Source organism: Nocardiopsis sp. L17-MgMaSL7, from assembly GCF_003182025.1.
Taxonomy (GTDB): domain Bacteria; phylum Actinomycetota; class Actinomycetes; order Streptosporangiales; family Streptosporangiaceae; genus Nocardiopsis; species Nocardiopsis prasina.
The window spans coordinates 458,578-573,920 of record NZ_QGTF01000002.1 but is presented as its reverse complement, the minus strand read 5'-3'; the positions used below and the strand labels follow the sequence as shown (position 1 = coordinate 573,920).

Here is a 115,343-nt window from a genome sequence, read left to right as displayed (position 1 = left end):
GCGGTCGAGCCGGAACACACGCCAGGCCTCCCGGTCCAGGCTCCAGCCGACGAGATACCAGCGTCCGCCTCCGAACACGACATGATGCGGTTCGACCCGCTGACGCGAGGGATCGGCCGTCGGATCACTCCCCACCGACACGTAGTCGAATCGCAGGACCGCGCACTCCCTGGCCGCCGTGCTCACCGCGACGAGCACGTCCGGATCCACCGGTGAGGAGGTGTCACCGGGAAGCGTCGTGAACGTCAGACGATCGATCCGGTGCCGCAGCCGTGACGGCATCACCTGCCGGACGGTCGCCAGCGCCCGCAGAGCGGCTTCGCTCGCCGTGGCCCCCGAGACAGCGGCGACCTGTAGGGCGGTCGCGAGTGCGACCGCCTGGTCGTCGTCGAACAGCAGCGGCGGCAGCTCCGAACCCGCGTCGAGCCGGTAACCGCCGTCGGGACCCTTGACCGCGATGATCCGGTAGCCGAGTTCGCGCAGGTGGTCGACGTCCCGACGCAGAGTGCGATCACTGACGTCCAGGCGCTCCGCGAGAACCCGCCCAGGCCAGTCCCGTCTGGTCTGCAACAACGACAGCAGCTTCAACATCCGCGAGGGTGACGTGGCCATGGCGTCCATTCTGCGCGAGAAGCGGCCGGGATATGACCGCTACTACCGCGAGTCTTGCCTTGTACCCGGCAGAGCCCGTCCGGCTCTTCCCTAGAACAAAGGAGCCCCGGTCATGACCGTCAACGTCACCCCGCACCTGAACTTTCGCGGCAACGCCCGCCAAGCTCTGGAGTTCTACCAGTCCGTGTTCGGCGGTGAGCTGACCATCGCCAGCTACGCCGACATGGGGAACACCGCCCCGGAGACCGCCGACCACGTCGCCTTCGGACAGGTCGTCGCGGACAACGGATTCCGCGTCATGGCCTACGACGCCTACCCGAACCTGGAGTGGGACCAGGGCAAGGACCCGTTCTTCGTCTCCCTGCGCGGCTCCGACCCCGCCGAACTCCAGGGCTACTGGGACAAGCTCGTCGAAGGAGCCGAGGTGAGGCAGCCGATCGGCCCCTCGGCCTGGGCGCCGCTCTACGGCCAGCTCACCGACCGCTTCGGCATCACCTGGGTGCTGGACATCGCCGTCGAGTACCCCGTCGGCTGATCCACCTCGCCCCGAAGGCCGCCGCGCCCGCCCCGGTCGCGGCGGCCATTCGAGAGGCCCACTCCGGCCACGCCCCCCGCGGCAAGTGGCCACGCAACGGTTCCGGGAAGCAGCCCAGGAGCCAACACGCCGTGGCTCGTGTGCCGGAAGAGGCCGCGAGGGACCGTCCGGTCAGGAGCTCTTCTCGTAGCGGGAGGGGAACGGGAATCGGGGCTCCAGGAACCCGTGAACCATTAGAGCCACCGCTTCCTGGGCTTCTTCCGGAGTGTCGACGTCGTTGAGGCAGAAGAAGTCCACCTCAGCGGACTGCAACGCCTCCAGCCGTTCGGCCGCGTCCGGGAGCCCGATGTTCACGTACCGCATCCGGTACTCACCCGGAACCGCCCGCCCGGTCAACACCGCGTAGTGGTGGTGCAGTGTGGCGGTGAAGGCCACGTCCGACAGGGAGCGGAATCGGGATCGAGCGGTGCGTTCCAGTTCCTCGCGGTAGCGCTCCTCCATCTCCAGGGCCACCTGCCGGACCTGCGGGTGCGGAGCGTGCTTGAACTTGTTCGTGATGGCCCGGCCGAAGTCCCGCTCCAGGAGCGCACGCACGTTCTTGCCCGCCGAGTTCGGAGCGGGCTCGCCCGACACCGGGTCACCGGTACCGAACTGGAAAGGAGAGAACGGAACCTGGGCGATCCCGTTCGCATGGAAGAACTGACCAGCCCGCACCGGGCGGGCGAGGAACACGTCGTCGTTGAGGTAGAGCCAGTGCTCGGCCAAGCCGGAGATGTGGTGCAGTCGTGACTCGATCGCGTGGGAGTTGAAGGTCGGCAGTGCCTCGGCGGGCAGGATGTCGCGGTGATCGACCACGCTGATGCCAGGGGCTTCGGTGTCCAACCAGGCGGGAACCTGACCGTCAGTGACCAGGTACACGTTGCGGACGAACGGCGCGTAGGCCTCCAGCGACCTCAGCGAGTAACGCAGCTCGTCACGGCTGGTGAAGCGTGAGGAGTTGGAAGCGTGCTCATGGGCGGAAGCCGACTCCGGCTGGTGGCGCGCCCGCTTGGTGGCGTGCTCGGGGTCCTCGCCGTCCACCCACGTGTAGACCACGTCGATCGGGAAGTCGACGTCGTCGGCGAGTTTCCAGGTGAACGGCTCGAACGTGGGGTGCTCCCGCCCGTTCACCGTCAGCGTGGCGGGTTTGCGCTGGGAAGCGGGAAGCACGTCCGCGACCCTGTTGCGGGTGGGGGCGACCAGGGAGTCGGCCAGCACCTCGGCCGGTGCCTGCACACGCAACCGTCCCAGCAACTCCTCGAGGTTGTCCCGCTCCAGCAGCGTCGCCCCGTCCCGCCAGAACTGCACGTCGCAGCCGTACTCGAACCCGGCCAACACCTGCCCGGAGGGGGAGAGTAGAGGCTCAGCGAACCGAATGACCAGCCCGGACTTGACCTCCTCCGCCAGGGCTCCGTCCACGTAAGCAGAAAAGGCGCTGACGACACCACCACTGCCCGGCTTGATCGCGAACAAGGGGCTGTTGCCGTACAGCTCACGCATGGCGTCCAGAACCCTCTTACGCTCGGACCGGTGCACCCCCACCACATGGCGCAACGGTGACCGCCCCCGCACCAGGAAGTAGTCGACCCCTGCGTGTTCGAGGGCAGCGGTCACCAGTTCCAGGTTGCGAGCCGAAGCACCTGCGGCGGTGAACCGCTCCACGGTTCGGCCCAGGAACTCTCCATCGCCCAAGGAGAAGGCCCGCACCGTTGAATCGTTCATGAGAAGCGCTTCGCGGCGCTTGGAGATCTTGGCCAGACGGCGTTCCTCGGCCACACGAGCGGCGGCGTCCTGGCGTTCGGTCTCCAGGCGTTCCCGGGTTGCCTGTGGCAGGAAACGTTCACCGGTGCTCTTGATACGAGATGCCAGGGGCATGGACCTCGACCCTCCTGTGTGTGCTGCGCGCTCGTGGACGTGGAACGCGGCGGTACCGGGTTCCGTCTGGAATCAGCACGAAGACGGGTTGGTCGGATGGTCCGTTGTCTGCTTTCTGGCATCGAGACGGTTTCGTCTCCTACGTTCCGTCAGGGTGCTCTGACCAGGTGTGCGTCCTGCGTGGTCAGGTCACGTGTGTCGGTGTCAGTGCGCGTGCTCGGTGGTTGGTTTACGTGTTGACGTGGCCGGATGTGGACAACTCAAAGAACTGCATGTCAAAGGTGGTTCCCGGTTCCAGATGTGTGGGGCGGGGGCTTTGAGTGATTGTGGATCGATGTAAGTGCTGGTTAAAGTCCTGCCTTGATCCCAGGTGCGAGGGTTGTCCCCGGGTTCTCACATCCCCTTGACACGAACGGCAATCCCATGCGTCGCCCCTGGACCCGTGCGACGGCGGCCTCGACCGCTGCTGCCCTGCTCCTCACCCTGACCACCGCTCCTCCCGTGGCCGCGGAGCCGAAATCACCGGACCCCGCCAGTTCCGAAGAGCAACAGGAGTTCGACGCGCTGGCCTTGGCGGAGCAGACCGGTGAACCGGTCGAGATCCCCGGGCTGATCGACGAGAAGACCCAGCACTTCGCCAACCCGGACGGCTCGCTCACCGCGGAGATCTCCGCGATCCCCCAGAGGGTGCGCTCCGGAGAAGGCTGGGTGGACGTCGACACGACTTTGGTCAGGGCCGAGGACGGCATGGTGCGCCCTCGGGCCGCGGGCATGGACATCGCCTTTTCCGGCGGCGGAGACGACGCGATGGCTCAGATCGGCATCGGATCCAACACCGTCGCACTGGGCTGGATCAACGACCTTCCCGAGCCCGTCCTGGACGGGGAGCAGGCCACCTACACCGACGTACTACCGGACGTCGACCTCGTCCTGACCGCCGGTGCCGAGGGCTTCAGCCAGGTCCTGGTCGTCCACACCCCCGAAGCCGCCCAACTTCCCGAACTGGCCGAGATCGCTCTCCCGCTGCGTACCACCGGCGTGACCATGACAGCGGACGAGCACGGCAACCTCGACGCTGTGGGTGACGCCGGCGGCCAGAGCGTTTTCTCCGCCCAGGCCCCGGCCATGTGGGACTCCACGGGCGAGGGCCACGAGAGCGAGGACCCCACGGTGTCCGCGCCCTCGGGCGCACGCGTGCAAATGGTCCCGACCTCGGTCGAGGTCGACAGCATCCGGCTCCTCCCGGACCAGGGGATGCTGGTGGACGAGGCCACCGAGTTCCCGGTCTACATCGACCCCTCCGTGAGTGCCAGCCGCCCAAACTGGGCCTACGTCGACTCCGCGTTCCCCGGCCAGGCCTACTACAACCCCAAGGTCGACGACGTGGGCATCGGCAGGGTCGAGTGGGACCGGCCCTACACTCGGCGCGCGTTCTTCCAGTTCACCGTGATGGCCAGGACGAACCACCCCAACACCATCATCAACTCGGCCACGCTACGGACCGAGATCGAGTGGGGATGGGACTGCACCAGCAACGCCCACATCCAACTGCACCGCACCGACGCCTTTACCAACAAGACCACCTGGAACAACCAGCCCACCACCCGCACTCTCCAGGACACCCAGAACGTACGTGGTGGCTGGGCGACCTGTCCCAAGAGCAGCGGAGTGGAGTTCGACGCCACCAACGCCTACCGGTGGGGCGTGAACAACAGCGCCTCCCACATCCGGCTCAGGCTCAAGGAACGCGACGAGAGGGGCACGACCGCCTGGCGGCGCGTCAACACCAAGAGCAAGCCCCCGGTGCTCGTGGTGAACTACAACCACCCGCCGGAGAAGCCGGTGACCTCCACCATCTCCGACTCCCTGGGCGGCACCTGCCAGACCGACCGATCCGCGCCCCGGATGATCAACAACACCGAGGTCAGGTTCAACGCCCAGATCCGTGACCGTGACTCCTACTGGGTGGGCCAGCAGGTCAAGTCGCAGTTCGAGTGGAAACTCGACGGGGCGGACGGTCACATCGGTGCCGCTGACTCGGCCTACGTGACCGTGGGCAAGTGGTCCGGAGGCAGCTACCGTCCCGTGACCGCCCGTGACCTTCCTGAGCGAGAGCTCATCGCTTACCGGGTGCGTGGCCATGACCGCTCCAACTGGGGTCCATGGTCGTCTTGGTGCTTCATCGAGGTCGACACCACCAAACCCGACTCCGGACCCGAGGTGACCTCCACCGACTACCCGGCCGGTGACGAGCCCCATGGTTCCGTTGGACGCACGGGTGAGTTCACGTTCGCCAACAACGGCGTGGATGCGGCCACCTCGTATCACTACAGCGTCAACGACGCGAGCTGTTCGACCAAGGTCGACCTCGACGAACAGGGCGCGTCCGTGACCCTGCCGATCACCCCGCGCAGGGACGGCCCCAACCTGATTCACGCCCGCATCACCGACGCCTACGGCAACTCCTCCGAATGCGGACTGGCGTACACCTTCACCGTCGCCCCACCTGCGGAACCAGTGTCGTACATCCCCTTGGACGAGGGTGAAGGCGTAGTGGCCGCCGATGTCATGGACGGAGACCGCACCCTGGAGGCCACAGGTGACCTCGAATGGGTCAGAGGTCGTGTGGGTCCCAGTAATGGTGAGACGCAGCGCCTGGAAGGCGCGGCGATCGACATCAACGGAGAGAACTCCCGCCTGGTCACCGATGAGCCCGTGGTGGACACCAGTGAAGCGTTCTCGGTCTCGGCGTGGGTACGCATGGACGACAAGGACCGCAACCGTAGCGCCGTGGCCCAGGCGGGACTGGAGAACAGCGGATTCTATCTGGGCTACCAACAGACCCTGGACCATGACCGATGGGTACTGAAGATGGCCCCCTCCGACGAGACCGGGGCTGGCGGCTGGTCACGGGCTCTGTCGGACGAACCCGCCCAGACCGGCGTGTGGACCCACCTGCTCGGCACCTTCGATCCAGCCGACGGAGAACTCGTGCTCTACGTCGACGGTGTGCGACAGAAGGACACCGCGACCCTGGAGACCCCGTGGCAGGCTGAGGGCCCCTTGATGGTTGGTGGCGCCCGCTCCTCCACGAACGACTCCGAGCATTGGCGCGGTGGCATCGACGACGTTCGAGTCTGGGACCGGGTCGTTTTCGACGAGCCCTTCATCGAAACCGAGGAAACCCGTTCCGAGGTGTGGGACCTTGCGAACCGACCCACTGCTCTGGAAGGGCGCTGGCGCCTGGACGAGACCGAGGGCACGCTTGCGGCCGACTCCTCCGACCATGGCCTTGACGCCGCTTTGGAGGCCGACCCGCTCACCGCGTGGAACCAGGCGATGAATGAGGTCACCTTCGCCCCCGGCGTCAGTTTGGACGTGGCGGGCAAGGAACACCTGCACACCGGTGCCCCGGCGGTACGCACGGATCGCAGTTACAGTGTCGCGGCCTGGGTGCGCCTGGACGAGGTGGGTCACAACTCCACCGCGGTCGCCCAGAATGGCGCGGTACACAGCGCGTTCTACCTCAGCTACCAGCACACCTTCGACCACGACAGCTGGGTGATGAAGCTGCCGCCAGAGGACCGGTCCGGGGCCAGCGGCTGGCACCGGTCCCTCTCCGACCGCAGTGCCGAGTTCGGTCAGTGGACCCACTTGGCGGCCACCTACGACCACACACTCGCCCAGGCGACCCTGTATGTGGACGGAGTGGCCCAGGATCTGATCGAGATTCCTCGGGCATGGCACGCGAATGGGCCGGTGATGATCGGCGGAGCGCAGTTCGAGAAGGAGTTCTTCGACCCATGGGCGGGGGACCTCAGCGATGTCCACCTCTACCAGGGGGTCCTGACCGAAGCCGATGTCCACAACGTGATCGCGGGATACCTGCCGGTTCCCTGACGCCCTGTCTTCCCCTTCGTCCCCTGAGCCCCTTGAGCTGCCCGGCAGGCACACCTGCCGGGCGGGAGGAACCCTCTGTGTCTGACATCCCCCAGCCCCCCGCCTCTCGACGCGGCCGCAAACCGTTCGTCTCCCTCGTCTCGCTGCTACTGGTGACCGGACTGGTCTCTGCGCTGCCCGCCTCCGCCCTGGCCTACAACACCCGCCCGGACGTGGACCTGGGAGAGTCGGTGGACGGCCACGTCGCGGAACCGGCCGCGATCCCCAACGACACGACCATGAGTGACGCTGCGGTCGAGGCCCTGGCGGAGGCCGAGTGGCCCGAGCCGGGTCTGCTGGGCTTCGACGAAGGAGAAGCGGCGCCCCAGGCTCTCAGCGTCGATGACGAAACCGTCTGGGTCGGCGGAGTCGACGCCGAGGAGTTCGAAGCCTGGGTCTCGCCGCTACCAGAGGTGATCGAAGACCATGAGGAGGAGAACGAGGCCGAGGGACCGAACGAGCGCCGGACACCGGCGGAGCCGCTGCCGGAGGGTTCCGACGACGCCGACTCACAGGTTCCTGAAGAGGAGGCCGAGGAACCGGTCTTCGATGGGCCGGAGACCTCGGAGCCTGAGACCGAATTCGACGTCGACGCGGAGCCGGACCCCGAGACCGAACCCACCCCTGAACCCGAAGAGCAGGAGGCGGAGGAGCCACAGGGCCCTGTGACCTCGGCTCAGGTGGAGGTCCTGGACCGCGCCGAGGCCACTGAGTTGGGGCTGTCCGGCCTCGCCCTTCGCGTCACGCGAACCGACGGTGGCGACGACGCTGGGCCGGTCCGGGTTGAGGTCGACTACTCGGGCTTCTCCTCGGCTTACGGAGCCGACTACGGCTCCCGGCTGGATCTGGTCGCCCTCACCGAGTGCGATGACGACGAGGGATGCTGGACGACCCACGAAATGGGCGCCGTCAACGACACCGACGTCCGGACACTGCGGGCCCTGGTCCCCGCGACCGGCAGTGGAATCCTCGTGGCAGCGGTGGCAGCCGCCGACAGTGAGGAGGGGACCGGTGACTACACCGCCACCTCGCTGAGCCCCTCCTCGACATGGAACGTCGGTACCCAGTCGGGGGGATTCTCCTGGAACTACCCCGTCCAGGCGCCCAACGTCGCGGGTGGTCTCCAGCCGGAGATCAGCCTGGGTTACTCCTCCCAGTCCGTGGACGGCCGTACCTCCGGCACCAACAACCAGACCTCCTGGATCGGTGAGGGCTTCGACTACCACCCGGGCTACATCGAACGCCGTTACCAGACCTGTCAGGACGACGACACCGACATCCCGGACCAGTGCTGGTCCCACCACAACGCCACCCTGAACCTGGGCGGGCGCTCCACCGAGCTGGTCTACGACGACGGCGAGTGGACGCCCAAGAACGACGACGGTTCCAAGATCGAACGCCTGACCGGGGCCACCAATGCAGACAACGACGGTGAGCACTGGAAGGTCACCACCGTCGACGGCACCCAGTACCACTTCGGCCTCAACCGCCTGCCCGGGCACTCCTCCGGCGACGAGGAGACCAACTCGGCCTGGACCGTCCCGGTCTTCGGTAACGACGTCGGCGAACCCTGCCACAAGTCCAACCTGGGCGACGCGTGGTGCGATCAGGCGTGGCGCTGGAACCTGGACTACGTCGTGGACCTCCAGGGCAACGCGCTGGCCCACTACTACCAGGCAGAGACCAACAACTACGGACTCAACTTCAAGTCGGACCCGGTCAAGTACGACCGAGGCGGCTACCTCAAGCGCACCGCCTACGGGCTGCACAAGGACGACCTCCAGGCCACCGCCCCGGCCCAGGTGCTCTACGGTGTCGGAGAGCGCTGTGTGGACACTGACTTCGGCTGCAAGGTCGCGGATCGCAAGGAGTCCAACGCCAAGTACTGGCCGGACACCCCCCTGGACCAGGAGTGTGACAAGGACTGCGCGGGGAAGCACTCCCCGACGTTCTGGACCACCAAGAAGCTGAACAAGATCACCACCCAGCTGCACGACGGGACCGAGTACACCACCGTCGACAGCTGGGAGTTCAAGCACTCCTTCCCTGCTCCCGGTGACGGCACCGACCCCGCCCTGTGGCTGGACTCCATCAGCCACACCGGTCACACCGGCGAAGGGACGGAGACCAAACCGGCCATCACCTTCACCGGCACGCCGATGCCCAACCGCGTCGATTCCACCACCGACGGCCTGGCCCCGATGAACAAGTGGCGGATCACCGCCATCCACACCGAGACCGGAGCCCAGGTGGACGTGTCCTACGCGGACTCCGACTGTGAGGCGGGCAAGGAACCCAAGGCCCACGAGAACACCCAGCGCTGCTTTCCCGTCGTGCGCACCCACCGCCCCGGAGCCGACGACATCACGGACTGGTTCGCCAAGTACGTGGTGACCGACCTGGTCGAGGTGGACCTCGTGGGCGGGCAGCCCGACGTGATCACCAGCTACGACTACGTGGGCACACCCGCGTGGGCGTACATGGACGACGACGGTTTCGTGGACAAGGACCACCGAACGTGGTCCCAGTGGCGCGGGTTCGACCGCGTGATCGAACGCACCGGCCATCCCGACGAGACTCGGACCGAGGTCGAGCACCTCTACTACCAGGGCATGAACGGTGACCACCTGCCCAGCGGTAAGAGAACGGTGCGGGTCACCGACTCCACCGGGACCAGCGTGGACGACGACCCGGTGTTCAACGGGCAACTTCGCGAGAGCATCGTCCGTGACGGTGTCGGCGGAGAGGTGGTCTCCAAGACCATCAGCACTCCCTGGAAGAAGCGCACCGCCTCCACCTCCCACAGCTGGACGCTGGAAGCACACCTGACCAACACCAAACAGGTGGACGCCTACACGGCTCTGGAAGACGGATCCTTCCGCCAGACCCGTACGGTCAACACCTTCGACGACCACGGCATGATCAACTCGGTCCACGACCAGGGCGACGTGTCCGTGACCGACGATGACTGGTGCACCACCACCACCTACGCGCGCAACACCGGTCTGCACCTGCTCGACCCCGTCGCGCGAACCCAGACCGTGACCGCGGCCTGTGGGCAGGACCTCACCTACCCCGACCACGTGGTGAGCGACACCCGTACCCTCTACGACGGTGGTGCCTTCGGCGATGCCCCCACCAAGGCCCGCCCCACCGAAACGCAGCGGGTGGCCGACTACGTGGACGGTGAGCCGGTCTACCAGACCATCACCGAAACCACCTTCGACACGTTCGGGCGTGCCCTGGAGGTGACCGACGCCGAGGGGAACACCACGACGACCGCCTACACCTCCAAGGTCGCCGGTGGCCCTGACTCGAAGGTGGAGACGACCAACACCCTCGGTCACAAGAGCACCGTGGAGTACGACGAGCGCTCCCAACCGATTGCGGAGATCGACGCCAACGGCAACCGCACCGAACTGGCCTACGACCCGCTGGGACGTATGACCGACGTGTGGCTGGCCGACCGGCCCCGAGACCGCAACTTCACACCGTCCATGAGGTTCGAGTACGACCTGTCCAAGGACAAACCCACGGTCGTCACCACACACACGCTGAACCCCGCAGGTCGCTACACCACCAGCTACCAGATCCTCGACGGAATGCTCCGCGAGCGCCAGAGCCAGGCTCCGGCTCCTGGCGGAGGTCGGGTCCTGACCGACGTCTTCCACGACAGCCGTGGCAACACGGTCATCTCCCGCGAGCCCTACTTCAACACGGAGGAGCCGGACGGGGAACTACTCACGGTCAACAACCACGACGAGATCCCCCGCTGGACACACACCGTGTACGACGGCGCGGACAGGGCCACCGACGCCGTCCACATGTCGCGAGGGGTGGAGCAGTTCCGCACCACCACCGAACACCAGGGTGACCGCACCCTGGTGACCGAACCCGAGGGCGGCACCGGCACCACCGCCATCACCGACGTGCGTGGCAACACGGTGGAACTACGCAAGCATCACGGGCCCGCAGCGGAGGGTGAGTTCGACTCGACCCTCTACACCTACACCGCGCGCTCCGAGTTGCGGACGGTCACCGACCCGGGCGACAACACCTGGACCTACGACTACGACCTGCGCGGCCGTAAGGTGAGCGAGACCGACCCCGACACCGGTGTGAGCCACATGGCCTACGACGAACTCGACCGGTTGGTCGAGACCACCGACGCCCGTGGCCAGAGTCTGAAGACCGTCTACGACGAGCTGGGCCGCCAGATCGAACTGCGTGACGGTGACGGCGACCTTCGGGCCGAATGGACCTTCGACGCGGTGGCCGTCGGCCTCCCCGCCACCTCGACGCGCTATGAGGACGGACAGGCCTTCACCACCAGGGTGATGGGCTACGACCCGGTCAACCGGCCACGAGCCCACCAGATCAACATCCCCTCCAGCGAGGGTGAACTCGCGGGCAACTACCTGTTCCGCACCTTCTACAACCCCGATGGCAGTGTTCGATCCACGGACATGCCGGCCGCCGGAGCCTTGCGCGCCGAACCCGTGACCTACGGCTACGACAACCTGGGTAACCCCACCACCCTCTCGGGTGGCGACCGCATCGTCACCGAGACCGTCTACTCCAAGGTCGGCAATCTCGTCCAGCGAGAGCTCCACCGCGGAGTACTGGGGGCCAGCCGCACCTGGCAGAGCTTCGACTTCGACGAGAAGACCAACAGGCTGGCTCTGGCCAGTGTCGTCCCCCAACAGGGGCAGGGTTCACTGTCGACCCAGACCTATGGCTACGACGCCCGAGGAAACCTGCTCTCGATCAACGACGAGCCGACTGACCCTGATCGCGCCAGCGACGTGCAGTGCTTTGACTACGACCACCTGCGCCGCCTGAACCAGGTCTGGACCCCGGACGCCGTCGGCAAGGAAGCCTGCGACGCCGAACCCGAGGTGACGGAGCTGGGCGGTACCGCCCCGTACTGGCACGAGTTCACCTACGACGCCAGCGGCAACCGGGTCCAGGAGGTCCAGCACGGTCCCGGTGGTGGAGTCACCCGCGACTACACCTCGCCCGAGGACGGTCAGGGCCCCGCTCATGCTGTCACTCAGGTCGACGAGAGCGGCAGTGGGGGAAGCACTGCTCACTTCTACGACTACGACGAGGCCGGCAACATGGTCTCCCGTAAGAGTGGCGAGCACGACCAGACCCTCGAATGGGGACCCGAGGGAGAGCTGACCAAGGTCACGGGCGACCTTTCCGAGACCGAGTACGTGTACGACGCCGATGGTGAACGTCTCCTGCGTCGGGCCAACGGGGTCACCACCCTGTACCTGCCGGGCATGGAGGTCACCTGGGACCCGGCCGAGGGGACCGAGGAAGCGACCCGCTACTTCACGCATGCTGGCGAGACTGTCGCGGTCCGGGAGAACAGTGGTCGCCTGCACTGGATCGTGTCGGACCACCACGACACCGGCCAGATCAGCATTGATGCCCACTCCAACGAGGTCGCCCAACGCCGGATGACGGTGTTCGGACAGGACCGCGGAACGACTGGTAGCTGGCCTGGCGAGCGAGGCTTCGTCGATGGGATGATCGATGCCTCCACGGGACTGACCCAGCTCGGAGCCCGCGCCTACGAGGCGGACCTGGGCCGGTTCATCTCCGTCGATCCCCTGATGGACCTGGTAGACGCCCAGACGATGAACGGGTACGCCTACGCCAACAACAGCCCCGCCACGTACTGGGATGGGTCCGGGCTCTCATATTGCACTCCGGCCGACGGCATCTGCATGGAGGCCGGGGGTAACACCACTGTCTCCTACACGAACAAGGGTCGAACGGAAAGTGGCGTTCAAACCTGGAACTACAAGAAGGGTTCCGGGTGGCGGCAGATTTCTTATACCCAGTATCGGACAACTTGGGGTGGAAGAACTCAGAGCAGGCGATCCAACATGGGGTCCACCTGGAGTCAATGGCGGACTGTAGTAAAGAAATCGGTTCCCAATCGACCTCCGTTGGTTAATGCTACCGTTTCGTCCGAGGAGCGTAGTCTTTGGGAATCTGCGTGGGACGGAGTTCAAAATTCAGCTTCAACAGCTTGGGGTTGGACCAAGGACAATTGGGGCACGATTTCTAAGGTTGCTGGCTGGGTCGGATTTGGTGCCTGTGTGGTAGTATCCGCCGGCGCGTGTCTGGCAATCGGAGGGGGTATTCTGGCTGTAAATATTGGTATGGATCACGCAGTAAACGGTTCGATTAATTGGAAAGAGCATGGTTGGAGTGCCTTGATGCTCGGTTTCGGAGGAGGTGCTGCTGCGGGAGTTGGGCGCTTGGCCTCCGGGACTTGGAGGGGTGCTGCAGCGTCCATGCGGTCAAGGCCAACGGTTCGCGCTGGCAGTCAGAAATGGGATAGAAATCCAAGGTCGGGAAACCCGCAGCGCCGTGAGGGAATCTTCCAAGGATGGGATATGAAATCAGGGCCTGTGGACTGGGGTGCGTCGTCTGCCGGATATGCCATCAATATCGCCAGCGGTTCTACATTCGGTGGTCCCGTTCCGTACAGTAATCCATTTGCAAGGAACTAGGTTTGTCAGAACGTAGAGTCACCTTTCGCAGCAGGGGGACGATTTGTCTAGGTTTGTTCGTGAGCTCCCTTGTTTGGATCCTGTTTGGGCTTGCGATTATTGGTGAACCTTTGGCGCTGACTGGTGTCTTGGTTTTGACAACCATATTCTCTGTGTATCTCTGGTTTAGTCTGAAGATAACTCTTTGGAGGGATGTATCCGTTGACAACGGTGACATCGTTGTTCGAGGCTTCTTTCTGAAGACGACCGTTGCGATGGCTCAGGTTTCCAGGGTTTGGGTGGTTGGCGGAGAGTTGCTTGTCGAGCTTAACGGCGGAGATATGTTGAATGTGCCTGCGTTCGAAGGATCCTTGTTGGCCTCCGTGTTTGGGAGTCCCAGTGCCTCCAGGGCGGCGGAGGGGCTCAATGCGCACTTGCTGCGAGCTGGCGAGGGAGTAGATGGTGGAGGCGCAGAAATTTCAAGATCCACGAATTTGAGCCTCCTGAAGCTCCCGATTATCTGGATTGCTTCATTCGCCATTTATTGGGCACTGAGTGGCTTTGTTGGTAATTCCTGAGGGTAGGTTCGCCGTTTTTCTGGAGTTGGCGAGGTTGGCAGTTAGAGGAATGGTAAGTCGCGAATGAAACTTCCTCTGCGTGGGAGAAGTTGACAGTCGCCCTTTATGCCTCATTGGATCTGGTTGCGCTTGGTGGTGATTAGCTCGTCTGGGATCGGTTTGGGGGGCGCGTTCGATGGGATTGGATTTATGTGTCTGATATTTGACGTTCGATGCGAGGTCTCACGACTGGACGAGAGAGGTGTGAACGGGGCGAACCTTTGCTGAGGTGGCCTTACTTGGCTGTTCCTCAGAATTCATCGACCCTGGGAGGGGGGGGCTGGTTCCACCCGAACCTCCTCATGGCCCCAGTATCCGCACGGGAAGAGGCTCAGTCCTCGGGAGCGGGTCCGGGCCGATGTGGTCGATCCGTACCGCCTAGGACGTTGAAGACCACGTCGAGCACTAGCGCGGACGCGGTGGCGGTGACGATGCCCGAGTGCAGGATCATCGTGGCCCGGGTCGGGAAGTAGTCGGGCGCGACGGGAGCGCACGGCGGGGACACCTCGTATCAAGGGTTGGAGTGCCCAGCCGTCATTGATGTTGGCGGCGGAAATCGCGCGGCGGCATGTTCTCACCTCACGGGCGTCATGGCGGTTCAGCCTCAGGGAATGGCGGTCACGGGTTCTGTTTAGGAACGGCGGCGCCAATCCTGGCTAGTGGAACCGCTGAGTGTGGAACGACTATGCCTGATAGGACGGTGAATACTCCACATGTGGTCGTTGCTGCTGAATTTGAACTAGTGTCCTAGCTATTTATCCATGGCTTCTTGTGGTTGCCTGGTTCCATGGCCCCCAAGGCGCCCCCTGCGGCGCTACTGCGCTCTTTGGTCTGGAACTAAGGCGCTTGCGCGAATTGTTGGGTATGTCGCAATCGACTCTGGGAAAAGTCTCCGGAATGTCGAAACGGCGGATAGGTGCAGTGGAGCGCGGTATTCGATGTCCGTCCAAGTTCCAATCTAACTTGAGGGTTAAGCGCTGGGTGCTCACTGGTGGCTTCGGAACCTGTGACCCGGAGCTAAAAGTAGGTGCGGTCCAGGCTGGGGGCTTCGTGGAACTGCAGGAGAAGGCACGGTTCATTTATGAATTCCAGCCGCAAGCGACCTGGGCTCGTTGCAGGACGAGGAACTACGCACTAGCGGTGTGCAAGCCTCCCGCCTCTGCCCACGCTGGCGGTTCAACGTGAACTCGAAGCCAGGTTGGGGCGTCAGGAGATCCTCGACCGGGACCTGGCGCCGCTCACTCTGTTCGTGATCGATGAGGGCGCCTTGCGTAGGCAGGTTGGGGGAGCGGAGGTGATGAAGAGGCAGTTCCAGGCGTTGCTGCGGCGGGCGTCGAATCCTGCTGTACAGATTCAGGTGCTCTCGTTCGGTCGCGGCGCGCACAGCGCGATGAACGGTCCCCTGGTCATTCTCGACATGGACCATGCGGAGGCGCTCGTGTACGCGGAGACGCCCGGATCGGGTTAGGTGATCACTGACCAGGTGACCGTGGGAAACTGCCCAGCAGCAGTACAGGCATCTGAGGAGTCTCGCGCTCTCTCCGGATGAGAGCCTGCACTTCGTCGCATCACTGTGAGGCGAACAACCGTGGACACGACCTGGCGGACGTCTAGCTACAGCGGCAACCAGGGCCACTGCGTGGAAGCGCGGAGGGATGTGGGTTCCGTTCTCGTTCGGGATTCGCGGAACCGGGGGTCGGGCCACCTGGAGTTTCCCGGTGAGCAGTGGGATGCTCCTCCTGGCAGTGGCTGCCTCGAAGCTCTGGCTTCGCGAGGCCCGGCCGGCTCCGTGCGCTCTCGAGGCACAGCTGGTCGACTGGTGATGAGCCGCCAAGATGCTGTTCCGCGCTCTAGAGCGGGTGGCCAACCAGGTCGGCTGATCGGGGTAGGCAAGTCCTAACTGTCGGCTTCGTCTAGGGAAAACGCTGCGTCGGATTTACGGTCCGATAGGTTCTTGCGCTTGCTCTGTCAGCACTGCCTCAACACGGTGTTCGTCGTTGGGTCAGCGGAGGGGTGACGGAAGGGCGCTGGAGGGAACGAGGCGTTCTCAAAGCGCCCCAAATCCTGCCAGAAGGCCTTCCTGTAGGCAGTTATGAGGCGGGTGGGACTGTCCCAGGAGGTTTGGTGGGAGGGACTCAACCGATCCGAGGAGTGGCGTGGCTACGAGGTGGCCAAGTCCGATGGGGTTTTCGCGGGTGCTGCTGCGACTGTGTTCCGATTGGGGAGCACACAAGCCCCCGAAACGCGGCGAGGACCTCTTCCGAGTTCCTCGTGCACCCCGTCTGAACTAGGGGTTTGTGGTGCACCCAGCAGGATTCGAACCTGCGACCGTCGGATGAGAAGTTCTATGGTTGGGTATCGGCACGTGTCACCTCGTGTCGTTGCGTCCCGCACCATCCGAATCAGGATGCCGTTCTGTGCCGCGTCGTGCCGCCCGGTGACGTCCCGGTCCAAAACTGCGGAGCACCAACGGAGCACGCACCGGCCCCTGGCGGCGTCCGATGGCACCTCGCGACGTACTTGTCCATCGCCCGTCTGTCGGGGCACGTACTCGAACGTCGTCTTTCCTCAGCTTGCGCGCCAGCGTCTCTGGGCCCTTGAGCCAGCCCTGACGGCGCGGTGGAGTGTCGCTGCGGTATCGCACACTGGGTGACCATGACGACCGAACCCGTGCTCCACTGCGTACGCGACTACTACTGGGGCTGCATCTACTGCTATGACGTTGGAGGCTACGACGGGGATGGCGATCACCTCTCCGGCGACGGCCCGTTCTTTGCCGTGGACGACCATGTCGCCATCCAGGTGGCCAACAGCCGCATAGTGGACCCGCACGACGCCGACGTCGAACTGAACGTTTACGTCCACGCTGTTCCCATGGCCTCGTCCGACCACGCGTCCGTGATCGTCCTGCCTTCCGGGGTTCTCTCGATCGGTGACGCAGACGGCTTCGACGAGATCCCCCTCCGCCCCGGGCGCTGGCTTATGCAGGTCGACCTGGATCCCCGCCGACCGGAGGAAGCCCAGTGGGTGAAGATCCGTTTGTCTCCTGCAGATCCGCCGTAAATGAGGAGCCCTGTCCGAGCTCTGGTGTGGGCCGGGATCGCCTCCCGTCACTCACGATGGAGCCGCTGCACCACGTCGGTGAATCTACGACTGGCTGGTCATGGGATAGCTCCGCTGGGCTGGCCACAGTGGGGGCATGGACGGACTCATCGAAGCAGCATTCAGCCTGACGACCCGCGCCGAGAGCAGGTGGCGCCTTGGTGGCTGACCTGCTCTCGCAGCGGTTGGTCCCCGACCTGTGGGGTCACAAGGCGGCGCGGCTGAGCCAGGTCGCTGACCTCGGGCTCCCCGTGCCTCCGGGGCTCTGCCTCAGTACTGCGGGTCTGGCGCACGGAACCAGTGAAGCGATCGCCTCACTCCGCACGTGGTTGGAGCTCTACCGGCCCCGCCGGGTCGTGGTGCGCACCAGCTCGACCCTGGAAGACGGGTTGGAGCGCGCACATGCGGGGCGATCGGTGTCGCTGCTGAACTGTCCGCCTGACTCCTCAGCGCTGGCCCGGGTCATTGACCAGGATCTGCTCTCACGGGAGGACTTGGAGGCCGTCCCGGGCGGGTGCGTTCTGGTCCAGGAACAGGTGGAAGCTTCCCTGTATGGTGTGGCCTTCCTCAGCCAGGATCGCCTGCTGGTCGAAGCATCGCAGTACCCGGACGGAGCCACCGCCGGATGCCGTTGCGCATGCGAGTTCGGCGTGACGCCCGCCGGTTCAGGGCCTCTACCGGCCTCGATCAGGTCCCGAGCCTCGCCCTCACCGCGCAGCTCCACTCCCTGTGCCAACAGCTCAGCGCTCACTTCGGGTTCGAAGTCGACGTGGAGTGGTCCTGGACCGGCGCGACCGTCCTGGTGCTCCAAGTCCGCCTGATCACGCGTGCTGCCCTGGGGTGGGCCTCATGAGCGGGTGGGACAAGATCGAGGCCGTCAGCGCCCTCGAAGCCCACGGGCTGCTGCGTGTACCGATCCGTGTCGTGCGGCGACCGCACCAGGTGAGTACTCGGGCTCTGCGTGACAGCTTCACCGAGCTCCGACTCCTGGTGTTGCGCACCGCGGCCGTCTCCGAGGAACGGAACCTGCCTCGCCTGGTCGGCGCCACACCGGCAGCCGCGGCGAAGTGGATCGGTGATCTCGCGCCGGGGTTGTCTGTACTAGTGCAGCCTTATGAACAGGTGCTTTTCTCCGTTGAACTCGCAGTCTACGAGTCAGTGGTGGTGGCCGAGATCGTCCCCGGAATCTGGGAGCTGGACAGCCTCCTCACCCCCGCCGTCCTGGTGGTCAAGGACGATGGCCTCGAACTCACCGTCCCGGACACCCGTCTCCAGACGGCTCGCTTCCACGATCCCCAACACGGAATCCGACAACGACCGGCCTGCGTCGATGACTGGCAGATCGCCACTCTCGTGGCGTGGATTCGTGAACACCGCCGCCATCTGACGGCGCTTCTCGAAGACCTGGGCCATCCGTTCGGTCTCAAGCTGCACCACTCCAGCCGCTACGGACTCTCCGCCCAGAACATCCGCAGCAGTGTGCCCGAGCCCGGCACCTGGCAACAGGACACCCCAGCACTTCCCAACAACACGTCCCCTCTCTCTTCAACCAGCGCACCTCTACCCGAGGGCCTTGTGGGGTGGCCACCATCCGTAGGGCCTGAACCTCCAAACCCTCCGAACACGGCGCCTTCACCATCAAGAAGGCCACGACGTCCCCAGACGACTTCACCGACTACCAGACCCGTACCGCCCGCGCCCCAGAGGAACTGCTCGGCGCACATCCGGCACTGTTCCACCCTCGCCGACGGAGTCCTGCACTGCGTCGTCCCTCCCGGCCAGGACTACACCCACCACTACGCGGAGTTTCTAGGCGCGGCCTGCGCTATGACGGACCTACCGGCCGAGATCACCGTCGAGCACCCCGTCCCGGGGCAAGGGCTGGCCTTCGTCGACCACTGGCTCCCACGCAACCTTCCCGCACATGACCTGGCGATCCTCGGCTACGTCGAACCCCTCCTCACCCGGGCACCCGCCTCCAGCACCGACTGGAACCATCGCCCCGGCTTCGGCTGGCGCACCGCCCGCATCGGCCGCTCCACCGCCCTCCTACTGGGATGCGAATTCAGCTTCTGGGGTGACCTCGCCGGTGACCTGGTCACCGCCCTGATCACCCGCGGCCACACCTCAGGTGTGCTCTACGTCGGCAAACTCGGCGGCCTCCAGTCCGACATGGAGCCCAACACCGTCGTCGTCACCGGCACCACCACCCAGGTGAAGGGCCACTCCGTCTCCTGGAAGAGCGCCCTGGACCTCGACCCCACGCTGCCCGGACTCCGCACCGGCGTTCGGCACATCACGGTCCCCAGCGTCCTGGACGAAACCCGCATCTGGCTCGAGCAACACCGTGCACACTTCGACGTGGTGGATCCCGAGATCGGACACATGGCCCTCGCCGCCACCACCGCCAACGTGCCCTTCGACTACCTGCACATCGTCACCGACAACCTCAACGGCACCCACGACCACGGCCTGTACGCCGAACGCAGCACCCCGGTCGCCACCCGGCGCCGCCGCTGCCTGCACCACATCGAAACGATCCTGCACCGGAGCCTGGCATGAACCCGACCGCACCTGTCACCCTTCTCGGCCTGGATTGGAGCGACCCCGACACCCCGCGCCTGCGCACCACCGACCCCGACCACCCCGAAAACAGCCTGCTCCACCCCCTCCTGGGTGAACACGCCTTCCGTATCGACGGAGAGCAGCGCCGCTGCATCGGCTGGTTCGACCTCACCGGAGCCGAGGGCAGGCACGTGCGCTGCCGCACCGACGAGGTCGTCACCCGGGGCAAACAGTGCCGACGCTGTCAGTACAAGGAGGGGTTCATCGCCGCCCACCAGGCCCACCGCACCCCCGACGCGCTGCCCGAGAACATCCGCGACTACCTCCAGCAGCCGCACTGGCTCTACCTCGACGTCTTCGCCAACGGCACGACCAAGGTCGGCACCGCCGCCGACTCACGCCGCCGCAGCCGACTGGCCGAACAGGGACCCGTCGCCGCCCTCTATCTGGCCCGCACCAAGGACGGCGCCACCATCCGCAACCTGGAATCGGCCGTCTCCCAGCACTTCGGGCTGCCCCAACAAGTCCAAACCCGCCGTAAGGTGCTGGGCCTCCAGAACAGCATCGACACCACCGCACTCATCACGAAACTGACCGACCTCGCCGCCCAGGTCACCCCCTACCTGAACAAGATCGCCGACAACCAGCCCGGCACCGAAGTGCTCGCCGCCCCCGAACCCTGGGTACGGCCCGCCTGCTCCACCGCCGTCTTCGAATCCGCCCCCGTGCTCGCCCACCCCGACGACCTCACCCAGGGCACCCACCGACTGCACATCACCGGGGCCGTCGGCCCCGTCGCCGTGTTCTCCACCGGCCCCGAACCCGACGCGCCCCGTCACTGCGCCGACCTGAGCAGGCTCATCGGCCGCTCCTTGGTCCCGGCCACCGTCGAGGACGCTCCCACCGGCGCGCCCACCCTGTTCTGATCCGGAGGACCCCGTGCACGAGATCACCCTGAGCGAGATCTGCACCTTCTGCTGCGAGGTGGAAGGCGGCGACGACTCCAACCTCTTCTACGACCTCGGCCTGGCCCGCAGCCGCACCGACTACGTGCTCCTGGAGAGCGAGCACTTCGTCGTCATGCCCTGCATCGGGGCACTCACCGACTGGTACCTGCTCATCGTTTCCAAGCGCCACACCCTCTCCGTGGGCTGGTTGGACGAGGCCGAACACGCCGACCTTCGCACCCTTATCCCGCAGGTCACCGACCTCATCCGAGAACGCAGCGGCCTGGACAGCCTCGTCTTCGAACACGGCAGCCTCGACTTCCGCGACAAAGGCGGAGCCTGTTACGACCACACCCACATCCACGTCGTGGCCACCGACCACGACCACCAGCGCTTCCTCGACCACATCCCGGCCCCCGTCACCATGCGGCCCTGCACGGACTGGATCAGCGCCTCCCGCCGCCTGGTCGAGGAGGAACAACGCTCCTACCTCGCCCTGGGCACACCCGACCAGGACTGGATCGGCACTGCCACCGGAGCACCCTCCCAGTTCTTCCGCCGCTGCCTGGCCACCTGGATGGGAGCGGAAGAAGGGGAGTGGGACTGGCTCACCTTCCCCCAGACCGACCGAGTGCGCCGTATGAGCACGGCCCTCACCACCAGGTGAATCACCCCGTCCACTCCACACAACGGAGTGCTCCATCCGGGCGCGGGTTGGGCGCGCGGCCCCGGCGTAGGCTGGGGCCCGTGGCCCACACCGAGGACTTCACCGAGCGCGCCCCGCGCGCCGTCCACACCGCCGCCCAGGCCCTGGGCGTCCCCGAGACGTCGGCTCACGAAGGGCCCGAACTCATCCGGATGGGGGAGCGCGCGGTGTTCCGCCTGCGCGACGGAGCCGTCATCGCCCGGGTCGAACGCTCCGTCGCCAGGTGGGCGGAGGCTGACCGGGAGGTGCGGGCCGCCCGATGGCTGGCCGAACAGGGCCTGCCGGTGAGCCGCCCCCTGCCCGGCGAACAACCCCTTCTGGCCGAAGGCACCGCCGTCACGCTCTGGGAGGGTGTCCAAGGGGAGTGGACCGTCCCCCGGGAGTTGGCGCGCCTCCTGCACACGCTGCACGGCCTCACCCCGCCGCCCACCCTCGACCTCCCCGACCTGGACCACTTCGACCGAGTGGCCGAACGCATCGACACCGCACCCGGCCTCAGCTCCACCCAACGCGACCAACTGCGTGAAGTTCACCGTGACCTGGCCACCCGCCTTCCGACCACGAAACCGGTGCTGGGTACCCATGTCATCCACGGCGACGCCAACATCGGCAACGTCCTGGCCACACCGCACGGCGTGGTGCTCTTCGACCTGGACGGCATCTGCTGGGGCCCACCCGAGTGGGACCTGGTCCTGACCGCCCTCTACCGGGACCTGGGCTGGCACAGCGAGGCCGAGTACGCCGACTTCTGCGAGGCCTACGGGTTCGACGTCACCGCCTGGGAGGGCTACCCCCTCTACAAGCAGATCCGGGAACTGCGCATGACCACCTGGCTCGCCCAGAAACGTGGGGAGAGCTCCGAGATCGACGCCGAGATCGACCAGCGCATCAACGACCTGGCCGACCCCCGACGCCCACGGGCATGGAACCCCTACTGAGCAGCCGACACCACAGCCCGAGCCTGGTTCAGGAACCGGTCCGCCGTCGGCTGCCCGAGGTAGGGCCGCACACTCCGGGCGAACGCGTCGAGGTAGCCCACGCACCGGGCCGAGGACGTCGCCCGCACCTGCGGCAGCACCACGGAGCCCAGATAGCAGGCCTCCTCGACCTCGCCCTGCCCCAGCACGGCAGCCGCCAACACCAGACGAGTGAAGACCCGGCTGCGCGCGTACTCCTCCCCGACCGAGGACGCCAGGCTCTGCTCCGCCAACCGCCGCGCCACATGGGCATGGCCCAGATCGCGATGGCAGTGGGCGACCTCGTCGGAGTACTCCGCATGGTCGAAGTAGCCGATCCACCCCGGATCGGACCCCGGGTCACGTCGACCGAAAGCCCGCTCCGCCTCACTCATCGCCTGGAAACACGCGGACTTGTCCTGCCCGGCGGCGTGGGCACGCGCTTCCATCATTAGGAACTGCGCCCGCATGGTCTGCGTCGCCCGCGCCCCGGCACCGCTCAACGCTGCCCGCGCCAGATCCCGCGCCTCGGCGTGCGCACCGACGTAGTTGGCCTGGTGACTCATGGCCGAGAGCACACTCGCCCCGAGCAGCCGGTCGCCCGCGTGCGCGGCCAGGTCCAGAGCCTGAACGAAGTAGCGGCGGGCGGCGCCGTTGCGCTGGGCGTCGTAGGACATCCACGCCAGGGAGAGCACGAACTCCGCGGACACCGCGAACAGAGTCCGGCTGGCCCTCTCCGAACGGGACTCCCGAACCAGTGGAACCACCGTGTCGTTGAGGTAGCGCACCGCCGCCGCTCGCGCGTTGTCACCGCCGAATCGGTTGTCCAGCGCGGAGAACGCCGCTGACGCGCTGCGGATCGCCGCGACCGGACCCTCCGCCACGTGAGCCTCGACCCCACCGGAGGCGGGACCGGACACCAACCAGGAAAGCACCGCGGAACTGACCGCCGAGGCCGGTGGCTGCTGCTTCACCCCTGGGAGGTCCTCCACGTCCACACCAGCCACCTGCCCCAGGACTTCGGCGGTCTTCTGCGGGGAACCGTTCAGTTCCAGGCCCAGCTCCGGTGGGACGCGCTCCACCACGGGGGAGGGGATGTCGTACCCGTGCGTGATGCCCTCGACCACCCGTCGTACGGTCTCCTGCTTACGCAGTTCCCGCTGGCCGCTCAGAACCCGGGAGACCATTGTCTGGGACAGGTCGCACATGCGCGCGATGGCGTCCTGGGCCAGGTCGGTGTGCCGGAGCAACAGGAGGATGAGCGCGTTGGCGTCCCCTTCGGCCGCGGCCCGCCGGACCTGGGGGATGCGCCAGAACCGCGCGGGCACACACGAGCAGTCGCCGCTCTCTCGGCATCGACCACAGTTTCCGCAGAACACGGGGGTGCCTTCCACTCGAAACCTCGGGGCGGGTGGGTGGCACAGAAGACTACGGGCGCCAACTCCAGCTCCGCCATGACCGGCTTGTCATGACCACCATGCCCGCACGGTCATGGGGATGTCAGCGGTTTCTCCGGACAGTGGCCCTATGACCCCAGCGACAACATCCAAGACCGGACCCGTGGCGGCGATAAGCTCGCACCGCACCCGTAAGGGGCCCGCACACAGCACCGACCCCGGCGGACACTGCCATTCCCCGGGACTTTCGAGGACAGAACCCGATTCCTTCGAAACTGGCGACCACAACCCCACCAGACGCGCTTCGAAAACACCACACGGCTCGAACGAGTTCGGGCCGTTGTTGCCCCGGCCCAGGGCCGATGACGTGGTCGGGCACGGCTACACGGCCTTCCAGGTGGTGCGGTTGGCGGTGTGGGCGGCGCGGGAGTGCCGCTGGGTGAACGGCATGGACATGGTCCACCGTACCGAGAACGCGTGGGAGGCCATCACCGAGCATCTGCACCTGGTGGCGGTGCGCCCGGGGGAGACCGAGCTGATCGCGATCGGGTGGAAGGCGATGAAGGCCCAGCACTACCAGGACCTCAAAGCCCACGGACTGGGCGGCAAGGACAAAGCCCTGGTCTCCAGGGCGTTCCTGCGCTACTGGACCAGCGCCTCAGCACCCGCTCACTCCCACGAAGACCTGCTCGTGGACCGCATCGCCTTGGCGCAGATCTGGACAGCCCTCACACCGACCCATCGCCAGGTGCTGACCGCACTGGCCGAACACGACGACCGCCGCCGAGCTGAGCGCGCGGTGAACATGGACGCGGCGGCTTTCACCCGGACCTTGGGCCGAGCCCGACGGGCGTTCTTCGCACTGTGGCACGAGGGCGAGACCCCCTCGAAGATGTGGGGCTATGACCGGCCCGGGGCGCGCCACCAGAACGTGATGTACCTGGTGCGGCTACGCAAGCAACGCGCCCTCAAGCGCAAGGCCGCAGGCACGGTTTCCCGCCAGGGCCACCGGCCGCCCAAGGAGTTGGGGGTGCTCAACAGTGAGCTCCTGGCCCGCTTCGGGGGAGGGGAGACCTATGCGGGCATGGGGCGGGAGTTCGGTGTGAGCGCGGACCTCATCAAAGACCGTGTGAATAAAGCCCGGACGGCACAGGGTAACGCCCTGCGGTGATGAAGCGATGTCGGTGCTGGTCTGAGGGAATCCACTCCTTTTTTTTCGTGTGGGGTTGAAGAACCTCGCTCACCCAAGCGAACATCGACCAGCCTTGCGGGAACAGCGTATTCCTTGCGGGCTTTAGGGGTTTTTGTGCTTTTTGTGTGGTGTGTGGGAAGTGCAGTTCCGGGTGGCGTGCGAGCCCGGGGCCATCGACACCCGACCAGGCCACACCTTGATGGAGAACGAAGAAGAAAGTCGTGGAGGCGCCCCGACACGGTGCTGTGAACACCGAGCCGGGGCTTCATCCCCACCTGATTGCAGCAGGAGGAGATCGTGGAAAAGCATAGCGGGCGGCACCGCAAGCGCCGACAGGGCTGGGGCGAGCACCTGCGTTGGGTCCTGGGGGCGGTGCTCGCCGCTGTGTTCTGTAGCCCGACCGGGCAGAGCACTCGACCGGCGGTTGAGGTGCGTCAACCGCTGCCGGCGCGGCGTCCGCCCCGAGGCCGTGAATCTGTTCTGGGGAAGACTGCGGGCAAGGTGGGTGTGAAGGTTCCTCGGCCCCGTGCTGGGGAAGCTCACACGGACACGCGCCTGGCTGGTCTGCCCCACCGGCGGGAGTTGTACACGGGGCGGCGTGGGTGGTGTGAGGACGATGACGGGGTGCGCGGGGTGCGCCTGTACCTGGCCGTGCACGAGAAGAAACAGCACGCCCGGCATCGAGCGAAGCCGGTGCCACCTGCACCTCGTCGAGAGGGCTCGGCACCTGGGGCTGTGCGCAGAGGTGGTGGTGAGCCGCCGCTTGATATGAGCGACCTGGCCGCAGTGGTGCGTCAGTGGCAGGCACTGCGGCAACCCGTGGCCTGACCTCGGACGGAAGTTTCCAGGGCCGTTCCCTTCCAGGGGACGGCCCTGCTTCGATTCCCTGACTTGCCAGTCCCAGAGAGGACGGGGTGCGGGGTCTGTCGAGGTCGTCGACCGAGGCGGTGCGGTGAGCGAGACATGCTCGGTGATTGCCCGTACACACTGACCGGCACACAAGGATGCGAAGCAGGACTGCCGAAGGCCTCATGCCAAGGGATCAGTTGAGGTCTTTCGAAGGTTTTTCTTCGGTGAAACTGCGCCGCCGCTTCGTGGTGGAAAGCAGTATGGAAAAGAAAATCATCACCCGATCTGCGAAGGCTCGCCTGAGTCTCCCCACACCCTTCGTCTCCGGCCCAGGCATGCTCTGCGGGGCGGGTGAGAGCCAGTGAATCAGTACTCCAACGCACCCTCCACGCCTGTGGACCCCCTGAAACACTCATTCTCGCAGGTCAGATCATGTTTGAGGAGTGTGACTCAAAACCAGACTTATACCCAGTGGGTAGTCACCTTCACGTAGGGGGCGGGGCCCTGGCGTTGACCCCTCGACCCCTCGGCCCAGGCGCCCCCTCCTGGCTCCCCCCGGCCCGCCCGTCCGCCCCCTCTTCGCTCTTTGAGTGCTCATTTATCACTCAGTTCCTCCAAGTGTCCAAGGGTGCATGCTTCGATCTTGGTCCGGTTGGAGGGGTATCATTTCATCGTTGCTTGCATGAGATTCTCTGATAGAGAATTGCGTGGCCAAAGGTGCATTCTCGCATGCATGGAATGGCGCCCCGGAGAGAGTGTGGGGCTCGGGATGCTTTGGGCTCGGTGCGCGTGCTCGGTGTGCTGGTCGGCCCCGGCGTGCTGGGGCAGATTGAGCTGGCGATAAAGGAATTCTCTGTGAATCTAGGGAAACCTTTCCTGTGCGGTCCCCCTTCTCTCGGGGAGGGGAGGCGGTGAAAACAGGGGGCTCCTGTGACTACGCCTGTGACTATGCCTGTGACTACGCGCATCGCCCTGCCTGTGACTACGCCTGTGACTACGCCAGCGCCCCCAGTGGCGCCACCAGGCCGAAAGTTCGCATCCTTGCAGGTCAAAGCCTATTTGGGTGTGACTCACGAATCCAGACTTATACCCAGTGGGTAGTCATCTTCACGTAGGGGCGGCGGCCCCGGCCTGCTCGCGGGTCGGCCGTCCCGCCGTCCCGCCGACCCGCTACCCCTTGCTCTCGCTCTGGCCCGCCCTCCGCCCCCTCTTCGCCTTTTGTTGTCAATTACAAAATTGCCATTAGTTAACTTCACTAAAACCATTGCTGGGGAGCTGGATTGCTATTCGAAATTGGGGTGCGGGTCGAAGGAGTGATCGTGCGGGTGGGCGCCGAGCATGCCCCGCCGCAGCCGAGTGGTCTGGTGCGCCGCCGTGAGGCGCGCGGGCAGTAGTGGCTGAGGTGGGCCACGGCTGATGGGCCGGAGGGGGATCCGGTGCGCGGCGGTGCGGCCTGGTCGAGAGGGGCGCGGCGGTCGAAGGAGGGGATGCCCGAACGTGCCGGGACCTCCCGCCGTTCAACGTCTGCCAGGGCTGCCGGTCCCGTTCTTCTGGCTTGTCCTCTCCCACGGGTTCAGTGCGCGGTGTCGAAGTCCTGGTGCCTGGGCGGCTCTCTTGCTGGGTGAGGGAGAAAACCAGAGGAGGTGCACGGGCGTGGGGGCGAGCACGGGAGCTGGGCGGCACTTTGTGTCCAGGGCGGTGGCCACCGGGCTCGGGGCTGCCATGGGGGCGGCGGGCCGGGCGGGTTCCCGTTCTGTTCGGGTCGTGGGGCGGTGTGGGGCCACCAGCGCCCCCACACCGCCCGAACACCCCTGGCTCGACCCCCCGGGCGAACCATGGGGCCAGCGCCCCCACGGGGCCAGTGGTGGCCACGGCCAGTGAAAAGGGCATAACGCCCGTATCGGGTGGTGCAGGGGCGGCCAGGGGGGGGGTTGGTCAAGGCGCTTGAGCGTCAGGGCGAGTTCGAGTGGTGGGTGTTGGGTCCTCGTGCTGCGGGGGTTGTCTTGAGGGTGTTGGCCTCGGGCGGGTTGGGGCGCTCCATCACGTACTGCACACAGCACACCTGCCAGAGCGTGTTCCCGCATGCGACGGCGGAGGTTGGGGCCAGCGCCGTGCTGCTACGCGGTGCGGCGGCTCCGGCTGCGGCGGGCGGCTTGCTCCCGGTGCGGTAGCCAGTTCAGGGGAGCACACCAGGAGCACCACGAGGCGCTCCGCCCCAGGCGAGTAGACGGGTTCACCCGTTCTGGCCTGGGATTTCCTCGCGTCCGGGGCCTGTGGACCATCGGATCAAAGGTCCCCTGGCTGCTTCTCGGCTTGCTCGTCTCGCCATACCCATAGAACGCGTTTGTTGTTCAGTATGTCCGAGTTTTCGATTGGGAGTATCTACATTTGATCGAATGAGGCCTGTGGAGAATCTGTCTGCATTTCCCATGCAACGAAATATTTCTTGTTTATTAGATAGTTCCTAAAGGCTCCACACTCGCCCCAGTGCTTCGTCCGCTAGCAGTCTTGCCCTAGTTTCAATCTGGTCATTGGATGGGTGATCGATAGAGCTGGCCTCCCAATTGGCGAGTTCTCCATCGAAGTACGCACGACCTTTCCTCAATGCCCTGGTCTTGAATGGCAATGGAGAGTCCCCCAGGTCGCTGTTCAGTCCAGCAGTGAGCAATGTCAGGTTGCCTATCGAATAAATAGGGTCTCTATAGTCTGTCGAAGCCATCGACTGCGGCTTGATATGTTCAATGGTCCACGTCGTCAAGTTTTGTCCTGCAGGCAGTAGTCGATCACGTTTTGCGAACGACATCAGTACGTAAGCGATAAACAACTTCCGAGCCCTCGGCTTCTGTGCCTGCTTCAATTGAAGTGACGGGGCGTAGAAGAGGGAGGTGAATGCCTGGTGAGCTCTCGCTTTATTGGGAAGGCTGGATCGCAGCTTTTCTTTCAAGTCCTCGATAGCCGCTGCGGCTTCACTGGTAGAGCGCGCTTCTTCTAGCCGAACTGCGAAGCGGTTATAACGAGCGCGAGTTCCCCCTGTGGACCCACTGTTAGTCAGTGCTGAAAATTGAAAATGGAACGCCTCCACGAGCCTCAGCACCTCAATGAGTTGCGCCTGCTTGAAGAGTCTTGTTTCTTGATATTTGCGAACTGCAGCAAGAATAGTTGAATTGGCTACAGAGACGTTAAATATGGCAAGGGCTCGAATGCTGTCAACAAATTCCGGGATTGTGAAAGCATCGCGGACTCCATTCTGCTTTGGCTTGATTTGCAAATGCTCAATATCTAGCCACTTGTATGACTCTGAGTCTTTTTCGAGTTCTTCTAGGTGAGATAGATGCGCAGCTGGTTCGGCTCTAACCATATTACTGATCTCTTTAAAAAGTTCGGGCTCCTTTACTGCAGTGCGCCTCGAGTTCCAAGACTGCCAAATGAATCGATCGACGGAGTCCGTGTTCGCATGCTCTAGCTGAACTCGGTCGATGAGTCGTTCCCACCGGTCTGCAATTGTCTGGCGATCTTTAGGATCTGTCGCTCCACCTCGGATTAGTAGATTTTTTACGAGGTCAGAGAGTCGCAGTTCGGAGCCGCGCGTATTCAGCGTTTCGAAGACCAAAAATCCGTCTTCTTCTGATGCCAGTTCGACTTGGATCAAGCGTGCCTTTAGTGCGTTTGAGCGAATTACCTTAAGGCGCTCGATTTGCTCATTGGGTGTCTTTTTGTGAACGTCTTCGAGTATCTTCGACTCAAAGAAAGCCCTGGCTTCCCCGATTCGCTTTGCGCTCCCATTCCACATTGCCCCGGAGGGAATCGCATTTGGATTCTGTATCTCTTCGTGGAACATTGGTTCGGGTCGCAGCAAAACGGGATAATCATTGCCGTCGTCATCCTTGGTTACCAAGTATCTTTGGGTAGCCTCCGCCTGGCTCCTGGCCATTTCCGGATTAAAGTCGTCGGCGCCGGTGTGCGTATTGGCAAATCCACTAAATGCGTCACGTACGACAGAAAGGAGTATTGTGCTAGTGGTGAGCCTCTGTTGGCCGTCAATGATTGAGTACGTATCGTTGAATAGTTCCCTCTTTTTGCTAACCCAAGTCACAGTAGAGCCGAAGAAGAAATCGCCCTTTGCTAGAATTACGTCATCCCAATACTCAGCGAGTTGATCTTCGGACCAACTGTAAGGCCTCTGGAAATTGGGAACTTCGTACAGGCACTGCTGGAAGCAAGTTTGCACGGTCCGAGTCTGGCTCTTGATGGGAATTAGATCATTACTCAAAGCTGTCTCAACCATCTCTCGCTGCCACTCCTTGTTGTGAGCCACGTTAACTTAGAGCGTAGCTCAATCTCGAAGCTGTGGGCCTCTTTGGGTTAATACTTATCATAGTGAGTTATATTTGGGAAGGGTCAGGAAACGATGCACCCGCTTGTCCAGGAACCTCGTACGGAAGCCACATTTCGCTCGGTGATCTGCGGGTACGGGTATAGGAGCGGTTTTGCGAGGCGGGTGCGCCTGTGGTGCCAGCACACTCCGGCTCTGTGTTGGTCCGGCCAGTTCTACCGATGGACGGCGTGTTCGAGGTTGGGACTGAAGGGGGTTCAGGGCACCGAGCAGATTCTTGTTCGCAACAACGGTCAGTGGGTCGTGGCCAGGTTCAAGAAGAGACCGTTTGTCAGAGTTGGTCGGCGCCAGTCCCTGGGTGTTTGTGGCAGACCGGGCATAGGTGGCGGCCACCGCTCACACCATTAGGGCGTGTTCGGTGGATCTTGTGATGTGGAGCGGTCGGGTTGTGTGCGTGGCCGGATGAGGATATCCGCGACGCGTACGGTAGCCCGGTAGGTCGTGGCGAGCTTGTCATAGCGGGTGGCCAGCGCCCTGAACTGCTTGCGCCGGTTCATCAACCGCTCCACCCGGTTGCGTTGGCGGTAGGCCTGTCGGGCGGTCTGCCTCCCGCCGATCCACGTCTGAGCCGGTTCTTCTTCTGGTCCTCGCGCTCGGGGACGGTGCACTTGGTCCGTGTGGAGCACAGGGCGTCCCGGTTGGCCTTGGAGTTGTAGGCCTTGTCCCTGGCAGACCTTCCAAACGGGTGCGGGGACGCCCGGCCCGGGATGGTTAATGCGCACCAGCCCCACCAGCGCCGGCAACCGCGATGTGTCGGCGCCCTGACCCGGGGGCAGGGTGGTGACCAGGGGGGGTCCGTTGCCCTCGCAGATGGTGTGGATCTTGGTGCTCAACCCTGCCCTGGACTTGTCGAATCGGGCATGTCGCACACCGGGTGGCCAGGTGTGGCGAGTTGGGATAGGTGTCACCCTGCTGTGTGTCTAGCTGTGGGGCGCTGGTGAGCGGACGCGGGGCCGTCCTGGACTGTAACGGTTGAGCGATTCCTGGCAGGGCCCCAGAGGTCCGGGATGGCAAAGTGCTCCGGGAGGTGGATCCCCACCTGCACTCACCTTGTACTGGGGAGCACACGAGGAGCACACATGGCCCCGAAAACACGTCGAGGACCTCTCCCGAGGTCCTCGTGTGCCCCGTCTGACCTGGGGTTTTGTGGTGCACCCAGCAGGATTCGAACCTGCGACCGTCGGATTAGAAGTCCGATGCTCTATCCACTGAGCTATGGGTGCTCGGTTCAATTGTGGCGCCTGGTCGCGCTGTGTGGCCGACCTGTGACCTGGGGATGCAGCGTGTGCCGCTGGTCCCTCGGTGAGACATCCTAGGGCATTCGGCGGATGTCGCCCAAGGGAGGGCAAAGTCTGACCAACTACGGTGATTCGTAGTTGCGTCTCGTTACCACGTGTGTTCCACCAAATCGGTCGCTATGGGCTTCGCGCACCACGTTACCGGTGATTAACCCCTGGTGCGCTGCTGTGCGACGGGTGTTTCGTGAACTCCGGGGTGCTCGCCGGCGTCGGGGGTCACTCTGAGGCTCAGAAGATCCACCACTGGCCTATCAGTGACGCCACCGTGAACAGCATGCTCCTGCCTTCCAGGGTCGACTCTAGGCTGCTCTACGTGTATGGGCGAATACATTGCGTGGCAAACGCGGGTTTGCAGGGGTTTGGTGGTGCCCAGGGGTGCTGTTGACCGGCGGAGGGGAGGGGGCAGCTCGAACGCCGGTCAGCGTGGAATCCAGGATCGGCCGCCTTGGCGGCCGATCCTGGGAGGGTTCAGGACGCGAGACTGCGCGCGTAGTTGACCTGCTGGTTGACGTGCTGCACGTAGGACCGGTTGCTCACCATGATCTGCGTGGCGTGGTAGTGACCGCCGCCCTGCACGGTGACCTGGACGTGTCCGGTCGTCTTGTCCTCCTTGACGAGGAGGATGAGCAGGCCCAGGAGGCAGGTCCACCAGAAGATCAGGATGGCGACGATGATCGCCCACACGGGGGTGGTCCGCTCCGTGCGGCTCATGTCGCTGATGGTCCAGACGGTCCCCTGGATGGGGAAGCGGCCGGACGGGGTGATCACGGTGTTCTGCGTGATCGCGATGTCCCCGATGGTGTCGAGGGTGGGTTCGTGCGGCATGCCGCCGTCGTGGGGCTGGTACCCGCCGGTGGGGGCTCCGTAGGGCTCCAGCTGGCCGCCGGTGTGCTGTTCGGGGGACTGGCCCCAGCCGGGGGTTCCACCGCTGGGCTGCTGCCAGGGCTCGCCCTGAGGGGGATCGGGGTACTGGTTCATGGGCCGATTGTGTCAAAGGAGTTCTCCGTGACCGGTGCCCGGCGGCGCAACGAATGAGGTTGTGGCCGGTTGTGGCCAGTGCCCACGGTGAGTGTCGGCGGCGGTGCAGGGTGCTCATGCGTGTTTTCGCAGGTGTGTCCCGGGTCACCGCAAACCAGGCTTTTGGGGGACCGGGGTCCACTTTCCGTGGACAAATGTGAAAGACTTTCGCACTTTGTGTACCGGTGCGTAACATGCGGCTGATCCATCGCCCGAACCCCCTGGTGGTGACCGCACATGCCCCCGAACCTCCGACCCCCGAATCCGTCCCGACGGCTCCGTACGGGAGCCGCGGGAGCGGCCCTCGCGATCTCCGCCTCGTTGGTCGCCGCACTGCCCGCCACCCCCGCCCTGGCAGCGCCGGAGGACTACTGCGCTCCCGGGGCCTGCCTCGACATCCTGCCTCCGGGCCAGAACGGCAGCGCCACGCTGGTGGAGATCCTCGGCCACCAGGTCTTCGGCACCCGGCCCCAGCACTCGTCGAGCCAGCTCGACATGTACGACAACCTCGTCCACCACTACGACGGCCTCACGGACGAGGGCCTCGACGACTTCTTCATCGACGCCAGCTTCGGCGTCGACGAGGGCGACGTCGACCGCCGGTACCAGCCGCGCGACGACGTCACCATCACCCGGGACCGCCAGCACGGCATCCCGCACGTCCAGGGCACCACCCGCGAGGGCACCATGTTCGGTGCCGGGTACGCCGCCGGTGAGGACCGCCTGTTCCTCATGGACGTCCTGCGCCGGGTCGGCCGGGGTGAACTCACCTCCTTCGCCGGGGGCGCCGAGGGCAACCGGGGCCTCGAACAGGACCTGTGGGGCACCGCGCCCTACACCGAGGAGGACAAGCAGACCCAGGTCGACCGGGTCGCCGACAGCGGCGAGCGGGGCGCCCGGGCGCTGGCCGACGTTGACGCCTATCTGGAGGGCGTCAACGCCTACATCGACGAGGCGGACAGCGGCCGCTACTTCCCCGGCGAGTACGTCCTCACGGGCCACAAGGACGCCATCACCAACAAGGGGGAGATCGAGCCCTTCACCCCCACCGACGTCGTGGGCATCGCCGCGATGGTCGGCGGGATCTTCGGCGGCGGCGGTGGAGGTGAGGTCCAGGCCGCGATCGTCCTGGCCAACTTCCAGGACCGCTACGGCGCCGAGGAGGGCCTGGAGCTCTGGCACGCCTGGCGCATGGAGAACGACCCCGAGGCCGTGGTCAGCGTCGACGGCGAGTTCCCCTACGCCCAGACTCCGGACGACCCGGTCGGCGAGGTCGTCCCGGACGCCGGTTCCGTCGAGCCCTACAGCATCGTGCACGACGAGTACGGGTCCGCCGCCGCCACGGCGCAGCGGGCGGGCTCGGATAAGAGCGACGACGTGCCCGGTGCGGACGCCCCGACCGTCGAGGAGCTCCCCGAGGAGCAGCGGGCCGAGCTGGAGCAGATGGTCGAGGACGGCGACCTGTCCGCCGCCGAGGGCATCTTCGACGACGGTGTCCTGCCCGAGGGCTTCCTCGACCCGCGCGGCATGTCCAACGCCCTGCTCGTCTCCGGCCAGCACACCGAGAGCGGCAACCCCGTCGCGGTGATGGGCCCGCAGACCGGCTACTTCTCCCCGCAGCTGCTGATGCTCCAGGAACTCCAGGGGCCCGGCATCAGCGCCCGGGGCGCCTCCTTCGCGGGGGTCAGCTTCTACGTCCAGATGGGGCGCGGCGCCGACTACGCCTGGAGCGCCACCTCGGCGGGCCAGGACATCACCGACACCTTCGCGGTGGAGCTGTGCGAGACCGACGGGTCCGACCCGTCGACCTCCTCGCGGGCCTACGTGGACTCCTCCGGCGGTTGCACGGAGTTCGAGGAGCTCAGCGTCAGCAACGACTGGACGCCGACCGTCGCGGACGGCACCCCGGCCGGAGGCTACACCCTGACCTCACTGCGGTCCGAGTTCGGCCTCGTGCGGTCGTTCGCGACCGTGGACGGCTCACCGGTGGCCTTCACCGAACTGCGGTCCACCTACATGCGCGAGGTGGACTCCATCCTCGGCTTCCAGCGGTTCAACGACCCGGGGGAGGTCACCTCCGCGGAGACCTTCACCCAGGCGGCCGAGGACATCGGGTACGCGTTCAACTGGCACTACGTGGACGACACGGACATCGCCTTCATCAACTCCGGGTCCAACCCCGTCCGGCTGGCGGGCACCAACCCGACCCTGCCGATCGACGCCTACTCCGGCTCCGGATGGTCGGGCTGGGACCCGGCCACCAACGAGGCCGACTACCACCCGCAGTCCGACCACCCGCAGGAGATCAACCCGGAGTACATCGTCAACTGGAACAACAAGCCCGCGCAGGGGTACACCTCGGGCTGGTCCACGGGCTCGGTGCACCGCAACGACCTGCTGGACGCCAGGGTGTCCGGGCTGATCGGCGACGGGCACCGGTTCACGCCCGCCTCGCTCACCGCCACCATGATGGAGGCCGGAGTCGCGGACCTGCGCGCCGAACAGGTCCTCCCGCTGCTCCTGGAGGTCATCGACACCCAGGCCGTGGACGACCCGGATCTGGCCGGAACGGTGGAGTCCCTGCGGGCCTGGACCGGGGCCGGTTCCCTGCGACGCGAACCCCAGCGCGACGCCGGGTACTACGACCACGCGGACGCCATCCGTGTGCTGGACGCCTGGTGGCCGCTGCTGGTGCGGGCGCAGTTCGAGCCCGGTCTGGGCGAGGACCTGTACACGCAGCTGACCCGCGCCGCGCAGACCGACGAGTCCCCCTCGGGGGCGATCGGCGGAGGGGAGCCCGGCAGCGTCAACCAGAGCCAGGCCCACCGGGGGTCGGCCTTCCAGTACGGCTGGTGGTCCTACGTGGACAAGGACCTGCGCTCGGTCCTGGGCCAGGAGGTGGACGGCACACTCGGCGACCAGGTCTACTGCGGCGAGGGTGACCTGGACTCCTGCCGCACGGTACTGCTGGACAGCCTCGCGGAGGCCGCCGCGACCCCGGCGGGCGACGTCTACCCCGGGGACGACCACTGCTCGGCAGGGGACCAGCTCTGCGCGGACACTGTGATCCACCAGTCGGTGGGCGGCATCAACATGTGGCCGATCGCCTGGCAGAACCGGCCCACCTACCAGCTGGTCTACCAGTTCTCCGGCGGGAGGTGACCGGGCGCGGCCCCCGACGGTGACGGACGCGGCCCGCGGGCCCTCGGCGACGGGGGTGTCGCGGGCCGCGATTCGTGCATCTGTTGCCGGGATCTTGTGGTGCGCGGGGTATGTGTGGGTAGCTTAAGGACTACCCGAAACCACAGCGGGAGGGCCACAGGAAAATGCCTGTCTGGCTGATCTGGATCATTCTCGCGGCCGCCCTCGGGGTCGCCGAGTTCCTCACCCTGACTTTCGTGCTGGGACTCCTGGCGGCGGCAGCGCTGGTCGCCGGGATCCTCGGCGCCATCGGACTCCCGGTGGTCGTGCAGATCATCGGTTTCGCGGCCGCGTCCGCCGCCGGGCTGATCCTCGTCAAACCGATCATGGACCGCCAGCTCAAGCGCGGACCGGACGTCCGTTCCGGCACGGCCGCGCTGGTGGGCCGCTCCGGCGTCGTGCTCCAGAAGGTGGACGCCGACAGCGGAAGGGTCAAGCTCCAAGGAGAGGAGTGGTCGGCGCGCTGCCTCGACGAGGACCTGGTGATCCCGGTGGGGGCGCACGTCGACGTCATGGAGATCGACGGCGCGACCGCCGTCGTCTACCCGCGTGAGGCGCTCCCGGAACCACCCGAACTGCCCGAACGGAACCGTCCGGACCAGGACTGAGCGGCGCCGGAGCGGCACGGAGCCCCTCCGACGAACCCGCCACCGCGGCGGGCGCGTCCGGCGTCAGCTCCCCAACCGAACAACGGAACAGACCCAACACAGCCACATCCACGGACCGAGGTGCGGAACATGGAATCTGCGATACCGCTCATCATCCTCGCCGTCCTGCTGGTAGCCGTCGCCCTGTCGGCGATCCGGATCGTCCCGCAGGCACGCGCCTACAACATCGAGCGCTTCGGGCGCTACATCCGCACCCTGGACCCGGGACTGAACTTCATCATCCCGGGGGTGGACCGGGTCAACACCAAGTTCGACCTGCGTGAACAGGTCTTCAGCTCGCGCCCGCAACCGGTCATCACCGAGGACAACCTCGTCGTCAACATCGACACCGTCCTCTACTACCAGGTGACCCAGCCCAGGGCCGCCGCCTACGAGGTGGCCAACTACATCCAGGCCATAGACCAGCTCACCGTTACCACACTGCGTAACGTCATCGGTTCCATGGACCTGGAGAAGACGCTCACCTCCCGCGAGGAGATCAACACCCGGCTGCGCGGGGTCCTGGACGAGACCACCGGCAAGTGGGGTATCCGCATCAACAGGGTCGAGATCAAGGCGATCGACCCGCCGCCCACCATCAAGGAGGCGATGGAGAAGCAGATGCGGGCCGATCGCGACAAGCGCGCTGCCATCCTGCACGCCGAGGGTGAGCGGCAGTCCCGCATCCTCAAGGCGGAGGGCGCCCGCCAGCAGGCCATCCTGGAGGCCCAGGGTGACCAGCAGGCGGCCATCCTGCGGGCCGACGGTGAGGCCAAGGCGATCGAACGCGTCTTCCAGGCCGTGCACTCCAACAACGCCGACGCCAAGGTGCTCGCCTACAAGTACCTGGAGACGCTGCCGAGCCTGGCCGAGGGCGAGGGCAACACCTTCTGGGTGATCCCGGGCGAGCTGACCGAGGCGGTCAAGAACGTGAGCCACGCCTTCGCCGGGGACGCCGCCCGGAGCGTGCCCTCCACCACCAAGGACGGGGAGGGGGAATCGGGACCGGCGCAGATCACCGGCCCGGACCCGGCCCAGTCGTCCGACGCCGCGCAGGCCGCGCAGGAGGCGGCCCAGGCCGCGGAGCAGGCCGTCGCCGACGCTCGGGACGACGTCCGAAGAGCCGGTGCGCGGATGGGCTCCCCACCGGAGTCCGACGACGAGGGCTGAGCCGGGCGGGGAGACCGGGCGGGTGGGGCGCCCAAGCGTGACGGTGTCACGAGTCGGCGCCCAGCCGGTCCGGGAACCGCCGACCTGCGAGTGACCAGCCGGCCGGAGGCGGGCCCCGAACCGGGACCCGCCTCCGTTTCACGGGTGGGGTCGGTGTCCGACCGCTCCTCGCGCGCTCCCGCCCGGGAGCCCGGGCGGGACGGTGCTCAGACCAGCAGCAGCTTGCCGGTGGTGCTCCGCGAGGCGAGGTCGGCCTGTGCCTCGCCCGCCTGGCCCAGCTCGTACCGGCCGCCGATACGCACGTCCAGAGCGCCCTGCCCCACCAGCTCGAACAGGTCGCCCGCCCGCCCCAGGAGCTCCTGCCGGTCGGCCACGAAGTAGGCGAGCGACGGCCGGGTCAGGTACACGGCACCCGCGCTGTTGAGCCGCTGCGGGTCCACCGGTTCCACCGCGCCGCTGGACTGCCCGAACAGGGCCAGGACACCGCGCGGACGCAGCGAGTCCAGACTGGCGTCGAAGGTGTCGCGGCCGACCCCGTCGTAGACCGCCGCCACGCCCTCACCGTCGGTGAGCTCGCGGACGGCCGGGGCCACCGGGGCCCGCGTGTACCGGATGACCTCGTCCGCGCCCGCCTCCCGGGCGATCCTCTCCTTCTCGTCGGTGGACACGGTGCCGATCACCCGCGCGCCGCGCGCCTTGGCCAACTGGGTGACGAGCAGCCCCGTACCGCCTGCGGCGGCGTGCACCAGCACGGTCTCGCCCTCGGCCACCGGGTGCACCGAGTGGGTGAGGTAGTGGGCGGTCATGCCCTGGAGCATGAGCGCGGCGGCCTGTTCCGTGCTGACGGCGTCGGGTACCGGGACGAGCAGGGAGGCACTGACGACGGCCTGGTCCGCGTACCCGCCCGGGGCCATCGCCCAGCCGACCCTCTGGCCGACCCGCAGGTCCGTGACGCCCTCGCCCAGGGCGGCGACCGTCCCGGCCGCCTCCATCCCCGGAACGTAGGGGAGCGGGACCTGGTAGGCACCCGAGCGCTGGTAGACGTCGATGAAGTTGACGCCTCGGGCCTCGACGTCCACGAGCGCCTCACCCGGGCCCGGGGCCGGAGTCTCGGTCTCGGTCAACCGCAGGACCTCGGGCCCGCCGTGCTCCTTGATGACGATCGCGCGCATGGTTCTCCTCGGTGGGTGATGGGGGCCGCCACCGGGGCCGTGGCGCGGCCTTCCGCCTGCCTCGGAGTCCCGGTTCAGTCGTCGACGTTGATCCTGTGCAGAGCGTAGTCCGTGTAGAGCGCGGCGATCGGTTCGGTACCCGGGCCGGGGCGCATGACCACGCCGACCCTCCGCCGCTCCTCGTCGTCGAGTTCGCCGTCGTCGGGCAGCGGCTGCTGGTCGGTGGCGGAGAGCACGAGTTCCTCGTTGACCCACATGCGCAGGTCGATGTACGGGTCCTCGCCCTCCTCGGCCACGTACTCGCAGGCGAACTTGAGGTTGTTGGTGACCAGGTCGTCGACCTCGACGTCGTAGGGCAGCCCCCTGACGTCGGACTCCTCGTCGATGAGGTCGAAGGGCTCGAACCCCCTGACCTCCGTGGTCTCCGCGATCGCGGTGTCCCCGCTCTCCTCCGTCACCCGGCGGATCTGCGCCTGGGCGCCGTCGAAGCGCAGGAGCGCCTCGTACATGGTGCGTTCGTCCTCGCCGGACTGGTCCCAGCAGCGCACGCCGAAGCTGGTCTCCGCGGGGCCTTCGAGCGGAACCAGGTTGGTGCTGATGAGGACACGGTCCGGGGTCTCCCTGTCGTAGGGGACGATCGTGCCCCGGGAGTCGTTAAGCGTGGGGTCGAGCTGGAACACCACGGCGTTCTGCTCGGCCCAGTAGCCGTCCGAGTAATCCGGGTCCTCGGGGTAGAAGGTGCGGGCGTCGGACCAGCCGGGGTCGGTGGCGAAGTCCGTGACGTAGATGCTGGTGGTGTCCTCGGGCGGATCGTCCGAACCGGAGAGCAGGACGGTGGCGCCCACCCCCGCGACCAGGACGACGGCGAGCGCGGCGCCGCCGATGAGCATGACCCTGCGACGACCGCCCGGTTTCCCGCCGTTGGGCGGCACCGGAGGCTGCCCGGGCCCTTGGGGGCCGCCGGGGCCGTGCGGACCGTTGGGGGCGCCGGGGCCGCCGTGGCCGGAGTGGGCGGGCATCCCGTGGGAGGGCGAGTTCCCGGCCGGGGGCTGGTGGTGCTGGTTCGGGCCGAACCCGCCCTGGCCCACCGCGCCGTACCCGGCGTTGGGGTGGGGCTGTTGCGGGCCGCTGGTCGGCGGGTGTCCACCGCCCGGTCCGGAGTGGCCCCCCGCTCCCGACGCGTAGTGGCCGTGGCCGCCCTGCTGCGGACCGGACGGCAGGCTCTGGGGGTGGGGGAGATGACCCTGGGGGTAGTGCCGGGCGTGCTCGGCGGGCGGCGCCGACTGCTGGAACGGGGGCTGCTGGAACTGCGTCTGCTGCTGCGGGGCCTGCTGGAACTGGCCCGGGTGGGGCGGCGTCTGTTGGTTCGGCTGGGACTGCTGCGGCGTGGAGAACCGCGGGTCCGGAGGGGGCGCCTGCGGCGCCTGGGGTTGATCCTGTGGCGGAGCGGAGCTCGCCGGAGGGGCGGAGGGCTGGTCCTCCGGCGGAGTGACGGGCTCCGTCGGATCCGGTGCGTGCGAGTCCTGCGGCGCGGAGCCCGCCGAGGGGACCGTGGCCCGACCCTCCGGAGGTCCCTCCAACGGCGTGGTGGCGTCCTCGACCGAAGCCTGATCCCGAAGCTCGGGCTCGGTGGGCTCCGGAGGTCGGCCGGGCACCGGCGTGCTGCTCGGCGGCGCCCATGAGGTGCTGATCGTGCGCCTCACCTCCGCCTCCTCCGGCTCCTGCTGTCCGGTCAGATGGGCCAGCAGCTGCTGGGACGTGGGACGGTTCTCCGGCTTCTTGTCCAGCGCGGTCCCGACCAGGTCCACCAGGCTCGGGTCGAGTCCCTCCAGCCTGGGTGGTGCCGTGGAGATGTTGTGCAGCACCGCGGGGACGGTACCCGCGTCGAAGGGCGCACGGCCGATGCCCGCGAAGGCCACCAGGCAGCCCCATGCGAAGACGTCGGCCGCCGCCGTGGCCTGTTCCCCCAGGATCAGCTCGGGCGCCATGTAGGAGGGGGTGCCCATGAGCTGGCTGGACCGGGTGACCGCACCGCTGGAGTCGTCCAGGGCGCGGGCGATCCCGAAGTCGATCACCTTCGGGCCGACCGGAGAAAGCAGGACGTTGGCGGGCTTGAGGTCGCGGTGCACGATCCCCGACCCGTGGATCGCCGTCAACGCGGCCGCCACACCCATGGCCAGGCCGTCCAGGGTCCCGCCGTGCATCGGCCCGCCGCCCCGGACCGCCTGGTCCAGGTTGGGTCCGGGCACGTACTCCGAGACGATGAAGAGGGGTTCGCCCTCCAGCCGGGCGTCGATGACCCCGGCAGTGGAGAAGCGGGCGACCCGGCGCGCGGAGGCGACCTCGCGGGCGAAGCGCAGCCGGAAGGACTCGTCGTCGGCCAGGTCGGGGTGGATCAGTTTGACGGCCACGGAATGGTCGGCGGCGTCCTTGGCCAGGTACACGGTGCCCATGCCACCGCGCCCCAGGCGGCCGACGATCCGGTAGCCGTCGAGTTCGCGCGGATCGCCTGCGCGCAGGGGTTTGCCGCTTTCGTGTCCGTTGGACGTCACAGTTGGGGGTCCCTTGTATGGATCGTGTGATGCGCGCCCATCAGCGTACCGATCTCGACACGCCGGCGCGTTCTGGTGGTTCCGGCCGTTGAAGCGGGCCGGAACTGGGCTGATTCGAGCTGTGGTGGGTGGTCCACCGGGCCGGGGCCGGGGCGGGGGCTCCGGGCGGGAGGTGGCGGTCGGCCCCGCCGAATGCGTCCAGCCGAAGGCTCCCGAAGAGGCGGGCCGACTGTGGGTCGGATCGGCGGTGCGCGGACGGAGGGGACCGGCGGGGTTGTTGACGGACGTTCGATCAAGGACACGGATGAGCGCGCGTGCCGGGCGCCGATCGGGCGGCGGAGCTCGCGGGCACGTGGAGGTGCTACCCGAGGTGATGTCGAGAACGCGGAAACAGTTCCAAGGAAGCACCGCTTTCGATAGGATTCGAATACTTGTTCGAATGCCTGGCCGTACTTCCCCACGGACGGGCCCTTCCGGTGGTGTGCGCTCGTACACGGCCGGACACCAGGCAAGAGGAGTCGGTCGATGGTGGGGGGAACTGTCGTGGGGCGGTACTTCGGGGCGAAGGTGAGGGTCGTCGAGGACGAGGGCCGACCCACCCGTTTCACCTGGGAGGGCCGGGTGTACGGGATACGCAGGATCATCGACCACTGGGTCACGCTGCGCCGCGACTGGACCCCCGGTGCGGGTTCCCAGGTGCCCGAACGCAGACACTGGCGGGTGGAGGCGGGCTCGGCCTACGCGCAGGGCGTGTACGAACTCCGCCACGACGCCTCCACCGGTGAGTGGTCGCTCAGCCGGGTGTGGGGCTGATCAGAGACCGCGGGGCCCGGGGCGGTCGGGGCAGGGAACCGGGGTCGCCGGAGAGCGGGGGCTCGGGTCGGCGGGCGTCACGGCCCGACCCGGTCGGGTACAGGAGGCAGCCCCGTACCACGGACGACGTCGCCCGGGACGAGGCCGAACGAGGCCAGGTCCGACCTGCCCTCGTGCAGGGGCATCGCGTTCCGGTCGGTCCCCTCGCGGACGAACCCGGCGGCCTCGGCCACCCGGCACGAACCGGTGTTGCCCGTGGCGGCCTTGAGCTCCACTCGCTGGAAACCCTGCCCGAGGGCCCACCGGGACACGGCCACGACCGCTTCGGTGGCCAACCCGCGGCCACGACCCCACGGCGAGATCCAGTAACCGATCTCGGTGACCATGGCGGCCCACTGCGTGCGCAGCAGCGCGACCGACCCGGTGAACCGGCCCGTCGCCTTGTCCACCACGGCCCAGTGCTGGCCGTCGCCGCCGGTACGGATGGCCGGGGCGACGTTCAGACAGAAGTGCTCGGCTGACTCCCGGGTGTAGGGCAGCCCCGGCGCGGGCAGGGGGATCCACCGCTGGAGCTCGGGGTCCACGCACGAGGTGTACACGTCGTCGATGTCGTGTTCGAGCAGGGATCGCAGGCGCAGGCGCTCGGTCTCCAGGATGACCGCGGGCATGATCGGAGCGCTCTGGACTGTGGCCATGCGTGTGTTCCCCCTGTGCGTACGACCGCCGGGTGGTTCCGGGCACCGATCAAGATACGACGTCCCACGGGCGTGTGGAACCGAGTTCCGTCGACCCGCCCACCCGCACTCTCCGGCGGTGGGGAGTCGGAACGCCCCACCGCCACGGGGTTCAGAGCAGACCGTCGACGACCCTCTGCCGGATGACCGTGTCGAACACCTCGGAGAAGGCGTTGCCCGGGCACTCGGTCTGGAGCCAGTCCCGGTGTCGGGCCACCGCCTCCTGCTCGGTCGCCACGCCGGTGTCCGGGTGCACGTACTCGATCCGCTCCGCCGCGTCCACGCCGGTGAGGGCGCTCAGGACCCGTAGGACGTCCACGAGCGAGTCCTGGGCCGCCCGCGTCGGCAGCTCGTCGGTGAAGTCGCCGAGCAGGCACACGCCGATGTTGCCGTGGTTGAACCCGAACGCGTGGCCGCCCGTCACCGACTCGGCCAGGCCCGGCAGGGGGACCCCTCGGAAGATCGGGAGGCCGCCACCCGAGTGGCGACCCTCGTAGATCCCGCCCTCCGGGTCGATCAGCAGGTGGTAGCCGACGTCGCCCCACTCCTGCTGCACCGCGTGCAGGTGGTAGACGGCGCGCACGTCCGCCGAGTGGTCGTCCGTGGTCGCCATCGCCGTGTGGTGCACGGTCAGCGCCTGAACCCGGTGGAACTGGGCGGTCCACAGGTCGTTGCCGTCCTCGTCGAAGCGCAGCGACTCGTCGGCGCCCCACCCCGCCCGGGTGCGCACCCGCAGGACGGAACCGCCGGTGAGGGTGGTGACCCCCTCGTCCTCGGCGGACAGCGCCACCCGCTCCTGGCCGCCGAGCCGCAGCTCCTCACCGTCGTGCAGGTTCAGGGCGGTCGTGTCGGCGCCGTCCGCGCCGCGCACCTCGTAGCCGGTCGCTCCCTCGGGGGCGCGCGCCATGGCGGAGGCGGAGGGCGACAGGTGCTCGGGTCCGGCCGTGTGGAAGTGCAGGTCCTGCCAGCCGCCCAGCCCCTCGGCGGTCTCGAAGCGCACTGCGGCGTTCTCGGAGACGGAGTCGGGCGCCTGGGTGACGGAGACGAGGTCGAAGCGGCGCTCGGGGCGGACGACGGCGCCGGTGACGTCGGCCGGTTCGCTGAGGATCCTGGGCGCGGTCAGGGCGGCGGAGGAGTCTCCGGTGGTCCGCGCGGAGGCGGTGGCGGAGGCGAGCAGAGCCGGGGCGATCGCGGAGAGTCCGGTCACGGTGGTGGCACCGGCGAGGAAGTGACGCCGTCGCATGGCGAGGTCCGTTCCGATTGGGGGCGAGTACCGGGAGCAGGGGTGTTCGGGTACCGGCAAAGAGTGCCACAGGGCCGTGACGCACGGCATCCGACGCGCTTGCGCCGCGGTTCCCCAGTGGGCCCCGCGCCGGGCCGAAACCACAGACCGCCCCGCCCCCAGCGGTCCCCAGGGCTCGGGGAGAGGGACGGGGAGTGGGTCGGGGTCCGGTCCTGGCCGCAACCCGCTCCCTGACGAGCCGAAAGCCCTCCCCTGGGCCGATACGTGGATCGGAGAACCAGAAAATGTACGCACGGTGTTCGAGTGGTCGCACAGTGAGATGGGGTGGTGCGCGTTCCCCTGCGCACGCACCGTTTCCCCTGCTCAGATGGGGTTCTTTGGGTGTTGTCGAGTAGTCCTTACGGGCCCCGTACCGTACTTCGGCGGGGTGACGTAGGGCCGCGAACCGGGCGCGAACCCCCTCCGGTTCCCGTCCGGGACTCCCGTACACAGCCCGTCCCCACGCCTTCTCTGGCACAGTTGATGGTGACTTGAGGACCCCGGCACTTCGGCCGGGGCGAGCCGTTCCGGGTCGGGGGGACCCGTGCGAGCGGCATGACCGCCGCGGACTACGCTGGTCCGAATCCCTAACGGACCAGGTGGAACCGGGCAGCTCACAGACCTCTTCTTCTCTTCTCTTCTTCGGGGAGCGATCATGACCAACGACGACCGCGAGGAATCCCGTCGCGGTGAGCAGGAGGGCGCGTGGCAACGGGGCAGCGGACCCGTGCCCGGCCTCGGCGGCCTCCTAGACGGACTGCCCGAGAGCGGCAAGGGTGCGCAGGCGCGCGACCCCAGACCCCCTGCGCCGCCGTACAACCCCTTCCGGAGTACGTCCCCCGGGGCGGAGCCGCCACCCCCGCCCGGACACCACCCCGCCGCCGAGCCCGCGCCCACGGCCTTCACCACCCGGCCGCAGCAGACCAGGCAGCAGGCCCCTCCGGAACCCCGGGCCCGACACGCGCCCACGGAGATCCAGGAGCCCCCCGTCGCCCCTGAGCGCGATCCCCGGTTCAACGTCATCCCCTTCCGCTCGGGCAGCCGCCACTCCGGTCCCGCGCAACCCGAACACCCTTCCCCCGCCCGAGCCGCCCAGCCCGAACCCGCGACCCCCGAGGCCCCGCGGACAGAGCCCGCGCGGCCCGAGCCCACCACGAACCCCGGCCAAGCGGACGAGAACCGTCCGGCCACCGACCCGAAGCAGAGCGACACCGTGCACGCACACGAAGCAGCGGCACCCCTGGAGGTACCGCAGCACACGGGTCCGCGCCAGCGGACCGAACCGGAGGAACCACAGGGGGCGCCGGCACCGGCTCTGGTCCCCGCCATCCAGGCGGCCCGCGAGGCGCTCAACGCCGAGGCCCAGAGCGCCGAGGCCCAGAGCGCCGCGGGGGCCCGGGAGGTCCCGGGCACACCCGGTGACGACGTCTGGAGCGACGCGGGCCACGCCTTCGACGAGGCCGAGCGCGCCGCCGTCTACCGCGCCATCCGTGACCGCCGGGACGTCCGTGCCGGATTCCTGTCCGAGCCGGTCCCCACCGAAGTCCTCACCCGGGTTCTGGAGGCCGCCCACCAGGCGCCCAGCGTGGGGCACACGCAGCCGTGGGACTTCCTGGTCATCGACGACCCCGAGATCCGGGCCCGGGTGCGCGGCCTCGCCCAGACCCAGCGCGACGCGCAGGGCCACACCCGGCCCGGCACCCGCGCACAGGCGTTCTCCGGGCTGAAGGTCGAGGCGGTGTTGGAGAGCCCGATCAACATCGCGGTCACCGTCGACCCCAGCCGCGGACCGCACAGCCCCGGACGGCACTCCAAACCCGCCTCCTACTCGGCGGCGCTCGCCGTGGAGAACCTGTGGCTGGCGGCCCGGGCGGAGGGGCTCGGCGTCGGCTGGGTCGCCTTCACGGACGAGCGCGACGCGGCCAGCGTCCTCGAACTCCCCTCCCACCTCGAACTCGTCGCGTACCTGTGCGTCGGCTACGTCGAGGACTTCCCCACCGAACCCGAACTCAGCCTCGTCGGCTGGGCCAGGGGACGCCCCCTGTCCTGGGCCGTGCACCGCGACCGCTACGGGCGCCGAGGTCTGCCCGGCCAGGAGCCGACCACCCTGCTGGAGGAGACCATCACCGCCATCGGAGCGCTCAACGCCCGAGCCGTGGAGGAGGCCAAGGACCGACAGGACCGTATGACCAAGCCGCGCGGTTCCCTCGGAGTCCTGGAGGATGTCTCGGTGCGGCTCGCCGGACTGGCGGGGGAGTGCCCGCCGCCGGTGCCCGAGCCCGCCGCCGTGGCGGTCTTCGCCGGTGACCACGGGGTCTACGCCCAGGGTGTGACCGCGTGGCCGCAGGAGGTCACCGCGCAGATGGTGCGCAACTTCCTGGACGGCGGAGCCGTGGTCAACGCCTTCGCCGAGCAGGTGGGTGCCGAGGTGACCGTCGTGGACGTCGGTGTGGTCGGGGACCTGCCGAGCGGCACCGGCCTGCTGCCGCGCAAGGTCGCCCGGGGGACCGCCGACCTCACCCAGGGCCCGGCGATGACCCGGGACCAGGCGCTCCAGGCACTGGAGGCCGGCATCGAGATCGCCCGGGACCTGGTGTCGGCGGGCAACCGCTGCCTGGTCACCGGCGACATGGGGATCGGGAACACGACCCCGGCCGCCGCTCTTGTCTGCGCGTTCACCGGAGCGGACCCCGCCACGGCGACCGGTCGGGGGATCGGCGCGGACGACGCCACCTACGAGCGCAAGGTGGAGGCCGTGCGCCAGGCGCTGAAGGCCAACCCCGTGGACGAGGCGGACCCGATCGGGACCCTCGCCGCTCTCGGTGGTCTGGAGCACGCCGCACTGGCCGGCTTCATCCTGGGCGGAGCCGCACTGCGGGTGCCGGTGCTCCTGGACGGCGTGATCGCCGGTTCGGCCGCGCTCGCCGCCGCCGCGATCTCGCCGGACTCCCTGAGCGCCTGCTTCGCCGGGCACCGCTCCACCGAACCCGGCCACGCGATCGCCTTGGAGCACCTCGGCCTCACGCCGCTGGTCGACCTGGAGATGCGCCTGGGTGAGGGCTCCGGTGCGCTGCTCGCGCTGCCGCTGCTCCAGGGTTCGGTGCGCGCGCTGCGCAACGTCGCCACCTTCGACACCGCTGGTGTGACCACCGGCCAGTGAGCGCTGACCGGGCACGGGCGGGCAGTGGGAGCTGATCCGCACGGGTCCGGGGAGACGACGGGACCCCGCCACCGAGGAGGTGGTCGGGGTCCCTTGCCGTCGGGGTCATCCGACCCGTTACGCGTGGCTGTGCCAGTGCCAGTGCCCGTGGGGCGGTCGGCGTGGATGATGCCCTCGCAGGGCCATGCGAGGGCGTCACGCGTACCCGGGGCCCGTGCACCTCGCGGTCCCGGAGACCGCCGCGAAGGGCCCTCACGAGGCCGGTCGGTCCCCGGAATCCGGGCCCTCCCGAGAGGCCGCGCCCGCCACACGCCCCGGGCCGCGGGCTGGGGCGCCAGATGCGGCGCGCGTCACGCAGGTCCGCACCCGCCCCTTTACCTCCACGTGATGCCGCGTTGACAAGCTACTTTGGAGCCAACACCGAACATCGCTGGCGGCGCGCCGGGCCCGTCCGCGCGCGCACCCCGCCGACGGCGCCGGGGGCCGGTGCGGACGACCGAAGGGGTGCGATCCGTGACCTATCTCCTGGGCCTGCGCATGCGGGACCGCGACGTCCTCGTCGTCGGAGGCGGGAGGGTGGCCCAACGCCGGGTCCCCGTCCTGCTGGAGGCCGGGGCCCGCGTCACCCTCGTCGCCCCCGAGGTGTCCGCGGCGCTGGAGGACCTCGCCGACGCCGGACGCCTCACCTGGATCCGCCGTCCCTGGGAGCCGGGGGACGTCAGCGGCCCCGACGCCCCGGCGTTCTGGCTCGTGCACGCGGCCACGGACTCCCCGGACGCCAACGCGGCGATCGCCGAGGAGGCCGAGGCGTCCCGGATCTGGTGCGTGCGCGCGGACGACCGCCACTCCTCCTCCGCTTGGACCCCGGCCAGCGGCTCCGCCAACGGCGTGACCGTGGGGGTCGTCGCCTCGGGCGACCCCCGCCGCTCCGCCGGGCTGCGTGACGCCGTCGTCGACGGCCTCGCCGACGGCACCCTGGACGCCCGGCGCGGCCGCGAGCGCCTGCGTGGCGTCGCCCTCGTCGGCGGGGGCCCCGGCGACCCCGGGCTCATCACGGTGCGCGGCCAGCAGTTGCTCTCCCAGGCCGACGTCGTGGTGGTGGACCGCCTCGCCCCGACCCCCCTCCTGGACCGCCTCCCCTCGGAGGTCGAGATCGTCGACGCCTCCAAGATCCCCTACGGGCGTTCGATGACACAGGACGACATCAATTCCGTTCTCGTCGAACGGGCCCGCGAAGGCAGGTTCGTGGTCCGGCTCAAGGGCGGCGACCCCTTCCTCTTCGGGCGGGGCGGTGAGGAGGCCGCCGCCTGCGCCGCCGCCGGTGTCCCCGTGATCGCCGTCCCCGGTGTGACCAGCGCCCTCGCCGGACCGGCGAGCGCCGGCATCCCCGCCACCCACCGGGGCGTGGCCCAGGACGTGCACATCGTCTCCGCGCACGTCGCCCCCGACGACGCCCGCTCCACGGTGGACTGGGCCGGGCTGGCCAGGGCGGACGGGACGGTGGTCGTCCTCATGGGCGTCCAGCGCATCGAGGCCATCGCCGACGCCCTCGTCGAGCACGGACGCTCCCCGGACACACCCGTCGCCGTGGTCCAGGAGGCCACGCTGCCGGGTCAGCGAACGGTGACGGGTACGCTGGCGGACATCGCCGCCTCGGTCCGATCGGCCCAAGTGCGGCCCCCCGCCGTGGTGATCATCGGAGAAGTGGTCAAAACTGCGCGGGATCTTGACATACTGCACACGGGAGCCCAGTTCGAGACCGATCGACTGGCAACCGGGCGCGATCTCCAGTGAGACCCCCACGGCGGTGAGCGAGAGCCGCGTCGACGGGGGATTCCCAGTACCGATGAGGAGGGCATACCGATCATGACCCGGCCGTCGGCCGCACCGAACGCCTCGGGCGAGGGTGCCTCGGACCGGTTCGGAACCGGACCGGACGCCGCCTCCGCCCAGCCCGCCGCACCGGGCCCCGCATCCGCCCCGCTGGCCGGAGTCCCCGACAGCGAACGCCGGGGGCCCACCGTCCCCGTGCCCGTGCGGCCCGCCAAGCACCGCGCCCCCACCAACGAGGACGACCGCTTCGAACAGGTCCTGGAGTCCCTGCGCAAGCAGATCCGGGACCTGGAGTTCGCCGAGGGACTGGCCGGAGCCGAAGACGGACGGGCCCTCCAGGCCGACGTCCTGGCCCAGCTCTCCGACTACGTGCTGCCCCGCGTGCGCCGCCCCGACATCCCCCTGCTCATCGCTGTCGCCGGTTCCACCGGCGCGGGGAAGTCGACCCTGGTCAACAGCCTGGTCGGCGAGCAGGTCACCACCACTGGCGTACGCAGGCCCACGACCAACAGCCCGGTGCTGGCCTGCAACCCGGCCGACGTCGACTGGTTCAGCGAGGCGTCCTTCATCCCGTCCCTGCCCCGTGTGCGTCAGCAGGGTCTGGCCATGCCCGGTAAGGACGGCATGCTGGTACTCGCCGCCACCGAGGCCATGCCCCCGGGCGTGGCCCTGCTCGACACACCCGACGTCGACTCCGCCGTCGCCGCCCACCACGAGTTCGCCGCCAAGTTCCTGGACGCCGCCGACCTGTGGGTGTTCGTCACCACGTCCGGCCGGTACGCGGACGCGCGCGTGTGGGAGTTCCTCCAGGTGGCCCGGGACCGCGACACCTCGTTGGCCGTCGTGCTCTCCCGGGTGCCCCGCAAGGGACGCCGCCAGCTCCTGGACCACTTCGGCGCCATGCTGGAGGCCAACGGTCTGGGCGCCGCCGCCCGCTTCGCCATCCCCGAGACCGACCAGATCGAGGGTGAGCGCTTCACCTCAAACGTCGCCGACCACATCCGCGAGTACCTGGCGGACGTGGCCGGTGAGGCGGACCAGCGCGACCGGGTGTCCCGGCGCACCTTCATCGGGGTCATCGACAGCTTCCGCTCCCGCGTCCCCGAGCTCGCCCGCCGCGTCGAAGCGCAGATCGAGACCGGGCGTTCGCTGGGCGCCTCCGTCGACGACACCTACGCCGGCGCGATCGACCGGATCGACACCGCTCTGGGAGACGGCTCCCTGCTGCGCGGCTCCCTCCTCGCCCGGTGGCAGGAGGTCGCGGCCAGCGGAGAGCTCGCCAGGAGCCTGCGCCTGCGCGGTAAGAAGTCCCGCAAGGGCCGTGATCAGGCCGAGCGCGGTCAGCGCGTCGGCGCTCTGGAACGCGCCGTCCGCGACTCCTTGGAGGCCCTGGTGGTCTCCGCCAACGACCGCGCCTGGGACCGGATCGAGGAGCAGTGGCGGGACGTCCCCGGCGGCGGTGAACTGGCTGATCACGCCCTCGACCAGCCCGGCCGGGGAATGCTCGCCAAACAGGTCCGCCAGGAGATCGCCGAGTGGCAGCGCGGGATCGCGGAGATGACCGCGGCCAACGGCGCCACCAAGCGGTCGGTGGCCCGCTTCGTCACCTTCGACCACGACGTCGTCGCTCTGGTCCTGATCATCGACCTGCTCGGCTACGAACGATCCCACTCCGGAGGTGGCGCCCACGTGGCCGACACCTCCGGCCCGTCCCCACAGCGCCTGCTCAAGGGGCTGTTCGGCGCCCAGTCGTTGCGCAGCATCGGCCGCTCCGCGCGGGAGGACCTGCGCCAGCGGGTCCTCGGGCTGCTCTCCCACGAGCGCGTGCCCTTCGACCACGCCCTGTCCAAGGCGGGTATCCCGTCCGACGACACCGCCGTCCAGCTCTATCAGGCCACGTACAACCTTGAGATCGCACGATGACAACTCAGTGGAACCCCGCGCACGCGGGTGACACCGGTCCGGACCGGAACCGAGCCGAGGGCGGGGAGCGCGAGTCCGCGCCCGCCGGGCGGGGTTCGGACGAGCGCGGCGCCGCCGCACGGGGTTCCGCCGCGAGCCCCTGGAACGACGGCCCCGCGCCGGCGTCGCCGGACCCGGACCGGTCCGTGCGAGCCGAGGAGTCCGCTCCCTACCAGAGCGGCCCCTGGCGCGGCTACACGATGCCGGTGCCCGAGCACCCCGAGCACGCCGAGGAGCGTGAACGGGCGGCAGAGGAGAACTCCGTCTACGACCCGCCCGCCTACGACGGGATCACCGGCTATCCGGACCCGTCCGGAGCCGGGGCGGCTCAGGGCGCGTCCCAGAGGGCGGTGCCCGCCGAGGGCGGGGACGAGAGCGGGGCGGGGGCCGACGACGGCGCCGGGCACACCGACTCGCGCCCCGAGTCCGCCGAGTCGGCCGGGGCCCGCCAGCGCAGGTTCGGACGCCACGCCCGCTCCTCCGCACAGGTGGCCGAGGAGACGGAGGCGAACGGGACCGCGCAGCGACGTCGTCAGGGCGACGCGGACCACGACGACGACCCGGACGGCCTCGCGGGCTGGGTCGGCAGCCTCACTGAGGCGGCCGACGACACCCGCATCGCCGGGCGCCACACGGGGAGCTTCCCGGTGGTCACTCCGGAGACCGAGCGCCCCGAGGACCAGGGGGAGCGGAGCCGCGGCGAGGGCGGGCGCGACGACAGCACGCGCGGCGGGCGCGACCGGGCCGAGGGTGGTCAGGGTGAGCGCGGGCGCAGCAGACGCGACCGGGTCGACAGCGATCGCGACGGTCACGACCAGGACGAACGTGAGCGGGACGAGCCGGACCAGCCTGACGCACAGGAGGGGACGCGAGAGCGCCACACCTCCCGTCCGGCACCCGGTGTGGCCCGGCCCGCCACCGCCACCTGGGTCCCCGGACCCGAGGAGGACGAGGGCGTCACCGACGGTGCCGAGGAGCGAGGGGAACCGGACGGGGCAGCCACGCCTGGCACAGCCGACGCGGGTTTCGACCTCCTGGATGACGAGGGCGCCGCCCGTGCGGCCGCCGCCTCGGAGGCCCCGGCGAAGCCCACCGGCGATGAGTCCGCCGACGTTCCGGAGGGGGAGGAGGCGGCCGACGACGGCCCCGAGCCCCTGCCCCGTCGGGTTCCCGGACCCTCAGCGGTCTCCGGCGCCTTCCGGGCGATCGGTGCCGACACCGTCGTGCCCGAACCCGTGTCCGGTTCCGCGTCCCGCGCCGAGGGCACCGCCCCGGAGGAAGACGACGAGGAGTACCGTCCCACGAGCGGTGACCACTGGCAGCCCACCAGTACCACCAGCCGCGCCGAGCTCATCGAGCGCCTGGACGCGTTGAGCACCCTGACCGAACTCGGCCAGGGCGACCTCCCCGAGAAGGTCCTCGGCCAGGCCGGCCAGCTACTGGACCACGCCGGGGCCCGCCTGCGCCTGTCCGGGGACCACACCGTCGTGGCCCTGGCCGGGGGCACCGGAAGCGGCAAGTCCTCGCTGTTCAACGCCCTGTGCGGACTCGAACTCTCCCAGACCGGCGTCACCCGCCCCACCACCTCCAAGGCGCACGCCTGCGTGTGGGGCCACGAGGGCGCGGACGCGCTCCTGAGCTGGCTGGGCGTGCCCACACGCTACCGCCACTCGCGCACCGGGGTCCTGGACACCAACAACTCCGAGCTCACCGGCCTGGTCCTGCTCGACCTGCCCGACCACGACTCGGTCCGCAGCATGCACACCGCCGAGGCGGACCGGCTCATCGGCTCGGTGGACCTGCTCGTGTGGGTGCTCGACCCGCAGAAGTACGCCGACGCCGCCGTCCACCACCGTTACCTGGCCAAGATGGCCGGGCACGGGGCGGTCACCGTCGCCGTCCTCAACCAGGTGGACCGGGTCGCCCCGGACGAGCTGGAGGAGCTCCTCACCGACCTGCGCCGTCTCCTGGAGACGGAGTCCGGGGTGCACCCGAGAGTGATCACCACCTCCACCGTCACCGGGCAGGGCATCCGCGAGGTACGGGAGTTCCTGGGCGAGACGGTCGTCGAGCGCCGGGCCCTGGTCGACCGCCTGGTCGCGGACCTGGACCAGGTGATCGTCCCCTTCGAGGAGTTCTACGGCGAGGGGGAGGTCCCCGCGACGGTCTCCGCCGAGGTGCGGTCCCAGGTGCACGAAGGGCTGGCCAAGGCGGCCGGGGTCACGGCGGTCGCGGACGTCGTGGAGACCAACGACGTGCGTCGGGGCAAGCGCAGGGTCGGCTGGCCGGTGGCCCGCCGCGCCGCCAAGCTGCGCAAGGACCCGCTCGCCGCGGTCCAGCTGGACTTCCTTCGCCGGGACGAGCCGGGCGTGGGCGGGCCGGTGGACGCGCACGAGGCCGAACTCGAGACCGCGCTGGGCGAGGCGGCCGACCAGGTGTCCAAGGGGATGCCCGGGCCCTGGCGCCGCCGGATGCGCGCGGCCGCCCGCAGCGGGGTGTCCGAGCTGCCGACCGAACTCGGTGAGGCGGTCGCCGGTGCGGTCGGTGACCCCGATCGCAGTCCGTCATGGTGGCGGATGGCCCGCACTTTGCAGTACGTGCTGCTCGCGGTGGCCGGGGCGGGGTTCGCCTGGGCCGTGGTGTCCCTGCTGAGCTGGCTCGGCGGCGGCATCACCGGGCTGCGGATGTTCGACGCGCCCGTCTTCGTCGCCTACGCGGGCGCCGTGCTCGTGGCCGGTCTGTTGGTGGGCTGGCTGACCGGGGTGGGCTGCGGGAACCTCGTGGAGGTGGCCGCCGTCCAGCGCCGCGAGGAGGTGGAGCGCACGGCCCAGACACGGGTCCGGGAGATCGCCGGACGTCGGGTCGTGGCGCCGATGGAGGAGGAGCTCGCTCGCTACCGGGCCTTCCGAGCCGCCTACGAGGTGGCGCGGATCCAGGACTGAGCACCGGCCCCGTGGGACCGACCGGCCCCTGAGGGGAACGGATCGCGGCGGCTGGAGAAGAGGAGGGCCGGTCGGGGGGGGGCGAACCCCGAGCGGCCCACCGAGAACGGGGACGGGCGGTATGGACCGCCCGTCCCCGTCGTGTGTCATGGAGGGGGACTTACAGCCAGTGAACGACCTTCTTGGCCATGTGATGCTCCTTCGAATCGAGTGAGTTGCTGGATCATCGGGCGGTCGGCACGGCGGACAGACAGCGACAGAGACGGACCGGCCAGCTTCTGGCCGAAACCGGCGATGCCCTCTGGCAGGATGCCCTAAATCGTGACGCTAACCAACCCCCCTGGAACACAGGGTGACCACTAAGGTAGCCTCAACCTGCGGGTCACATACAATCGGCGATTAAGTTATTACCCAAAGTAATGTAAAGTGGTAGGGGTGTACTCCCCAGTCACCTACCAGGGAGGACGTGGGACCCACCTGGTCACCGAGTGGCACCGTGAGGGAACGCGGGGCGAGTCCGGTTCGTCGAAGGGAGAACCGTGAGAGGCGGTGGGCGCATCAGAGTCGGGTGCGGGGGGCCGGAGACAGAAGGTGACACGGGGAGGGAGGAGGGAGCGGTGAGCATCTCGGAGAAACCGATGGCAACCGAGGGCGCCCCCCTTGAGGAGCGCCGGTCCTGGCCGATCTTCCAGCAGCCCCTGGGGCTGGTCGTCTACCTGATCCTGCTGGTCTTCGTCGCGTTGTTCCTGTTCGGGGTGGCGGCCGCGCAGACGGTTCCCACCGTTTCCGACCTCTCACTGCTGCTCGCCCTGGTGATCTCCGCGGTGGTGTGCGTCGAGGCGATCCGCCGCATCGACCTGCCCGCCGGAATCACCCGCGACCTCCTGGGGGCCTGGTGGTTCCCCGCGATGCTCCTCCTGCCCCCGGTGTACTCGCTCCTCATCCCCGTCCCCGTCTACCTGCTGCTCCAGCGCCGCAGCAGGCGCACCCTGCCGCACCGGCGCGTTTTCAACGCCGCCGCCATCGGCGTCTCCGGCTTCCTCGCCTCGGTGGTCTGGCACGGCGCCCAGGGCGGCCTGCTCGCCGGGATCAGCGGCTCCTCGAACGCGCACGAGTCCCTGCTCTCCCTCAGCGGCGTGATCCTGGCCCTGGCCTGCTGCGCCGGGTTCACCGTCATGAACACGTTCCTGGTCTTCCTGGGCACCAGGCTCAGCGGTGGATCGGGCAGCGTGCGGACCATGTGGGACCGGGAGGCCCTCCTGGTGGACTCCGCCGAGTTATGTGTCGGCGTGACCGTCGCGATCCTCGCCCAGTTGTCGATGTTCCTCCTCGTCATCGCGGTTCCGCCGGTCCTCCTGCTCCAGCGCAGCCTCGTCTACCAGCAGCTCCAGACCGCGGCGCGGACCGACCCCAAGACCGGTCTGCTCAACGCCCCCACCTGGGAGCAGGAGGCGGCCACCGAGATCAACCGGGCCCGCACCACGCGCGGTCGGGCGGCCGTGCTCATCGTGGACATCGACCACTTCAAGCGGGTGAACGACAGTTACGGTCACCTTTTCGGCGACCAGGTCCTGCTGGGCGTCGCGACGACCATCGCCCAACAGCTGCGCCAGTCGGACCTGCTGGGCCGGTTCGGCGGCGAGGAGTTCGTCGTGCTGCTGCCCGGGGCCGACGCCACCGAGGCCTGGCAGGCGGCCGAGCGGCTGCGCTCCCAGGTGGGGCGCATGGAGATCGCGGTGGAGGACGTCCAGGTCTCCATCACCATCTCCATCGGGGTGGCCGTCGCCGGTGACCACGGCAACGACCTCGTCGAACTGCTCACCGCGGCCGACCTCGCGCTCTACCGGGCGAAGGAGACCGGCCGCGACCGCGTGTGCCTGCCCGCCGGGCGCCCCGAGGTGACGGGGCAGATCCCCGGCCCCCGGGAGGGGCAGATCACCGATCCGGCCAACAGCCAGGGCGAGCCTTCCTGACCCGCTGACCAGCGGTAGGGAAGGCACCTGGGGAGTTGTCCACAGATCAGAGCCGACCGGTTGCGCCGTCACCCCCGGTGACCGAACGTTGAACCATGCCCGGTCAACAGCACGACCCCTCCTCCGGATCCGACGACCCCGCCCCCACCTCATCTCCCACTCCCGATCCCACTCCCGCACCCCTGCGCCTGCGTACCCCGACGGACCTGCTCGCCGCCCTGCCCTACCTGGTGGACCGACCGCTGGACGACGCGGTGGTCGCGCTGGTCCTCAGGCAGGACAGCGTCCTCGGGGTCCTGTACGGCGGACTCGACCACCTGGACCACGTCCTCACCCCGGACCGCAGCGGTCGGGCGGCGGTGGACGCCGCCCTCGCAGAGGACGGCAGCGCCCTGCTTGTGGCCGGTTTCGGTCACTCGGCGCGGGTCACGCCCCACGTGCGCGCGCTCCTGAGTGAGGCCCGAGCCCGGGGACTCCCCGTCCTGGAGGCCCTCCGGGTGACCGGCGACCGCTTCTGGTCCTACCTGTGCCACGACCCCGGCTGCTGCCCCGCCGAGGGGAGGCGCTTCGACGCGGACGCGTCCCCGGTCCCGGCCGGGGCGGTGGTGCGGGGGCTGGTGCCGCTCGGCCGGACCCCCTCCACGCGGACCGGGTTCCTGCTGGAGCCCGCGCACGGTCCGGCGAGGGCAGAGGCGGCAGAGGCGGTCGCCGCAGAGGAAGCCGCGCCCCACGAGGAGGCCGGTCACGTGGAACGCCGCACCGCCGAGGTGCTGGAGGCCCTGGCGGAGGAGGCGCTGCGACGGGTCACCGATCCTGCGGTCCTCGCCCGGCTGGGCGTCCACCTGACCCGTGTCCGGGTGCGGGACGCGGTGTGGACCCGCATCACACCGGAGTCCGCGCGCATCCACGTCCGGCTCTGGTCCCGCCTGGTCCGCCACCTGCCGGACCGCCTCCTCCCGGCACCGGCCGCCCTGCTGGCCGTGGCCGCCTGGCAGCACGACGACCTCGACCTGGCTCGCGCCGCGGTCGACGTGGCCCTGGAAGCGGAGCCGGGGTACGCGATGGCGGTGCTCATGGCCCGCGCTCTGAAGGTGGGCCTGCCCGCGGATCGCTGGCGCGGTTTCCTGGCCGCCCGCGTCACGGACGGGGACGGCGGGGAACCGGACCCCGAGAGAGCGCATGAGCCACGGAGGCCCTCGGGGTGGCTCCGTTTGGCTCAGCCACCCACTCCTGCACCATGCGTGATCACGTTTCACCGGGGTGGTCGCCGGGACGCCGCCGCGCGACCCGTGGGCCGGAATGTGCCTCTTCCGTGGTGTTGCGCGCCGAGGTCGGCTCCGCCTCCGGACCGAGGGTGTCGGGGTGGACGACACGACCAGCGATGCCATGCCCCACGGATCAGCAACCGGCCCCGGTGCCAGACTGCGGCGACCGGATTCGCCACCGGCTGACTCTGCCTCGGCGTCCCGGGCCTCCTGCTCGTGCTCGCCGGAGCGCTGATCATCCGCATGACCTTCCGGCGCGGGGTGGGACCGCGGGAATGACGGCTTCCGGCGAAGCGCGTCCGGTCACGAGTGCCACGACATCCGAGGGCCTTCCGGGCGGTCTGACTCCGCCCTCCGCACCCTGCGCACCGTCCGGTCCGGTGATCCTGTGCGGCGTGATGGCCCTGAGCGGCGCGGCTCCGGGGGCGAAGGTACGAGGGGTGGCCCCAGCTGCCGAGCTGACCGGGGAACGGCACTGCCCCGGCGGCCTCCGCGCGGTACGTTCCTTCGCCCCCCGATCGCCCGCGATGGCGGGGGCACCGGCCGGGACGCCCTAGGCTTGGAGGCATGCCGGAGTACATCTACACCATGCAAAACGTGCGCAAGGCGCACGGCGACAAGGTCGTCCTTGACAACGTTTCGGGGTCGTTCCTGCCCGGAGCCAAGATCGGTGTCGTTGGCCCGAACGGTTCGGGTAAGTCAACGCTGTTGAAGATCATGGCCGGCATCGAGCAGCCGTCCAACGGTGAGGCGCGGCTCATGCCCGGGTTCACCGTGGGTCTGCTCGCCCAGGAACCGCGCCTCGACGAGAGCAAGACGGTCCTGGAGAACGTCGAGGACGGCGTCGCCGAGACCAAGGCGATGCTGAACCGCTTCAACGAGATCGCCGAGCAGATGGCGACGGACTACTCCGACGACCTGCTCGAGGAGATGGGCAAGCTCCAGGAGCAGCTCGACCACCGCAACGCCTGGGACCTGGACAGCCAGCTCGCGCAGGCCATGGACGCCCTGCGCTGCCCGCCCGGTGACGCCTCCGTCACCCAGCTGTCCGGTGGCGAGAAGCGCCGCGTGGCGCTCTGCAAGCTGCTGCTCGAGGCCCCCGACCTCCTGCTGCTGGACGAGCCCACCAACCACCTGGACGCCGAGAGCGTGAACTGGTTGGAGCAGCACCTGTCCAAGTACGCGGGCACCGTCATCGCGATCACACACGACAGGTACTTCCTCGACCACGTCGCCACGTGGATCCTGGAGCTGGACCGCGGGAAGTTGTTCCCCTACGAGGGCAACTACAGCACCTACCTCGAGACCAAGCAGGCCCGTCTCAAGGTCGAGGGGCAAAAGGACGTCAAGAAGGCCAAGCGCCTCAAGGACGAGCTGGAGTGGGTCCGCTCCAACGCCAAGGCCCGCCAGACCAAGAGCAAGTCCCGTCTGGCACGCTACGAGGAGATGGCCGCCGAGGCCGACAAGACCCGCAAGCTGGACTTCGAGGAGATCCAGATCCCGCCGGGTCCGCGTCTGGGCAACACCGTGGTCGAGGTCAAGAACCTCACCAAGGGATTCGAGGACCGGGTGCTCATCGAGGACCTCAGCTTCTCGCTCCCGCCCAACGGCATCGTGGGCATCATCGGTCCGAACGGTGTCGGCAAGACGACGCTGTTCAAGATGATCGTCGGTGAGGAGGCCCCCGACGAGGGCAAGATCACCGTCGGTGACACGGTCGAGACCTCCTACGTCGACCAGTACCGGGGTCGGATCGACGACTCCAAGAACGTCTGGGAGACCATCTCCGACGGCGAGTCCTTCATCACCGTGGGCAAGGTCGAGATCCCCAGCCGCGCCTACGTCGCCGCCTTCGGTTTCAAGGGCTCGGACCAGCAGAAGTCCTCCGGTGTGCTCTCCGGTGGTGAGCGCAACCGGGTCAACCTGGCGCTCACCCTCAAGCAGGGCGGCAACCTGCTGCTCCTGGACGAGCCCACCAACGACCTGGACGTCGAGACCCTCGGTTCGCTGGAGAACGCCATCCTGGACTTCCCGGGCTGCGCCGTGATCACCTCCCACGACCGGTGGTTCCTGGACCGCGTCGCCACGCACATCCTGGCCTGGGAGGGCGGCTCCTCCTGGTACTGGTTCGAGGGCAACTTCGAGTCCTACGAGAAGAACAAGGTCGAGCGCCTCGGCCCGGAGGCCGCGCGCCCCCACGCGGTCACCCACCGCAAGCTCACCCGCGACTAGTCACGGGTTCGCCGTCAGGCCCCGCCGTCCGGAGACCTCCGGGGGCGGGGCCTTCCGCGTGCCCCGGAGGGGCCGGGTTGTTCCCCTTGTGGACGGCCTCGGGGAGGGAGCGTGAACGTGGCATACCCTGGGGGCGATGACTTCCGCGCGTGATGACCACCAGAGCGCGGGCGAAGAGCCCGCGCGAATGACGTTCTACGAGGCCGTGGGCGGTGAGGAGACCTTCACCCGCCTGGTCCGCCGTTTCTACGAGGGCGTCGCCGACGACCCCGTGCTGCGGCCCATGTACCCCGAGGAGGATCTGGGCCCCGCCGAGGAGCGGCTGCGTCTGTTCCTCATCCAGTACTGGGGCGGCCCCCGCACCTACAACGAGCAGCGGGGCCACCCGCGCCTGCGCATGCGCCACGTGCCGTTCCGGATCGGCGCCGCCGAGCGGGACCTGTGGCTCAAGCACATGCGTGACGCCGTGGACTCCCTGGACCTGCACGAGGTCCTCGAGCGCCAGCTCTGGGAGTACATGGTGATGGCCGCGCACAGCATGGTGAACGTCGCCGAGGACGCCACCCCGCCGGCGGTGGTCGAGCCGACCTCACTGCGCGTGGGCGGCGACGGCAAGGTGCGGCGTGACACCGGGGGCGCGGGTGACGATGACGACGGCGAGGCCGTCACCATCTCCCTGAAGCGGTGACCCGCCCCCTCAGGAGAACCTGTGCAGGAGCGAGCGCTCGGCGTCGTTGAGGCGCCGGGCGCTCTGCGTTGCCACGTCGAAGCCGACCAGAACGGTCCTGGCGCGGAGGTACACGCGGTCCTCGTCGAGGATCTCGTAGTCCATGGTGAAGCTGGCGTTGCGCACCCCGGACACCCACAGCTCCACGCGCACCGGCTCGATCCTGGGCAGTAGCGGGGCGACGTAGTCGGCCTCCTGGCGGGCCACCACCGTCGCGCCGAACGCCTCGGGGGCGTCCCCGCCCGCCCCGAAGTGGAGGAAACCGACGCGGGCGTCCTCAAGGTAGGTCAGCATCCGGACGTTGTTCACGTGCTGCTGCGGGTCAAGGTCGGCGTAGCGCACCTGGGCCAGGTGAACGTACCGCTGGGGTCCGGTGGTCGCGGCGTTCTCGGCCTCGGTCTGTGTCACGTCCTGCATCCTCTCCGCGGGGTGGGCGCGCCCCGCACCATGTGGTGCGGGACGCGCCCCGACTCCGACGATTCTCCCAAAGACCACCTGGGTGAACCCCGGCGCGGGAGGCCCTCCCTCTGTGTCCTTGCTCTCCTCACCCGCAGGAGGGCGCCGAGGTCAGGGCGTCGAGAGCCCCAGGTGGTGGGCGAGGAAGGCGAGCTGGTCGGCGGTCAGGGCCGTGCTCCGGCTCACCGACCGGGAGCTGTGCCCGACCTCGGCCTCACGGCGCACGAGGATCGGCTTCTCCTCGACCGGCGCCGAGGTGGCCGACTGCATCTCCGCGCACAGTTTGCGCGCGTGCAGCGGGTCCACCCGGGTGTCGTTGTCGAACACCGTGAACAGGGTGGCCGGGTACCGGGTGCCCTCACGCACGTTGTGGTACGGCGAGTAGCCCAGCAGCCAGCCCAGCTGCTCGGGGTCCTCCGCGCTGCCGTACTCCACGTTCCACAGCTGGCCCAGGCCGAACCTCTCGTAGCGCACCATGTCCAGCAGCGGCGCCGAGCACACGGCGGCCGAGAACAGGTCCGGGCGCTGGGTGACCATCGATCCCACCAGCAGCCCGCCGTTGCTGCCGCCCATGACGGCGAGCCGCTCCGGCGTGGTGATCCCGCTGCTGATCAGGTGTTCGGCGGCCGCCGCGCAGTCGTCGAACACGTTCTGCTTGTTGGCGAGCATGCCGCCCCGGTGCCACTCCTCACCCTCCTCCAAGCCGCCGCGCAGGTTGGCGACGGCGTACACGCCCCCGGCGCGCACCCACGCCAGGATCGCGGCGGAGTAGCCCGGGGTGAGGGAGATCTGGAAGCCGCCGTACCCGTAGAGGATGGTCGGCCTCGGGCCGTCGGCGGGCTCCGCGGGGGAGACCACCAGCATGCGGACGGTGGTGCCGTCCTTGGAGGTGAACGCGACCTGTTCGGTCCGGACCTCGGGCAGGTCGATCTCGCCCGGGAAACCGGCCCACGGGGTCACCTCCCCGCTCCGCGCGTCGTAGTGGTACACCGACGAGGGGTGGGTGTTGTCGGTGTACCCGAACCACGCCTCGTGCCCGCCCTCGGGCCTGGTGCTCAGCCCGGCGAGGCTGCCCAGACCGGGCATGGGGAGCGCGCCGAGGCGCTCCCCGGTCTCAGGGTCGTGCCGGGTGATCTCGCTGACGGCGTGCCGGCTCCACACGGCCAGGAGCTCGGGGGTGCCGTTGCCGTCCCAACCCAGGAGGGAGTGGCCCTCCAGGACCGCCTCCCGGTCCTCGGGGATCAGCGTGGTCCAGTTCTCGTACCCGGGCGCGGCCGGGTCGGCGACGCACAGGCGCCCGCGCGGGGCCTCACGGTCCGTGAACAGGTACAGGCGGCCGTCCCGGCCCAACGTGGGGTGCAGGTCGGAGTCGACGCCCTCCTGGACCGTGACCAGGCGGGGGCTCTCCAGGGGGCCCTCCTCCAGGTCCGCGACCCAGGCGTTGGTCGCGGACGAGGTGCCCCGTACGGAGGTCAGGACCAGCCAGCGACCGTCCTGGCTCACCTCGACCCCGAAGTACTCGGTCTTCTCCCGGCCCTGGCCGAAGACCAGGGCGTCCTGGTCGTCGGGGGTGCCCAGCCGGTGCAGGTAGACGCGGCGGTGGTAGGAGGTCTCCTCCTCGGGCACGTCCTCCGGGGGAAGGCGGCGCACGTAGTAGAAGGCCGACGCGTCCGGCAGCCAGGCCACCGGGCTGTAGCGGGTGCGGTCGATGGGGCCGTCGACGAGCTCGCCGGAGTCGACGTCGATGACGCGCAGCGACGACTCCTCGTTGCCGCCCTCGGAGAGCTGGTAGGCGAGGAGTCGGCCGTCGGGGGAGGGGCGCCACGCGTCGAGGGTGGTCAGGCCGGAGGGGTCGAGGGCGCCGGGGTCGATCAGGACGCGTTCGGGATCGTCACCGTCCCGCACGTGCAGCACCGCGTGCTCCTGGCCGGGGGCACGCCGGGTGACGAAGCGCCGGTCGCCGCGCCAGAGCGGTGTGCCCTCGTGCCCCGCGCCCATGAGTGAGCGCACCTGACCCGCGAACCAGTCGCGGGTCACGTAGTCGCTCGACAGCTTCTGGTACAGGTCGTCCTGGGCGTCGGACCACGCCTTGGTGTCCGTGGAGTCGGCGTCCTCCAGCCACCTGTAGGGGTCGCGGACAGTGTGTCCGTGGAGGGTCTCGTTGATGTCCAGCCGAGTGGCCGGGGGATAGCGGAGTTCGCGCATACTTCGCACCCTATCCACCGTTATCTCACTGTGTGTGTTCGGCGCGGCGGGAGGATGAATCCGGGGCGCCGGGACGCAGAATGGGTTCCAGAAAGCGACAACGGGTGTTTTCTGGGCGGCCCGACGTAAATTGGGGTGGCGCCGGAGCGGTCCGAACAAGCAAACTGAATGCGGGACGCAACTCGGCGGGAACCACCGGGAGGTCCGTGTGGCAAGGCGTACGGAGACACCGATCCTCGGGTCGGTGCACAGGGAGGTCACCTGGCTGGCTGATCGGCTGGCCGGGGAAGAGACACGGCGGTCGCACGCGGCCGTCGGGGCGACGCGATGAGCGCCCGACGCAGCCGGGAGGGTGGTCCAGGTACCGCCCGCCGCCACGTGCTGCTGCTCAACGCCAGCTTTGAACCACTGACGACGCTGCCCCTGCGCAGAGCGATCCTGCTCGTGCTGCGCGAGAAGGCGGAGGTCGTTCACGATGACGGCGCGGGGGCGGTGCTGCACTCGGCGACGCGCTCCTACGACGTACCGTCGGTGATCAGGCTTCGGCGCTACATCAGCGTCCCCTACAGCCGGAGAGTGCCCCTCACCCGGGTGGCGCTCATGCGGCGGGACCGGCACATCTGCGGTTACTGCGGGAAGAAGGCGGAGACGATCGACCACGTCATCCCCCGGAGCCGCGGTGGCGCGCACGTGTGGGAGAACGTGGTGGCGGCATGCAAGCCGTGCAACCACCGGAAGGCGGACAAGTTCCTGGACGAGATCGGCTGGGAACTGCACATCACCCCCAAGGTGCCCAAGGGCCCCCACTGGCGGTTGATCAACGGTGACCTGCACGGTGACCCCCAGTGGGAACCGTACATGGCACATCTGGCCGCCTAGGCGGCAGCAAGGGTCGGAACCGGGCGTCCCACCCGGCCCGGACGGCGCCCCCGGTGAGTCGACCCCGTCGACTCGCCGGGGGCGCCCCCGTGCACCGGGTCGGGGAGGGGCTGGAGACCGACCCCGTCCCGGCCTATCCTTGGGTCATGCCCCGATACGACTTCCGCTGCCGCGAGTGCGGCGACACCTTCGAGCTCTCCCGTCCCATGGCCGAGTCCGACGCCCCCGCCGACTGCCCCCGGGGCCACGACGACACCGTTCGCCTGCTGTCCACCGTGGCCGTGGGCGGACGCGCCGCCGCCCCCGCGTCCTCCGGTGGAGGAGGCTGCTGCGGGGGCGGCTGCTGCGGCTGAGGCCGCCCTACCTCTCGATCTGGGTGACGTCGCGCGCCGCGCCGGTGGAGGCCGAGGTGGCCATCGCCGCGTAGGCGCGCAGCGCGGCGGTCACCGGGCGCTGGCGGTCGCGCGGCTGGAACCGGCCCAGCTCCTTGAGCAGGCGCTCCCTGCGTGTGTTCAGCTCCTCCTCGCCGACCTCCAGCACGATGCCCCGGTTCGGGATGTCGATGCTGATGGTGTCGCCGTCCTCGACCAGGGCGATGTCGCCGCCCGCGGCCGCCTCGGGGGAGGCGTGGCCGATGGACAGCCCCGAGGTGCCGCCGGAGAAGCGGCCGTCGGTGATGAGCGCGCAGGCCTTGCCCAGGCCGCGGCCCTTGAGGAAGCTCGTCGGGTACAGCATCTCCTGCATCCCGGGGCCGCCCTTGGGGCCCTCGTAGCGGATGACCACCACGTCACCGGGTTCGATCTGCTTGTTGAGGATGCCGTCCACGGCGTCCTCCTGCGACTCGAACACCTTCGCGGGCCCAGAGAAGGTCCACAGCTCCTCCTCCACACCGGCGGTCTTGACGATCGCGCCGTCCGGGGCGAGGTTGCCGAACAGCACGGCCAGGCCGCCGTCCTTGGTGTAGGCGTGCTCCACGGAGCGGACGCAGCCCTTCTCGCGGTCGGCGTCCAGCGTGTCCCAGCGGACGCTCTGGGAGTAGGCCTTGGTGGTGCGCACACCGCCGGGGGCGGCGTGGAACAGCTCCACGGCCTCGGGCAGCACCGCATCCGAGGCGATGTCCCACTCGGCGAGGAACTCGCCCACGGTCTTTCCGTGCACGGTGGGCAGCGAGGTGTCGAGCAGGCCGCCCCGGGCCAGCTCGCCCAGGATGGCGGGGATGCCGCCCGCCCGGTGGACGTCCTCGATGTGGTACTTCTCGGTGTTCGGCGCAACCTTGCACAGGCAGGGGACGCGGCGGGAGACGGCGTCGATCTCGGGCAGCCCGAAGTCCACTCCGGCCTCGGTGGCGGTGGCCAGCAGGTGCAGGATCGTGTTGGTGGAGCCGCCCATGGCCACGTCCAGCGCCATGGCGTTGCCGAAGGCCGCGGGGGTGGCGATGGACAGCGGCAGCACGGAGGCGTCGTCGTCGCGGTAGTAGCGCTGGGCGGCCTCCACCACCAGGCGCCCGGCGTCCTCGTAGAGGGCCTTGCGCGCGGTGTGGGTGGCCAGGACCGTGCCGTTGCCGGGCAGGGCCAGCCCCATGGCCTCGGTGAGGCAGTTCATCGAGTTGGCGGTGAACATGCCCGAGCAGGAGCCGCAGGTGGGGCAGGCGTTCTCCTCCATCTCGTCCAGCTCGGCCTGGGAGACGCTCTCGTCCGCCGCCGCGATCATGGGGTTGATCAGGTCGAGCTTGCGGACCGTGGTGGCGGTGCCGTCGACCACCGTGACCTTCCCGGCCTCCATGGGGCCGCCGGAGACGAACACGGTGGGGATGTTCAGGCGCATCGCGGCGAGCAGCATGCCCGGGGTGATCTTGTCGCAGTTGGACACGCACACCAGGGCGTCGGCGCAGTGCGCGTTGACCATGTACTCGAGCGAGTCGGCGATCAGCTCGCGGCTGGGCAGCGAGTAGAGCATGCCGCCATGGCCCATCGCGATACCGTCGTCGACGGCGATGGAGTTGAACTCGCGGGGCACGCCGCCCGCCTGGCGGATGGCGTTCGCGACGACCTCGGCGACCTCGCGCAGGTGCACGTGTCCGGGCACGAACTCCGTGAAGCTGTTGGCCACGGCCACGATGGGCTTGCCGAAGTCCTCGCGCTCCACGCCGGTGGCGCGCATGAGGGCGCGGGCACCTGCCATGTTCCTGCCGTGGGTGACCGTGCGTGAGCGTAGGGCTGGCATGGGGTGGACTCCCATCGATACGGGTGTTTCCCCACGATGGTAGTCCCCCTCAGGGGCAGGTTCGGTCTCGCCGGAGGAGACGCCCGTTCCGGATGTTGAGATTGGTCGAGGTGGAGGCCCCCGTTCGCCGTGTCTCCGGGGGGTGCTCGGGCCGGTCCCGGGAACGCGGGAGGCCCGGAGGCCACGACGGTGTGGCTGGTTCCGGGCCTTGGCGCGATGGAGGGGGACGGGGTCAGTAGCGCGGCGGCAGGGCCTTGCTGGCGGCCTGGTAGATCTCCTCGATCTCGGTCTCACTCAGGCGGTCGCGTCCGCTACGCAGCCACTTGCGGACCTTGGTGCCGGTGATGATGTCCACGCCCCGCAGCCGGTGACTGTCCCAGGGCATGCCCGGGCCGTAGATGGCCAGGGAGGCGCGCACCGAGATGTCGCGGCCGAGCTCCTTGCTGATGAGCTCCTCCGCGCGCTTGGCCTCCTCCAGGGCCTCGTCGATGCGCTCGTTCTTGCTGAACCGGCCGTGGTAGAGCTTCTCCAGCTTGTTGCGCAGCGGGAGACGCTTGTCCCAGGACTCCGAGTCGATGGCGAACGCGCCGCGCCGACCCACGATGAAGTGGTCGATCTGCCCGTTGCCGCCGGGGACGGCGCGCGCGTGGAGGACGCGGTAGCCGAGCTGCTTCATGAGTTTGAGCTGGACCTCGGTACGGCGTTGGGCCGCCGAGGGCTTGCGCCAGCGGGGGATCTCCGACTCCCGGCGGGCGCTCCAGACCATCACCCCGACCAGGACGATGAGACCGAGGGTGACGCCGACCCTCCAGTCTCCGGTGAGCATGCCGAAGGCACCCGCCACCGCCCCGGCCGGAACGCTCCGGAAGATCCAGCGGCGGACGGCGTCGTTCGACTTCAGAGCCCCGTACAGGGCTCTGGTGTTCGCCGCCCCGCCTTCCTTGCGTTGGTTGGGGAAGAAGAGGGCCTCGGGTCGTTCGTGCTCCGACCCTTCGGAGGATGAGCTACGACCGTTCACTCTGGTTGCCGATTCCACGACGGACAGGTTAGTTCCATCCATATCCGAGTCCTAGTGCATTACTTCTCACACTTTTCTTCCCTGATGTCCTGGCGCCCAAGCGTGTCCGGGGCGTCGGAACGGGGAAGGATTGCTCTTTCGTCACCTCTCTGGAGAAGTACCGTTCTTCGGCGTGGTGCCCGTTGCCCTACCCGGTTAACCTCGGGTGGCATGACCAGAATTCATGAACTTCCCGCGCACCGACTCGCCGCGTTGGTCCGCAGTCGTGAACTGTCGCCTGTTGAGATCGCTGAGCACTATCTCGAGCGAATTCGGAGGTTGGACGACCGGTACGGCGCCTACGTTACGGTCGCTGAAGAATTGGCTCTGGAACAGGCCCGAAATGCACAGAAACGCGTTCTGAGCGACACGCCGGACGATCTGCCCCCGCTCCTCGGTGTCCCGTTGCCCATCAAGGACCTGGACACCCTCGCCGGAGTCCGCGTCACCTTCGGCTCACGCCTGTACGCCGACCTCGTGGCACCCACCGACTCGGCGGCGGTCGCCCAGCTGCGCGAGGCGGGCGCGGTCTTCCTCGGCAAGACCAACACCCCCGAGTTCGGCGCCACCTGCCACACCGAGAACGCCGTCGCCCCACCCAGCCGCAACCCCTGGGACACCACCCGCTCGCCGGGCGGTTCCAGCGGGGGCGCCGCCGCGGCCGTGGCCGCCGGGCTCGCACCCGTGGCCCAGGGCAGCGACGGCGGCGGGTCCATCCGCATTCCGGCGAGTGTCTGCGGCCTCTTCGGGCTCAAGCCCACCCGGGGGCGGATCTCCCTTGGACCCGACCGCGCCGACCTCAACGGACTGTCCACGGCGGGACCGATCACCCGCACGGTCCTGGACGCCGCCCTGATGCTGGACGCCATGGCGGTCAACCTCCCCGGCGACCTGTTCACCGCTCCGCCCCTGCCCCCCGGCGAGACCTTCGCCGACCACGCCCGGCGCGAACCCGGACAGCTGCGCCTCGCCCGCTACTCCGACACCGGGTCCACGGGCATCCCCGTCCACCCCGACGTGCTCGCCGCCCACGAGGAGACCACCCGGCTGCTCCTGGAGCTGGGCCACGAGGTCGAGGAGATCGACAACCCCTTCGAGTCCGCCTTCGGAGGGACCTTCGCCGACGACTTCCCGTACCTGTGGGCGGCCATCGCCTCGGCCACGCCCGTCGACCCGGCCCGCGAGGGCGAGCTCACACCGATCTACCAGTGGCTCCGCGAACGCGCCCGCCGGACCACCGTCCCCGAACACGTGCAGGCCACCGCCCGCCTCCAGCGCGGCACCCGCGCGATGCTCACGGCCACGGAACGCTTCGACGCCGTCCTGAGCCCCACCCTGGCCCGGCCGCCGGTGCCGATCGGGCACTTCACCTCGGGCGGACCGGAGGAGGAGTTCCGGCTCATGACCGAGTTCACCCCGTTCACCTCGATCTACAACGTGACCGGGCAGCCCTCGGTGAGCGTCCCGCTGTACTGGTCGCCGAGCGGTCTGCCGATCGGCTCCATGCTCACGGGGCGGATGGGCGGTGAGGGGACCCTTCTGTCCCTGTCGGCGCAGCTGGAGCGGGCCCGTCCATGGGCACACCGGGTTCCCGGGGGCTGGACGGACTGACCCCCTCGAAGCCGACGGCGTCTCCCTCGGCCGTGGTGGAGGCGGCCGAGACCAGCGACGCGCCGGACCCTGGTGCTGCCGGGCTCGCGTCGAGGACGGCGGACACCTCCGCCGGGTCGGCGGCTTCAGCCGCGGCGTCCTCGCGGTCCGTGGACCCCGAAGCGCGGCCCAGGAACAGGCTGAGGACGGCGGACACCAGTACCAGCGCGGCCGCGCCCAGCGCGCCGCCCGCGATCCCGTTGGTGTCCACCAGCGCACCGGTCAGCGGCCCCGCCACCGCCGCGCCGATGCTCATGGCCGTGGCCATCCAGCCGAACGCCTCCGCCCTGCGATGGGCGGGGGCGGTGTCGCCCAGGCGCCCCATCGCGGCGGCCAGGGTGGGCGCCAGCGCCAGACCCGAGACGAAGAGCAGCGGGGTGATCAGCAGCGGGGTCGGCAGGTGGCTGACCGGCGGCAGGAACGGGACCAACACCGCGATGCCCAGTGCCGCCCCGAAGGCCCGCAGCGGCAGCCGCGGGGCGCCCCGGAGCGCCCCGGCCACCGCGCCGCCCACCAGGGAGCCCAGCGCCCAGACCGAGGCCAGCACCATCACGTAGTGCGGCGCGCCCAGCTCGTTGGCCCAGGCCACGATCACCAGGTCCATGCCGACCACACCGGAGACGATCATCCCGCACATCGCGAACAGCAGGCAGAGCGCCGGGTGGAAGAGCAGACTGCGGTTCACCCGGGTGGAGGCGCGGTCCTGCCTGCCAGCGGGCTCCTGCGGGACCGTGGCGGCGCGGTCCGGTTCGGCGGGGCCGGTCACGTCCGCGCGGCGCAGGGCCAGAGCGAACCCCACCGCGCCCATCAGTCCCAGAATCCCCAGGAGCAACAGCGCCCAGCGTGGACCGGCGAACGCCACCACACCGGCGGTGAGGATCGGGGAGAAGACGAAGATCAGTTCCTGGGTGGTGGCCTCGGCCGCGTAGATCGCCTGCCGCTCCGAACCCGTGGTCAGCCGGGGCCAGAGCGCGCGCACGATCTGGTTGGCCGGGGTGCCGAAGAGGCCGGTGCCCAGGGCCAGGGGGATGGAGACCCACCACAGCGACGCGGGCAGCAGCGCCAGGGTCGCCAGACCGACCGTGAACACCACGCCGCACACCAGCACCAGACGGTCGCTGTTGCCCCGGTCGGCCATGCGCCCGCGCAACGGTCCCACCAGCGCCATGCCCAGGGTGAACGCGCCCGCCACCAGGCCCGCGAGGGTGTAGGACCCCGTCCAGCCCTGCACGAGGAAGGTGACCGCGATCATCAACCCCGGTGTGTAGAACCGGGCCGCGAGGGACCAGATCAACAGGGACAGGACGTGGGGCACGGCGAAGAGCCGTCGGTAGTTGGCGAGCACGTGTTCGATTATGCCGCTCCCACCGGGCGCTTCGCCAAGGGATTCCCCCACCGTCCCCCGGTGCGAGCGGGGCCAGGGAAAGCCAGGGGAAAGGGGAGGTCGAGCCGGAGCCCAGGAACGTCGAGGGGAAGCATCTTCTGTCCCCACGCCGGGTCGTCCTGCGGTGTACGCGCGCCACCGTGGGGCATGATCGGTGTCTGTGAGGGACGTTCAGCTGACCCGGGTCGCCGAGCGCTACGGGGTCGCGACCGCATACGAGGACTGGCGGGGCCGGCAGGTGCCCGTCAGTCCGGACACGATCCGCCATGTCCTTTCCGCCCTGGGGGCGGACCCGACCGATCCCGACGCGGGACCGGGGCACGGCCTGCTGCCACCCGCCGTGGTGGTTCGGGAGGGCAAGGCACCGGACCTGGCGCTGCCCGAAGGCGCCCGAGCCTCCGTGGAGACCTCGGACGGCGGCCTGCTGCCGTTCGACCCGGGGCTGCCCTTGGGCGTGCACACCCTGCGGGTCACCGACAGGGGGACCGAACACGACGCCCCGATCCTGGTCGTCCCCGACCGGATCGAATCCACCGCGCTGCGTGACAACCCCCGTCTCTGGGGACTGATGGCGCAGGTCTACAGCGTGCGCTCCCGGGCCTCATGGGGCACGGGGGACCTGCGTGACCTCTCCGAACTCGCGGAGTGGAGCGCCCGGGACCTCGGCGCCGACTTCACCCTGATCAACCCGGTACACGCCACCGAACCCGTCACACCGCTGGAACCCTCCCCGTACCTGCCGGTCAGCCGCCGCTACGCCAGCCCGCTGTACGTCCGTGTGGAGGACGTCCCCGAGTACGCGCGGCTGGACCCCGCCCAGCGCGAGGGCATCCAGCGCCTGGCGCGGCCGCTGCGCGAACGCGGCCGCACCGCCGACCTCCTCGACCGCGACGCCGTCTGGGAGGCCAAGCTCACCGCCCTGGAGATCCTCTTCCAGGTTCCGCGGGCACCGGGCCGTGAGGAGGCGCTGCGCCACTACCTGGAGCGCGAGGGCCAGCCCCTGGTGGAGTTCGCGACGTGGTCGGCGCTCGCGGAGGAGCACGGCTCCGACTGCCGGACCTGGCCCTCGGAGCTGCGCGACGTCGGCTCGCTCACCGTGGGCAGACGGGCCCTGGACCTGTGGCCGCGCGTGGAGTTCCACCGCTGGCTCCAGTGGATCCTGGACGAACAGCTGGCCCAGGCGCAGGGAAGCGCCCTCGACAGCGGCATGGACGTGGGCATCGTCCACGACCTCGCCATCGGCGTGCAGGCGGGCGGCGCGGACGCGTGGATGTACGGCGACGCCCTCGTCCACGGACTGCACGTGGGCGCCCCGCCGGACGAGTTCAACCGGCGCGGGCAGGACTGGGGGCAGCCGCCCTGGAACCCCACCCGCCTCGCTCAGCTGGGCTACGGGCCGTTCCGCCAGATCCTCTCCCAGGGCCTGCGGCACGCGGGCGGCCTGCGGATGGACCACGTCATGGGCCTGTTCCGGCTGTGGTGCGTGCCCGAGGGCGCCTCGGCCGACCAGGGCACCTACCTGCGCTTCGACCACGAGGGCACGGTCGGCGCGCTGGTGCTGGAGGCCCGGCGCGCGGACGCGGTGATCGTCGGCGAGGACCTGGGCACCGTCGAGCCCTGGGTCCGCGACCACCTCTCCGACCGCGGGGTCCTCGGCACCTCCGTGCTGTGGTTCGAGAACGACGCGGACGGCGAACCGCTCGCGCCCGACAGGTGGCGCCGGGACTGTCTGGCCACCGTGGCAACCCACGACCTCCCACCCGTCTCCTCGTACCTGTCGGCCGAGCACGTGGAGTTGCGCGACCGCCTCGGCCTGCTCGACCGGCCCGTGGCAGAGGAACGGGCCGACTCCGAGGCCCGGGTGGCCCAGTGGTGCGCCCTGCTGGTGTACCTGGGGCTCCTGGAGGAGGACGCCGACCCGGTGGGGGACCCGGCCTCCGTGGTCGCCGCGATGCACGCCTACCTGGCCGCGACCCCGGCCCGGATGCTCGGGGTCGCGCTCACCGACGTGGTGGGGGAGCGGCGCATGCAGAACCAACCGGGGACCAGCACCGAATACCCGAACTGGCGGATACCGCTCACCAGCGGCGAGGGCGAACCGGTCCTGGTCGACGAGTTGCTGGCCGACCCCAGGATGGTCGCCCGGGTGCGCCGCACCCTGGGTCCCCTCGGCCACCAGGGCCGCGGCCTCTAGGGCGGGCCGACCACCGGGCACACGATCCACCGAAGACGGGACGGCCCCGGGGAACACTGTCCCCGGGGCCGTCCCCTGTGCGCTCAGACCCTGGACGTCAGCCGTTCTGACCGGCGGCGATGTCCTTGGCGCGGGCACGCAGGGCACGCTCCACCCCGGCCCGCCCCTCGATCAGCAGGCGGTACAGCGCCGGAGCCGGGGAGTGCTCGGCGACATAGGCGTCGGTGCGCTCCAGGGTCGCCTCCTCCACCAGCTGACTCGGGTACACGATCTCGGCGAAGGACTGCGCGAACTCACCGGTCCACTTCTCCCACGCCGGGGCGAGCTGGGCGAAGTACCGCTCCACGTAGGGGCGGAACAGCTCCGCCTGGCGCGGCTCGGTGAAGCCCAGCAGGGTGGCGCGGAACTCGGCGTTGGCCAGGTCCCCGCCCACGATCCGCTCCCAGGCGGTCTCCTTGGCCTCGGCCGTGGGGATCGCGGCCCGGGCGCCGGCGGCGTTTCGCTGACCGGCGGCGGTCGGGTCGGCCACCAGCTCGGCGGCGATCTCCGCCTCACCCGCCGCACCCGCGGCGACCAGGCGGCGCAGCAGGGTCCAGCGCAGGTCGGTGTCGACCTCCAGGCCCTCCACCGTGATCGCGCCGTCCAGCAGCCCCCGCAGAAGGGAAAGGTGGGCGTCGGTCACGGCCGCGTCCGCCAGGGCGTTGACGTAGGCCAGCTGGAGGTCGCCGCCGGGCTCGGCGGACGACAGCAGCTCGCTGAGACGGTCGGCCAGCAGCGCGAACCCGAACGGGCGCCACGCCGGGTCCGCGTAGTTGATGAGCGCTCCCGAGGCCTGGCGGAGCAGGGTCTGGGCCACTGTGACGTCGTTGACGCCGCTGATGCCGGAGGTCACCAGCGCCACGTAGTCCCGGGCGGCCATCTCACCGTCGCGGGTCATGTCCCATGCGGCGCCGAAGGCCAGCGCGCGCGGCAGCGACTCGCGGATCTCTCCCGCGCCCTCCACCACGGTGCGCAGGGAGCGCTCGTCCAGACGGATCTTGGTGAAGGTGAGGTCGTCGTCGTTGATGAGCACCAGGTCCGGCTGGGCCCTGCCGACCAGGTCGGCGACCTCGGTACGGGCCCCGCTGACGTCCAGCTCCACGCGCTCACGGCGCACGATGCCGTCGGCGGTGCGGTCGTACAGGCCCACGGCCAGCCGGTGCGAGCGCAGCGTGGGGTGCTCGGAGGCGGCCTCCTGGAGGATCGTGAACGACGTGAAGTCGCCGTTCGCGTCGACCTCGAACTCCGGGCGCATGGTGTTGACGCCCGTGGTCTCCAGCCACTCCTTCGACCAGCTGGACAGGTCACGGCCGGACGCGGCCTCCAGGTGCTTGAGGAGGTCGTGCAGCTCGGTGTTGCCGAACGCGTTCTCCTTGAAGTAGGCGCGCACGCCCGCGAAGAACGCGTCCACGCCCACGTAGGCGGCCAGCTGCTTGAGGACGGAGGCGCCCTTGGCGTAGGTGATGCCGTCGAAGTTGACCTCGACCGCCTGGATGTCGACCATGTCGGCGGCGATCGGGTGCGTGGAGGGCAGCTGGTCCTGGCGCAGCGCCCACGCCTTCTCCACGTTGGCGAAGGTCGTCCAGGCGTCCGACCACTGGGTGGCGTTGACCTGGCAGTACACGCTCGCGTAGGTCGCGAACGACTCGTTCAGCCACAGGTCGTCCCACCAGCGCATGGTGACGAGGTCACCGAACCACATGTGCGCCATCTCGTGCAGGATCGTCTCGGCGCGGCGCTCGTAGCGGGCGTCGGTGACGCGGGAGCGGAAGACGTAGTCCTCCAGGAACGTCACCGCGCCCGCGTTCTCCATCGCGCCCGCGTTGAACTCGGGCACGAACAGCTGGTCGTACTTGCCGAACGGGTAGCGCAGGTCGAACAGGCCGTGGAAGAAGTCGAAGCCCTGCTTGGTGACCTCGAACAACGCGTCGGAGTCCAGGTGCTCGGCGAGCGAGGCGCGGCAGTACAGGCCCAGCGGGATGCCGTCGTGCTCGTCGCGGACCACGTGGTACGGACCGGCGATCAGCGCGGTGATGTAGGTGGACATCACCTGGGTGGCGGGGAAGTGCCAGCGCACCCGCTCCTCACCCGCGGCCTCGCGTTCCACGTCGGGGGCGCTGTTGGAGACGACCTCCCACGACGGCGGCGCGTACACGGTCAGCTCGAACGTGGACTTGAGGTCGGGCTGGTCGAAGCACGTGAACATGCGGTGCGCGTCGGCCGTCTCGAACTGGCTGTACAGGTACACCGAGTCGTCGACGGGGTCCACGAACCGGTGCAGGCCCTCGCCGGTGCGCATGTACGCGGCGTCGGCGACGACGGTCAGCTCGTTCTCGGCGGCCAGGTCCGGGAGGGTGAGCCGCTCGCCGTCGAACAGTTCGGCCACGTCCAGCTCGCGCCCGTTGAGCACGGCGCTGCTGACTCTCGGCGCGGCCAGGTCGACGAAGGTCCGCGCGCCCGGCTCCGAGCTGGAGAAGCGCACGACGGTGGTGGACCGGAAGGTCTCGTCACCCGTGGTCAGGTCCAGCTCCACGGCGTAGGAGTCCACGCCGAGAATGCGGGCCCGCTCCTTGGCCTCGTCCCGTGTCAGGTTCCCTGCCACGCCACGCTCCCTTCACGGCCGTCTTCGTCGTCGGCCGGAAATCGGTTGTCGACCGCGTCGGGCCCGCCGACTGGGGGTGGGCGCCGTCGGGCCTGAGGTCGTTGTCGTCGGTTCGATCCTGTCACGCGGCGGGGCGGAATGCGCAACCGATCACCGTGGTTGACGATCCATGGCGGCGGTGCGTTCTCGGCGGACCGCGGCCATCGGAACCCGAACTTCCCCCAGGCCCGAGACCTCGGGCCCCGGACGAGGAGCAGCGATGACCCAGACCCCCGCACAGCCAGGCGAGCCGGAGACCGTGTTCGCGGACATGTGGTTCGACCCGGCCTGCCCGTGGGCCTGGATCACCTCCCGCTGGCTGCTGGAGGTGGAGAAGGTCCGCCCCGTGACCGTGCGCTGGCACGTGATGAGCCTGAGCGTGCTCAACGAGGGACGCGACCTGCCCGCGGACTACCGGCACTTCCTGGACCGCGCCTGGGGCGCGGTGCGCGTGTGCGTCGCCGCCGAGGAGCGCTTCGGCCCCGAGGTGCTCGGCGCCCTCTACACGGCCCTGGGCACCCGCTACCACGACCGTGGCGAGGCGAAGGAAACGGACACCGTCCGGGCGGCCCTGGCCGACGCCGGACTGCCCGAGGACCTGGCGGAGGCCGCCGACTCCACCGCGTACGATGAGGCCCTGCGCGCCTCGCACGGCGAGGCGATGAAGCTGGTGGGGGAGGACGTCGGTACGCCCGTCATCCAGGTGGAGGACGTGGCCTTCTTCGGGCCGGTCGTCTCCCCGATCCCGCGCGGCGAGGCCGCCGGGAAGCTGTGGGACGGTGTGCGCCTGGTCGCCGGGACCGACGGGTTCTTCGAGCTCAAGCGCACCCGCACGCGCTCGCCCATCTTCGACTGACCACCTCACCGGGAGCACCCATGCCAGGGCCTGACGACGACCGCCGCGCCACCTTCCTCGACGACCTCGACCTGCTGCCCGACACCACGAGCGACGAGCGCTCGGAGGGGTGGGGCGACAGCGACGAGGACTCCACCACGCGGCTGATCGCCGACCGTCCCCCGCACTGGGGCTGACCTCCGGCGCCGAACCGGGCCCGGCCCTCGGCGCCCGGCCGGGGCGGGTATCCGTGGAACCACGGGTGCCCGCCCCGCCGTCGGGTATCCGTGGAACCACGGGTGCCCGCCCCGCCGTCGCTTCCGCGGCCCCCTCGCTCTGGCCAACCCGAATCGCGTTCTGCGAAAGTGGGGCCATGCGATCCCTCTACATCGACGGCGCCTGGCGTGACTCCGCCTCAGACGAGGCCCTTGACGTGGTCAACCCGGCGACCGAGAAGGTCATCGACACCGTTCCGGCGGGTGCCGCCGCCGACGTCGACGCCGCGGTCGAGGCCGCCGCGTCCGCTCTCCCCGCCTGGTCCGCGCTCACCCCGGGCCAGCGCGTCACCCACCTGTCCCGCGCGCGGGAGCTGTTCGACGCCCGCCTCGACGACGTCGCCCGGCTGCTGACGACCGACATGGGCGCGCCCGCCACCTTCGCCACCAAGGTGCAGGCCGGTCTGCCCTCGCGCATGTTCGGCACCTACATCGACCTGGTCGAGGAGCACGGAGAGCGCTACTTCGGCGGCGAGGAGGTTGGCAACTCCCTGGTGGTGCACGAGCCGGTCGGCGTGGTCGGCGCCATCACCCCGTGGAACTACCCGCTGCACCAGATCGTCCTGAAGGTGGTCCCCGCGCTCCTCGCGGGCAACACCGTGGTCCTCAAGCCGAGCGAGGTCGCCCCGCTGAGCGCCTACTGGCTGGCGGAGATCCTCCACGAGGCCGGTCTGCCCGCGGGCGTGTTCAACCTCGTCTCCGGTACCGGGCCGGTGGTGGGCGAGGCGATCGCCGCCCATCCGAGGGTGGACATGGTCTCCTTCACCGGCTCCACCCGCGCCGGGACCCGGGTGTCCCAGGTCGCAGCCGAGACGATCAAGCGGGTCGCCCTGGAACTGGGCGGCAAGTCGCCCAACGTCATCCTGCCCGGAGCCGACCTCGCCAAGGCGGTCAAGCGCGGCGTCGCCGACGTCATGCGCAACACCGGCCAGAGCTGCAATGCCCTCACCCGCATGCTCGTGCACCGCGACTCCTACGAGGAGGCAGTGGAGCTGGCCGCCGAGTCCGCGGCCAAGTACGTGCCGGGCGACCCCGAGGACGAGGCCACCCGGCTGGGTCCGCTGGTCTCGGCCGCGCAGCGGGACAAGGTCCGCGCCTACGTCGACCTCGGGGTGGAGGAGGGCGCGCGCCTGGTCACCGGGGGTTCCGAACCCGTCGAGGAGCGGGCCGTCGGCTACTACGTCCGCCCGACCGTCTTCGCGGACGTGCGCAACGACATGCGCGTCGCCCAGGAGGAGATCTTCGGCCCGGTACTCGTCCTCATCGCCTACGACACGGTGGAGGAGGCGGTGGGGATCGCCAACGACACCGTCTACGGGCTCAACGCCGCCGTGTGGGCCGGGGACCCCGACGAGGGCCTGGCCGTCGCCCGTCGCCTCCGGGCGGGGCAGGTGGAGCTCAACGGCGGGGCCCTGAACCCGCGTGCCCCCTTCGGCGGGTACAAGCGCTCCGGCAACGGACGCGAGTGGGGCCTGCCCGGACTGGTGGAGTTCTGCGAGGTCAAGGCCGTGCAGAGGTGACCCCTGTGTCCGGTCTCACCGCCCCCCACCAGGTACTCCCGGAATCGGACCCGGTGACGCGCGCGTTGTGCGGTGTGGAAAGATTCCGACTGGTCATCCCCTGGTCGAACCCAATCGAGGTGTGAGTTGAGCAGCAAGCCCGCGGTCTCCAAGGCAGGTCCTCTCGGTAAGGACCTCAAGTCGATCCTCGTCTACAACCTGATCGCCATCCTGTCGATGGCCGGCTTCGCCGTCCTCGGTCTGAGCGTGGCGGCGGCCGCCGCCGGGGCCTGATCCCCCGCGCGACCCACACGACGCGCGCCGCGCCCCTCGCCGGTCACACCGACCGGGTGGGGTGCGGCGTCGTCTGTTCCCGGGAGCTGTCACACTGGTGACGTGCGTGTTTACCTTGGATCAGATCATGCGGGCTTCGAGCTCAAAGAACACCTCGTCTCCTGGTTGAAGGAGAACGGCCACGAGGTCGTGGACGCCGGACCGGCCGTCTACGACGCGGTCGACGACTACCCTCCCTTCGTCCTGCGCGCCGCCGAGGGCGTCGCCAAGGACCCGGGTTCCCTGGGCGTCGTGATCGGCGGCTCCGGCAACGGTGAGCAGATCGCGGCCAACAAGGTCACCGGCGTCCGCGCCGCCCTGGCCTGGAGCGAGGACACCGCCAAGCTGGCGCGCGAGCACAACGACGCCAACGTGCTCGGCATCGGCGGCCGGATGCACTCCCTGGAGGAGGCCACCCGGTTCGTGGAGCTCTTCCTCGCCACGCCGTACAGCGACGAGGAGCGACACACCCGCCGTATCGCCATGCTGAGCGACTACGAGCGCACCGGCGAGCTGCCCCCGCTTCCGTAACCCGTCTCTCCGGCCCCGCCCCGAGCGGGACCGGCCGTTCGTCCCCGCGTGCCCGGCACGCGGGGACGAACGCGTTCCGGGCGCCGTGGGGTCCGTGTCCGGTTCGGGACCGGGGGTCCTGTCGCCCGCGGGGGTCGTTGTGGGATCCTTGCGCAGGAGTGGCCCGCGCCGTCCGGTGTGGGTTCTTCGCGAAACGCGCGAGCGCGCCCGGGACACACCCGGCCGGCCTGCCGTGTCCGAGAGAGGGGAGGGGTCCCGAAATCACCGGGAAGTTCCCCTACGGGTACGTGAGTCCGACCCCGCGAACACGGGTTTAGGCGGAACCCAAACCCGGGGTTATGGGGCGGATCGCCGCTGGTAGTACGTGCCAGGCCAGCACCCCAAGCGCTACAGTTCGTGCACAGCGGCGGGCCATCGTAGTCCGAGACACCGTGTTGTCCGCGTCCATCGGTGCCCGCCCTTCGGCGGAACCAGCCTCCGCGATCCGGGCCGTGCCCCCACACGACTCCCCCTCCGCCGACCCAGACACAGGCCCCCGACGCGACCATGAGCGCACCGGTGTGCCGTACCCCGACCAGGAGTGACCCCCGCGGGTGAGCGGGCGTGCCGAGCCTAGAGGATCAATGAACCCCACACCGACCGCCAGGACCACCCGACTGCTGCGATCCACCGTGCAGCGCATCGTCGCGGTGCTCCGGCGCAAGGTGCTCTTCCGCTATCGTCTCGTACTCATCACCCTGGTCGCCATCGCCGTGGGCATCGGGGTCGGCGCCGTGTGGGGTCCCACCGGCTGGTTCCCGCCCAGCTCCACCATCCTCACCGTCCTCGCGGGCGGACTGCTGCTCAAGCGCAAGAGCCTCGCCTTCCTGCTCGGTGTGGTCGTCGCCGTGCTGCTGTTCGTGGCCTTCATGCTCGACTTCGGCCAGGTCGGCCCCGGCCTGGTGGTCACCATCGGAGTCACCGGGGTCCTGTCCTACCTGCTGTCCGGCGTACGCGAACGCCTCGGCGTCCAGGGCCTGAGCGGCGAGATGATGCTGCTGGACCTGCGCGACCGGCTGCGCGACCAGGGCAAGCTCCCCCCGGTCCCCGCGGGCTGGGGGCACACCGCCGTCCTGCGCCAGGCGGGCGGCTCCTCGTTCGGCGGCGACTTCGTCGTCTCCATCCGCCGCGAACACCGGCTCGACATCGCGGTCGTTGACGTCTCCGGCAAGGGCGTGGACGCCGGGACCCGGGCCCTGATGCTCTCGGGTGCCTTCAGCGGCCTCATAGGAGCCGTCCCCGCCAGCGACTTCCTCGCCCACTGCAACGACTACCTCATGCGCAACAGCGGCGGCGAGGGCTTCGTGACCGCCGTCCACCTGAGCGTGGACACCGAGACCGGCGAGTACCAGGTCGCCTCGGCCGGGCACCCGCCCGCCCTGCACTTCGACGGCGGCGGCGGAGTGTGGAGCACCACCGAGGCCAAGGGCGTGGTGCTGGGCGTCATCCCCGAGATGACCTACACCTCAGTCCAGGGCAAGCTGCGGCCCGGCGACGCCATCATGCTGTGCACCGACGGCCTCATCGAGACGCCCGGCGAGGACCTCGATGCCGGTATCGACCGTCTCCTCGGAGCCGCCGAATCGCTGGTCACCCAGGGATTCGCCACCGGTGCCAGCGAGGTCGTGGACACCCTCAGCAAGGACAAGAACGACGACTGCGCGCTCGTGGTCCTCTGGAGAACCTGACCCCCGGCCGCCGCGGCACCGGCAGGGGGTGAGTCGCCCCAGCCGTTCCTGGCGGTAGGGTCGACATGTTCCCCGACCCCGGTACGAGGTCTTCGTACCCGTTCACGGACCACCGTGCCCGCCCCTCTCCGCCCCCTGGGCGCCGACGCCCGCACGGACCAGCACACCAGTGACCAGGGGCCGGACCGGGTCCCCAGGACCCGGACCTACCGGATTTTCGCGGCCCCGCGGGCGTGCCCGCCGGGCGATGGAGACGCAAGGGGGTGCTTCGCATGGACGGCGAGCGCGCTGAAGAACTCACGGACCTGGTCGAGATCAACGACCTGACCGGGATCAGGCTCTGGTTGGCCGAACACAGGCCCCACGAGATCGCGGACGAACTGGCCCGCATGTCCAGCGGCGAGGCGATCATCCCCTTCCGCCTCCTGGACAAGGACCGTGAGCTGGAGGTCTTCGAGGAGCTGGATCCCGGCCAGCAGCAGGCCATCCTCCTCGGCCTGCGCGGCACCGACTTCCACGACATCCTGGAGGAGATGGACCCGGACGACCGGGCCCGCCTCATCGGGGAGGCCCCGGCCAAGATCGCCACCCGGGCGCTGGCCGGGCTGAGCCCCGCCGAACGCAAGATGACCGCCGCGCTCCTGGGCTACCCCGAGGACTCGGTCGGCCGGTACATGACGCCGGAGACCGTCATCCTGCACCGGGATCTCACCGTGGGCCGCGCTCTGGAGGTGGTGCGCGCCAAAGGAGCCGACGCCGAGACCATCTACACCCTCCCGGTGGTCAGCGACGGCCGTCGGCTGCTCGGCACCATCACCCTGAGCGACCTCGTGGTCAGCGACGACGACCGCGTCCTCAAGGACCTGGTCGACGTTCTCGCGCCCCGGGTGGGCGTGAGCGAACCGGTCGAGGACGCCGCCCGACTCATCCAGGAGGCCAACCTGGTCTCCCTCCCGGTGGTGGACTCCGAGGACCGCTTCGTCGGTCTGTTCACCTTCGACGACGCCCTCGAGGTCATCGAGGCGGCCGACTCCGAGGACATGGCCCGTCAGTCCGGTGCCAGCCCGATCGACGACCACTACGTGTCCGTGGGGGTGCTGCGCCTGGTCGGCGCGCGTTCGGTGTGGCTGATGCTGCTCATCGTCGCGGCGACCCTGACCGTCAACGTCATGCAGGTCTACGAGGCCACCCTGGAGGAGGTCACGGCGCTGGCGATGTTCGTCCCGATGCTCATCGGCACCGGCGGGAACGTGGGCGCGCAGTCGGCCACGGCGATCGTGCGCGCCCTCGCGGTCGGTGAGGTTCGCGTACGCGACCTCCCTTCGGTGATCTGGAAGGAGAGCCGGGTCGGTCTGCTCCTGGGCGTCATGCTCGCCGGGATCGCCCTGGTCATCGGGTCGGTGCTGGTCGGCTTCGACATCGCCGTGGTGGTCGCCCTCTCGGTGATCGCCATCTGCACCTGGGCGGCGATCATCGGCTCCGCGATGCCCCTGCTCGCCCGCAAGGTGGGGGTGGACCCCGCCGTGGTTTCCTCACCCATGGTCGCGACGCTCGTGGACGCCACCGGTCTGCTCATCTACTTCTCGGTGGCGCGCATGGTGCTGGGGCTGTGACCCGAGGCTGACGTTTCGCTTGAAGTGGGCGGAAACGGGTATCGCACCAGCAGGCAGGACGCGTCTGAGGGGGATTCGATGTCCGATACCGGAGATACGTTCAACCGGCTCAAGAAGGCCGTCAACGACCACGCCGACAAGGCCGAGGGGGTCGTCGGCAAGGTGGCCGACGCCGCCAAGAAGGCGACCGGCGGGTCTCACGACGACAAGATCGACAAGGGGGCCGGGGCCGCCACCGACTATCTGCGCAAGCGCGCGCAGGAGAACAAGAAGGACAAGGGTCAGGAGTAGACGCGGGGGTTCGGGCCCGTGGAACGGAACGGATGGGGCTGGCCCACAATGGGGCATGGCCTCATCCGTTCCTCGTCCCGTGCCCGTCCTCCTCGCCCGGCTGCGCATGCCCCTCATGTGGGCGGCGATGGCCGCGCTCCTGGCCGGCTACCTCGGTCTGTCCTGGTGGGTCGGCGGGACGCTGCTGGTGGTGGCGCTCGCGGTGCACCTGCGACTGGGCACTCCGAGGTGCGCGCCGCGCGTACTGGCCCCGCCGGTGCGGGGCCGCTGGATGCCGCTGACGAGCCCCGAGGACCACGTCCCCAGCCAGGGCACGCACGCCTACGGGCAGACGTACGCGCTGGGTCTGGTCGCCGAGGACGGTACCCGCCCGGACATCGGCTGGCGGCCGCTCAGCCGCCCGCCGGAGGACTTCCCGGCCTACGGAGCCCCCGTGTACGCACCCGCTGCGGGAACCGTGGTCCGGGTGGACGACCGCCAGCGCGACCACCGCAGCCGCAACTCCTGGCCGTGGCTGTTCGGCACCGTCGTGGAGAACACCCTCCGCGAACTGCGCGGACCCTCGGGGCTGATCGGCAACCACGTGGTCATCGACGTCGGCGGCGCCCACGTGCTCCTCGGACACCTGCGCAGGGGTTCCGTCACGGTGGCCCCGGGAGACACCGTGGTGCTCGGCCAACGCGTCGCCGCGTGCGGGAGTTCCGGCGCCTGCACCGAACCCCAGGTCCGGGTGCAGCTCATGGACCTGGCCCACCCGCTGTTCGCCGCGGGCCTGCCCATGGTCTGGGGGAGGGGCTGGAAGGCCGGTGACCCGGAGAACGAGGGGCTTCCCGAAACCTGGCGGCCGGTGGAGGTGGTCGGAACCGACCACGTCAGTGCTGGTCAGGGCGGTGTCCCGGAGGAATATCCTGAACTGAGGTAAGGCAAGCCTCATGAGGGGGTGTGGTGAGCGCGATCGACGGTACGCCCTGCAAGCTCACGGTCTGTCGGGGCTGCTGCTGCGGCACACGCAAGAAGGTGCCCGGGGTCGACCACAAGGCGCAGCTCGCCCGTCTCAGCGCCATCGACGACCACGCCGCCCGCCGCGTCCCGGTCCGCACCAGCAAGTGCCTGGGCATCTGCTTCCAGGCCAACGTCGTCGTGGTCCAGCCCTCCCGTCAGGGCCGCGCTGCCGGAGGGAACCCCGTCTGGCTGGGCCGGATGACCGAGAACCGTCTCCTGGAAGCGCTCGACGACTGGATCTTCGACGGCGGTCCCGGCATCGCCCCGCTCCCCGCCCTGCTGGAGGAGCACGTGACCTCCAAGGACGCCAAGAAGCCGAAGAAGCCCAAGAAGTCGAAGAAGAAGTCGGAGCAGCTCGGGGGCACCGAGCCCGGCAAGAAGGACAAGAAGAGCAAGAAGGACAAGAAGCGGGCCAAGAAGGCCGAAAAGAAAAAGAAGGAGAAGGAGAAGGAGAAGGCTGGGAGGGCGTGAGGGGGCGACCCCGCCGAGCACTCCGACGGAGCCGCCCCCGAACCCGCTACCCCGACTGGGACGCGAACTGGGTGCGGTACAGGGCCGTGTACAGCCCGCCCGCCTCCAACAGCTCCTCGTGCGTGCCGCGTTCCAGGACCCGCCCGTCCTCCAGCACCAGGATCTGGTCCGCCTCGCGGACCGTGGCCAGCCGGTGCGCGATCACGAGTGAGGTCCGGCCCTCCAGCGCCACCGACAGCGCCTCCTGCACCGCCGCCTCGGACTCGGAGTCCAGGTGCGCGGTGGCCTCGTCCAGGACCACCACGGACGGCGCCTTCAACAGCAGCCGCGCGATCGCCAGGCGCTGCTTCTCCCCGCCCGAGAGGCGGTAGCCGCGGTCACCGACCATCGTGTCCAGGCCGTTGGGCAGCTGGTCCAGGAGAGCCCCGAGCCGCGCCATCCGCAGCGCCTCCTCCAGCTCCGCGTCGGTCGCCTCCGGCCGCGCGTAACGCAGGTTGGCGCCCACGGTGTCGTGGAAGAGCTGCGCGTCCTGCGTCACCACGCCCACGGCCTCCCGGAGGGAGTCACTGGTGGTCCCACGGAGGTCCAGGCCCCCGATCCGCACCGCTCCCTCCCTTGGGTCGTACAGCCGCGAGACCAGGTGGGTGAGGGTGGACTTGCCCGCCCCGGACGGCCCCACCAGGGCCACCATCTGACCCGGCTCGGCGCGGAAGGACACCTCGCTCAGCACCTGGGTGTCGTCGGCGGCCTCGGCCTGCGGGGTCAGCTCCAGGGACGCCACCGACGTCTCGGAGGCGCCCGGGTAGCGGAAGGACACCCGGTCGAACTCCACGCTCAACGGCCCGGCGGGCAGCGGCCTCGCGTCCGGGCTCTCCTTGATCTGCGGCTCCAGGTCCAGCACCTCGAAGACGCGGTCGAAGGAGACCAGGGCCGTCATGATCTCCACGTGCACGTTGGACAGCGTGGTGATCGGCCCGTAGAGCCTGGCCAGCAGGGTGGTCAGCGCCACCAGGGTGCCCACCTCGAAGGCACCGTCCACCGCGAGCACACCGCCCACGCCGTAGACCATCGCCATGGCCAGCGCCGTGATGGTGGCCAGCATGGTGAACAGCAGACCGCCGATCACCGACTGGCGCACCCCGAGGTCGCGCACGCGGGCGGCTCGGTCGGAGAAGGTGCGGGACTCCTCGTCGGGCCTGCCGTAGAGCTTGACCAGCATGGCCCCGCCCACATTGAACCGCTCGGTCATCAGCGAGCTCATCGCGGCGTTGTTGTCCATCGCGTCGCGGGAGATGTTCGCGAGCCTGCGCCCCAGCAGCTTCGCCGGGACGATGAACAGCGGTACCAGGACCAGCGCCAGCAGCGTCACCTGCCACGAAAGGGCCAGCATGGTGATGAGTACCGCCACCACGCTGATCAGGTTGGAGACCACCGACTGGAGGACCGAGGTGATGGCGCGCTGCGCGCCGACCACGTCCGTGTTCAGCCGACTGATCAGCGACCCGGTCTGAGTGCGGGTGAAGAAGGCGATCGGCATCCGCTGCACGTGGGAGAACACCTGGGTGCGCAGCAGGTAGATGACGCCCTCACCGATCCTGGAGGACAACCACCGTCCGGTCAGGGTGATGACGCCCTCCACGAGCGCCAGAACGGCCGCCGCGACGGCCAGCCAGACCACCACCGAGGTGTTCCCCGGGATGATGCCCTGGTCGATGATGGCTCGCAGGAGAAGCGGGTTGGCCACGACCACGGCCGCGCCCACCGCGGTCACCGCGAGGAAGAACAGGATCTGCCGCCAGTGCGGTGTCGCGTAGGACAGCACACGTCTGGTGAGCCCCGGGGGCAGTTCCTGCCCCCGTGCGCTTCCGTCGTTGACCAGTGCCCTGTAGGAGGGCCTCCCTGACATCATCCGCAGCCTCGATTCCGTTCACCACGTCGCCATCCAAGCCTCAACACCGGAGGGAGGGCGCTGCTTCCCTGGTCCGGTGTGGGATCGCCGGGGACGTCGGTGGGAACAGGGGCCTCAGAGGGACGAGGCGAGTCGGCCGAGTGCCGCGGTGGTGGAGCGGCCGGGCGTGAACGGCAGTTCCCAGGTCTGGGCGCCCAGGGCGTCGGCGCCCCGGATCTTGGCCTGCGTGTAGCGGTCCCCGGCGGTGAAGGCCAGGGCGGCGGGGGAGAGGGGCCGGAGCAGTTCCGCGTAGGCCGCCCAGTCGGCGACCGAGGGCGGGCCCTCGATCACGAAGGACCCGGCCACACAGCCCAGGGCGGCGATGGTCTCGGACCGTTCCGCGTCGGGGTTGACCGGGCGTCCGGGGCCCTTCCAGGCCCGGACGCGCTCGTCGGACTCGATCCCCACGACGAGGGGGAGGCCGCGGGCGGCGATGGACTGGAGGAAGCGCACGTGCCCGACGTGCAGGACGTCGAAGACCCCGGTCACCACGACCGGTCGCTCCAACGGCTCCGGTCGCTGGAACCACAGCAGGCGCAGCGGCGTCGCCTGCTCGCCCGTGCCGTCCGTGTCCGTCATCTGGCCCCCGTTCCACCGAACCCGAGTGGCGCCCGTTCCAGGTCGTGCCGACGGGTCCGCCCGAAAGGTCAACGTACCCGCTTGAGGCCGGTATTCCGCTTCGTGGCGAGGTGAAACCGAACAGTGTTCTGTGGGTGTGGGCCACGTCACCGGGAACCGCGGCCGTCGGGGGTGAGTCCCATCACGAGGAATCGAGGACGAGAGGAAGAGGTGTCCATGTCGTGGACGGTGCTGATCGAGGAGATCCTGGGGAGCGGTGAACGCCAACGCTGGGGGCTGGTTCCGTCGGCGCCCGGTGGCCAGCGCAACGCCAGCTTCGACGACCGGGAGGAAGCCAGGGCGGAGGCCCTTCGCCTGACAGCGGCGCATGTTCCGGGCCACCCGTGGGCGGAGCGGGACCGTCAGGCCTACCGGGTCTCTCCCGACGAGTACGTCGTGAACGTGGACGGTGCCACGACCGAGTTCCACTTCCGCGTCACCGTGGCCGAGCGGATCGTTCCCGGAGGCTAGGGGAGCGGTCCGGAACCCCTGTGCCGCCGACTCTTCCGGGTTCGGTGGTGCGGGGTTTCGGGGGTCGTCCCCCGGGTGGAACGGCGAAACGAGCTGGTGCGGATGGGCGCACGGTTCGTTTCGAGTGGTGCGGGGTTTCGGGGGTCGTCCCCCGGGTGGAACGGCGAAACGAGCTGGTGCGGATGGGCGCACGGTTCGTTTCGAGTGGTGCGGGGTTTCGGGGGTCGTCCCCCGGGTGGAACGGCGAAACGAGCTGGTGCGGATGGGCACACGGTTCGTTTCGAGTGGTGCGGGGTTTCGGGGGTCGTCCCCCGGGTGGAACGGCGAAACGAGCTGGTGCGGATGGGCGCACGGTTCGCTTCGAGTGGTGCGGGGTTTCGGGGGTCGTCCCCCGGGTGGAACGGCGAAACGAGCTGGTGCGGATGGGCGCACGGTTCGCTTCGAGTGGTGCGGGGTTTCGGGGGTCGTCCCCCGGGTGGAACGGCGAAACGAGCTGGTGCCGACAGGCACACAGCTCGCTTCGAGTGGAGCGGGCGACGAGAATCGAACTCGCATGACCAGCTTGGAAGGCTGGGGTTCTACCATTGAACTACGCCCGCGTGGCATCGGAGCCCCTGAGTTTCCTCTAGACTCGTGGAGCCGATGGAGACAAGAGTACAGTCTCTGGGGCGTTGGTCGCACACCCGTTTTCGGGTCGTGTGTCCGCGCCGGGTGACGGGGTGTAGCGCAGCTTGGTTAGCGCGCATGCTTTGGGAGCATGAGGCCGCGGGTTCGAATCCCGCCACCCCGACGAAACCGTCCGCGGCGGTTCGGCCTTCGGGCCGTGCGCCGTGGCCCCCTGTCTGTCTGCCCTAGACTTGGTGCGATCAGCAGGAAACTGTAAGTCCCAGCCCGTCGCAGGGCACCCCGAAGGAACGTGGTCATCACCGACCGGGGGTGCGCGCGTGCATACGCCGTTCGTGTGGTGCGCCTGCGGGCCGACGCGGACACCAGCCGGCAAACCTAGGAGTACCGCCCCGTGAAGACCGATGTCGAGGAGCTCAGCCCGACCCGGGTCAAGCTGACCATCGAGGTGCCCTTCGAGGAGCTCGAGCACGCTTTCGACGTGACCTACAAGTCGCTCGCCAAGCAGGTTCGGATCAAGGGCTTCCGCCCGGGCAAGGCACCGGCGCGGCTGATCGACCGCTACGTCGGCCGTGGCGCGGTGATCAGCGAAGCGGTCAACCACGCCGTTCCGGAGCTCTACAACGAAGCCATCCAGAAGGAGGAGATCTTCGCGCTCGGCCAGCCCGACGTGGAGGTCACCAAGCTGGAGGACAACGACGAGCTCGCCTTCACCGCCGAGGTCGACATCCGACCCAAGTTCGAGGTGAAGGACTACAAGGGCATCGAGGTGACCGTCGACAGCGCGACCGTCACCGACGAGCAGATCGACGAGCAGATCGGCACCCTGCGCGAGCGCTTCTCCACCCTGGTTGGCGCCGACCGTCCCGTCGAGGACGGTGACCACCTCTCCATCGACCTGGTCGCCGCCATCGACGGTGAGAAGCTCGAGGACGTCGCCGTGAGCGGCTACTCCTACGAGGTCGGCACCAACACCATGCTGGAGGGCCTCGACGAGACCCTGCGCGGCATGGAGTCCGGTGGCGAGGCCACCTTCAAGACCACCCTCGTCGGTGGTGAGCACGAGGGCAAGGAGGCGGACGTCACCGTCACCGTGCACTCGGTGAAGGTGAAGGAGCTGCCGGAACTGGACGACGAGTTCGCCCAGCTGGCCTCCGAGTTCGACACCATCGACGAGCTGCGTGACGACGTGCGCAAGCGCATGGCCGACGTCCGTCGCATGCAGCAGCTCTCCGCCGCCCGTGACAAGGCGCTCGAGAAGCTGATCGAGTCCGTCGAGATCCCGCTGCCCGACGCGGTGGTCGACGAGGAGATCAACCGCCGTCGTCAGAGCCTTGAGCAGCAGCTCGCCCAGAGCGGTCTGACCAAGGAGGCCTACCTCGAGTCGCAGGAGAAGACCGAGGAGGAGTTCGAGGAGGAGCTGAAGACCGGCGCCAACTCGGCGGTCAAGGCCGGCTTCATCCTCGACCAGCTGGCCCTCCAGGAGGACCTCAGCGCCGACCAGGGTGAGCTCAGCCAGTACGTGTTCGAGCAGGCCCAGCGCATGGGCGTGAGCCCGGACCAGCTGGCCCAGCACCTGGTCGAGTCGAACCAGATCCGCGTCGCCTTCACCGAGGTCGTCCGCGGCAAGGCCATGGACGTCGTCCTGGCCGGTGCCAAGGTGACCGACGAGGACGGCAACGTCGTCGAGCAGGAGATCGTCGAGGCCACCGACGACCAGGCTCTGGCTGAGGCCGTCAAGGCCGCTGCCGCTGCCTCCGCCGAGGTCGCCGAGGCTGACAAGGCCGAGGAGACCGCTGAGGCCGCCGAAGCCGACGAGGACGCCGACAAGGCCGACTCCAAGTAGTCCGAGGCTTCACGGCGCCGCGAGGCACCATGGCTCTCAGGGGCCCTGGCCGACCCGTAACGGGACGGCTGGGGCCCTTTCCCTTCCGTTCCTGGCGCGTTGTTCGCTGTCAGGAGAAAGGGTGTGTTCCCGACCGGCCGCACCCTGCGCTCAAAGCGAACAGGGACGGTATCCGGACGAGCCTGGCGTCTGTCGGCGTTAGTGTCGCTGTATCGCAACCGTTTCGATTCCGGAGCAGGTGACGAGAGTGCCGCCGACCTTTGATGAGTCCCAGCGATTCGACGCTCGTACGTCGGATCAGCAGCTTTCCCCTTTTATTGAGCAGACGCCTCAGCGCCTGTTGCGCCAGCGAATCGTGTTCCTCGGCCAGCAGGTCGACGATGACATCGCCAACCGCCTCGTCGGTGAGCTCCTGCTGCTGTCCGCAGAGGACCGCCAGCGGGACATCACGATGTACATCAACTCGCCGGGTGGATCCGTGACGGCGGGTATGGCGATCTACGACGTCATGCAGTACATCCCCAACGACGTGCGCACCGTGGGTATCGGTATGGCCGCGTCGATGGGCCAGATGCTCCTGTGCGCCGGTGCGCCCGGCAAGCGTTACGCGCTGCCGCACACCCGCGTCATGATGCACCAGCCGTCCGGTGGCATCGGGGGCACCGCCTCCGACATCCGGATCCTGGCTGACCAGCTGCTCTACGTGAAGAAGATGTTCATCCAGAAGATCTCCGAGCACACCGGGCAGTCGGTCGAACAGATCGAGAAGGACGCCGACCGGGACCGCTGGTTCACGGCTCAGGAGGCCAAGGAGTACGGCTTCATCGACGAGGTGCTCGAGGGCACGCTCGACGTGACCAGCTGACAGTCCTGAGCTGACCTGGCCCAGTCCATGAATCGGCGCAGTGCGTGGAAGGCGTGAAATGACCGAGTTCAACCCCAGTCTCATCGGCGGCGCGGCCTCGATGGCTCCCCAGAGCCGCTACGTCCTGCCGTCCTACGTGGAGCGTACGTCGTACGGCGTCAAGGAGATGAATCCGTACAACAAGCTCTTCGAAGAGCGGATCATCTTCGTCGGCGTCCAGATCGACGACACTTCGGCCAACGATCTGATGGCCCAGCTCATCACCCTTGAGCAGCTCGACTCCGAGCGGGACATCCAGATGTACATCAACTCGCCGGGCGGTTCCTTCACCTCCCTCATGGCGATCTACGACACCATGCAGTTCGTGCGCCCCGACATCCAGACGGTGTGCATCGGACAGGCCGCGTCGGCCGCCGCGATCCTGCTGGCGGGCGGCACCAAGGGCAAGCGTGGTGCCCTGCCCAACGCCCGGATGATGATCCACCAGCCCGCGACCGAGGGTATGCACGGTCAGGCCAGCGACATCGAGATCCAGGCCAACGAGATCACCCGTATCCGTACGCAGCTGGAGACCACTCTGGCCAAGCACACGGGTCGCTCCCACGAGCAGGTCTCGAAGGACATCGAGCGGGACAAGATCCTCACCGCCGAGGAGGCAGTGGAGTACGGTCTCATCGACTTCGTCCTGCCCTACCGCAAGGCCTCCCTGAAGTAACGGGGACAACGGCTGCCGTGTCCTCCCCGGCCGGGGCGTCTCGCGAACGCGAGGAGCGCCCCGGCGGGGGGAATCCGGCGCCACGAAGTACTCACCGGTCCGGTTTCTGACCCGCCTGGGACAGCCCGGTGGTGAAGCCGGTCCGGTTTTTCGCTTAGTCTGGCGGAGAGCGACACACAGATCGCCCCGTTCGTGGCTGGCTGTTGCGAACGGACACACGGGAGTCGAGTCCTTCCGTCCGTTCGGCGCCGCGTACGCCCGGAACGGGGCGGCCTTAGTTTTGAGGAGTGGCTGGGTGGCACGCATCGGCGACGGCGGGGACCTGCTGAAGTGCTCATTCTGCGGTAAGAGCCAGAAGCAGGTGAAGAAGCTCATCGCTGGCCCCGGCGTGTACATCTGCGATGAGTGCATCGATCTGTGCAACGAGATCATCGAAGAGGAACTCGCCGACGCCACCGAGCTCACGTGGGACTCCCTTCCCAAGCCCCGGGAGATCTTCGACTTCCTGGACTCGTACGTGATCGGTCAGGAGCAGGCGAAGAAGGCTCTCTCGGTGGCGGTGTACAACCACTACAAGAGAGTGCGCTCGGAGACCGACCGTCCCGGTGACGAGGACGTCGAGATCGCCAAGTCGAACATTCTCCTGCTGGGGCCGACCGGTTCGGGCAAGACCCTGCTGGCACAGACCCTGGCGAAGATCCTCAACGTCCCCTTCGCCATCGCGGACGCCACCGCCCTCACCGAGGCGGGCTACGTGGGCGAGGACGTCGAGAACATCCTCCTGAAGCTGATCCAGGCCGCTGACTACGACGTCAAGAAGGCCGAGACCGGCATCATCTACATCGACGAGGTCGACAAGGTCGCCCGAAAGAGCGAGAACCCGTCGATCACGCGTGACGTCTCCGGCGAGGGTGTCCAGCAGGCGCTGCTGAAGATCCTGGAGGGGACCACCGCGAGCGTGCCCCCCCAGGGCGGCCGCAAGCACCCGCACCAGGAGTTCATCCAGATCGACACCACCAACGTGCTGTTCATCTGCGGTGGCGCCTTCGCGGGTCTGGAGAAGATCATCGAGTCCCGCACCGGGCAGCAGGGCATGGGCTTCAACGCCACGCTGCGGCCCAAGAGCGAGATGGCCGGGACCGCGTTGTTCGGCGAGGTCATGCCGGAGGACCTGCTGAAGTTCGGGATGATCCCGGAGTTCATCGGTCGTCTGCCGGTGATCACCAGCGTGCACAACCTGGACAAGGCCGCGCTGATCCAGATCCTCACCGAGCCCCGCAACGCCCTGGTCAAGCAGTACCAGCGGCTGTTCGAGCTGGACAACGTCGAGCTGGAGTTCACCCAGGACGCCCTGGAGGCCATCGCCGAGCAGGGCATCATCCGGGGGACCGGAGCCCGTGGTCTGCGCGCCATCATCGAGGAGGTCCTGCTCTCGGTGATGTACGAGGTGCCCAGCCGGGAGGACGTCGGCCAGGTGATCATCACCCGTGAGTCGGTGGAGCAGCACGTGAACCCGACGATCGTGCCGCGCGCCCAGCTGGAGGCGGACGAGGGCGGTCGTCAGGAGAAGTCGGCCTGACCGCCGGACCGGCCGCCGCGAGCGGCTGACGCCGAGCGGCGGAGCGCTGAGGGCTCAGGGGCGCCCTTCCCCACGGGGAGGGCGCCCTTTCCCGTGCCTGGGCTTCTCGTACCTGGGCGGGAGCCGGGCGCTGCCCGGGTTCGGCCCGGTCACTCCCCGCCCTCGAGAACCCCCTCCATACGGGCGATCTCGGTGTTCTGCTCGGCGATGAGGTCGTTGGCCATCCGCAGGACCTCCTGGTCCTTGCCCTCGGCCATCGCCTCCTCCGCCATCGTGACCGCGCCCGCGTGGTGGGCGGTCATGAGCTCCACGAAGAGCTGGTCGAAGTCGTCACCCTCGGCGTCGGCGAGGCGGCCCATGTCCTCGTCGGAGACCATGCCCTCCATGTCGTCGTGGTCCACCTGGAGGTCGCAGGCGACCACGGCGTCCTCGGTGGAGTGGTGGCTGCCGTCGCCCTCCAGGCCGCAGAAGTTCTGGTGGGCCGGGTTCTCGCGGGCGGGGCCGAAGACGTTGACCTCCAGCCAGCTCTCCATGGCGGAGATCTCGGGGCCCTGGGCGGCCGCGATGCGGTCGGCGATGCGCTCGATGCCGTCGCGCTGGTAGCGGTCCTCGACCAGGTCGGTCATCTCCAGCGCCTGGCGGTGGTGCTCGATCATCTTCACCAGGTAGGTGACGTCGGCCTCGTTGTGGCCCTGCTCCTCGGCGAGGGCGGCGATCTGGTCCGCGGTGGCCGGGGTCGAGTCCTCCCCGGGGGCGCCGGGGGCGATGACGTTGGCGGACTGCTGTTCCTCGTCACCGGTACAGGCCGAGACTCCGAGCAGCACGAGGGCGGTTCCGGCTGCGAGTGCCAGGCGACGCACGAGGTCTCCTCCAGGGGTGGGGGTCGGCGGGCCGGGTGCCCGCCGGTGTCGGCTGACCCGACGTCCTGCGGGTTTTCTACTCACTCGAAGGGTGTTTTGTCCAGTGCCGCGGGTGTGTCGGGGCGGTCGTGTCCGTTCGTGAACTCCCTGCGGTGTCCGTTCTCGGCGTTTCGTCTGGCTTGTGTATGACAATGAGGGTACAACCCATTGTAGTCAAGTGACTTCTTTGGGTGGTTTTCGGGGGTGGGTGCATGGCTTCGGTAACGGGACGGCGCAGAGGAACGGTCGCGGTCGCCTCGCTGGTCGCGGCGGCCGGGCTCGCGGTCCCGGGCGCCAGCGCTGACGACGGTGTGACCACCGGCGGGGGCGTGGTGCACCTGGCCAACGTGCCCAAGCCGGAGACGCTGGCCAGGTCGCCCAACTCCGATCTGGCGTTCTCCGGTGACTACGTGATCGGGGGCAACTACCACGGTTTCGTCGTCTACGACATCTCCGAACCGGAGTCCCCGACGATCGTCTCCGAGGTGCTGTGCCCCGGCGGCCAGGGCGACGTCTCGGTCAGCGGGGACCTCCTGTACTTCTCCGTGGACTACCCGCGGGCGAACGACGAGTGCGGGGCACCGTCCGCCCCGGCCACGGAGGCCGACGCCTTCGAGGGGCTGCGGATCTTCGACATCTCGGACAAGGCGAACCCGCGGTACGTCGCGTCCGTGGCCACCGACTGCGGTTCCCACACCAACACCCTGGTGCCGGGCGCGGACGGGCGAAGCGACGTGGTCTACGTGTCCTCCTACTCGCCCGCGGAGGTCTTCCCCAACTGTCAGCCGCCGCACGACAAGATCTCCGTCATCGAGGTGCCGCACGAGGTCCCCGAGGAGGCGGCCGTCGTCAACGAACCGGTGCTGTTCCCGGACGGCGGCCACAGCACCACCACCGGCTGCCACGACATCACCGCCTATCCGGCCCGAGGCCTGGCGGCCGCGGCGTGCCTCGGGGACGGCCTGCTGCTGGACATCACGGACCCGATCCACCCGGAGGTCGTGGAGCGCGTCCAGGACGAGAACTTCGCGTTCTGGCACTCGGCGACCTTCACCAACGACGCGAGGAACGTGGTCTTCACCGACGAACTCGGCTCGGGTTCCTCGGCGACCTGCAACGAGAGGATCGGCCCCGAGCGCGGTGCCAACGCCGTCTACTCGCTGGACACGTCGGGAGAAAGCCCCGAACTGGAATTTCGGAGCTACTACAAATTGCCCCGACACCAGACCGATACCGAGAACTGCGTGGCGCACAACGGTTCCCTGATCCCGGTCCCGGGCCAGGACTACTTCGTCCAGTCCTGGTACCAGGGCGGGGTCTCGGTCATCGACCTGACCGACCCCGACCGGCCCGTCGAGGTGGGCTTCTTCGACCGCGGCCCGTTCGACCCGGACCAGCTGCGCACGGCCGGATCCTGGTCCGCGTACTACTACAACGGGCACGTCTACTCGTCCGACATGGAACGCGGGCTGGACGTCCTGGCGCTCACTGACCCCCGGTTCGACGGGGCGGAGTCGGCGGTGCTGGACGAGTTCAACCCTCAGTCGCAGCCGGAGCTCCCGAACGGCTAGCCGGACCGGGTGCGGCGGTGGTCGCCGCACCCGGAACCGGGCCCGTCTGGACACGGTGCGTAGGGGGATCGGGTCAGCTCGACACCGTGTAAACAACCATGTTTCTTTTGTTTCCCTCTATACATATTGATGTTGAGCTGTGTACGTTCTTCCTGTTTCGCTCCATTAGGAATCAGGAGTACGCATGGCGTCGTCCCCCGGCCCCTCCCCTTCGAGACGCTTGCGGTACCGACGCGGCTCCACCGGCCTCGCTCTCGTCGGTGCCACCGCCCTGACCTTGGGCCTTCTCGGCCCCGCCGCCGCCTCGGCGGACCGGACCCCCTTCGAGAGCGACGCCGAGACCAGCGCGAACGTCACTCACGTGACCAACGTCCCGAAGTCCGAAGCCATGGGTGACTACAACACCGACCTGGCGTTCACCGGCGACTACGCGATCGGCGGCAACTACAACGGTTTCGTCGTCTACGACATCTCCGAACCGGAGTCCCCGACGGTCGTCTCCGAGGTGGTGTGCCCCGGCGGCCAGGGCGACGTCTCCGTCAGCGGCGACCTCCTGTACTTCTCCGTGGACTACCCCCGGGCCAACGACGAGTGCGGCGCCCCCGCCGTCCCCACCACCGACCCGAACGGGTTCGAGGGCATCCGCGTCTTCGACATCTCCGACAAGGCCAACCCGGCCTACGTCGCCGCCGTGGCCACCGACTGCGGATCCCACACCAACACCCTGGTGCCCGGCAAGGACGGCGAGCACGACTACGTGTACGTGTCCTCGTACTCGCCTTCGGCGAACTTCCCCAACTGCCAGCCGCCGCACGACAAGATCTCGGTCATCGAGATCCCCGTGGACACCCCCTCCGAGGCCGCGCTGGTCAACGAACCCGTCCTGTTCCCGGACGGCGGCAACCGCAACACCAGCGGCTGCCACGACATCACCGCCTACCCGGAGCTCGACATCGCCGCCGGGGCGTGCATGGGCGACGGCATCCTGATGGACATCTCCGACCCCGCCCACCCCGTGGTCACCGACGTCGTCCGGGACGACAACTTCGCGTTCTGGCACTCCGCCACGTTCACCAACGACGCGGGCACCGTGATCTTCACCGATGAGCTGGGCGGCGGTGGCGGCGCCATCTGTACCGAGGACTACGGAGTCGAGCGCGGCGCCAACGCCATCTACACCGTCGGCGGCACGGACGGGGCGCCCGAACTGGACTTCGAGAGCTACTACAAGATCCCGCGCGTACAGAGCGCCACCGAGAACTGCGTGGCGCACAACGGTTCCCTGATTCCGGTCCCGGGCCAGGACTTCTTCGTGCAGTCGTGGTACCAGGGCGGGGTGTCGGTGATCGACTTCAACGACCCGGCCAACCCGCGCGAGATCGGCTACTTCGACCGGGACCCGATCGACGAGGACAACCTTGTCCTGGGCGGTTCCTGGTCGGCGTACTACTACAACGGCTACGTGTACTCCTCGGACATCACCCGGGGCCTCGACGTGATCCGGCTCGACGACCCGCGCCTGCGCTCCGCCGCGCGCGTCACCTACGACGAGTTCAACCCGCAGTCGCAGCCGAGCTACCGACCGGGCCGCTGACGCGCGACACGACCTCTCCCGGTGGCTCCTCCTGGGGAGTCAGGGCAAACGGGAGAGCGCGGGGCCGTGGCCCGACGGCCACGGCCCCGCCGCGTCCCGCCCCCCAACCCGTCCCCCAACCGATCTGGAGAAACCATGCCCGCTGCTCCCCCGTCACGGGCCGGACTCGGCCTGCGAGGCGCGACGGCCGTCGCGCTGACCGCGGCGGCGACCCTGTTCGCCGGGCTCCTCGGCCCGGCGGCGGCGTACGCCGACACGCCCCCCTCCGACAGCGTCACCAGTGACAACGTCGAGCACCTCGCCAACGTCCCCAAGCCGGACGCGGTCAGCAACACCAACTCCGACCTGGCGTTCACCGGCGACCACGTCATCGGCGGTAACTACGACGGCTTCGTCATCTACGACGTCGCCGACCCGTCCGACCCGAAGATCGTCTCCGAGGTGGTGTGCCCCGGCGGCCAGGGCGACGTCTCCGTCAGCGGGGACCTCCTCTACTTCGCCGTCGACTCCCCCCGGGCCAACGACGAGTGCGGCGCCCCCGCCGTGCCGGTCACCGACCCGAACGGGTTCGAGGGCGTGCGGATCTTCGACATCTCGGACAAGGCCAACCCGCAGTACGTCTCGGCCGTGCGGACCGACTGCGGATCGCACACCCTGACCCTCGTGCCCGGGGCGGACCCCGCGACCGAACTGGTCTACGTCTCCTCCTACGCGCCCTCGGCGACCTTCCCCAACTGCCAGCCGCCGCATGACAAGATCGCGATCATCGAGGTCCCGGTGGACGACCCGGGTTCGGCCGCGATCGTCAACGAGCCGGTGCTCTTCCCTGACGGCGGCAACCACGACCAGCCCGGTCTGCTCCGACCCACCGAGGGCTGCCACGACATCACGGTCTACCCGGCCAAGGACCTCGCCGCCGGCGCCTGCATGGGCGACGGCATCATCATGGACATCTCCGACCCGGTCAACCCGGTCGTGACCGAGGTGGTCCAGGACGAGAACTTCGCGTTCTGGCACTCGGCGACCTTCACCAACAACGCCGAGGCCGTCCTGTTCACCGACGAGCTCGGTGGTGGCGGTGCGGCCACCTGCACCGAGGAGATCGGCCCCGAGCGCGGCGCCAACGCCATCTACTCCCTGGACGAGACCGCTGACGGCGGCCACGCCCTGGAGTTCGCGAGCTACTTCAAGATCGACCGCCACCAGGGCGACCAGCAGTCCTGTGTCGCGCACAACGGGTCGCTCATCCCGGTTCCTGGGAAGAACTACTTCGTGCAGTCCTGGTACCAGGGCGGCATCTCGATCATCGACTTCAACGACCTCAGCAACCCCCGCGAGATCGGCTACTTCGACCCCGACAACCGGATCGACCCGGACATCGAGAACGGCAGCACCTGGTCCGCGTACTACTACAACGGTCACGTGTACTCCTCGGACATGCGCCGCGGTCTGGACGTCCTCAAGCTCACCGACCCCCGCCTGCGGGCGGCCGAACGGGTGACCTACGAGGAGTTCAACCCGCAGACCCAGCCGGCCTACCGCCCCGGGCGGTAACCAGCGACGACGCACCGGGGTGCCGCGCGAGCCACGCGCGGCACCCCCGCGTGCTGTCACCCCCACCCCCAACCCCCACCAGGAAGGCAGACCCATGCGCACCTCCCCGCGCCGCGTCGCCGCAGTGGCGACGGCTGCGGCCGCGACGCTGTTCGCCGGGCTCCTCGGCCCGGCGGCGGCGTACGCCGACACGCCGCCCTCGGACGAGATCTCCAGCGACAACGTCGAGCTCGTGGCCAACGTCCCCAAGCCCGAGGCGGTCAACAACACCAACTCGGACCTGGCGTTCACCGGCGACTACGCCATCGGTGGCAACTACGACGGCTTCGTCATCTACGACATCTCCGAGCCCGAGGACCCGAGGATCGTCTCCGAGGTGGTGTGCCCCGGCGGCCAGGGCGACGTCGCGGTCAGCGGCGACCTCCTGTACTTCGCCGTGGACTACCCCCGCGCGAACAACGAGTGCGGCGCGCCCTCCGTGCCGGTCACGGACCCGAACGGGTTCGAGGGTGTTCGCATCTTCGACATCTCGGACAAGGCCAACCCGCAGTACGTCTCGGCGGTGCGCACCGACTGCGGTTCGCACACCCTGACCCTGGTCCCCGGTGACGCTGAGCGCGAGTACGTGTACGTGTCCTCGTACTCGCCCTCGGCGAACTTCCCCAACTGCCAGCCGCCGCACGACAAGATCGGCGTCATCGAGGTGCCGCTCGACGCGCCCTCGGAGGCGTTCCTGGTCAACGAGCCGGTGCTCTTCCCGGACGGCGGCCACCGCACCACCACGGGCTGCCACGACATCACGGTGTTCCCGTCCAAGGACATCGCCGCCGGCGCCTGCATGGGCGACGGCATCCTGATGGACATCTCGGACCCGGCCTCGCCGGTGGTCACCGAGGTGGTCCAGGACGACAACTTCGCGTTCTGGCACTCGGCGACCTTCACCAACGACGCCCGCACGGTGCTGTTCACCGACGAGCTCGGCGGCGGCGGTGCGCCCACGTGCACCGAGGAGATCGGCCCGGAGCGCGGCGCCAACGCCATCTACACCCTCGACGGTGAGGGCGCGGACTCCGCGCTGGAGTTCGCGAGCTACTTCAAGATCGACCGCCACCAGGGCGACCAGGTGTGCGTGGCCCACAACGGGTCGCTCATCCCGGTCCCCGGCCAGGACTACTTCGTGCAGTCCTGGTACCAGGGCGGCGTCTCGGTGATCGACTTCAACGACCCGGCCAACCCGCGCGAGATCGGCTACTTCGACGCGGACTCGCGGATCGACCCGGACATCCAGGACAACGACACCTGGTCGACGTACTACTACAACGGCTACGTGTACTCGTCCGACATCGACCGGGGCCTGGACGTCCTCAAGCTGACCGACCCGCGCCTGCGCGCGGCCGAGCGGGTCACGTACGAGGAGTTCAACCCGCAGACCCAGCCGGTCTACCGCCCCGGCCGGTAAGCGTCACCGACGCTCAGGGGTCGGGGGCCGCGTGCCCCCGGCCCCGTCTCAGTCGAAGAGGTCCTCGGGCCGGTCCACCGTGACGGCCGCGGGGACCCACTTCTCCAGGGTCGCCAGGTCCGCGCAGCCCTCGATGCGCTCGCGGACCTCGTCCGAGACGCCGAACCCGCGTGCCTCCAGCACCGAGACGACGCTGCGCGCCGCCTCAGCCGCGCGGCCTTCTTCTCGGCCTTCTTCTCGGCCGATACCGACGTACTTGCGGGCGAAGTCGCTCTGCCACTCGTAGGTCTCCACAGCCATCAAGCCCTCCAGCTCCTTGCGAGCGGCCTCATTGAGGCCGAGCCGATCGTGCCGCGAAGAGCGGGTATGCGTGGGGGTTATGCGGGACGCGGGTCGAAGAGGCGGTCGGTGGGGGCGTCGAGGACCTCCAGCACGCGACCGGTGAAGTAGACCGTGCCCAGGGCGAGGACGCGTTGGCCGAGGGCCGTGAGGACGGTGGGGGAGAGGTCCTCGACGCGGACGCGGTTCCAGTGGTCGGGGAGGGCGTGCTCGAAGCGCAGGTGCTCCTCCGGGAGGCGCACGGCGGTCACCGGCACATCCAGGAGGGCGTCGACCGCCCCGGAGACGTCCTTGTGGTCGGGCAGGCACAGCAGGACGTGGTCCACACCGCCCCACAGGTCGCGGGCGTGCGACAGCGCGGCGGCAACGCCGACGCGGTCGATGGCGGAGTCCACCACGACCTCGGTGGCCGAACCGGGCACGGTGTGCCCCGACAGGCGGGCGGGCAAGTTCACGGTGCCCAGGACCTCGTGGAGCCGTGCGGCCGTCGCCGGAGGCCTGCCCAGCAGTTCCAGCATCCGGGTGGCGGCGGCCGTGCCCAGGACGCCGTTGGCGGCGGACAGGCCCCGGGGCCGCAGGGCCTCGGGGGGTTCGGTCGCGGTCGCGGGGTCCACGACCTCCGGGGAGAGCCGTTCGCGGGTGGACTCGGCCAGGGTCCCGGCCACGACGGGCGCCACCTCGGCGCTCTGCGGCAGGGTCACCAGCGCACGGGTGCGTTCGGGGTGGACCACGCGGGTCTTCTCACGTGCGATCTCCGCCACGGTGTCCCCGAGAACCCCCACGTGCTCGGCGAAGACCATGCCCAGCGCCACCACCTGCGGGCCCAGGAGGCGCAGCTCGTCGCGGTGGCCGCCCATGCCGGCCTCCAGGACGCACACGTCGGCTCCGACCGCGCGTGCGTGCAGCAGCCCGGCCACCAGGAACATCCCGCTGGGCGCCAGGTATCCCTCCCCGGGGGAGGGCAGGGACCGCCGGGCGGCCTCCACGGTGTGGCCGAGGCCGCGGAGTTGCTCGTCGGTCACGGACACCCCGTCGACCCGGATCCGTTCGCGGTACCCCCGGAAGCTCGGCCCGGTCACCAGGACGGTCCGCAGACAGGCGGCGGACAGCGTCGCCGCCGCGTAGGTGGCCGTGCTCCCCTTCCCCTTGGAACCCACCACACCGAGCACGGGCATCGGCGCCGGATCCAGGTCCAGCTCGGCCAGGAGCGCGGCCGCGCGGTCCAGGCTGCGCGCCTGGCCGGGGGCGCGTCCCGCCCACTCGGAGAAGAACGGTTCGACGATCGGGTCAAAGCTGGGCATGCCCCCAGTATGGTCGGCGCGGTGTGCGTTGCCGTACGTCCGACCCCGCGTCGGAGCCCAGGTGGGGCCGCGTACACTGGCGCGGGTGTACACCCCGACCACCGAGACCCCGTGAGTGGCGCGGGCGCCCACGAGCGCTACGCCGAGGTCACCGCGGAGATTCTCTCCCGCGCGCCCGAATCCGACATCGACCCCACTCTGGACCGTGTCCGCACGGTCCTGGACCTGCTGGGTGACCCGCACCGCAACTTCCGGGTCATCCACGTCACCGGGACCAACGGCAAGACGTCCACCGCCCGGATGATCGACGCGCTCGTGCGCGGCCGAGGCCTGCGCGTGGGCCGCTACACCAGCCCCCACCTGCGGACGGTGCGGGAGCGGATCGTCGTCGACGGCGAGCCGATCTCGCAGGAGGAGTTCGTCGAGGCCTACGACGACATCCGGCCGTACCTGGAGATGGCCGACTCGATGAGCGACATCCGGTTGTCGTTCTTCGAGATCCTCACCGTGATGGCCTACGCCGTGTTCGCTGACGCCCCCGTGGACGTCGCCGTGGTGGAGGTCGGCATGGGCGGCAGCTGGGACGCCACCAACGTCGTCGACGGCGACGTGGCAGTGATCACGCCCATCGGGATCGACCACACCGAGTACCTGCCCGACACCCTCGACGGCATCGCCGAGGAGAAGGCCGGAATCATCAAGCCCGGCTCGGTCACCGTCATGGCGCAGCAGCCGCTTCCCGCCGCCGAGGTCCTGCTCCGGCACGCCGCCGAGGTCGGGTCCACCGTGGCCCGCGAGGGGCTGGAGTTCGGCGTGACCTCCCGCGAGGTCGCCGTCGGCGGCCAGCAGGTCGCCGTCAAGGGCCTCACCGGCACCTACGACAACCTCTTCCTGTCGCTGTTCGGCGAACACCAGGCCAGCAACGCGGCGGTCGCCATCGCGGCCGTCGAGGCCTTCTCCGCCTCCGAGGACGCGGCCGGACTCGACCCCGTGATCGTCGGCGAGGGCCTGGCCGGGATCGACTCCCCGGGCCGCATGGAGGTCGTGCGCACCAGCCCGACCGTCATCGCCGACGCCGCCCACAACCCGGCCGGAATGATCGCCACCGCCGCCGCCGTGGAGGAGGCCTTCTCGTTCTCCAGGCTGATCGGCGTGATCGCGATCATGGCCGACAAGGACGTCGAGGGCATCCTGGAACCCCTCGAACCACTGCTCGACGAGATCGTGGTCACCCGCAACTCCTCACCTCGTTCCCTCGACCCGGCACAGCTGACCGACATCGCCCGGCAGATCTTCGGCGAGGACCGCGTGCACGTGGCCGCGCGGCTCGACGACGCCATCGACCAGGCCGTGGGCCTGGCCGAGGCGGGCGGCGAGTTCGGCGGAACCGGCGTGCTCGTCACCGGATCGGTCGTCACCTCGGGCGACGCGATCCACCTGCTGCGCGGTTCCGGGGACTGAAGACCCACAGACGAAGGGAGAACGCCGTGCGTACACTCTGCGCCGTAGTCCTCGTGTTCGAGGCCGTCGTGATCGGTCTGGCGATCCCGATCGCCATCAACCTGGAGGGTGCCGACCCCGCCGTGGCGGGCGGTGTCTGGGGCGGCATGGCGCTGGCCGCCCTGCTGCTGTCCGGCCTCCAGAAGCACACCTGGGCGCACTACGCGTCGTGGGTGCTCCAGGCGGCCTTCCTGTTCAGCTCCTTCATGGTCACCGGGGCGCCCCTGGTCGCGATCGTGTTCGTGTCCCTGTGGGTCACCGGCGTGATCCTGGGGCGCAGGGTCGACGCCGTCCGCGCCGCCCATAAGGAACGGGCCGAGCAGGAGGAGGGCGCGGGCGTCGGCGGGCCGTCCTAGGGCGATCGGGCTCTCCCCCCGCGTCCACGGAGCAAACGCGATAGTGTGACGCACGTCCGGGCAGACGAGCGGACCCGCACGGCGGAACCTCCCCCCGCCTCGTCCCCGAGCCTCGGTCACACACCCGTTCACCCCACCGCGTGCGCTCGCCACTGCGGGCCCAGGCCCCCTTGTGCCACGCGGGGGTCCCCAATGAGGAGTTGAAACGCACGTGGAGCGCACTCTCGTTCTCATCAAGCCCGACGGTGTCCGCCGCAACATCGTCGGTGAGGTCATCTCGCGCATCGAGCGCAAGGGCCTGAACCTGGTCGCGATGGAGCTGCGCACGCTCGACGCGGACACCGCGAAGACGCACTACGAGGAGCACGCCTCGCGTCCGTTCTTCGACTCGCTGGTGGAGTTCATCACCGGTGGTCCGCTGGTCGCCATGGTGGTCGAGGGCGAGCGCGCCATCGAGGCCTTCCGCGCCCTGGCCGGCGCCACCGACCCGGTGACCGCCACGCCCGGGACGATCCGCGGCGACTTCGCCCTGGAGGTCCAGAAGAACATCGTCCACGGCTCGGACTCCACCTACTCCGCCGACCGCGAGATCAAGCTGTTCTTCCCCGACCTGTAGGGGTTCCGGGCCTGTGAGCCCTAGTCTTGGTGTCCCGAGGTGCGTGAGCGCCCGGGACACCATTTCTTTTCTCACCCTTGTACGGTGACGAGGCAACAATTCGGTGTGTTTGCGTAACGGACTAAGTGCTGACCGTTACGATGCGGAGGACTGGATACTTAACGTGCTGGAACGACCACGTATGGTCGTGACCGCGCGTCCCCGCCCGACACGGCGCCTCTGAGGACGTTACATGCCGAACAACCTTGCATTTCTCGGCCGGGACATGGCCGTAGACCTTGGTACCGCCAACACACTCGTGTACGTACGCGGACGCGGCATCGTCCTGAACGAGCCCTCCGTGGTCGCGCTCAACACCTCGACCGGCAAGATCGTGGCGGTCGGTATCGAGGCCAAGCAGATGATCGGCCGCACGCCGACCAACATCACTGCCATCCGCCCCCTCAAGGACGGCGTCATCGCCGACTTCGAGGTCACCGAGCGCATGCTGCGGTACTTCATCCAGAAGATCCACCGCCGTCGCCACTTCGCCAAGCCCCGCATCATCGTCGCGGTCCCGAGCGGCATCACCTCGGTCGAGCACCGCGCGGTCAAGGAGGCGGGCTACCAGGCCGGGGCGCGCCGCGTGTACATCATCGAGGAGCCCATGGCCGCGGCCATCGGCGCCGGGCTCCCGGTCCACGAGCCCACCGGCAACATGGTGGTCGACATCGGCGGCGGCACCACCGAGGTCGCCGTCATCTCCATGGGCGGCATCGTCACCTCCCAGTCCATCCGCGTGGGCGGCGACGAACTCGACCAGGCGATCATGACCTTCATCAAGAAGGAGTACTCCCTGATGATCGGGGAGCGCACCGCCGAGGAGCTCAAGCTCGCCATCGGCTCCGCCTACCCCACGGGCGCGGAGGAGCTGCACGCGGAGGTACGCGGACGCGACCTCATCAGCGGGCTGCCCAAGACCATCGTCCTGTCAGAGTCCGACGTGCGCCAGGCCATCGAGGAGCCGGTCACCGCGATCATCGACGCGGTCCGCACCAGCCTCGACAAGTGCCCGCCCGAACTCTCCGGCGACATCATGGACCGGGGCGTGGCGGTCACCGGCGGCGGCGCCCTGCTGCGCGGCCTCGACGACCGTCTCCTCCACGAGACCGGAATGCCCATCCACGTGGCCGACAACGCGCTCGACTCCGTCGCCGTGGGCTCGGGCACCTGCGTGGAGAACTACGAACGCCTCCACCAGGTCCTCGTCCCGGAACGGCGGCGTTGACATGCTCCGCGACTCCACGCGGTCCCGGCTGTTCCTCGCCGTGCTCGTCGTGGCGGCCGTCGTCCTGATGGTCCTGGACTCGCGGGCGGGCAGCAACCCGGTCACCTCGGTCGCCCGGGGCGGCGGCGAACTCGTCTTCGCCCCCACCGCGACCGCGGTCGGTCTGGTCGCCGGGCCCGCCGCCACGCTCTACGAGGGCGTGAGCCAGGGTCCGAAGTCGGCCGCCCGGGTCGCCGAACTGGAGGCCGCCAACGCCGAACTGGAGTCGGACCTCCAGGCGGCCCGACTCGACGAGGGACGCGCGGACCAGCTCGACGAGCTCCTGCACCTGTCCGGTCTGGGCGGCTACGAGATCGTCCCGGCCCAGGCCGTCACCCGCACCACGGCGCAGGGCTACGCGCACACCGTCACCATCGACGCGGGCACCGACTCCGGGATCCGCCCCGACATGACCGTCGTCAGCGGCTCCGGCCTGGTCGGACGGGTGATCGAGGCCGGGCCCCGACTCGCCACCGTCAAGCTCGCCACCGACGTCAACTCGACTGTCGGCGCGCGGCTCGAGAAGACCAGCAAGATCGGCGCGATCAGCGGAGGCAGCGTGCCGGGCGGCCCCGAGGCCGACCTCACCCTGGAGCTCTTCGACATGGAGGCCCCCATCGACGAGGGGGACCGCGTGCTCACGCTCGGCTCACACGACGGCGCGCCCTTCGTGCCGGGGGTGCCCATCGGCACCGTCGACGAGGTCCACGTGGCGCCCGGGGCGCTGAGCCGGATCGCCCGCATCACCCCGGCCGTGGACTTCGCGTCCCTGGACATGGTGGGTGTGGTCGTCTCCGGCCCCGCCGAGGACCCGCGCGACTCCGTGCTCCCGCCCAAACCCGACCCCGAGGGGGACCAGTGAGGACCGCAGGGACCCTGCTGTTGGTGGCCGTCGCGGTGCTCGCCCAGGCCACCATCGTCAACCGTCTGCCCTTCGAGTGGGGCCCGGACCTGGTCCTCGCGGCGGTCGTCGCCGTCGCCCTGACCACCAACCCCGCGGCCGCCGCCGGGTGCGGCTTCGCGGCGGGGCTGGCCATGGACGTCCTGCCCCCGGCCGAACACCCGATGGGCCGGTACGCCCTGGTTCTGTGCGTGGCCGCCTACCTCGTCTCACTGCTACGAGCCAACACCGGACTGGGCGGCGCGGTGGGCAACGCCGTCTCGAACTGGACCGCCCTGGGCATCACCGCCGTCACGGCGGTGGGCGTGGGGCTGAGCTACGCGCTCATCGGCTTCCTGATGGGCGACGCCAACATCACGCTCGCGGTGGTCAGCGTCCGCGTCGGCGTCGGCGCGCTCCTGACCGCCCTGTTCGCCACGGTGGTCACCCTGCCGATCCTGTGGGTGCGCACCTCGCTCGCGGAGAGCGACTTCGCCACCATCCAGGGGCCGACCTCGATCAGAGGGTGGTGACCCCGTGCACAAGCCGCCCACCAACCCGTCGCGTCCCGGCCGCAGGCTCGGCTGGTTCGGACTCTTCCTGGCCCAGTTCCTGGTGCTGGCCCTGTTCGCGGTCCTGGTCGCCCGGCTCTGGTACCTCCAGGTGCCCATGGCCGACCACTACCGCGAGCTCGCCGTCTCCAACCACCACCAGGAACTGGTCGTCCCCGCCACCCGGGGGCAGATCCTCGACTCCAGCGGCCGCGTCGTGGTCAACAACAAGACCGAACTCCTGGTCTCGGCCGACTACCACCAGCTCCAGGGGATGAAGGACGGCGGGGAGAAGGTCCTCAGCGACCTCTCCGGCGTCCTCGACGTCCCCCTTGAGGAACTCCAGCAGCGCATGCGCCTGTGCGGTCCCGAGGTCCAGCGTCCCTGCTGGCCCGGGTCGCCCTACCAGCCCGTCACCCTCGCCGAGGACGTGGAGGGCCCGGTCGCGCTCCAGATCATGGAGCGCGCCGACGACTTCCCGGGGATCACCGCGCAGGCCCAAGCCGTGCGCGAGTACCCCTACGGCGACCACGCGGGCCAGATGCTCGGCTACCTCCAGCCCGTCACCCAGGAGGAGTTGGAGGCGCGCGAGGAGCTGCGCACCCAGTTCACCGGGATCGACATGGTGGGCCGTGACGGCCTGGAGGCCGTCTACGACAAGGAGTTGCGCGGCAACGCCGGGCTGCGCACCCTGGGCGTCAACAACCACGGCGAGATCATGGACGTGATCTCCGAGCGCCTCCCCGAAGCTGGCATGCACCTGGTGACCCACATGGACATGAACGTCCAGAAGGTCGCCGAGGAGGCGCTGGCCCGGGGCATGGAGGGCGCCCGGCCCAAGTACAAGGCCGACTCCGGCGCCGCGGTCGTCCTGGACGTCACCAACGGCGGGGTCGTGGCCATGGCCAGTCTGCCCACCTACGACCCCACCATCTGGGACGGCGGCATCGACCAGGAGACCTTCGACGCCATGCTCAGCGAGGAGGCCGGAGAGCCGCTGCTCTCCCGCGCCGTCCAAGGCACGTACCCGCCCGGCTCCACCTTCAAGGTGTCGTCGCTGTCGGCCGCCGTCGAGAACGGGTACTCGCTGCGCAGCAGCTACGCCTGCCCCGGCTCGGTCAACCTTGCCGGTCAGAACTACGAGAACTACGCGGGCGCGGGTCAGGGCAGCATCACCCTGAAGCAGGCGATCATCGCCTCCTGCAACACCGTGTTCTACAACTTCGGCTACCAGATGTGGTCCAAGGACGGCGGACTCCACCCGGACGGCGACCCCGAGGAGGCCATGGCCGACATGGCGCGCGGCTACGGGTTCGGCTCGCCCACCGGCGTCGACCTGCCGTACGAGACCGGTGGCCGCATCCCCGACCGCGAGTGGAAGCGCACCTTCTGGGAGGAGACCCGGGAGGTCAACTGCAAGCGTGCCGAGGACGGCTACCCGGAGATCGCCGAGAGCGACCCGTCCCAGGCCGCCTACCTCAAGCAGCTCGCCCATGAGCACTGCGTGGAGGGTTTCGAGTGGAGGGCCAGCGAGGCGATCAACTTCTCGATCGGCCAGGGTGACGTCCTCGTCAGCCCGCTCCAGCTGGCCAGCGCCTACGCGTCCATCGCCAACGGCGGCACACTGTACGAGCCCCGCGTGGCCAAGGCCATGGTCGCGGCCGACGGCTCGAAGGTCGATCCGATCGAGCCCACGGTCAAGAACGAGGTCCCGGTCAGCGACGAGACCATCAAGTACCTCCAGGAGGCCCTGGCGGAGGTGACCACGTCCGGTACCGGTGGTGGCGCCTTCTCCGACTTCCCGCAGGACAAGGTCGCCGTCGCGGGCAAGACCGGCAGTGCCGACGCGCAGGGCCGCCAGGTGTCGTCCTGGTTCGCCTCCTACGCGCCGGTGGACGATCCGCAGTACGCCATCGTCGTCCTGGTCTCCCAGGGTGGTACCGGCGGTGAGACCGCCGCGCCGATCGCCCGCGAGATCTACGAGGGCCTGTACGGGTTCTCGTCCGCCGGTGACACCGAGGACGTGAAGGAGGGCAAGCCGCTGCTGCCCGGCGGCAAGCCGCACACCGAACTGCCGGTCGTCCGCCAGGACGGTTCCATCGAGACGCTGGAGCCCTGATGATCACGAACATGGGAGGCCCGCCCCGGCGCCAGAACGACCTGGGGCGGACCCTCAGCACTGCGGCGGGCGGGGCGCGCCGCCTCGACTGGGTCCTGATCGCCTCCGTGCTGGCGCTCGCCGGGATCGGATCGCTGCTGGTGTGGTCGGCGACCCTGCCGGGCGACGGGGGCGACCCGCTGGAGTCCCTGGACCACCTCGTGCGCCACCTGGTCCACCTCGCCGTGGCCGTGGTGGTGTGCCTGATCCTGGCAGCGGTGGACTACCGGACGGTCCGCGCCTACGCGCCGATCGCCTACGGGTTCTCGGTGGTCACCCTCGTCCTGGTGCTCACGCCCCTGGGCGCCGTGATCAACGGTTCGCGCGGCTGGATCGTGATCGGCGGATTCCAGTTCCAGCCCAGTGAGCTGGCCAAGGTCGGCCTGATCCTGGTCCTGGCCACTCTTCTCGGTGAGCCCCGGGACGGCGAGACCCGGCCGATGACCAGGGACGTGCTGTTCTGCCTCCTGGTGATGGCGATCCCGCTCGGGCTCGTCATGCTCCAGCCCGACCTCGGGACCAGCCTGGTCCTGTGCGCGATCTTCCTCGGCATGCTCACGCTGTCCGGGGCCCCGGTCGTGTGGGTGGCGGGCATGCTGTCCTGCGGCGCGCTGGCGGCGCTGGCCGTGTGGTGGTTCGACCTGCTGGAGCCCTACCAGCTGGACCGGATCGCGACCCTGATGGACCCGGCGGCCGACCCGCAGGGCGCGGGCTACAACTCCGCGCAGGCGCTGATCGCCGTGGGGTCGGGCGGTTTCGACGGGACCGGGCTGTTCCAGGGGGAGCAGACACACGGACGGTTCGTTCCCGAACAGCACACCGACTTCATCTTCACGGTGGCGGGGGAGGAGCTGGGCTTCGTCGGCTCCGGGGCGATCATCGTGTTGTTCGCCGTGGTGATCTGGCGGATCCTGCGCATCGCCCAGGGGTGCGACCAGCCCTACCCGCGCCTGCTGTGCGTCGGGGTGGCCTCCTGGTTCGGGTTCCAGGCCTTCATCAACATCGGGATGGGCCTGGGCATCCTGCCGGTGACCGGTCTGCCGCTGCCGTTCGTGTCCTACGGCGGCACGGCGATCCTCGCGAACATGCTGGCACTCGGCCTGGTGCTGGGTGTGAACTCCCGGGACCGGGGCTTCGAGTTCTGATCAGCGCGAACGACCCCGGACGGGCCTGTGGATGACCGGTCCGTGAGGACCCCGGGCGGCTAACCTGGTGTGATCCAGCCAGACACGATGTCCGCCGATCGAAGGCCCACACCATGTCCGTCGAAAGCCTCTTCCCGCGTCTCGAAGCCCTGCTGCCCCAGGTGAGCAAGCCGATCCAGTACGTGGGCGGTGAGCTCAACTCCGTGGTCAAGCCCTGGGACTCCGCGCGGGTGCGCTGGGCGCTGATGTATCCGGACGCCTACGAGGTGGGAGTGCCCAACCAGGGCGTGCAGATCCTCTACGAGGTCCTCAACGAACGCGAGGGCGTGCTGGCCGAGCGCGCCTACGCGGTCTGGCCGGACATGGAACGGCTGATGCGCGAGCACCGCGTCCCGCACTTCACCGTGGACTCCCACCGGCCGATCCGCGCCTTCGACGTCCTCGGTCTGAGCTTCGCCAGCGAGATGGGCTACACCAACATGCTCACCGCGCTGGACCTGGCGGGCATCCCGCGCCGCACCGCGGACCGCACCGAGGAGGACCCGGTCGTCCTGGCCGGGGGCCACTCCGCGTTCAACCCCGAGCCCATCGCCGACTTCCTGGACGCCGTGGTGCTCGGTGACGGCGAGGAGATCACTCTCGCCATCACCGAGATCATCCGCGAGTTCAAGGAGGAGGGCGCCCCCGGCGGACGGGACGGCCTCCTCCTGCGGCTGGCCGCCACCGGCGGGGTGTACGTGCCGCGCTTCTACGACGTGGCCTACCTCGACGACGGGCGGATCGCCGGGTACGCGCCCAACCGCGCCGGTGTGCCGGACACCGTGCAGAAGCACACCGTGATGGACCTCGACCAGTGGCCGTACCCGAAGCGGCCCATCGTCCCCACGGCGGAGTCGGTGCACGAGCGGTACAGCGTGGAGATCTTCCGGGGCTGCACGCGCGGCTGCCGGTTCTGTCAGGCCGGGATGATCACCCGGCCCGTGCGCGAGCGCAACCAGGAGACCGTCCAGAGGATGGTGGAGGAGGGGGTGAAGGCCTCCGGCTTCCAGGAGGTGGGTCTGCTCTCGCTCTCCAGCGCGGACCACAGTGAGATCGGTGACATCGCCCGCAACCTCGCCGACCACTACGAGGGCACCAACACCGGCCTGTCCCTGCCCTCCACCCGCGTGGACGCCTTTAACATCGACCTCGCCAACGAACTCACGCGGAACGGCCGCCGCTCCGGGCTGACCTTCGCCCCCGAGGGCGGCAGCGAACGCATGCGCCGGGTGATCAACAAGATGGTCACCGAGGAGGACCTCATCCGCACCGTCACCGCCGCCTACGCGGCCGGGTGGCGCCAGGTGAAGCTCTACTTCATGTGCGGACTCCCCACCGAGGAGGACGAGGACGTCCTGGCCATCGCGGACCTCGCCACCGAGGTGATCCGGACCGGCCGCGAGGTGACCGGGCGCAAGGACATCCGCTGCACCGTCTCCATCGGCGGGTTCGTCCCCAAGCCGCAGACCCCGTTCCAGTGGGCGGCCCAGACCTCGCACCAGGACGTGGACGCCCGGCTGCGCAGGCTACGGGACCGGATCCGCGGCGACCGCAGGTACGGGAAGTCCATCGGGCTGCGCTACCACGAGGGACGTCCGTCGATCATGGAGGGCCTGCTGTCCCGGGGCGACCGCCGGGTCGGCCGGATCGTCGAGGAGGTGTGGCTCGCGGGCGGCCGGTTCGACGGCTGGAGCGAGCACTTCTCCTACGACCGCTGGATGAGGGCGGCCGAGGCCGGGCTGGCCGGGACCGGTGTGGACGTGGACTGGTTCACCACCCGTGAGCGCGACGAGGACGAGGTCCTGCCGTGGGACCACCTCGACGCCGGGCTGGACCGCTCCTGGCTCTGGCAGGACTGGCAGGACTCACTGCACGGCGAGGAGTCCCTGGAGATCGACGACTGCCGTTGGAACCCCTGCTACGACTGCGGTGTGTGTCCCACCATGGGCACCGAGATCCAGATCAACGACCAGGCCGGGGGCCGCCCGATGCTGCCCCTGACCGTGGTCTGAGACGGGGGCCGGGCCGGTCCCGCCGGGGGCGGGGCCGGTCCCGCGAGGGGCTGGTGAGGTTCGTGGGTACGGCGACCGCACCCGGGAACCGGGGCAATCAGTGTGTGATGGGGGAAAGGGAGTAGGATTCGCGCTCCGGGCGCCCTCCGCGGTGTGGCTCGACCTCGTCGTGTGCCGTTGGCACCGGGGGAGCGTCCGGGGGAGAAGGTGTACGGCCCGGCGCCCCGCTCGCGCCGGGCCGTACGTGAAGTAAGACTCGCGGGGGATACCGGGGGTTGCCATGGTTGCGGGATTTCTTTGGATTTTTTTTCCGCACCCCCGTGTTCTGGTGGTGAACGCCGGTTCAGTGCCCGCTCGGACCCGGTCGGGACTTTTCGATCGGGGGCCGTCGGGGGAGGTACCGGTATGCGTGTCCCGCTTGGCTCGTGTGCACTTCGGCGCACCGTACGCTGAACAGGACGAGGAACAGCCCCTGAGGGCCGCCACAGACGGCCCTGAACCAAGGGGGCACTGAGGAAAGGAGTTGAGCTGCCCCCCGCACACGAGGGCACCACCTCACCCTCCACCGCCAACCCCGGCCAGAGGCTGCGCGTCCGCTACGCCAAACGTGGACGCATGCGCTTCGCGAGCCACCGGGACATAGCCCGGGTACTGGAGAGAGCCCTGCGCAGGGCCTCGGTTCCCGTGGCCTTCTCCGCTGGCTTCTCACCACACCCCAAGATCTCCTACACCGGTGCGGCCCCCACCGGGGTCGCCAGCGAGGCGGAGTATCTTGAGCTCACCCTGGCCGAGGCACGCCGACCCGAACAGGTCAGGACCGCGATCGACGCGGCGATGCCCGACGGGATCGACGTGATCGAGGTCGTCGAGGCCGGGACCCACGGCCTGGCCGACCGGCTCGAGGCCTCTCAGTGGCGCGTGGAGATGGCGGACGTCGACCCCGACGACGCCGCCAGGGCGGTGGCCACCTATCTGGCCGCCGAGAGCGTCGAGGTGGAACGGATGACGAAGAAGGGCCGACGCCGCTTCGACACCCGCCCGGCCGTCCTCGATATCGACGTGTGTCACCGATCCCATGGGCGCGTCCCAGGGGACCGACACGCGACATATGCCATACTTCGAATGGTCATACGGCACACGACACCTGCTGTACGACCAGACGACGTGCTGACCGGCCTCCGCCAACTGGCCGACCTCGCGCCGCCGTCATCACCGACGATGACCAGGCTGGCGCAGGGGCCACTGGACGAGGCGACAGGTGTGATCGCTGATCCGTTCGACGCGGACCGACCCGAGGCTCCCATCACTGAGAGCGCCGGGACCGCGCACGACCAGAAGAACGATCGACGCACCCGCTCACCACGGACGTCATCGCCCATGACGGGATCTTCGTCATGAAGGGCCCCAAAGTGGGGAACATGGGCGAAACCACAGGACTTTGCCCCGACGGCACACCGGTGTCGTCGGCGCTGACACAGCGACGACAGCGCTCGTGAGCCGCGCCACCGACCGATGAGGTCGCGGTGCGCCCGAGTGCTTTGACGGGAGACCGCCCGGATGCTCGAGAACGAGCCCAACAACGGTGCCGAAGGCGCCGCGGGTACAACTGAAACAACCGAGAACACGGCGGCGGCGCCCCCTGCGGGGGACGGTGCGGTGCGGGTGACCACACCCGCGCCGGCCAAGGGCGCTCGCCGCGCGGCAGGACCACCCCCCGAGCCCGACGACGTCTTCTCCGCGCCCACCGCGCCGGTCACCAAACTGGCCGGTTCCGGAGAGGTCGGCACCGTCAACACCTCGGTGTCCGCGAGCTCCCGCAAGCGCACCGTGCGCGCGGCGGGCCGTCCGGACGACGCCCCGGCCGCCGCGCAGCGCCGCACGCGTGCCCGCGCCACGGCCGAGAAGGCGAGCGCGCCCGCTCCGGAGCCCGCTGAGGTGAAGGAGCCCGCCGAGACCGCGGGCGACGCCAAGGAGCCCAAGGAGACCGGACGCGGCCGTACGCGCGGAAGGACACGCTCCCGCTCCGCCAAGACCGTCGAGGCACCCGCCCCGGAGGCCGTCGAGGAGACCGAGGAGGCCCCCGCCGAGACCGGCGGCGCCGTCTTCCAGCCTCCCGGCGCCATGCTCTTCCAGCCCCCGGTGGCCAGTGCCGCCGTCCAGACCCGCCCCAAGGCCGAGCCGGTGGTCGAAGCCGACACCGAAACGGACGAGGACGAGGACGACACCGAGGACGAGTCGGCCGAGGCCCCCGCCGAGGAGACGGGCTCCGACGAGCGCCCCAGCCGTCGCCGTCGCCGCCGCGGCGGCCGTGGACGCGGTCGCTCGCGCGGCGCGGAGGACTCCGACAACGACGAAGGCGACTCCGCCGCGTCCGAGGACGACACCAGGGACCAGCGCGGGGACGACCGGGCGGCCGCCGAGGAGGACGACTCCGAGGACGAGTCCGCCGAGGGCGAGCGCGGCGGCAGCCGTCGCCGTCGTCGCCGTCGTCGGCGTTCGGGATCCGGGGGCGACTCCACCAACGACGACCCGCCGAACACCGTGGTCAAGGTGCGCGAGCCGCGCCAGGAACGGCCCATCGAGAACGAGGTGCAGGCGGTCCGCGGCTCCACCCGCCTCGAGGCCAAGAAGCAGCGCCGCCGCGAGGGGCGCGAGCAGGGCCGCCGCCGCGCGCCCATCGTCACCGAGTCCGAGTTCCTGGCCCGCCGTGAGGCGGTCAAGCGCGACCTGGTCGTGCGCCGGACCGGCGACCGCACCCAGATCGCCGTCCTCGAGGACGACATCCTGGTCGAGCACTACGTCGACCGCGCCACCCACCGTTCCTACGTGGGCAACGTGTACCTGGGCCGGGTGCAGAACGTCCTGCCGTCGATGGAGGCCGCCTTCGTCGACATCGGCAAGGGCCGCAACGCCGTGCTGTACGCGGGCGAGGTCAACTGGGACTCGTTCGGCCTGGACGGCCAGCCCAAGCGCATCGAGTCGGTACTCAAGTCCGGCCAGTCGGTCCTGGTGCAGGTCACCAAGGACCCGGTCGGCCACAAGGGTGCTCGCCTGACCAGCCAGATCAGCCTGCCCGGCCGCTACCTCGTGTACGTGCCCGGCGGTTCGATGACCGGCATCAGCCGCAAGCTCCCGGACAAGGAGCGCGCGCGCCTCAAGACCATCCTCAAGAAGGTGATGCCCTCCGGTGCCGGTGTGATCGTGCGCACGGCCGCCGAGGGCGCCAGCGAGGAGGAGCTGGAGCGCGACATCACGCGTCTGGCCAAGCAGTGGGACTCGATCAAGCGCAAGTCCAAGTCGGCCAACGCCCCGTCCCTGCTCAACAGTGAGCCGGACCTGACGGTGCGCGTGGTGCGCGACGTCTTCAACGAGGACTTCTCCAGCCTGGTCGTCTCCGGCGACGAGGCCTGGACCACCGTCCACGAGTACGTGGACTACGTGGCGCCCAACCTCTCCGAGCGGCTGTCGCACTGGGACGAGGACCGCGACGTCTTCTCCGCGTACCGGATCGACGAGCAGATCAACAAGGCCCTGGAGCGCAAGGTCTGGCTGCCCAGCGGCGGTTCGCTGATCATCGACCGCACCGAGGCCATGACCGTGGTCGACGTCAACACCGGCAAGTTCACCGGTCAGGGCGGCAACCTCGAGGAGACGGTCACCAAGAACAACCTGGAGGCGGCCGAGGAGATCGTCCGCCAGCTCCGCCTGCGTGACATCGGCGGCATCATCGTCATCGACTTCATCGACATGGTGCTGGAGTCCAACCGGGACCTGGTGCTGCGCCGGATGCTGGAGTGCCTGTCCCGTGACCGGACCAAGCACCAGGTGGCCGAGGTCACCTCGCTCGGACTGGTGCAGATGACCCGTAAGAGGGTC

81 protein-coding genes and 3 tRNA genes (2 of these 84 only partly in view) are annotated in these 115,343 nt (G+C 69.0%); 61 read left to right on the top strand and 23 right to left on the bottom strand.

Annotated elements, in window-relative coordinates; all coding sequences use genetic code 11:
* Positions 1 to 612, bottom strand: partial view of a YafY family protein gene (locus tag BDW27_RS05135; RefSeq protein WP_110048449.1) — the 5' portion only. The gene continues 375 nt to the left of window position 1, outside the view; only the first 612 of its 987 coding nucleotides appear in the window; its start codon is at positions 610 to 612; its stop codon lies beyond the left edge, outside the window.
* Between the two features lie 112 nt (positions 613 to 724).
* Between BDW27_RS05135 and BDW27_RS05130 the strand changes: the two genes are divergently transcribed.
* Positions 725 to 1,147 (top strand): VOC family protein, encoded by a 423-nt coding sequence (locus BDW27_RS05130; protein ID WP_110048402.1) that lies wholly within the window; start codon positions 725 to 727, stop codon positions 1,145 to 1,147.
* Positions 1,148 to 1,318: 171 nt separating this feature from the next.
* On the opposite strand, the gene BDW27_RS05125 is transcribed toward BDW27_RS05130, so the two are convergent.
* Positions 1,319 to 3,061 (bottom strand): stealth family protein, encoded by a 1,743-nt coding sequence (locus BDW27_RS05125; RefSeq protein WP_110048401.1) that lies wholly within the window; start codon positions 3,059 to 3,061, stop codon positions 1,319 to 1,321.
* Positions 3,062 to 3,484: 423 nt separating this feature from the next.
* Here BDW27_RS05125 and BDW27_RS05120 point away from each other — a divergent pair, with 423 nt between their 5' ends.
* The 8 genes from BDW27_RS05120 to BDW27_RS27685 all read left to right on the top strand — a co-directional run bounded on the left by BDW27_RS05120 (position 3,485) and on the right by BDW27_RS27685 (position 18,084).
* Complete coding sequence (locus BDW27_RS05120) at positions 3,485 to 6,961, top strand: LamG-like jellyroll fold domain-containing protein (protein ID WP_110048400.1); 3,477 nt, start codon at positions 3,485 to 3,487, stop codon at positions 6,959 to 6,961.
* 77 nt (positions 6,962 to 7,038) lie between these two features.
* On the top strand, positions 7,039 to 13,533 hold the full coding sequence (locus BDW27_RS05115) for an RHS repeat domain-containing protein (RefSeq protein ID WP_233515645.1): 6,495 nt from the start codon (positions 7,039 to 7,041) through the stop codon (positions 13,531 to 13,533).
* A gap of 59 nt (positions 13,534 to 13,592) precedes the next feature.
* A complete protein-coding gene (locus tag BDW27_RS27060) occupies positions 13,593 to 14,090 on the top strand; it encodes a hypothetical protein (RefSeq protein ID WP_146223244.1) in 498 nt (165 codons plus the stop codon).
* Positions 14,091 to 14,900: 810 nt separating this feature from the next.
* The gene (locus BDW27_RS28125) at positions 14,901 to 15,314 is read left to right on the top strand and encodes a helix-turn-helix domain-containing protein (protein ID WP_370446424.1); all 414 of its coding nucleotides are present in this window, start codon (positions 14,901 to 14,903) and stop codon (positions 15,312 to 15,314) included.
* Between the two features lie 13 nt (positions 15,315 to 15,327).
* On the top strand, positions 15,328 to 15,597 hold the full coding sequence (locus BDW27_RS27695) for a Scr1 family TA system antitoxin-like transcriptional regulator (protein WP_233515644.1): 270 nt from the start codon (positions 15,328 to 15,330) through the stop codon (positions 15,595 to 15,597).
* A gap of 105 nt (positions 15,598 to 15,702) precedes the next feature.
* A complete protein-coding gene (locus tag BDW27_RS28120; RefSeq protein WP_110048399.1) occupies positions 15,703 to 16,029 on the top strand; it encodes a DUF397 domain-containing protein in 327 nt (108 codons plus the stop codon).
* Between the two features lie 755 nt (positions 16,030 to 16,784).
* The gene (locus tag BDW27_RS05095; protein ID WP_233515643.1) at positions 16,785 to 17,192 is read left to right on the top strand and encodes a hypothetical protein; all 408 of its coding nucleotides are present in this window, start codon (positions 16,785 to 16,787) and stop codon (positions 17,190 to 17,192) included.
* A 676-nt stretch (positions 17,193 to 17,868) separates the two neighbouring features.
* Entirely contained in the window at positions 17,869 to 18,084 is a 216-nt protein-coding gene (locus tag BDW27_RS27685) for a hypothetical protein (protein WP_233515642.1), read from the top strand.
* Positions 18,085 to 18,386: 302 nt separating this feature from the next.
* On the opposite strand, the gene BDW27_RS27390 is transcribed toward BDW27_RS27685, so the two are convergent.
* Positions 18,387 to 18,644, bottom strand: coding sequence for a hypothetical protein (locus tag BDW27_RS27390; RefSeq protein WP_199560546.1), 258 nt, complete (start codon positions 18,642 to 18,644; stop codon positions 18,387 to 18,389).
* 414 nt (positions 18,645 to 19,058) lie between these two features.
* Between BDW27_RS27390 and BDW27_RS05075 the strand changes: the two genes are divergently transcribed.
* The 4 genes from BDW27_RS05075 to BDW27_RS05060 all read left to right on the top strand — a co-directional run bounded on the left by BDW27_RS05075 (position 19,059) and on the right by BDW27_RS05060 (position 22,387).
* Positions 19,059 to 19,793, top strand: a complete 735-nt coding sequence (locus BDW27_RS05075) for a hypothetical protein (RefSeq protein WP_233515641.1) — start codon at positions 19,059 to 19,061, stop codon at positions 19,791 to 19,793.
* Complete coding sequence (locus BDW27_RS27990) at positions 19,790 to 20,722, top strand: DUF2797 domain-containing protein (RefSeq protein WP_017546960.1); 933 nt, start codon at positions 19,790 to 19,792, stop codon at positions 20,720 to 20,722. The genes BDW27_RS05075 and BDW27_RS27990 overlap by 4 nt, the downstream gene beginning before the upstream one ends.
* Before the next feature lie 13 nt (positions 20,723 to 20,735).
* Positions 20,736 to 21,410, top strand: coding sequence for an HIT domain-containing protein (locus BDW27_RS05065; protein WP_017546959.1), 675 nt, complete (start codon positions 20,736 to 20,738; stop codon positions 21,408 to 21,410).
* An 80-nt stretch (positions 21,411 to 21,490) separates the two neighbouring features.
* Positions 21,491 to 22,387, top strand: coding sequence for a phosphotransferase enzyme family protein (locus tag BDW27_RS05060; protein ID WP_110048397.1), 897 nt, complete (start codon positions 21,491 to 21,493; stop codon positions 22,385 to 22,387).
* Here the strand turns inward: BDW27_RS05060 and BDW27_RS05055 are convergent.
* Entirely contained in the window at positions 22,381 to 23,784 is a 1,404-nt protein-coding gene (locus tag BDW27_RS05055; RefSeq protein ID WP_370446429.1) for a hypothetical protein, read from the bottom strand. The genes BDW27_RS05060 and BDW27_RS05055 overlap by 7 nt on opposite strands.
* A gap of 361 nt (positions 23,785 to 24,145) precedes the next feature.
* On the opposite strand from BDW27_RS05055, the gene BDW27_RS05050 reads away from it, so the two are divergent.
* Positions 24,146 to 24,973, top strand: a complete 828-nt coding sequence (locus BDW27_RS05050; RefSeq protein WP_233515639.1) for a hypothetical protein — start codon at positions 24,146 to 24,148, stop codon at positions 24,971 to 24,973.
* Positions 24,974 to 28,307: 3,334 nt separating this feature from the next.
* On the opposite strand, the gene BDW27_RS05035 is transcribed toward BDW27_RS05050, so the two are convergent.
* From BDW27_RS05035 to BDW27_RS05020, 3 genes are all read right to left on the bottom strand, one after another.
* On the bottom strand, positions 28,308 to 30,158 hold the full coding sequence (locus BDW27_RS05035) for a DUF262 domain-containing protein (RefSeq protein WP_199560538.1): 1,851 nt from the start codon (positions 30,156 to 30,158) through the stop codon (positions 28,308 to 28,310).
* A gap of 1,225 nt (positions 30,159 to 31,383) precedes the next feature.
* A tRNA-Arg gene (locus BDW27_RS05025) sits at positions 31,384 to 31,459 on the bottom strand.
* A 543-nt stretch (positions 31,460 to 32,002) separates the two neighbouring features.
* Complete coding sequence (locus tag BDW27_RS05020; RefSeq protein ID WP_110048391.1) at positions 32,003 to 32,512, bottom strand: hypothetical protein; 510 nt, start codon at positions 32,510 to 32,512, stop codon at positions 32,003 to 32,005.
* Positions 32,513 to 32,788: 276 nt separating this feature from the next.
* Here BDW27_RS05020 and BDW27_RS05015 point away from each other — a divergent pair, with 276 nt between their 5' ends.
* From BDW27_RS05015 to BDW27_RS05005, 3 genes are all read left to right on the top strand, one after another.
* The gene (locus BDW27_RS05015; protein WP_110048390.1) at positions 32,789 to 35,713 is read left to right on the top strand and encodes a penicillin acylase family protein; all 2,925 of its coding nucleotides are present in this window, start codon (positions 32,789 to 32,791) and stop codon (positions 35,711 to 35,713) included.
* Between the two features lie 164 nt (positions 35,714 to 35,877).
* Positions 35,878 to 36,360 carry an NfeD family protein gene (locus BDW27_RS05010; RefSeq protein WP_017545155.1) on the top strand — a complete coding sequence of 161 codons (483 nt, stop codon included), beginning with the start codon at positions 35,878 to 35,880 and terminating at the stop codon, positions 36,358 to 36,360.
* A gap of 129 nt (positions 36,361 to 36,489) precedes the next feature.
* A complete protein-coding gene (locus BDW27_RS05005; RefSeq protein WP_026129364.1) occupies positions 36,490 to 37,569 on the top strand; it encodes an SPFH domain-containing protein in 1,080 nt (359 codons plus the stop codon).
* A gap of 206 nt (positions 37,570 to 37,775) precedes the next feature.
* Here the strand turns inward: BDW27_RS05005 and BDW27_RS05000 are convergent, their stop codons facing one another.
* Together BDW27_RS05000 and BDW27_RS04995 are read right to left on the bottom strand one after the other, a co-directional pair.
* Positions 37,776 to 38,741 (bottom strand): quinone oxidoreductase, encoded by a 966-nt coding sequence (locus tag BDW27_RS05000; RefSeq protein WP_110048389.1) that lies wholly within the window; start codon positions 38,739 to 38,741, stop codon positions 37,776 to 37,778.
* Between the two features lie 74 nt (positions 38,742 to 38,815).
* The gene (locus BDW27_RS04995; RefSeq protein WP_110048388.1) at positions 38,816 to 41,293 is read right to left on the bottom strand and encodes a serine/threonine-protein kinase; all 2,478 of its coding nucleotides are present in this window, start codon (positions 41,291 to 41,293) and stop codon (positions 38,816 to 38,818) included.
* A 525-nt stretch (positions 41,294 to 41,818) separates the two neighbouring features.
* On the opposite strand from BDW27_RS04995, the gene BDW27_RS04990 reads away from it, so the two are divergent.
* On the top strand, positions 41,819 to 42,106 hold the full coding sequence (locus BDW27_RS04990) for a DUF6504 family protein (protein ID WP_017545158.1): 288 nt from the start codon (positions 41,819 to 41,821) through the stop codon (positions 42,104 to 42,106).
* A gap of 77 nt (positions 42,107 to 42,183) precedes the next feature.
* Here BDW27_RS04990 and BDW27_RS04985 read toward each other — a convergent pair whose 3' ends face one another.
* Complete coding sequence (locus tag BDW27_RS04985; protein ID WP_110048387.1) at positions 42,184 to 42,801, bottom strand: GNAT family N-acetyltransferase; 618 nt, start codon at positions 42,799 to 42,801, stop codon at positions 42,184 to 42,186.
* A 151-nt stretch (positions 42,802 to 42,952) separates the two neighbouring features.
* The gene (locus BDW27_RS04980) at positions 42,953 to 44,083 is read right to left on the bottom strand and encodes a peptidoglycan recognition family protein (RefSeq protein WP_110048386.1); all 1,131 of its coding nucleotides are present in this window, start codon (positions 44,081 to 44,083) and stop codon (positions 42,953 to 42,955) included.
* Between the two features lie 694 nt (positions 44,084 to 44,777).
* Here BDW27_RS04980 and cobT point away from each other — a divergent pair.
* The 8 genes from cobT to BDW27_RS04940 all read left to right on the top strand — a co-directional run bounded on the left by cobT (position 44,778) and on the right by BDW27_RS04940 (position 60,177).
* Entirely contained in the window at positions 44,778 to 47,282 is a 2,505-nt protein-coding gene (cobT, locus tag BDW27_RS04975) for a nicotinate-nucleotide--dimethylbenzimidazole phosphoribosyltransferase (RefSeq protein WP_110048385.1), read from the top strand.
* Positions 47,283 to 47,795: 513 nt separating this feature from the next.
* Positions 47,796 to 49,076 carry a uroporphyrinogen-III C-methyltransferase gene (gene cobA, locus BDW27_RS04970; protein WP_110048384.1) on the top strand — a complete coding sequence of 427 codons (1,281 nt, stop codon included), beginning with the start codon at positions 47,796 to 47,798 and terminating at the stop codon, positions 49,074 to 49,076.
* A 72-nt stretch (positions 49,077 to 49,148) separates the two neighbouring features.
* A complete protein-coding gene (locus BDW27_RS04965) occupies positions 49,149 to 51,038 on the top strand; it encodes a dynamin family protein (protein ID WP_017545162.1) in 1,890 nt (629 codons plus the stop codon).
* A complete protein-coding gene (locus tag BDW27_RS04960) occupies positions 51,035 to 54,019 on the top strand; it encodes a GTPase (protein WP_110048383.1) in 2,985 nt (994 codons plus the stop codon). Before BDW27_RS04965 ends, BDW27_RS04960 begins: the two co-directional genes overlap by 4 nt.
* A 617-nt stretch (positions 54,020 to 54,636) precedes the next feature.
* The gene (locus tag BDW27_RS04955; protein WP_017545164.1) at positions 54,637 to 55,992 is read left to right on the top strand and encodes a GGDEF domain-containing protein; all 1,356 of its coding nucleotides are present in this window, start codon (positions 54,637 to 54,639) and stop codon (positions 55,990 to 55,992) included.
* A gap of 95 nt (positions 55,993 to 56,087) precedes the next feature.
* Complete coding sequence (locus BDW27_RS04950) at positions 56,088 to 57,443, top strand: DUF4192 domain-containing protein (RefSeq protein ID WP_110048382.1); 1,356 nt, start codon at positions 56,088 to 56,090, stop codon at positions 57,441 to 57,443.
* Between the two features lie 381 nt (positions 57,444 to 57,824).
* Positions 57,825 to 59,489: an energy-dependent translational throttle protein EttA gene (ettA, locus tag BDW27_RS04945; protein WP_017545166.1), complete on the top strand. Its 1,665-nt coding sequence runs from the start codon at positions 57,825 to 57,827 to the stop codon at positions 59,487 to 59,489.
* A 136-nt stretch (positions 59,490 to 59,625) separates the two neighbouring features.
* Positions 59,626 to 60,177, top strand: a complete 552-nt coding sequence (locus BDW27_RS04940) for a globin (RefSeq protein ID WP_233515638.1) — start codon at positions 59,626 to 59,628, stop codon at positions 60,175 to 60,177.
* A 9-nt stretch (positions 60,178 to 60,186) separates the two neighbouring features.
* Here the strand turns inward: BDW27_RS04940 and BDW27_RS04935 are convergent, their stop codons facing one another.
* Positions 60,187 to 60,624 (bottom strand): thioesterase family protein, encoded by a 438-nt coding sequence (locus BDW27_RS04935; RefSeq protein ID WP_026129368.1) that lies wholly within the window; start codon positions 60,622 to 60,624, stop codon positions 60,187 to 60,189.
* Positions 60,625 to 60,783: 159 nt separating this feature from the next.
* Positions 60,784 to 62,877 carry a prolyl oligopeptidase family protein gene (locus tag BDW27_RS04930; protein ID WP_110048380.1) on the bottom strand — a complete coding sequence of 698 codons (2,094 nt, stop codon included), beginning with the start codon at positions 62,875 to 62,877 and terminating at the stop codon, positions 60,784 to 60,786.
* 378 nt (positions 62,878 to 63,255) lie between these two features.
* On the opposite strand from BDW27_RS04930, the gene BDW27_RS04925 reads away from it, so the two are divergent.
* Together BDW27_RS04925 and BDW27_RS04920 are read left to right on the top strand one after the other, a co-directional pair.
* Complete coding sequence (locus tag BDW27_RS04925) at positions 63,256 to 63,756, top strand: HNH endonuclease (RefSeq protein ID WP_017545170.1); 501 nt, start codon at positions 63,256 to 63,258, stop codon at positions 63,754 to 63,756.
* A gap of 146 nt (positions 63,757 to 63,902) precedes the next feature.
* Entirely contained in the window at positions 63,903 to 64,109 is a 207-nt protein-coding gene (locus tag BDW27_RS04920) for a zinc ribbon domain-containing protein (RefSeq protein WP_026129369.1), read from the top strand.
* Positions 64,110 to 64,116: 7 nt separating this feature from the next.
* Here the strand turns inward: BDW27_RS04920 and ilvD are convergent, their stop codons facing one another.
* Both ilvD and BDW27_RS04910 read right to left on the bottom strand, forming a co-directional pair.
* Positions 64,117 to 65,979 carry a dihydroxy-acid dehydratase gene (ilvD, locus tag BDW27_RS04915; protein WP_110048379.1) on the bottom strand — a complete coding sequence of 621 codons (1,863 nt, stop codon included), beginning with the start codon at positions 65,977 to 65,979 and terminating at the stop codon, positions 64,117 to 64,119.
* Between the two features lie 232 nt (positions 65,980 to 66,211).
* Positions 66,212 to 66,997, bottom strand: coding sequence for a nuclease-related domain-containing protein (locus BDW27_RS04910; RefSeq protein WP_110048378.1), 786 nt, complete (start codon positions 66,995 to 66,997; stop codon positions 66,212 to 66,214).
* A 210-nt stretch (positions 66,998 to 67,207) separates the two neighbouring features.
* Between BDW27_RS04910 and BDW27_RS04905 the strand changes: the two genes are divergently transcribed.
* Entirely contained in the window at positions 67,208 to 68,647 is a 1,440-nt protein-coding gene (locus BDW27_RS04905; protein ID WP_110048377.1) for an amidase, read from the top strand.
* Here the strand turns inward: BDW27_RS04905 and BDW27_RS04900 are convergent.
* Positions 68,544 to 70,031, bottom strand: a complete 1,488-nt coding sequence (locus BDW27_RS04900; RefSeq protein ID WP_110048376.1) for an MFS transporter — start codon at positions 70,029 to 70,031, stop codon at positions 68,544 to 68,546. The two genes, BDW27_RS04905 and BDW27_RS04900, sit on opposite strands and share 104 nt — an antisense overlap.
* Before the next feature lie 199 nt (positions 70,032 to 70,230).
* On the opposite strand from BDW27_RS04900, the gene malQ reads away from it, so the two are divergent.
* Complete coding sequence (malQ, locus tag BDW27_RS04895; protein WP_110048375.1) at positions 70,231 to 72,264, top strand: 4-alpha-glucanotransferase; 2,034 nt, start codon at positions 70,231 to 70,233, stop codon at positions 72,262 to 72,264.
* Between the two features lie 97 nt (positions 72,265 to 72,361).
* On the opposite strand, the gene pepN is transcribed toward malQ, so the two are convergent.
* Complete coding sequence (gene pepN / locus BDW27_RS04890) at positions 72,362 to 74,905, bottom strand: aminopeptidase N (protein ID WP_110048374.1); 2,544 nt, start codon at positions 74,903 to 74,905, stop codon at positions 72,362 to 72,364.
* Positions 74,906 to 75,164: 259 nt separating this feature from the next.
* Here pepN and BDW27_RS04885 point away from each other — a divergent pair, with 259 nt between their 5' ends.
* From BDW27_RS04885 to BDW27_RS04850, 10 genes are all read left to right on the top strand, one after another.
* Positions 75,165 to 75,800: a DsbA family protein gene (locus BDW27_RS04885; protein ID WP_110048373.1), complete on the top strand. Its 636-nt coding sequence runs from the start codon at positions 75,165 to 75,167 to the stop codon at positions 75,798 to 75,800.
* Between the two features lie 20 nt (positions 75,801 to 75,820).
* Positions 75,821 to 75,976 (top strand): hypothetical protein, encoded by a 156-nt coding sequence (locus tag BDW27_RS27385; protein ID WP_199560537.1) that lies wholly within the window; start codon positions 75,821 to 75,823, stop codon positions 75,974 to 75,976.
* A 176-nt stretch (positions 75,977 to 76,152) separates the two neighbouring features.
* Complete coding sequence (locus BDW27_RS04880; protein WP_110048372.1) at positions 76,153 to 77,574, top strand: aldehyde dehydrogenase family protein; 1,422 nt, start codon at positions 76,153 to 76,155, stop codon at positions 77,572 to 77,574.
* A 126-nt stretch (positions 77,575 to 77,700) separates the two neighbouring features.
* Positions 77,701 to 77,847 carry a hypothetical protein gene (locus tag BDW27_RS27380; protein ID WP_017545181.1) on the top strand — a complete coding sequence of 49 codons (147 nt, stop codon included), beginning with the start codon at positions 77,701 to 77,703 and terminating at the stop codon, positions 77,845 to 77,847.
* A gap of 102 nt (positions 77,848 to 77,949) precedes the next feature.
* Positions 77,950 to 78,417: a ribose-5-phosphate isomerase gene (locus tag BDW27_RS04875; protein WP_026129371.1), complete on the top strand. Its 468-nt coding sequence runs from the start codon at positions 77,950 to 77,952 to the stop codon at positions 78,415 to 78,417.
* Positions 78,418 to 79,040: 623 nt separating this feature from the next.
* On the top strand, positions 79,041 to 80,144 hold the full coding sequence (locus tag BDW27_RS04870; RefSeq protein ID WP_110048371.1) for a PP2C family protein-serine/threonine phosphatase: 1,104 nt from the start codon (positions 79,041 to 79,043) through the stop codon (positions 80,142 to 80,144).
* A gap of 272 nt (positions 80,145 to 80,416) precedes the next feature.
* A complete protein-coding gene (gene mgtE / locus BDW27_RS04865) occupies positions 80,417 to 81,757 on the top strand; it encodes a magnesium transporter (protein ID WP_017545184.1) in 1,341 nt (446 codons plus the stop codon).
* 78 nt (positions 81,758 to 81,835) lie between these two features.
* Positions 81,836 to 82,048, top strand: coding sequence for an antitoxin (locus BDW27_RS04860; protein WP_017545185.1), 213 nt, complete (start codon positions 81,836 to 81,838; stop codon positions 82,046 to 82,048).
* Positions 82,049 to 82,103: 55 nt separating this feature from the next.
* The gene (locus tag BDW27_RS04855; protein ID WP_110048370.1) at positions 82,104 to 82,970 is read left to right on the top strand and encodes a M23 family metallopeptidase; all 867 of its coding nucleotides are present in this window, start codon (positions 82,104 to 82,106) and stop codon (positions 82,968 to 82,970) included.
* Positions 82,971 to 82,990: 20 nt separating this feature from the next.
* The gene (locus BDW27_RS04850) at positions 82,991 to 83,521 is read left to right on the top strand and encodes a (2Fe-2S) ferredoxin domain-containing protein (RefSeq protein WP_110048369.1); all 531 of its coding nucleotides are present in this window, start codon (positions 82,991 to 82,993) and stop codon (positions 83,519 to 83,521) included.
* A 46-nt stretch (positions 83,522 to 83,567) separates the two neighbouring features.
* Here the strand turns inward: BDW27_RS04850 and BDW27_RS04845 are convergent, their stop codons facing one another.
* The gene (locus BDW27_RS04845; protein WP_017545188.1) at positions 83,568 to 85,430 is read right to left on the bottom strand and encodes an ABC transporter ATP-binding protein; all 1,863 of its coding nucleotides are present in this window, start codon (positions 85,428 to 85,430) and stop codon (positions 83,568 to 83,570) included.
* Between the two features lie 114 nt (positions 85,431 to 85,544).
* Positions 85,545 to 86,048, bottom strand: coding sequence for an adenylyltransferase/cytidyltransferase family protein (locus tag BDW27_RS04840; protein ID WP_017545189.1), 504 nt, complete (start codon positions 86,046 to 86,048; stop codon positions 85,545 to 85,547).
* Between the two features lie 216 nt (positions 86,049 to 86,264).
* Between BDW27_RS04840 and BDW27_RS04835 the strand changes: the two genes are divergently transcribed.
* The gene (locus BDW27_RS04835; protein ID WP_110048368.1) at positions 86,265 to 86,558 is read left to right on the top strand and encodes a hypothetical protein; all 294 of its coding nucleotides are present in this window, start codon (positions 86,265 to 86,267) and stop codon (positions 86,556 to 86,558) included.
* 525 nt (positions 86,559 to 87,083) lie between these two features.
* Here BDW27_RS04835 and BDW27_RS04830 read toward each other — a convergent pair.
* Positions 87,084 to 87,157 (bottom strand) — tRNA-Gly (locus tag BDW27_RS04830).
* Between the two features lie 116 nt (positions 87,158 to 87,273).
* On the opposite strand from BDW27_RS04830, the gene BDW27_RS04825 reads away from it, so the two are divergent.
* The 5 genes from BDW27_RS04825 to clpX all read left to right on the top strand — a co-directional run bounded on the left by BDW27_RS04825 (position 87,274) and on the right by clpX (position 92,187).
* A tRNA-Pro gene (locus BDW27_RS04825) sits at positions 87,274 to 87,348 on the top strand.
* 228 nt (positions 87,349 to 87,576) lie between these two features.
* Positions 87,577 to 89,028 carry a trigger factor gene (gene tig, locus BDW27_RS04820; protein ID WP_110048367.1) on the top strand — a complete coding sequence of 484 codons (1,452 nt, stop codon included), beginning with the start codon at positions 87,577 to 87,579 and terminating at the stop codon, positions 89,026 to 89,028.
* A gap of 316 nt (positions 89,029 to 89,344) precedes the next feature.
* A complete protein-coding gene (locus BDW27_RS04815) occupies positions 89,345 to 89,893 on the top strand; it encodes a ClpP family protease (protein ID WP_082206236.1) in 549 nt (182 codons plus the stop codon).
* A gap of 58 nt (positions 89,894 to 89,951) precedes the next feature.
* On the top strand, positions 89,952 to 90,608 hold the full coding sequence (locus tag BDW27_RS04810; RefSeq protein ID WP_017545193.1) for an ATP-dependent Clp protease proteolytic subunit: 657 nt from the start codon (positions 89,952 to 89,954) through the stop codon (positions 90,606 to 90,608).
* A 295-nt stretch (positions 90,609 to 90,903) separates the two neighbouring features.
* Positions 90,904 to 92,187 (top strand): ATP-dependent Clp protease ATP-binding subunit ClpX, encoded by a 1,284-nt coding sequence (gene clpX, locus BDW27_RS04805; RefSeq protein ID WP_017545194.1) that lies wholly within the window; start codon positions 90,904 to 90,906, stop codon positions 92,185 to 92,187.
* A 149-nt stretch (positions 92,188 to 92,336) separates the two neighbouring features.
* On the opposite strand, the gene BDW27_RS04800 is transcribed toward clpX, so the two are convergent.
* Positions 92,337 to 93,047 (bottom strand): DUF305 domain-containing protein, encoded by a 711-nt coding sequence (locus BDW27_RS04800; RefSeq protein WP_017545195.1) that lies wholly within the window; start codon positions 93,045 to 93,047, stop codon positions 92,337 to 92,339.
* A gap of 251 nt (positions 93,048 to 93,298) precedes the next feature.
* Between BDW27_RS04800 and BDW27_RS04795 the strand changes: the two genes are divergently transcribed.
* From BDW27_RS04795 to BDW27_RS04780, 4 genes are all read left to right on the top strand, one after another.
* Positions 93,299 to 94,657 (top strand): LVIVD repeat-containing protein, encoded by a 1,359-nt coding sequence (locus BDW27_RS04795; protein WP_110048366.1) that lies wholly within the window; start codon positions 93,299 to 93,301, stop codon positions 94,655 to 94,657.
* 184 nt (positions 94,658 to 94,841) lie between these two features.
* Positions 94,842 to 96,251, top strand: a complete 1,410-nt coding sequence (locus tag BDW27_RS04790) for an LVIVD repeat-containing protein (RefSeq protein ID WP_110048365.1) — start codon at positions 94,842 to 94,844, stop codon at positions 96,249 to 96,251.
* Positions 96,252 to 96,386: 135 nt separating this feature from the next.
* Complete coding sequence (locus tag BDW27_RS04785) at positions 96,387 to 97,805, top strand: LVIVD repeat-containing protein (protein WP_110048364.1); 1,419 nt, start codon at positions 96,387 to 96,389, stop codon at positions 97,803 to 97,805.
* Between the two features lie 94 nt (positions 97,806 to 97,899).
* Positions 97,900 to 99,264, top strand: coding sequence for an LVIVD repeat-containing protein (locus tag BDW27_RS04780; protein ID WP_110048363.1), 1,365 nt, complete (start codon positions 97,900 to 97,902; stop codon positions 99,262 to 99,264).
* 48 nt (positions 99,265 to 99,312) lie between these two features.
* Here the strand turns inward: BDW27_RS04780 and BDW27_RS04775 are convergent, their stop codons facing one another.
* Both BDW27_RS04775 and BDW27_RS04770 read right to left on the bottom strand, forming a co-directional pair.
* Positions 99,313 to 99,564: a hypothetical protein gene (locus tag BDW27_RS04775; protein ID WP_110048362.1), complete on the bottom strand. Its 252-nt coding sequence runs from the start codon at positions 99,562 to 99,564 to the stop codon at positions 99,313 to 99,315.
* Positions 99,565 to 99,641: 77 nt separating this feature from the next.
* Entirely contained in the window at positions 99,642 to 100,904 is a 1,263-nt protein-coding gene (locus tag BDW27_RS04770) for a hypothetical protein (RefSeq protein WP_110048361.1), read from the bottom strand.
* A gap of 111 nt (positions 100,905 to 101,015) precedes the next feature.
* Here BDW27_RS04770 and BDW27_RS04765 point away from each other — a divergent pair, with 111 nt between their 5' ends.
* From BDW27_RS04765 to BDW27_RS04715, 11 genes are all read left to right on the top strand, one after another.
* Positions 101,016 to 102,365 (top strand): folylpolyglutamate synthase/dihydrofolate synthase family protein, encoded by a 1,350-nt coding sequence (locus BDW27_RS04765; protein ID WP_110048360.1) that lies wholly within the window; start codon positions 101,016 to 101,018, stop codon positions 102,363 to 102,365.
* Positions 102,366 to 102,391: 26 nt separating this feature from the next.
* On the top strand, positions 102,392 to 102,760 hold the full coding sequence (locus tag BDW27_RS04760; protein ID WP_110048359.1) for a DUF4233 domain-containing protein: 369 nt from the start codon (positions 102,392 to 102,394) through the stop codon (positions 102,758 to 102,760).
* A 211-nt stretch (positions 102,761 to 102,971) separates the two neighbouring features.
* The gene (gene ndk / locus BDW27_RS04755) at positions 102,972 to 103,376 is read left to right on the top strand and encodes a nucleoside-diphosphate kinase (RefSeq protein ID WP_110048358.1); all 405 of its coding nucleotides are present in this window, start codon (positions 102,972 to 102,974) and stop codon (positions 103,374 to 103,376) included.
* A 232-nt stretch (positions 103,377 to 103,608) separates the two neighbouring features.
* Complete coding sequence (locus tag BDW27_RS04750; RefSeq protein WP_026129377.1) at positions 103,609 to 104,643, top strand: rod shape-determining protein; 1,035 nt, start codon at positions 103,609 to 103,611, stop codon at positions 104,641 to 104,643.
* Between the two features lies 1 nt (position 104,644).
* On the top strand, positions 104,645 to 105,544 hold the full coding sequence (gene mreC / locus BDW27_RS04745) for a rod shape-determining protein MreC (protein ID WP_017545206.1): 900 nt from the start codon (positions 104,645 to 104,647) through the stop codon (positions 105,542 to 105,544).
* A complete protein-coding gene (gene mreD / locus BDW27_RS04740; protein WP_110048357.1) occupies positions 105,541 to 106,095 on the top strand; it encodes a rod shape-determining protein MreD in 555 nt (184 codons plus the stop codon). Before mreC ends, mreD begins: the two co-directional genes overlap by 4 nt.
* 4 nt (positions 106,096 to 106,099) lie before the next feature.
* Positions 106,100 to 108,232: a penicillin-binding protein 2 gene (gene mrdA, locus BDW27_RS04735; protein WP_110048356.1), complete on the top strand. Its 2,133-nt coding sequence runs from the start codon at positions 106,100 to 106,102 to the stop codon at positions 108,230 to 108,232.
* On the top strand, positions 108,232 to 109,416 hold the full coding sequence (gene rodA / locus BDW27_RS04730) for a rod shape-determining protein RodA (RefSeq protein ID WP_110048355.1): 1,185 nt from the start codon (positions 108,232 to 108,234) through the stop codon (positions 109,414 to 109,416). The genes mrdA and rodA overlap by 1 nt, the downstream gene beginning before the upstream one ends.
* A gap of 113 nt (positions 109,417 to 109,529) precedes the next feature.
* Complete coding sequence (locus BDW27_RS04725; RefSeq protein WP_017545209.1) at positions 109,530 to 111,467, top strand: TIGR03960 family B12-binding radical SAM protein; 1,938 nt, start codon at positions 109,530 to 109,532, stop codon at positions 111,465 to 111,467.
* Between the two features lie 615 nt (positions 111,468 to 112,082).
* Complete coding sequence (locus BDW27_RS04720) at positions 112,083 to 112,865, top strand: TIGR03936 family radical SAM-associated protein (RefSeq protein ID WP_233515637.1); 783 nt, start codon at positions 112,083 to 112,085, stop codon at positions 112,863 to 112,865.
* A 159-nt stretch (positions 112,866 to 113,024) separates the two neighbouring features.
* Positions 113,025 to 115,343: the 5' portion of an Rne/Rng family ribonuclease gene (locus tag BDW27_RS04715; RefSeq protein WP_110048353.1), read on the top strand. 813 nt of this gene lie beyond the right edge of the window; 2,319 of the gene's 3,132 nt are visible here — the first part of the coding sequence; the start codon lies at positions 113,025 to 113,027; its stop codon lies off the right edge, out of view.

Bases quoted from the DNA above. Each gene is read 5' to 3' on its own strand.
- BDW27_RS05130 (WP_110048402.1), top strand. From the start codon at position 725: ATGACCGTCAACGTCACCCCGCACCTGAACTTTCGCGGCAACGCCCGC.
- BDW27_RS05125 (WP_110048401.1), bottom strand. From the start codon at position 3,061: ATGCCCCTGGCATCTCGTATCAAGAGCACCGGTGAACGTTTCCTGCCA.
- BDW27_RS05120 (WP_110048400.1), top strand. From the start codon at position 3,485: ATGCGTCGCCCCTGGACCCGTGCGACGGCGGCCTCGACCGCTGCTGCC.
- BDW27_RS05095 (WP_233515643.1), top strand. From the start codon at position 16,785: ATGACGACCGAACCCGTGCTCCACTGCGTACGCGACTACTACTGGGGC.
- BDW27_RS27685 (WP_233515642.1), top strand. From the start codon at position 17,869: ATGCGAGTTCGGCGTGACGCCCGCCGGTTCAGGGCCTCTACCGGCCTC.
- BDW27_RS27390 (WP_199560546.1), bottom strand. From the start codon at position 18,644: ATGGCCCAGGTCTTCGAGAAGCGCCGTCAGATGGCGGCGGTGTTCACG.
- BDW27_RS05075 (WP_233515641.1), top strand. From the start codon at position 19,059: ATGACGGACCTACCGGCCGAGATCACCGTCGAGCACCCCGTCCCGGGG.
- BDW27_RS27990 (WP_017546960.1), top strand. From the start codon at position 19,790: ATGAACCCGACCGCACCTGTCACCCTTCTCGGCCTGGATTGGAGCGAC.
- BDW27_RS05020 (WP_110048391.1), bottom strand. From the start codon at position 32,512: ATGAACCAGTACCCCGATCCCCCTCAGGGCGAGCCCTGGCAGCAGCCC.
- BDW27_RS05015 (WP_110048390.1), top strand. From the start codon at position 32,789: ATGCCCCCGAACCTCCGACCCCCGAATCCGTCCCGACGGCTCCGTACG.
- BDW27_RS05010 (WP_017545155.1), top strand. From the start codon at position 35,878: ATGCCTGTCTGGCTGATCTGGATCATTCTCGCGGCCGCCCTCGGGGTC.
- BDW27_RS05005 (WP_026129364.1), top strand. From the start codon at position 36,490: ATGGAATCTGCGATACCGCTCATCATCCTCGCCGTCCTGCTGGTAGCC.
- BDW27_RS05000 (WP_110048389.1), bottom strand. From the start codon at position 38,741: ATGCGCGCGATCGTCATCAAGGAGCACGGCGGGCCCGAGGTCCTGCGG.
- BDW27_RS04990 (WP_017545158.1), top strand. From the start codon at position 41,819: ATGGTGGGGGGAACTGTCGTGGGGCGGTACTTCGGGGCGAAGGTGAGG.
- BDW27_RS04985 (WP_110048387.1), bottom strand. From the start codon at position 42,801: ATGGCCACAGTCCAGAGCGCTCCGATCATGCCCGCGGTCATCCTGGAG.
- BDW27_RS04980 (WP_110048386.1), bottom strand. From the start codon at position 44,083: ATGCGACGGCGTCACTTCCTCGCCGGTGCCACCACCGTGACCGGACTC.
- cobT (WP_110048385.1), top strand. From the start codon at position 44,778: ATGACCAACGACGACCGCGAGGAATCCCGTCGCGGTGAGCAGGAGGGC.
- BDW27_RS04965 (WP_017545162.1), top strand. From the start codon at position 49,149: ATGACCCGGCCGTCGGCCGCACCGAACGCCTCGGGCGAGGGTGCCTCG.
- BDW27_RS04960 (WP_110048383.1), top strand. From the start codon at position 51,035: ATGACAACTCAGTGGAACCCCGCGCACGCGGGTGACACCGGTCCGGAC.
- BDW27_RS04950 (WP_110048382.1), top strand. From the start codon at position 56,088: ATGCCCGGTCAACAGCACGACCCCTCCTCCGGATCCGACGACCCCGCC.
- ettA (WP_017545166.1), top strand. From the start codon at position 57,825: ATGCCGGAGTACATCTACACCATGCAAAACGTGCGCAAGGCGCACGGC.
- BDW27_RS04940 (WP_233515638.1), top strand. From the start codon at position 59,626: ATGACTTCCGCGCGTGATGACCACCAGAGCGCGGGCGAAGAGCCCGCG.
- BDW27_RS04930 (WP_110048380.1), bottom strand. From the start codon at position 62,877: ATGCGCGAACTCCGCTATCCCCCGGCCACTCGGCTGGACATCAACGAG.
- BDW27_RS04920 (WP_026129369.1), top strand. From the start codon at position 63,903: ATGCCCCGATACGACTTCCGCTGCCGCGAGTGCGGCGACACCTTCGAG.
- ilvD (WP_110048379.1), bottom strand. From the start codon at position 65,979: ATGCCAGCCCTACGCTCACGCACGGTCACCCACGGCAGGAACATGGCA.
- BDW27_RS04905 (WP_110048377.1), top strand. From the start codon at position 67,208: ATGACCAGAATTCATGAACTTCCCGCGCACCGACTCGCCGCGTTGGTC.
- BDW27_RS04885 (WP_110048373.1), top strand. From the start codon at position 75,165: ATGACCCAGACCCCCGCACAGCCAGGCGAGCCGGAGACCGTGTTCGCG.
- BDW27_RS27385 (WP_199560537.1), top strand. From the start codon at position 75,821: ATGCCAGGGCCTGACGACGACCGCCGCGCCACCTTCCTCGACGACCTC.
- BDW27_RS04880 (WP_110048372.1), top strand. From the start codon at position 76,153: ATGCGATCCCTCTACATCGACGGCGCCTGGCGTGACTCCGCCTCAGAC.
- BDW27_RS04870 (WP_110048371.1), top strand. From the start codon at position 79,041: ATGAACCCCACACCGACCGCCAGGACCACCCGACTGCTGCGATCCACC.
- mgtE (WP_017545184.1), top strand. From the start codon at position 80,417: ATGGACGGCGAGCGCGCTGAAGAACTCACGGACCTGGTCGAGATCAAC.
- BDW27_RS04860 (WP_017545185.1), top strand. From the start codon at position 81,836: ATGTCCGATACCGGAGATACGTTCAACCGGCTCAAGAAGGCCGTCAAC.
- BDW27_RS04855 (WP_110048370.1), top strand. From the start codon at position 82,104: ATGGCCTCATCCGTTCCTCGTCCCGTGCCCGTCCTCCTCGCCCGGCTG.
- BDW27_RS04845 (WP_017545188.1), bottom strand. From the start codon at position 85,430: ATGATGTCAGGGAGGCCCTCCTACAGGGCACTGGTCAACGACGGAAGC.
- BDW27_RS04840 (WP_017545189.1), bottom strand. From the start codon at position 86,048: ATGACGGACACGGACGGCACGGGCGAGCAGGCGACGCCGCTGCGCCTG.
- BDW27_RS04835 (WP_110048368.1), top strand. From the start codon at position 86,265: ATGTCGTGGACGGTGCTGATCGAGGAGATCCTGGGGAGCGGTGAACGC.
- BDW27_RS04810 (WP_017545193.1), top strand. From the start codon at position 89,952: ATGACCGAGTTCAACCCCAGTCTCATCGGCGGCGCGGCCTCGATGGCT.
- BDW27_RS04795 (WP_110048366.1), top strand. From the start codon at position 93,299: ATGGCTTCGGTAACGGGACGGCGCAGAGGAACGGTCGCGGTCGCCTCG.
- BDW27_RS04790 (WP_110048365.1), top strand. From the start codon at position 94,842: ATGGCGTCGTCCCCCGGCCCCTCCCCTTCGAGACGCTTGCGGTACCGA.
- BDW27_RS04785 (WP_110048364.1), top strand. From the start codon at position 96,387: ATGCCCGCTGCTCCCCCGTCACGGGCCGGACTCGGCCTGCGAGGCGCG.
- BDW27_RS04780 (WP_110048363.1), top strand. From the start codon at position 97,900: ATGCGCACCTCCCCGCGCCGCGTCGCCGCAGTGGCGACGGCTGCGGCC.
- BDW27_RS04775 (WP_110048362.1), bottom strand. From the start codon at position 99,564: ATGGCTGTGGAGACCTACGAGTGGCAGAGCGACTTCGCCCGCAAGTAC.
- BDW27_RS04770 (WP_110048361.1), bottom strand. From the start codon at position 100,904: ATGCCCAGCTTTGACCCGATCGTCGAACCGTTCTTCTCCGAGTGGGCG.
- BDW27_RS04750 (WP_026129377.1), top strand. From the start codon at position 103,609: ATGCCGAACAACCTTGCATTTCTCGGCCGGGACATGGCCGTAGACCTT.
- mreC (WP_017545206.1), top strand. From the start codon at position 104,645: ATGCTCCGCGACTCCACGCGGTCCCGGCTGTTCCTCGCCGTGCTCGTC.
- rodA (WP_110048355.1), top strand. From the start codon at position 108,232: ATGATCACGAACATGGGAGGCCCGCCCCGGCGCCAGAACGACCTGGGG.
- BDW27_RS04725 (WP_017545209.1), top strand. From the start codon at position 109,530: ATGTCCGTCGAAAGCCTCTTCCCGCGTCTCGAAGCCCTGCTGCCCCAG.
- BDW27_RS04720 (WP_233515637.1), top strand. From the start codon at position 112,083: ATGCGCTTCGCGAGCCACCGGGACATAGCCCGGGTACTGGAGAGAGCC.